Genomic DNA, 115,343 nt, shown 5'->3' on the forward strand with positions numbered 1-115,343 from the left:
CGCGCGGAAGGGCACAGCACATCCGATGATCCCGGCCAATATCGCTCCGCCGACGAAGGCAGCGCATGGCCGCTCGGCGATCCGATTGCGCGGTTGAAGGCCCATGTGATCGGCCTTGGCATCTGGGATGAGGATCGCCATGCCGCGATGGACCTGGAACTTGCCAATCTGGTGAAGGACGCGGCACGAGAAGCGGAGAAGAACGGTATTCTCGGCCACGGTATGCATCAGCCATTCGAGACAATGTTCGAGGAAGTGTTCGAGGAGATGCCCTGGCACTTGAAGGAGCAACTCGACATGGCGCTGAGCGAGAAGAAGGCGGCCGGGCTGTGAGCGAAAACAGGACTGAGGCTGCTACCACGCAGATGAACATGATCCAGGCGATTAATAGCGCGCTGGACGTGATGATGGATCGCGATCCCCATGTGGTCGTCATGGGCGAGGACGTCGGCTATTTTGGCGGCGTTTTCCGTGCGACGGCGGGCCTTCAGAAGAAGTACGGCAAGAACCGCGTGTTCGATACGCCTATTACCGAATGTGGGATCATCGGTGTTGCGGTCGGCATGGGGGCCTATGGCCTTCGCCCAGTGCCGGAAATCCAGTTTGCCGACTACATTTATCCCGCTCTCGACCAGCTTGTGTCGGAGGCGGCGCGGTTGCGCTATCGTTCGGCGGGCGAGTTTATCGCGCCGATGACGGTTCGCTCGCCCTTTGGCGGAGGCATATTTGGCGGGCAGACGCACAGTCAGTCGCCCGAAGGCATTTTCACTCACGTCTCCGGCATCAAGACGGTGATCCCGGCCACCCCCTACGACGCCAAAGGGCTGCTGATCGCCGCGATCGAGGATAATGATCCGACGATCTTTTTCGAACCCAAGCGCATTTATAACGGTCCGTTCGACGGACATTATGACCGGCCTTCTCGCAATTGGGGCGGCCATGCCGATGCGCAGGTTCCCGAAGGCTACTATAAGATCCCGCTCGGCAAGGCGCGCATCGCGCGGGCAGGGGAGGCGCTGACGATCCTTTGCTACGGGACTATGGTGCATGTAGTCGCCAGCACCGTAGAGGAGATGGGTGTAGATGCGGAGATTATCGACCTCCGCACGCTGGTGCCGTTGGACATCGAGGCGATAGAAGCGTCGGTGAAGAAGACGGGCCACTGCCTGATCGTGCATGAAGCGACGCGCACCAGCGGCTTCGGCGCGGAGCTCTCCGCGCTGGTGCAGGAGCGGTGCTTCTATCATCTGGAAGCACCGATCGAGCGGGTGACGGGCTTCGACACGCCCTATCCGCACAGCCTTGAATGGGCCTATTTTCCCGGGCCGATCCGCATCCGCGACGCAATCAACAAGATCCTGAAGGACTGACCGGCATGGCACGCTTCACATTCACGCTTCCCGACATCGGTGAAGGCATTTCGGAAGCCGAGATCGTCGCCTGGCATGTCAAGATCGGTGATCGGGTCGAAGAAGATCAGGGCTTGGCCGACATGATGACGGACAAGGCGACGGTAGAACTGGAATCGCCGGTAGCCGGTACGGTCGTCGAGCTGGCAGGCGAACCGGGCGATCAGGTGTCGATCGGGGCGATGCTGGTCGTTATCGAAACGGAGGCGGAAGTTGAAGCCGCCGCATCGGTCGAGAGCATCAAGGAACCCGTCGTCGAGGCCGAAAACCCCGGCGTTGAGGAGGTGGCATCAGCGGCCACTGGCACTGCACCGGCCGAGGACGTTCAACCGGCTGGCGAGCCTGCGCCGCAGCCAATCGAACATGTGGTTGCGCAAGAGGCAAAGGCGGAGCAGGTTCTCGCGTCCCCCGCCGTTCGCGCCCGCGCCAAGGAACTTGGTGTCGACCTCGCCCAAGTCCGCACCACTGCGGAACGCATCCGCCACAGCGATCTCGATGCTTTCCTGCTGTACGGCCAAGGCCAAGGGTATCGCCCCGCAGGCGCATCACGCAAGCGCCCCGATGAATCCGTGAAGGTAATCGGTATGCGCCGCCGCATCGCCGAAAATATGGCGGCGTCAAAACGCCACATCCCGCATTTCACTTATGTCGAAGAAATCGACGTCACCGCGCTGGAGGCTATGCGTGGCGACCTTAATGCCAATCGCGGTGACCGGCCGAAGCTGACTCTGCTTCCGCTTATCATCGTTGCCGTATGCAAGGCGATCCCGGACTTCCCGATGATTAATGCCCGTTACGATGACGAGGCAGGCGTCGTGACACGGCACGGGTCAGTGCATCTGGGCATGGCGACGCAGACCGATGCGGGATTGATGGTGCCGGTCATCCGCGACGCGCAGGATCGCAACGTGTGGCAACTCGCCAGCGAAATCCGTCGCCTGTCCGAAGCGGCGCGGAGCGGCAAGGCGAGATCGGAGGAACTCTCCGGCTCTACGTTGACGCTGACCTCGCTCGGCCCGCTCGGCGGAATCGCGACGACGCCGGTCATCAACCGGCCGGAGGTGGCGATCATCGGTCCCAACCGCGTGATCGAGCGCCCGGTGATCCGTGACGGAGAAATTGCCGTCGCCAAGCTCATGAACCTGTCGATCAGTTGCGACCATCGCGTTGTGGATGGATGGGACGCGGCAAGCTATGTCCAGGCACTGCGCAGGTTGCTTGAAACTCCGGTACTGCTGTTCGATCAGTAGGACGGGTTTACGGCCCGGAAGCGGAGCATAGCGATCGAGGAGCTAAAGAGGCGCGACGCAACGTTCCCGATTCCTTAAACATGTTAGCTGCTGCGGAGCAAAATCGCTCTACATGCATTATCGCTGTTGGCTGGTCCTAGGGGTCCTGGCCTTCAGTTTCATGTTTGTTGGCAGGAGCGGCGGATGGCGCAAGATCGAGATCACAAAATTCGTGAGAGGGCACACGCAATTTGGCTCGAGGAAGGTTCGCCGTCCGGTCGTCATGAAGAGCACTGGGAACAGGCGCGGCGTGAGGTCGAAGGCGGCGATGCTCCTGCAACAACGAAGGCGGCAAAAGCGCCCAGAGCTAAATCCGTAAAATCTGCGCCCAAGACGGCATCATCCAAGCCCGCAGGTGGCAAGCAACCGGCCTCGCCATCGGCCGACACGAAGCAGGATGTATCGGATTCCGACTCGTCACCGCCGGAGGCTGCGAAGGCAGACGCTTCGAGCGATGGAAAGGCTTCGGACTCAGCCGGCCCGAAAAAGCGGGGCCGCCCGGCGAAATCTTCTGCTGACCAAAAGCCGGCACGCGCAGCCGCCCGGACGCTTCAAATCAAGACGGCGACCTGAACGTCTGATTGCTCGGTCATCATCGCTGCGGGCTTAAAACATGACGAGCTACCGCAGGGTGTGGCTCAGCTATATTGATGTGGCACGCTCCGATCTCACCTTCCACCATTGCATAGGTTAGATCATTGCAATCTCCCTTCATCAGCCTGATCTCTGTTCGCACGCATCAGTTGGCATCGGCGGTCGACAGCCCGCTGATGCACAAGGCCTATGGCGTGATCTGGTCACCGGACGAGCCGCTTTTCGGCTTGCGGCAAGAGGATGTCGGCTATTTCTTGGGCTTCGACGCGGCGTCCAATCTTAGGAAAATGGTCGAGATCGATCTTGCCCGCTTTCCCGTCACGGACGCGCTGGTTCAAGATCATCCCGACCTGTTTGCGATCCGCCGCTCCGCGTCCGGTGCGCAGCCTGTAGATCCACGCAAGATCATGCCCGCATCCGGTGAAGCGTTGGCACGATTGCGGTCGCCTGCCGCTATGGTGCTCTGCGATCCGATGGCCGAGCGACTATGCGCACTGGTGAACAAGGGCGTTTCGGGATTTTACTTGAGGAATGCCGGGAGGATTGGTCCGGCATTTATCGCAGCGCTGATTAAGCGGGTTCAGGAAAAATCCAGTCACCATGGCATACAGTTCATGGTCGACGTGGCAGGTCTGGGAGTCACCGGCGCTGGGGCGTTTGCCGATGCGGGGGTGGACTTCGGCCTTATCCCTGTGGAACGCGATTTGCGGGCGCTAAATACTTTCAATAGTCATGGCGCATCGCACGTCATTGGGCGGATATCTGACGTCGCCGATATGAGCAGCCTACGGATGAATATCGCGGCTGCCTCTATTCTCCACAACGGAGTAATTCTTCCCTTCGATATTTTGATGCGTGGCGCAGATGCCGGGCAAGTCGTGTTTCAAGCACTTGAAGCAGCGCGAGGCGCCGCCGGTTTCCAGGGTGAGGTTCGGCGGCTGACCGGCTCGGGGTCCAATGTAATCGCCGTCCTGCGGAGTGACACGCCCGATGTTCGACATGCCAAAGAAGCCGTTCTCCTCCTCATGAACCCATCCAAGGACATGGAGCAGCATCCCGATCCGGCCGCCCTGCTGTCGGCCACGGGGGCTGATTTCGAACCTTTTCACCTGGTCGAGGGACCAGACGATCAGGACGGATTCTCCGCTCTGTCTGCTGGCGAAGTACGGCTTCTGCAAGCCCGACGCGCAGCGCCGGTTATCGTTAAGGGTATGGCAGATAGCGATCCTTCCGCCGCCGCCTCCAGCGACCGGCTGGTGCTCGAAAAAATCATCCCCTCGGTCGAAGGCGGCGACTTTGCGGTCAAGCGCGTGGTGGGGGAGCAGGTCCGTGTGGAAGCCACCCTGTTTGCCGATGGGCACGAACAACTAGGCGCGGAATTGCAATGGCGCGCGTGTGACCAAGCACAATGGCAGCGGGCACGCATGGAGCAACTGCCGAATGATCTATGGCGCGCGGAGTTTCCGCTTCTCCGGATGGGCGGACACGAATTTGTCGTAGAAGGCTGGCTCGATCGCTTTGGGGGCTTCTGTCGCGACTTTGCCAAGAAGCTGGATGCCAAAGTGGCGCAGCCAGTGGATTTCGCCGAGGGCCGCGTACTCGTGGAACGCGCTCTCGATCGCGCGGAGGGAACAGCGCGTGACAGCCTGGTCCAATTCCTCGCGCGGTTGGATGAGGCAGGCAGTGGAGACAGTGCAGCCGCTATTCTGCTGTCGCCGGAACTGGCGGCTCTGATGGATAGCCTGGACGAGCGGCCGCATCGTATCCGGTCAGAGCCGCAGCGCGTCGATGCAGAGCGTCTCGCGGCACGGTTTTCAAGCTGGTACGAGCTTTTCCCCCGCTCTCAAACGAACGACGCCGCCCGGCACGGGACATTTGCGGACGTCATCGGTCGCCTGCCTGCGATCCGCGAGATGGGCTTCGATACGCTCTATTTCCCGCCCATTCACCCGATCGGAAAAACCAATCGCAAGGGGCCGAACAACAGCCTGACGCCCGGTCCGAACGATCCCGGAAGCCCCTATGCAATCGGAGCGCCCGAAGGTGGGCATGACGCAATCCATCCGGAACTGGGACGCTTTGAGGATTTCGCGCGCCTCATCGCGGCAGCGCGCGATCATGGACTGGAAATCGCGCTGGATTTTGCCATCCAGTGTTCGCCCGATCACCCCTGGCTGCGCGAGCATCCCGGCTGGTTTGCATGGCGTCCCGATGGCTCGATGAAATATGCGGAGAACCCGCCGAAGAAATATCAGGATATCGTCAATGTCGATTTCTATGGGCCCGATGCGGTTCCAGATTTGTGGTTGGCACTACGCGATGTCGTGCTGTTCTGGATCGGTCATGGCGTAAAGACGTTCCGCGTCGATAATCCGCATACAAAGCCGCTGCCGTTCTGGGAATGGATGATCGCAGAAGTTCGTAGTCAGCACCCCGACGCGATCTTCCTCGCCGAGGCTTTTACGCGGCCTGCCATGATGTACCGGCTGGCGAAGATCGGATTCTCGCAGTCGTACACCTATTTCACGTGGCGCGATGAAAAGGCGGAGCTTGTTGAATATGTCACCGAGCTGATCACGACCGAGCCGAAGGAATTCTACCGCCCGCACTTCTTCGTCAATACGCCGGACATCAATCCGCCTTTCCTGCAAACATCCGGTCGTCCCGGTTTTCGCATCAGGGCAGTTCTTGCCGCGACACTCTCGGGCTTATTCGGCGTATATTCGGGCTTCGAATTGTGCGAGGCTGCGCCCGTTCCCGGCAAGGAAGAATATCTCGATTCCGAGAAGTACGAGATCAGGCCGCGCGACTGGAATGCGCCTGGCAACATCATCGCCGATATTGCCTTGCTGAATCGCTTGCGCCGTTCCGAACCGGCATTGCAAACGCACCTGAATACGCGCTTTCAAGTCGTCCATAACGACCGCATTATTTACTACGCCAAGCCCGCCTCTGACGGCAGCGACATGATCCTCGTCATGGTCAGTCTCGATCCGCATCATCGGCAGGAGGGCACCTTCGAAATACCATTGTGGGAATTCGGCTTGCCCGACGATGGCAATGTCGCTGTCGAGGATCTCGCGGAGGGGCATCGTTTCCGCTGGTACGGGAAGGCGCAGCACATCCGGCTCGACCCCGAACAGCCTTACCGCATCTGGCGCATCGCGCCGGGAGAACGAACATGAGCCTGCCGCCGCCCGATCCGCTCTGGTACAAGGATGCGGTCATCTATCAGGTGCACGTCAAATCGTTCTTCGATTCCAATAATGACGGGATCGGCGATTTTGCAGGGCTGATAGAGCGACTGGACTACATCGCCGATCTGGGCGTGACGGTGATCTGGCTGCTGCCGTTCTATCCGTCTCCGCGCCGCGACGATGGATATGATATTGCCGAATATCGGGAAGTCAGCCCTGATTACGGCACGATGGAAGACGTGCGCGCTTTCATCGACGCAGCGCACCAACATGGCATCCGCGTCATCACCGAACTCGTCATCAATCACACGTCGGACCAGCATCCCTGGTTCCAGGCCGCTCGCAAGGCGCCGCCCGGATCGCCGGAGCGTGATTTCTACGTCTGGTCGGATAACGACAAGCTGTATTCGGGCACGCGCATCATCTTCCTAGACACCGAGAAGTCCAACTGGACTTGGGATGAGGAGGCAGGGGCGTATTTCTGGCACCGCTTCTATTCGCATCAACCCGATCTCAACTTCGACAACCCCCGCGTTCTGGAGGAAGTCCTGTCGGTCATGCATTTTTGGCTGGACGCGGGAATCGACGGACTGCGACTTGACGCGATCCCTTATCTGATCGAGCGGGACGGCACGTCGAACGAAAACCTGCCGGAAACGCATGAGGTTCTGAAGAAAATTCGGGCCGATCTGGATGCACATTATCCCGACCGGATGCTGCTTGCCGAGGCGAACATGTGGCCGGAGGATACGCAGCAATATTTCGGCGAGAATGGCGACGAATGTCACATGGCGTTCCACTTCCCGCTGATGCCGCGCATGTACATGGCGGTTGCGCAGGAAGACCGCTTCCCGATCACCGACATCATGCGCCAGACGCCGGACATTCCAGAGAATTGCCAGTGGGCGATCTTCCTGCGCAACCATGACGAACTCACACTCGAAATGGTCACGGATGCCGAGCGGGATTATCTGTGGAACACCTACGCGGCGGACAAGCGCGCGCGGATCAACCTCGGTATTCGTAGGCGTCTTGCGCCGCTGATGGAGCGGGACCGGCGGCGCATCGAACTGATGAACGCGTTGCTGCTGACGATGCCGGGCACGCCGGTTCTCTATTATGGCGACGAAATCGGCATGGGCGATAACGTCTATCTCGGCGACCGCGATGGCGTGCGGACGCCGATGCAGTGGTCATCGGATCGCAATGGCGGCTTCTCGCGCGCCGATCCTGCGTCGCTCACGCTGCCTCCGATCATGGACCCGCTCTACGGCTTTCAGGCCGTGAACGTGGAGGCGCAAAGCCGCGATCAACATTCGCTGCTGAATTGGTTGAAGCGGATGCTGGCCGTGCGGCGCGGCAAGCAGGCATTCGGAAGGGGAACGCAACGCTTCCTGCGACCTGCCAACCGCAAAATCTTGGCATACCTGCGTGAGTTTCAGGATGAGGTCGTGCTCTGCGTGGCGAACCTCAGTCGTACCGCGCAGGCCGTGGAACTCGACCTGCACGAATTTGCAGGGCGGACGTTGGTGGAGATGTCGGGGGGGGCGGCATTCCCGGCGGTGGGGCAGTTGCCCTATCTGCTGACATTGCCGCCCTACGGCTTCCTGTGGTTCAGCCTGTCCGCCGAAGACGCGGCCCCCGATTGGGCGAGCGCCGCCCCGCCTGCGGAAGCGGAGCGCTTCACCTTCGTCCTGCGTCCTGAACTGGCAGACGTCACGGCGGGCCGCAATGGGCAGGTGTTGCAAGGCGACATTCTGCCCAGCTATATCGCGCAACGCCGCTGGTTCGGGGCTAAGGACGAGACTATTCACAACGTCCAGATCGCACGCTCGGTAGCATTGCCTGAAGTCGAAGACCTGATCCTGATGCTGGTGGATGTGACCACTGACAATGGCACGGCCACATATACACTTCCGCTGGGAATCGCGTGGGAAGGGGAGTTGCAAGGCCCGTTCGCGTCGAACCTCGCCCTGGGCCGCGTGCGTCGTGGACGCCATGTCGGCCTTCTGACCGACGGATTTACCGTCGCCAGCTTTGCCGCAGCGGTGATTGGCGCGATCGGTCGGGAAACGCGCATCGCGACAGATGGTGGAGAGATCAGTTTCAGCGCGACGCCTGATCTCGATATCGGCCCTGACGCCGCACCGGAATGGCTGGGCGCCGAGCAGTCGAACAGCACGATGGTGCTGGGCGAGCGGGCCGTTCTGAAATTGCTCCGGAAAGTGCAGCCGGGCATCCATCCGGACGCAGAGATGGTGCGCTACCTGACGGCAGGCGGCTTCGAAAATGTTCCGGCGATCCTTGGCGAGGTATGGCTCAACACCGGCGACGCGCAGACTCTGCTGATGCTCGTCCAGCGGTTCGTCCACAATCAAGGCGACGGCTGGGGGTGGACATTGGGAATGCTGGAGCGGATCGCCACGGACGAGGAGTGGAGCGTTTCCAATTACGAGAACTTCGCGTGCAGCTTTGGCCGCCGACTGGCTGAAATGCACGGCGTATTGGAACGACCGACCGAAGACCCTGCTTTTGCACCGGAAAGCCTTACGTCTGAACATGCGGATGCGCTGACGGGCCGGATTGAGGCGCAGCTGGACGCGGCACTAAGGGCGTTGGAAAACGCAGATTTGAAAGACGAAAGCGACCGCACACTCGCGACGTTCCTGCGGGACAACAGGCAGAACATCGTGAGCGAAATTCATAAAGTCGTTCACGCGGCGGAGGGTCATACACGCATCCGTATCCATGGTGACCTACACTTGGGGCAAGTGCTGGTAACCGGCAGTGACGTGATGCTGATCGACTTCGAAGGCGAGCCAGTCAAGCCCCTGACCGAGCGCCGGTCGAAGGATATCGCCTTCCGTGACGTAGCGGGTGTGCTGCGATCCTTCGACTATGCAGCCGCCGTCGCTGAACGCAACCGCCCGGCATTGGGTGATGCAGAAGAGGTACGCACTGACGAACGTTACGCGGCCTTCCGGGAAAGCGCGTCGGCGGCATTTCTGGACGGCTATTTCGGCGATCGGGCGGATCGGAACCAGCCACTGCTCGATCTCTTCCTTCTGGAAAAGGCGGCCTACGAAGTTGTGTACGAAGCCTCCAATCGCCCCGACTGGATTGCCGTGCCGATTGGCGGCCTAGCCCGCGCAGCCAAACGCCTGATGAAAATGAACCAGTCGTGAGCGTGCAAGATGACCTGCTGAGCGCCGCATCGGCGCTGTTGGAAGGGCGGCTGAACGATCCGTTTGCGCTGCTCGGCCCGCATGGCGAAGGAGCGGACCGCGTCGTCCGCACGTATCAACCCGGTGCGACATCCGTCGAAGTCCTGGCGCGCGATGATCGGCGCCATCTTGCGACATTGAGCGAGAATGCGGGTGGGCTGTTCTCAGGGTCATTACCGACCGACGCAGCCTATTTCTTCCGCGTGACGTGGCCGGACGGAGAGGTTCAGGAAACCGAAGATCCCTACAGCTTCGGCCTCATCATCGGCGATCTCGACCTCTATCTGTTCAACGAAGGGCGGCACTGGGAACTGGCGCATGTATTCGGTGCGCAACCACGCCGCATGGATGACGTCGATGGCGTCGCCTTTTCCGTATGGGCGCCTAATGCGCGCCGCGTCTCGGTGGTGGGCGAGTTCAACAACTGGGATGGTCGCCGCCACCCTATGCGCCTGCGGCAGGGCGCGGGAGTATGGGAATTGTTCGTGCCGCGTATCGGCGTGGGCACGGTCTACAAGTTCGAGATTGCCGGTGCGGACGGCAGCATCTTGCAAAAGGCCGATCCCGTCGCCCGGCATACCGAAGCGCCTCCGTCGACAGGGTCGATAGTCGCTCCGCTGCCGAAGTTCCGTTGGACAGACGCCGACTGGATGGAAGATCGCGCATTCAGCCAGCGTCCCGATGCGCCGATGTCGATCTACGAAGTGCACGTAGGATCATGGCTGCGTCCTAGCGATGATCCGGACGGCACGCTCTGCTGGCCCGATCTGATTGAACGGCTTATCCCTTATGTTGCGGAAATGGGCTTCACGCATGTCGAATTGATGCCGATCATGGAGCATCCCTTCGGCGGTTCTTGGGGTTACCAGCCGCTCTCGCAATTTGCGCCGTCCGCCCGCTACGGAAAGCCGGAAGATTTCGCCGCTTTCGTCGATGCCTGTCACCGCTCCGGCATCGGCGTCATCCTCGATTGGGTGCCCGCGCATTTTCCGACCGATGCGCATGGCCTCGCCCATTTCGACGGGACTCACCTCTACGAGCATGGCGATCCACGCGAAGGTTTTCATCAAGACTGGAATACGCTGATCTACAACCTCGGTCGCCGGGAGGTCGCCGGGTTCCTGCTCGCCTCGGCCTTCTGGTGGCTGGAGACGTTCCATGTCGATGGCCTGCGCGTCGATGCCGTCGCGTCGATGCTGTATCGGGATTACAGCCGTAACGCGGGCGAGTGGGTGCCCAATCAATATGGCGGCCGCGAAAATCTGGAATCCGTCGATTTCCTGAAGCGGATGAACAGCGTCATTGCCGAGCGTTGCCCCGGCGCAATCACTCTGGCGGAAGAATCGACGGCGTGGCCCGGCGTGTCCGCGCCTGTCTCTCAAGGCGGCCTTGGCTTCACCTACAAGTGGAACATGGGCTGGATGCACGACACGCTGCATTATGTGGAGCGCGACCCTCTCTATCGTGGCTGGCATCATGGCGAACTGACTTTCGGTCTCGTCTATGCTTTTTCGGAGAAGTTCGTCCTCCCGTTGAGCCATGATGAGGTGGTGCACGGCAAGGGATCGCTGATCCGCAAAATGCCGGGCGATAGTTGGCGCAAGTTCGCCAATTTACGTGCCTATTTCAGCTTCATGTGGACGCATCCGGGCAAGAAGCTGATCTTCATGGGTGGAGAAATAGCGCAAGACCGCGAGTGGAATCATGACGCGCAGGTGGATTGGGAATTGCTCGACCAGCCAGCCAATGCGCAGGTGCAGCGCCTCGTTCGCGATCTCAATCATGTCTACGCCACCGAGCCTGCTCTCCACAGGCGCGATGCCGATCCTCGTGGCTTCCAATGGATCGTTAGCAGCGACAACGCCAACAGTGTGTTCGTCTATGCGCGGTTCGGCGACGACGGCGACCCACCTGTCGTGGTCCTGCTGAACATGACCCCGACGCCACAAAGCGACTACCGCATCGGCCTGCCCAAAGCGGGACGGTGGCGGGAAATCCTCAATAGCGACGCGGAAATATATGGCGGCAGTAATGTTGGGAACGGTGGGGAGGTTATAGCCGTTATGACGCCATCGCACGACCAGCCTGCGTCCGCTGCGGTGACTTTGCCCCCATTAGCCGCGGTCCTGCTGCGCTTCGAAGGAAGTTGATCTTGAACCTGACGCCCGACCGGCTTGAACCCGGTACGCCCTATCCGCTCGGCGCTACTTTCGACGGATTGGGGATCAACTTTGCGGTGTTTTCGGCCCATGCGGAGAAGATCGAGCTTTGCCTGTTCGAGCCGACTGGAAAGCGGGAAATTGCGCGCTACGAGTTGCCCGAATGGACCGACGAAGTCTGGCACGGCTATCTGCCCGATGCGCGGCCGGGATTGCTTTATGGGTACCGTGCTTATGGCCGTTATGCGCCGGAAGAAGGCCATCGGTTCAATCCCCATAAGCTGCTGCTTGACCCCTATGCGCGCAAACTTGCTGGGGCGGTTCGCTGGACGGACGCGCTGCACGGATACCGGGTTCGCTCACGCCGCGACGATCTGAGCTTTGATCGTCGCGACAGCGCGCCTGCCATGCCCAAGGGTGTCGTGACGCATGACGCCTTCGATTGGGGACGCGACGTTAGGCCAAGGACGCCGTGGTCGGAAACGGTAATTTACGAGGCGCACGTAAAAGGTCTGACCAAGCTGTTTGATGCGGTGTCGCCGCCGGAGCGTGGCACATTTGCGGCTTTGTCCAACCCCAAGGTCATCGATCATCTGAAACGGCTTGGCGTTACGGCCATCGAGTTGATGCCGATCCACGCTTATGTGCAGGACCGGTTCTTGCAGGAAAAAGGGCTGCGGAATTATTGGGGTTATAACACCCTCGGCTTCTTCGCGCCCGAGCAGAGCTACTTCGCGTCGGACAATCAGGATGAGCTTCGGCTTGCGGTCCGGCGGCTCCACGCGGCGGGTCTCGAAGTCATTCTCGACGTCGTCTACAATCACACCTGCGAAGGTTCGGAGCGCGGACCAACACTGTCTTGGCGGGGGCTGGACAACGCCACTTACTATCGTTTGATGCCCGATGAGCCCCGTTATTGCATCAACGATACGGGCACCGGGAACACGCTCAATCTGTCCAAAGCGCGGGTGCTTCAGATGGTAGCGGACTCGCTGCGATACTGGGCGACGTCCTTCGGCATAGACGGCTTCCGCTTCGATCTCGGCCTCACGCTCGGCCGGACGGATCACGGTTTCGATCCCGGCGCGGGTTTCTTCGACGTGCTTCGGCAAGATCCAGTCCTCGGACGCTTGAAGCTCATCACGGAGCCGTGGGACATCGGCATGGGTGGCTACCAGCTTGGCAATTTCCCGCCGAGTTTCGCCGAGTGGAACGACAAATATCGCGATACGACGCGCCGCTTCTGGCGTGGCGATCCGGGGCAGCGCGCCGATCTTGCCGCACGGCTTTCGGGGTCGGGCGACCTGTTCGATCGCCGTGCGCGGCGTCCGTGGGCAAGCGTCAACTTCCTCGACAGCCATGACGGCTATACCCTTGCCGATCTCGTATCCTACGAGGAGCGGCACAATGAGGCCAATGGAGAGGATAATCGCGACGGCCATTCGGAGAACTACTCCCGCAATTGGGGTGCCGAAGGTCCGACCGACGACCCCGAAATTCTGCAAACCCGTGCCCGCGTCGCACGGTCGATGCTGACGACGCTGTTCACGTCGCTCGGCACGCCGATGATCGTGGCGGGTGACGAATTCGGGCGCACGCAGAACGGCAACAACAACGCTTATTGTCAGGACAATCCGATCAGTTGGCTGGACTGGTCCGCTGCCGCATCGCCTGAAGGAAAAGCCTTAACCGAGTTCACCACAAGGCTGATCGCACTGCGAAAGCAGCACCCGATGCTGCGCGCGTCTAACTTCCTTTATGGTCAGGATTCACCTGGCCATGGCATCAACGACATCGAATGGTGGGACGAGCGCGGCGAGGCCCTGTCCCCCGACGACTGGAATAACCCTGAAGGACGGGCGTTGATTATGGGGCGTGCCATGCGGCTGGATGACGGGACGGTCGAAACGCTCGCTCTTCTCATCAATGCCGGGCCGGAGCCGGTCCTGTTCAAATTCCCTGCGCCGCTTGGCACGCAAGGGCTGATACTCATCGATAGCGCGCAGCCGGATCTAGAGGACGCTGCGGCCGATGGTGAATATGAAGTTGCGGCGCATGGTGCGGTGCTGGTGCGCTGGACGACGGAATATAGCGATTCATGACAATGTGGGGGGCATCGCCGATATCGCCCGACCGCACTAGCTTTCGGATTTGGGTACCGGCGTGCGATGCTGTTACGGTTGAGTCTGAAAGCTCCAAGCTCGACATGGTGAAAGGGTCGGACGGCTGGTTCACAGTTGAGGGCGAAGCCCCTGCGGGCACGCGGTATCGCTATCGACTGGACCCTGAGCTTGCTGTTCCAGACCCGGCGTCGCGGTTTCAATCCGGCGGCGTGCACGGCTGGAGCGTCGTCGTCGATCAGGGTTCCTATCAGTGGCGCACGAACGACTGGCGCGGACGACCTTGGGAAGAGGCGATCATCCAGGAAGTGCATGTCGGCACCCTTGGCGGGTTTAACGGTGTTGCGACGCGACTGCCTGCGTTGGCAGAACTAGGGGTCACAGCGATCGAGTTGATGCCGATCGGCGCATTCGGCGGGGATCGCAATTGGGGCTATGACGGCGTGCTGCCGTTCGCGCCCGCCGAAAGCTACGGAACGCCCGATGAATTGAAGGCGCTCGTCGATCGCGCGCACAGGCTGGGCATGATGGTTCTCCTTGATGTGGTATACAACCACTTTGGCCCCGATGGTAATTACCTGGGAGCCTATGCACCGCAGTTCTTCGACGCCGATGTGCACACGCCCTGGGGCGGCGCGGTGGCCGTGGAACGCGATGCCGTTCATGCCTACTTCCTGGAAAATGCACTGATGTGGCTACAGGATTATCGCTTTGACGGGCTGCGCTTCGATGCAGTCCATGCGATTGGGAACAACGATTTTCTCGACCGCTTGGCTCTGGAAATTCGCAGTGCGACCGGCCCGGAACGTCATATTCATCTTGTCCTTGAGAACGAGAATAATGATGCCGAGCGTTTGACGGCTGAAGGCTACAATGCGCAATGGAACGACGACTTCCACAATGTCCTGCATGTGCTTCTGACCGGCGAGAATAGCAGCTATTACAGTGACTTCGCGGATCGTCCCGCCGAACGGTTAGCGCGTTGTCTGGCTGAAGGGTTCATCTATCAGGGCGAAGGCTCGCCCAATCATGACGGGAAGCCCAGAGGCAAGCCAAGCGGGCATCTGCCGCCTTCCGCGTTCGTTTCGTTCCTGCAGAATCATGACCAGATCGGCAATCGGGCGCTGGGGGAACGGCTGACCGTATTAGCCGATAAGCAGAGGCTCCGCGCGGCAACCGTATTGCTGCTGCTGTGCCCTCAGATACCCCTGATGTTCATGGGGGATGAATATGGTTCACCGTCACCTTTCCTGTTCTTTACCGACTTCCACGATGAACTGGCCGATGCCGTTCGGGAGGGACGGCGCAGGGAATTCGCGAAATTCCCTGCCTTCGCCGATCCGGCGACGCGCGAACGCATTCCCGATCCCAACGCAACCGAGACGTTCACGCGGTCCGCGCCAGAGGAGGGGGCGGACTCAGAGGAATGGCGCTCGCTTTATCGTGATCTCATTATCTTACGCCGGGAGAAAATTATCCCAAGGCTTGCAGGGGCGCGGTCAGCGGGCGCGCAGGTGATTGGCGAGGCTGCGGTCCTCGCGGAGTGGCAAATGAATGACGGAACGAGCCTCAAGATCGCCATCAACTTGGGTGAAGCTTCCGTGAAGGTTCCTGAGGTGGAAGGCGAATTGCTTCACGCTGAGGGATTGCCTGGCGCCCCGGCGAGCGCTGTCGCTTGGCTCGCCCCGGCATGAGCAACTTGCATGCGCTGGCGACCGCTGCCGGATTGCAGATCGACTGGGAAGATGCCCTCGGTGAACCGCAACGCGTGGCGGACGAGGACCTGGCTCTTGTCCTGAATGCGCTGGGCTTTCCTGCGACCGATGAGCGGGCGATCGCAGACAGCCGCAGAAGATTGGCGGAAGATGGTGGCGGTACAGGCGGCTTTATTTCGGCAGATGTTGGCCGGCCTGTCGACCTCCCCCTTTCATTTGGCGCGGCTGGCTTGGGCGAATTGATATTGGAGAACGGCTCACGTCGGGACGTAAGGATCGAGCAGAGCGGCGCAGGATTGTCTCTGCCGCCGATCGATACGCCCGGCTATCACCACCTGCACGTCAACGGGCGCGAGATTGCGCTGGCGATTGCCCCATCCCATTGTTTCCGTGTCGAGGACGCCGCATCTGGCCGGAAAATCTGGGGGCCGGCGGTCCAAATCCCGGCCCTTCGCGATGAACGTCGCCAAGCCTATGGCGATTTTGGCACGCTCGCTCATGCCGCGAAAGCTTTTGCGGCCAGGGGCGCTGACGCAATCGCGATCAGCCCCGTCCATGCGCTGTTTCCTGCCGATGCCAGCCGCTACAGTCCCTATGCGCCGTCCAGCAGGTTGTTCCTGAACGTCCTGTATGCTGACCCCGCTCTCATTGGCGAACCGCTGCTGCCGGAAAGCGGCGCAGAGCTGATCGAATGGGAGACCATGATCCCACGGCGGCTGGAACAGATGCTCGCCATTTATCAGCGGACCAGCGGGCAGGTCCGCGATGCAGTCGCCGCTTTCCGCCGCGAACAGGGCAGCGATCTGGAAGCGCACGCCACATTCGACGCGCTTCATGCCCATTTCTTTTCTTCCGGTGCTACCGGTTGGCAGGATTGGCCTGCTCAATTTCACGATCCATCGGGGCATGCTGTGCGCGAGTTTGCGGCGGGCAATGCCGAGCAGATCGGGTTTTATGCCTTCCTTCAATGGCTCGCGAAAAAGGGACTGGATGCGGCGCAGGAAATAGCGGTCGATAGCGGTATGGCGGTGGGACTTATCGCCGATCTGGCCGTCGGTATGGACCCCGGCGGCAGTCACGTATGGAGCCGCCCGCAGGATGTTCTTTCTGGCCTGACGATCGGCGCGCCGCCTGATCTGCTTGGCCCGGACGGTCAGAACTGGGGCATCACCGGTTTCTCCCCCCATGCGCTGCAAAGAACCGGGTTTGAAGGATATATAGCGACGCTGCGCGCGGCGCTCGGCAGTGCCGGGGGCATACGGATCGATCATGCACTGGGGCTGCGTCGCCTGTGGGTGGTACCCGAAGGCGCGCCAGCCAGCCGGGGTGCATATCTAACGTTCCCGATGGAGGACATGCTGCGCATTCTTGCTCTGGAATCACAGCGGTCGAAGGCCATTGTGATTGGCGAGGATCTGGGCACGGTCCCCGAAGGATTGCGGCCCGCCATGGACGAGCGCGCGATGCTGGGAATGCGGGTTCTATGGTTCGAACGGGACAAGGAGGGCAGCTTCGTGCCACCTTCGTCCTGGCCTGGCGACGCCGCAGCGATGACGGGCACGCATGACTTGCCGACCGTCGCGGGATGGTGGAGCGGCCGGGACATCGACTGGACGTGGAAGCTGGGACGGACCTCTCGCGCCGTGGACGAGGCCGCAGATCGCGCGAACCGCGCCGAAGAGCGCGAGATCTTATGGAAAGCCTTCGAGGAGGCCGGTCTGGTGGACGGTCCACAACCCGAGCCGGAAGACACTGCGGCTGTCATCGACGCTGGCGTAGCTTATGTCGGCAGGACGCCCTCGATACTTGCGATCCTGCCCATGGAAGACATCGTCGGTTTGGAAGAACAGCCCAACCTGCCCGGCACGATCGATGAGCATCCCAACTGGCGTCGCCGTATGCCCGGCGAAACGGATGCTCTCCTGAATGACTCGCCAGTCGCGGCCCGGATCGACCTGTTGAACAAAGCGAGGCGTTCATGATTCCGCGTGCGACTTATCGCTTCCAGTTCCACAAGGATTTCACCTTCGCGCAAGCGGAGGCGCTGGTTCCCTACCTCGACCAGCTGGGCGTCAGCCATGTTTATGCGTCGCCGATCACGACTGCCCGAAGCGGGTCCATTCACGGCTACGATGTCGTTGATCCGACCCGGATCAATCCCGAATTGGGCGGCGAGGACGCATTCAAGCGGCTTGTTACCGCCCTGCGTGGTCGGGGCATGGGGATCATCATTGATATCGTGCCCAATCATATGGGCGTGGCGGGCAGCGAAAATGCCTGGTGGCAGGATGTCCTCGCCCGCGGAGAGAGGAGCGCCTATGCGCGTTTCTTCGATATCGACTGGCGCAGGAAGCTGGTCTTGCCGGTATTGGGCGATCCGCTCGGCACCGTGCTGGATCAAGGGCAACTGGCGTTGAAGAACGACGGGCGCTACTTCCTGTCGGCCTATGACGAGCACCGCTTCCCGATCCGGGATGAGGATCAGGCGCGCTTTGAAAGCCGCGATGTGGCTGATGTTCTCGCCGAGTTCGAAGGCCGCCGCGAGAAGCTTGAAGCGCTCCTAAGCGATCAGCATTACCGTCTGGCCTCCTGGCGGACGGCGAATGACGAATTGAACTGGCGGCGGTTCTTCACGATCAGCGACTTGGCTGGGCTGCGGATCGAAGATCCAGATGTGTTCGAAGCGACGCATCAGCTTTACTTCCGACTGTACGAAGAAGGTCTGATTGACGGTGTGCGCGTGGACCATGTCGATGGCCTGACGGACCCGGCGGGCTATTGCCGCACGCTCCGCACCCGGCTCGACACCATCGCGCGGCCTGAAGATGCGCCGCCCGGTCCAGCCTATATCGTGATCGAGAAAATCCTGGCTTCGGGCGAGCCTCTTGCGCAGGACTGGGGCGTTGATGGCACGAGCGGCTACGACTTCATGGAGGAAGCGGCTGCCCTATTGCACGCGCCCAGCGGCGAAGGGCCGTTGAACGCGCTGTGGGCGGAGACCAGCGGACGCAGCGCGACTTTTGAGCCTGAAGAACTCATCGCTCGGCAGGACATGCTGGCTTGGCAGTTCGAGGGGCAGTTGCAGGGCTGCGTCGATGCCTTCGACGCTCTCGCGCAGTCGACGGACTCGGCTGAAGGCGTCACGGGCGGCATGTTGCGCAGGGCGGTGGAGCGCCTGTTGTGGGTGTTCCCGGTATATCGCACCTATGGCAATGGGGCTGCTTCGCCCAACGCAGATAAGCGGACGCGGGAGATTGCTCGCGCCCGTGTACAGCGCTTCATCCCACCCGGCGAAACGCATGTGGTTGGGATGATACTGGCGTGGCTGGCAGGGGAAGGTCCAGGCGATCTGCTGCGCGCGGCGGAAGCGGTTCGGCGGTTCCAGCAATTGTCGTCGCCGATCGCGGCCAAGGCCGTGGAGGACACGGCGTTCTACCGCTATGGGCGGCTGCTGTCGCGCAACGATGTCGGCTTCGATCCTTCGCGCTTTTCGCTTTCGATCGGCGACTTTCATGCTGCGATGGCAAATCGGGTGCAAACCTTCCCCAACGCGCTGCTCGCCACCGCCACGCACGACCATAAGCGTGGTGAGGATGTACGCGCGCGCCTTGCAGTGTTGAGCGAGATTCCGGCTTTATGGCGGGAAGAGGTGGCAAGCTGGCGCGATCTCACCGCTCCCGTCACAGAGGGTTTCGATCCAGCCGACCTTTACATGCTGTTCCAGACCATCTTCGGCGCATGGCCCGAAGGTCTTGACATTAATGATCGCGAAGGTCTGTCGGGATTTGCCGAACGCCTGATTGGCTGGCAACAGAAGTCATTGCGGGAGGCCAAGCTGCGGTCATCCTGGGAAGCGCCGGATGAAGCATATGAAACGCTTGGCGCGGACTTGATCCGGGCGCTTCTCTCTCCCAATCGATCATACGCCTTCCTCTTAAAACTGGAAGCGTTTCTGAAACTTGTAGCGGCTCCGGCGCGAGCGAATATTCTCGTACAGACGGCGCTTCGCTACACCGCCCCCGGCGTTCCGGACCTTTACCAAGGGACGGAACTGGCGGATTTCAGCCTGGTCGATCCTGACAACCGTCGCCCGGTGGATTTTGTCGAGAGGCAGGGCATCCTGGCAAGTCAATCCGCCGTCGGAGCAAGCGCCGCCAAGCTCCAGTTGATCTCTAAGCTACTGGCTATCCGCCGCGAGCATCCCCTGTTGTTTGCAAGGGGTGAGTATGTGCCGGTGGAAGTATCAGGCGAACGCAGTGAGAAGGTGGTCGCGTTCATCCGCAAGAGCGACGGCGAACCTCCTTTGCTATGCGTATTTGCCATTCATTGCGCCGAGGTTCTGCTCGGGCAGAGTGAACCGATCGTGCCTGCGGCATATTGGGGCGATACCAGGTTGGTAGATCCCGCACTCGACGTGGCCACGCTCTTGAACGACGGTCCTGTTAAGGTGCAACGCGTTAGCTGAGCACAGCGATCATATCATCTTTCGAGTATGTCCTCATTGACGCAAGCTTGAGACGAAGCGGCCCCGCGCCGCGAAGAATACGCGCCTACTGAATGTTACGTGTGAAGAGATCGAACGCGCAGCATAGGCGCGCAGCATCATGAACTATTCTTCATCTGTCCGTCAGGCGCAGGGATGGTGCGAATGGTAGATCCAGGACATGACCCGCATGGTGGACATTGGCCGATGGGCCGCTGCCCTGGCCGTTGCAGCCAGCCCGTTAGCGCTGGGCGGACATGCGGCGCGTCCTCTGCCCGAGCGGCGGTCGGCGCGTGAACCGATTGGGCTGACGGTGGCTGATCGCCGCAACGATACGCCCATTGTGACAAGCCTGCGGACCGGCGGACCTGCGGAGCAGGGCGGCATAAGAGTGGGTGATGAGATTCGCGCTGTGGATGGCCATCGCACCCATGGCGCAGTAGCGGTGCGCCGCGATCTGAAGCAAGGGTCAAGGTGCGCCGTCGCTCTGGATTTGCGTCGCGCAGGCCATCATGTTGTGGCAACGGTAGGCCGCTGCGAACGAGACGCCAGCCGGGCAGTCGTGGGGAAGGAATGATAGGCGCATGGGTCGCAAGATACTTGTTGTCGAAGATGATCGGTTGGACCATCAGCGTCGTGATCGTCATGGGCATGGTCCTTGGCCAGAGCGAGACCATGAAGACGGCGTGGGTCGAGGATACGCTTGGGCTGGTGCCGCCGATCGCGTTTCTTATCGCTGCACATCTGGAAATGAACGGCGAACGGTCGACGCGCTTTCCCTTCGGGTTCGAGCGTGCCAACGGACTTGGCTTCTTTGTAGCGGCCGTTGCGCTGGCGGCGGTGGGCGCACTGCTGTTCTACAACGCGGGGATGGCGCTCATCGCTGCCGAACATGCTTCGGTCGGGTCCGTGGTCGTTTTTGGCCACAGCATATGGCTTGGATGGCTGATGATCGCAGCGCAGCTCTATTCGCTCGTGCCGCCGCTCATCATCGGGCGCAAGGAGCTTCCTTTGGCCGAGGCGCTGAACGACAAGCTGCTGCACACCGATGCGCTGATGAACAAGGCGAACTGGCTTACGGGGGCCGCGGGTCTGTTCGGCGTGTTGGGCCTTGGTCTTGGATGGTGGTGGGCGGACTCCGTCGCCGCGATCATCATTTCCGTGGACGTCATGAACGACGGCATCAAAGCGTTGCGGTCATCCACGGCGGAACTGGTCGACGGACACCCGCGCAGCCTGTCCAGCAACAAGCTTTCGGAGGATGCACGGGCAGTCGGCGAGCGGCTAAAGAAGGAATTCCTCGGATCTACCGTCAGGTTGCGCGAGACAGGACGGCTGATCCGGGCCGAAGTTCATGAAACATACCCTCCGGCCGAAGACCGCCATCCGCGCCATTACTGGCCAAGCGAGACCGAACGCTCCTGGCGTCTGGCGCAAGTGAGCTTTATCCCGCCCGTCAATGACGGCGAATTGTCCGCTAGGGATGACTCTAAACATTCAGCCGCTCGCGCACAGACTTGAGGCTCGTGCCTGCTTCGTCCCCGTCGTCAGGCCGCGCCCCGCCTTAGCCGCGGACTCGTTCGCGCAGATTATGGCCGGGTAATCTACGTTGTAGCGGGTATGAGTCGTGCGAGATATGCATGAGATCGCAACAGCTTACGTGTCCGCCTTTCATCGGCTTGGGGCCTGCGCGCAGCATTGCATAGCCTGGGATCACGCTAGCGATTTCGGCAGTGCGGGGTCTCGCCACTGTGGCTGACCTCGACGGGACCGGTCCCTGCCGCGACGGGAGAGGCCGGACCGCATAGGGGGAAAGCATCATGACGATCAGCAGGCGTTCGGCCATTGCCGCGATTGGTTCGTCGTTCACATTCTTCGTGCCGGACATCCCCCTATTCGGCCAGACACTTAGAACGCGCTATTCAGTCGACACGCCCAGTGGCCAAGCGATGCTGAGCAAATATGCGCAGGCGGTCGCGCGCATGTCTGCCTCGACCATGGCGCAGAAAGACCCGCGATCCTGGCTTTTCCAATGGTACATTCATGCCCTTCCCAAGCCGAAATCCAGCGAACTGGCGCGCGTCTACGGATCAGGCTCGTCGACGATGAAGACGATCGCCAGCGAGATATGGCAGACATGCCAGCCTCATTTCTCCGGCTCCGACCCGAACATGTTCCTGCCGTGGCACCGGATGTACCTCCTGACATTCGAGAATATCATCAGGTCGGTGTTGAGCGACGCGACCTTCACTTTGCCTTACTGGGACTATACGCGTCCGGGCTACCGCTCCATTCCGGCGATGTTCCGCAAAGCGTCAAGTTCACCGTCCGGTTCGCTGTATCGTGCGAACAGGCGAACCGGCACGGTCAACATCAACGCCGGTGATCCGATGGACAAAGGCTCATCGGGCAATCCCTATGGCCTCGATGCAATGAATCGAACCGTCTACGCCGGCACGACCGGTTTCTGCACCACGTTGGACAAGACTCTGCATGGGAACGTGCATACCGGCATCGGCGATTCGACCAACATGGGGAAGATACCGACGGCCGCCAACGATCCGATCTTCTGGCTTCATCATTGCAATATCGACCGTATCTGGGCCGGGTGGAACAAGCTCGGTGGCGTCAACAATTACGCCGCGAAGAACTTTACCTTCGCCAGCCCCGATCCGAAGGGTAAGCGCGTCGTGATGAGCAGCACGGCAGTCGGTGATACGGTGGCTCTGGGCTATCAATATGATGGCCTGCCTGCCGCCCCCTCCAGTACGGCTACGGTGAGCCCTTTGGCGAGATCGGCCGGGCCGCGCCCGCTGCGCAGTATCGCGAGGTCCGAACGGATGACGCGGCTGAACCGGACGGAGACACGCATCCCGCTCAGCATCGCCACAAATGGCCTGGTTTCGGGATCGATCGCACCATCGACATCCACTGAACGAGTTTATCTGGTGCTCACCGGCCTCAGCGCGAATGTGGAGCCGGGTACGCTCTACGATGTTTTTCTCGGCCTACCGCCTAGCGCGACGGCGCAGGAAAAGAAGGCCCGATATCTCGGCACTTTTTCCTTCTTCGGTACATCAGGTGAACATGCCCACGGTGGCGAGGCGGGGCCAAGCTTCGATGTGACCGATCGTTTGCGTCAACTCCGCGCGCGCAATCTCCTCGGTTCGGATATCTCGGTCACGATCTTGCCTGTGGGCAGTTCCAGCAGCGAGGCTGCACCTATGGTGGGGACGGTAGAACTACTTCGGCAATAAGCTGGCACAGCGATCGAGCAATTGTTACCCACCGGGCGCTGCGTAACGTTCTTCCGCGACCGAGTAGGCAAATTGAGGCGCGTTGCCGGATGAGGAAAAGCCTGCGGCGCTTTGTTTCCAAAGCTGCCCCAGCATGAAGTCGCCCGACGGCGGATGGAACTGCCCGGTGCCGTTAGCGGTAGTGAACGTCATCTCCCCAAAATATATGTGGTCGTCCACATTGTAGAGATCGACGCTCACATATTCGAAACCGTGCGCCAGCGCTTCTGCGATGCGGATCAAGTCTTGCACATTGGCGGGCGGGGGCGGGACTTCCGGCCCTCTCTTCTTGATGAAATCGAATGGCAACAGGTTCCAGTTCGTATCGAAGGAGTACGCCTTGGTCTCGCCAAAGCGATCCTGGATGATGTTGATGACGTGCGCTTTCCCATGAAAGCAGAAGATCTTGATATCGTGGGGCGGAGTACCCGGAGGGCCGATGCATGGTTCTACCAGCAGCCTTGGCGCGATCTTGGCGTAATGCCATTCGCGTCCTTTTACCCCAAAGGGTGCGGACAGCCATTCGGCGCAGGTCGCCTCGATCGCGTCCCAGTTCTCCACTTGTCCGTCATGGACGAAGATGTTCGCGCCAGACCGGTGCGTCGCCTTCAGGACATAGGGTTTGGGCCAGTTGCGTTCGCCACGTGGCGGCAGGCGAGGCCCGCTCCAGATGGTCGGTATCACATGATGCTCGCCGATCTGCTGCGCCACCGCCGCCTTCGCCGCGATCTTGTCGGCAAGAAGCGGAAGTCTCTGGTCGGATTTAGAGCTTAGCTTGTAGCGCAGGAGATGTTCGTTGAAGCTTCTGGGATTGCGTACATTGGGCCACCAACCGAACTGCTGGCGGAAACGGACGCGGAGATAAAGATTGTCGGAAATGAGGTCAGTGACCCTTTCCGCTATCCTCAAGACCTTTGCGGAACCGACCATTCAACCCCCGTTGCATAGCTGATCTGATAGAGGACCGCTCCGCAGTAGCGGGCGGCGTTCGGCGACATGTCGAGATCGCCGTGGCAACGCTCCACGCGCTGTCCGGCATCACTGCTGCAAATTATTCGGAGCGGTCACCTTCTTGGCTGCGCCTACTCGCATCCGCAGCATTTACACAGATGGTCGGGTGGGGAAAGCAGCCGTTAGGGAATGGCACCTCCGGCACAACCTATGTGAATCCTCAAGGCTTCCTGTTGGGATTGCTGCCTTTACGTTACACCGAGGCGAGAACTACCGTATCGTTGCCCGATAGCTGATCCGCCCTTCGCTGCCGGGGCGGACGGGCTGCGTCACGTTCCAGCGGACATGCGTAACATCATCCGGCGTTGCACGCCGGGTGCCGCCTAGCGGTGTTGGCACCAATAGCGCAGCCAGCCGTCCCCAGGTGCGGCCATGATCGACAGATACCTGCATTTGCGGATGAGATGGCTCGATTCGCAATGCGGGCGGAACGGGGTTGGTGACGGCGAATCCCGACACGGGGGTGGCGCCTTCATTGCGATACCGAACGACGAATACCAGCCGGTCACCGGGGCCAAGCTCCTGCGGTTGTGCAAGCACGCGGCGCTGACGGCCGTTCACGTCGGTGCTGACTCGCTCCACGAACGTCTGCGCTGCCAAGGTGACGGCAGGCTTGCTGGCACTTGCGATGGGAGGACAGAGTGCGGACGCAGTGACGGCAAACGGGATCAGGAACCGGCCTTGGATCATGGTCATGGAGACATTCATTGTTTCTACTTGGCAACAACTTGCCAAATTACGGTTAACGACTTCTTACACGCCTTTGACGTGGGGCTTAGCTGATGCATAGGAGGAGCATCTTTCCTGCAGGAGTGTATGTGTCCACCGAGCCGAACGACAGGGCCGAGATCGATCGGCGGCGCGACCGGCTGCTGGCGTCGCTTGCGCTGATCGCAGGTGTCGGCCTGATGCTGGCGATCCCGTTCGCTCTGCGCGCAGGGGCGGAGTTCTTCCTGCCGCTGACGGCGGCGCTGGTGATCGCCATCGCGCTCGTGCCGTTCCTAGAATGGATGGAGCGCCGCCGCGTGCCTTCAGGACTGGCGGCGCTGATCGCGGTGATAACCTTCCTGCTGATCGCCAACACGGCTCTCGTCCTGATCGTGGTCCCAGCGACGGACTGGTTCGCGATACTCCCCTCGCGGATCGGGCAGATCCAGTCGAACCTCGCGCCGGTGATCGATTTCTATTCACAGCTTCAGCGGTTTATCGACGAGACAGTGCAGATGTTGGCGTCGGGGCCGGTTGCCGCCGCGCAGACGGTGGCGGTCGAGACGCCGCGATCCTTGCTCCAGTTCGCGGCGACATCCGCGCCGTCCGCCTTGATCCAGATGTTCTTCGCGCTGCTCGCGATCTACTTCTTTCTCGCGGGATGGACGCGTTTGCGAAAGCAGACGATCAGTCGGCGGGAAAGCTATGACGGTGCGCTGGCCATAGCGCGCGTGATTCAGAACGTCGTCGATTCGACCTCCGCCTATGTGCTGACGATCTCGACAATCAACCTGAGCCTCGGTGTCGCCATTGCGGTGGCCGTGTGGCTGGTGGGGATGCCGTCTCCGTTGATGTGGGGCGGCATCGTCGCGATGATGAACTTCATTCCCTACTTTGGGCCGATACTGGCGGCGGTGATGCTGGCGCTGGGTGGTCTGATGGTGTTCAACGATGTCTGGATGGCATTGCTTCCGGCGGCGATCCAGATCGGTTTTCACTTGGTCGAAGCGAACGTCGTTACCCCGCTGGTGCTGGGCCGCCGTTTGACGATGAACCCGCTCCTCATTCTCGTTTCGCTCAGTTTCTGGGGTTGGGTATGGGGAACGCCCGGCGCACTGCTTGCGGTGCCATTGCTCATCATCATCCAGACGGTCGCCGCCGCCGCCGGAAAGCCCGATATTGCGGGCTTCCTGTTTGAAGCGGGGACGCTGACGGCCGCGCCCCGGCATGAAATTCACGATAATGTAAAAGAGGATGCGCAGGACGGTTGACAGGGTGGGCGGGCTCTTCTAGTTGGCCTCCTCCACACCGTACGCGGGTGTAGCTCAGTTGGTTAGAGCGCCGGCCTGTCACGCCGGAGGTCGCGGGTTCAAGTCCCGTCACTCGCGCCATTTTCCCTGGATTTGCCCGGAAAATGGCACCGCGTCGGAGTGGAGTTCACTCTCTATTTTATCGTCAAGCGGCTCGCGTTTTGCTTATTCGCGCCAGCGGAAGCGGCCCATTTCCATCCATGCCAGCAACGGCTTCAGGGGGAATATCCAGACGATCCCCGCAATCAAATACACCATGATCTGAACCGGCATCGGCCACTGTCCGATGAAGCCTGAGCAACTACCCACGATCACGGCCCATACCGTGATGAGCGCCAGGATCAGCAACATGCCGACGGGCTTGCGCCATGTTGGCTGAGGTGGATTGGGATAGCCGCTCATCGCTCGGTTCCTTCGATCAGGCTCGTTTCGGTTAACACGGCGTCAAGCGGCAAATCCCAAGGGTCAATGGGCACATGATCGACTTGCTGCACCGACCACGCGATCCCGATCCGCATGGCGTCGGGATGACGGGCAAAGGCGCGATCATAATAGCCCCCGCCTTGCCCCAATCGCCCCATCTGCGCATCGAAGGCGAGGAGCGGCGCTATTATGACGTCAGGGGTCAACACGTCGCTCGTTCCGGCAGGATGGCTGGTGCCGAACGGCCCAGCAATCAAAGGATCGTCGGGGTTCCAGCGCCGAAACTCCATGCTGCCCAGCCGATCGAGCGCGCAAGCAAGCGCAACCGTCTTCCCATGCGCGATCAGGGCATGTGCAAGCCTTTGTGCGGGCGCTTCCTCATCGATCGCCGTGTAAAGCGCGACGATATCGCGATCGGCGATCATCCTTGCCAGTGGGGAGGGCAGCACCTTGAATGCGAGCCGGTGCGCCAATGGATCAAGATCCGCTACGAACCGGCGGCGGCGGTCGCGGGCTTCGTCACGCAATTGCTGCTTTTCGGTCAATCAACGCGTCCCGTGAACGTCGGCCTGCGGTGCGGGCCGTGGAAGGGTGGCGGGACCGCCTCGGCCGTGTGCTGGAATATCCTCTGACGCCTCAACGTCAGGTGGGGACCATGTAAGTCGGGCCGGAGCCCGGTCAGGGACAGCCCCCTTGGATGTGATTATCGCCTCAGGGATGTTCGCTAAAGCTCGTACCAGGCAGTGCCCGCCACGAACGTATCTAGGGAGCCACGCTCTCCGGGGCAAGCCTTTCGGCAACGCTTTCGAGACGGGCGGCAAGCGTTTCGATCGCCTGCGCTGCCGCATCGTCATTCTCGGCCAGCGGAAGGCGGACCTGCCGCCCCGCCGCTTCGCGTTTCAGGTCGTTGATTTCGTCGGCGAGAAAGAGAGCGGCGAACAACAATTGCCGCACTTCGGTAAGGCCGGGTGTCGCCTGTCGCGCGACGTGCGTCTTGGCATCCACAATGCCGGCAAGATGGCTAAGGTGCGACTCTTCGCCATCCCGGCAATTGATGGCATATTGCCGCCCACCGATGGCGACCGTGACTTCAGCCATGCACCGTTTCCTTGAGGTCTGCGATCAAAGCATCAAGAGAGCGCAAGGCTGCTACGGCTTCTTCCTGATTGATGGTGGCAGCGGCTTGCGGGGCAGGCGGCCGCTCCGCCAATGTCTCGATCCGGGACAGCGCCCGCTCCAGTCGGCCAATGGCCTCTATCATGCGATCGCTCGGCATCGTCCGAGCATAGCAGGAATATTCCGGAAAACGAAAGTGCTGATATCTGCGATGCAGACCCTAGGTAATTATCCAAGGGGTAAAGACAGCTTCACGCAAGAATTGGTTGCCGCGGTTGACGCACGGGCGTTCAGACGACAAATGAGGGCCAATTCACGACTCGCCACCGCCGTTTTCATAAACAGCATCCCGGCGCAACCTTCGATCGGGAAGACCAGAAATCGTAATGACCGTCTCTGAAACGATGCTCGCCAACGCCATAAGGGCATTGTCCATGGACGCGGTTCAGGCCGCAAACAGCGGTCATCCGGGCATGCCGATGGGCATGGCGGACGCCGCGACGGTGCTGTTTCGAGAGTTTCTGAAGTTCGATCCTTCCGCACCGAAGTGGGCGGATCGCGACCGCTTCGTACTGTCGGCTGGCCATGGTTCGATGCTGATCTACAGCTTGCTGCACCTGACAGGTTATGCGCGGCCGACGATCGAGGACATCCGCAACTTCCGCCAGTTGCACAGCCCGTGTGCAGGACACCCTGAGAATTTCGAGCTGGCGGGCGTGGAGACGACGACCGGACCGCTGGGGCAGGGGCTTGCCACTGCCGTTGGAATGGCGATTGCCGAGCGGCACCTGAACGCAACCTTCGGCGACGATCTGGTGGATCACCGGACATGGGTGATCGCCGGCGATGGGTGCCTGATGGAAGGCATCAATCATGAAGCCATCGGCCTTGCCGGACATCTGGGCCTCGGTCGCCTGATCGTCCTGTGGGACGACAACAAGATCACCATCGACGGCTCAGTGAGCCTATCGAGCAGTGAGGATATCCCTGCGCGTTATGCCGCGACCGGCTGGCACGTCGTGTCCTGCGATGGCCATAATCCCGCCGATGTGCGCCGCGCGCTGACCGAAGCTTTGGCCGATCCGCGTCCCTCGCTTGTCGCCTGCGCCACCAAGATTGGCTATGGCTCACCGAATAAAGGCGGCACCTCGGGTGTCCATGGTTCACCATTGGGGGCGGACGAAGTGACGGCCTCGCGCCTGTTCCTGGGTTGGGAGCATGAGCCGTTCGTCATTCCCGAAGACGTCGCTGCCGAATGGCGCAAGGCTGGTGCGCGTGGGGCGGAAGTGCGTGGAGCATGGGAAAAGCGCCTTGCAAGCCATTCTGATACCAAAGAATTCGAACGTCGCATGGCGGGCGAACTCCCCAGCGGTTTCAGCCTCGAAGCTTACATAGACAGCCTGATCGCCAACCCGCAGAAGGTAGCCACCCGCCGCGCGAGCGAATTGGCCCTGGGCGCAATCAACGACCTGCTGTCCGAGACACTGGGCGGATCGGCCGATCTCACCGGCTCCAACAACACCAAGACCAAATCGACCACACCGCTGACGAAGGACGATTATTCCGGCCGTTACGTCTATTATGGCATCCGCGAATTCGGCATGTCCGCCGCAATGAACGGCATGGCGTTGCACGGCGGCGTCATTCCCTATGGCGGCACGTTCCTCGTGTTCTCCGACTATTGCCGCTCCGCAATCCGCATGTCGGCGCTGCAGCGTGCGCGCGTGATCTATGTGATGACGCATGACAGCATCGGCCTTGGTGAAGATGGCCCGACGCATCAGCCAGTCGAGCATGTGATGAGCCTGCGCATGATTCCGAACCTCGACGTATATCGCCCCTGCGATATCGTAGAGACCGCGGAATGCTGGGAATTGTCATTGCAGGATGCAGACGGGCCGTCGCTCCTCGCGCTGACCCGCCAGAATCTGCCGCAGCTTCGCACCGAGAAGAGCGAGAATCTGTCGGCAAAGGGTGCCTATCGCCTGCGCGCAGCCAAGGCGGAGCGCCGCGTCGTGCTGCTCGCCACGGGTTCCGAGGTCGAGATCGCTGTCCAGGTCGCCGATGCGCTCGAAGCGCAAGGCGTCGGCGCGGATGTCGTGTCTATGCCGAACTGGGCGCGCTTCGACGCGCAAACCGCTGCCTATCGTGCCGACGTCCTACCGGACCATGTGCTGCGCGTCTCAATAGAGGCAGGCGTCACCTTCGGTTGGGAGCGATACACCGGCATTGCGGGACTGCGCTTCGGGATCGACACGTTCGGCGCTTCGGCCCCAATCGATGCGCTTTACGACCATTTCGGCCTGACCGCCGCCAAGATCACGCCGCAGATCGTTGCGGCTCTCGCGACCCAATAACAGGAGCTAAGTGCAGATGGCTGTCAAAGTAGCAATCAACGGTTTCGGACGCATCGGTCGTCTGGTCGCGCGCGCCATATTGGAGCGCACCGATCATGATCTTGAACTGGTCAGCATCAACGATTTGGGCGATGCGAAGGCGAACGCACTGCTCTTCAAGCGCGATAGCGTCCACGGTCCGTTTGCTGGTTCAGTCGAAGTCGACGGGAATGACATTATCATCAACGGCAAGCGCATCGCCGTGACTGCCGAGCGCGATCCCGCCAAGCTGCCGCACGCCGCGCAAGGCGTTCAGATCGCTCTGGAATGCACCGGCTTCTTCGCGGACAAGGCCAGCGCGTCCAAGCATCTGGAAGCGGGCGCAAAGCGCGTCGTGATTTCTGCGCCCGCCAAGAATGCCGACAAGACCATCGTGTTCGGCGTCAACCATGAGACGCTGACTGCCGACGACATCGTCATCTCGAATGCGTCGTGCACCACCAACTGCCTCGCGCCGCTTGCAAAGGTGCTGAACGATACCATCGGCATTGAGCGGGGCCTGATGACGACGATCCACAGCTACACCAACGATCAGAAGATCCTCGACCAGATCCACAGTGACCCGCGCCGTGCACGCGCCGCCGCCATGTCGATGATTCCGACGACCACTGGTGCAGCCCGTGCGGTTGGCGAAGTTATGCCTGAACTGAAGGGCAAGCTTGACGGATCGTCGATCCGCGTGCCGACCCCGAACGTCTCGGTCGTCGACCTCACTTTCACGCCGAAGCGCGACACGACTATCGAGGAAGTGAACAGCCTGCTGAAGGCGGCGTCGGAATCAGGGCCGCTGAAGGGCGTGCTCGCCTACACCGATGAGCCGCTGGTCTCGATCGACTTCAATCACGTGCCTGCAAGCTCGACCGTCGACAGCCTGGAAACGGCGGTCATCGACGGCAAGCTGGTTCGCGTATTGAGCTGGTACGACAATGAATGGGGCTTCTCCAACCGCATGGTCGACACGACCGGCGTGGTTGCTGGGCTGCTCTAAAATATCCCGCCCGCCGATCATGTGATTGGCGGGCGTTTTCAACGACGACATGGGGACTACCTTGGCAAAGCCATTCAAGACGCTCGACGACATGGGGGATCTCACCGGCAAGGCTGTGTTGGTCCGCGAAGACCTGAACGTCCCGATGCAGGATGGCGCCATCACCGACGATACCCGCCTTCGTTCGGCCATGCCGACGGTTCTGGAACTCGCTGATCGCGGTGCAAAGGTAATGATACTCGCGCATTTCGGTCGTCCCAAGGGGCAGAAGTCGCCCGATATGTCGCTTAGCCTGGTGACGCGCGCTCTTACTCATGTTCTCGGTCGCGACGTGCAGTTCATCCCTGATTGTCAGGGACAGGCCGCTGCCGATGGCATCGCGGTGATGCGCGGCGGCAATATCGCGATCCTTGAGAATACGCGCTTCCATGCGGGTGAAGAGAAGAACGATCCGGCGCTTATCGACGCGATGGCGGCGCTAGGCGACTATTACGTCAACGACGCGTTCTCCGCCGCGCATCGCGCGCATGTTTCGACCGAAGGTTTGGCGCACAAGCTGCCTGCCTTTGCCGGCCGCGCGATGGAAGCGGAACTGGATGCGCTCCAGAAAGCGCTCGGGGAACCGGAGAAACCCGTAGCGGCAGTCGTTGGGGGAGCGAAGGTGTCCTCCAAGCTCGACGTCTTGACGCATCTGGTCACCAAGGTCGATCACCTCATCATCGGTGGCGGCATGGCCAACACTTTCCTTGCAGCGCGTGGCGTGGATGTGGGTAAGTCGCTGTGCGAGCATGACCTCGCGGCAACGGCAGAGAGCATCCTCGACGCGGCCGACAGGGCAGGCTGCACGATCCATCTGCCTTATGACGTGGTAGTGGCGAAGGAATTCGCCGCCAACCCGCCCTCGGTGCGGACATGCAACGTACACGAAGTCGCGGCCGATGAAATGATCCTCGACGTTGGGCCATCGGCCGTTGAGGCACTGGGCGATGTGCTCAAGACCTGCAAGACGCTCGTTTGGAACGGCCCGCTCGGCGCCTTCGAAATGGCGCCGTTCGACAAGGCTACCGTTGCCCTCGCGCAGACCGCCGCGGCCCTCACCAAGGAAGGCTCGCTTGTGTCGGTCGCGGGGGGCGGCGATACCGTTGCCGCACTCAATCATGCGGGCGTGGCGGCGGACTTCACCTTCGTCTCGACGGCAGGCGGCGCTTTCCTCGAATGGATGGAAGGCAAGGAACTGCCCGGCGTGAAGGCGCTGATGATCTAGGACGCGTTAGGGATCAAGGCGCTGTTGCCAAAGCCATTGGCTGTGTTGGCGCTGGCTCGCGCAGCAACGGGACAAGTATGTCGTTCATGGAGTCGAGGGTCAGCGCTGCTGCTTTCGCGTAGCGAATGCGGCCAGCCCGATCGATCACATAGTTGGTTGGGACTGCGCTGACGTCGGCATAAGGGCCGCCCTTTATTCGGCGCACCGAGGGAATGGCCATGGCGTTAAACAAGGCTTTAAGCTTTTGAAGAGGCACTGAGCCTTCCGTCGTTATCGCGAATACGCGTAGGCCCGCATCCTTCCGCGCACGATAATAGCCGTCGAGCAGGGGGAGTTCGACCTTGCACGGCCCACACCACGTCGCCCAGAAATTGAGCACGACCACTTGCCCTCGAAGGTCAGTCAGATTGACTTTGGTACCATCGATCAAGGTTAATTCGAAATCTGGCGCGGGCTGATCGAGTTTAATCGATTTGGCATGGGCAGGCGCGGCAACGAGAGTCAACGCCACCAACACACACGCACGAAATCGCATAACGCCCCCTGAACTAACCCCTTAGCAGCCAGGAAGGCTGCCCCGTTCCGGGAATCGTGTCAATGGGCGACCGAGATTTGCTGCGTTGCAGCAGGTTGCGGCATGGAAGGTCAGCCGCTATCAGACCTCGGTATCGCACGATGACACAGTTATTTGGACTGAGTTATGCAACGCAACAAACAGGAGGGTATGCGCAGATGCTCGATCAAGATATGACCGCAAAGATCGCTAATGGCCAAGGCTTTATCGCGGCGCTCGACCAAAGCGGCGGTTCCACGCCCAAGGCCCTCAAGGGCTATGGCGTCGAGGAAGGCGCATGGTCCTCGGACGAGGAAATGTTCGGCCTGATCCACGATATGCGTAGCCGCATCATCACCTCGCCATGCTTTAACGGCGAGAAAGTCATTGGCGCGATCCTGTTTGAGCGCACGATGGACGGTCAGGCGGACGGCAAGCCCGTGCCGCAGGTGTTGAAAGAGCGCGGCGTCGTGCCCTTCATCAAGATCGACAAGGGCCTTGAGGACGATGTCAACGGTGTTCAGTTGATGAAGCCGATGCCCGAACTCGACGCGCTGCTCGCTCGCGCGAAGAGCCTGGGCGTGTATGGCACCAAAGAACGCTCGGTCATCAACCTCGCCAATCGCGAGGGTATTACCGCCATCGTCAAGCAGCAGTTTGAAGTCGGCCAGCAGGTACTCGCCGGTGGCCTGATGCCGATGCTGGAGCCTGAACTCAACATCAAGAGCCCCGAGCGTGCCGAAGCGGAGCAGATCCTGCTTGAGGAATTGTTGAAGGCGCTTGACGCCATGCCAGGCGATGACAAGGTGATGCTGAAGCTGTCGATCCCTTCGAAGTCCGGGCTGTTCGACCCGCTCGTGGATCATCGCCGCGTGCTGCGGGTGGTGGCGCTGTCGGGCGGCTATGCGCGCCCCGAAGCCTGCGCGGAACTCGCCAAGAATCGCGGCATGATCGCGAGCTTCAGCCGTGCATTGCTTGAAGACTTGCGATTCCAGATGAGCGCGGATGAATTCAATGGCTCGCTTGGCGGCGCTATTGATGAAATCCATAAGGCGTCAACCGTAAAGGTGTGACGATAATTGTGCCGCTACCCCTCGTCATTCCCCACTTTCGCGGGAATGGCGGGTGGGGTAGGGGCACTGCATGACCGATTTCACCGAAGACGACTTGAAGCTATCCCCTGAGTTCGCCGCGCAGTTCGGCCAGCCGGGGTTCCGGCCTGCGTGCCAGCTGTATCTCATCTCGCCGCCTTCCATCGACGAAAGTTTTGCGGACGTGCTGGCGTCCACGCTCGATGCCGGAAAGGTGGCTGCGTTTCAATTGCGCCTCAAAGGCATCGACGAACACGCCATCGCGGCTCTCGCCGAACCACTCCAGCGTATCTGTGCCGACCGGGAGGTCGCCTTCATCATCAACGACAGCATTGGCCTTGCCAAACGTCTCGGCGCAGACGGCGTGCATCTGGGGCAGGGCGATGGCGATGCGCGGGATGCCCGCGCGCAGCTTGGCCCCAAGGTGCAGATCGGCGTGACATGCCACGACAGCCGTCACCTCGCGATGGAAGCAGGAGAGGCGGGGGCCGACTATGTCGCGTTCGGCGCATTCTATCCGACGACCACGAAAGATGTGTCGCACATCGCTGACCCGGCGCTCCTCGGCTGGTGGACCACGGTGTTCGAACTGCCCTGCGTCGCTATCGGCGGCATCACGCCGCAAAACGCTACACCGCTGATCGAAGCCGGCGCGGATTTCATCGCGGTGTCGAGCGCTGTGTGGCAGCATCCGCAAGGGCCCGTTGCGGCCATACAGGAATTTGCGCAGATACTTGGGCCACGCGCCTGAACTCTCGGGCCTGCTCGCGCGTTGATGCAGCAGGATTGGGAGAAGGAATGACATGCGGGATCAAATTTTGCTGGCGGCGGCATTTGCGTTGGCCGGGTGCAGCGTGTCGGATGGCGACGGTACGGCGAATACCAATTCTACTTCGCTAGAGGCTACGCCGAAGCCATTAGATCCCCAAAAAGTTCTTGCGACAGCATATGGATTTGCGGATGCAGGACCGGACAAGACTGCGCCGAACAATCCGGTGATGCAGACGCAGGCGGTACTCGACAGCCTGGGGTTCTCTCCCAAGGTGATCGACGGCAAGCAGGGGCGCGACTTCGAACTTGCGATCCGCGGCTTTCAGGTAGCGAACGATCTGCCAGATACTGGGAAGCTGGACGAGAAAACGACGGCGGCGCTTTCGCGATGGAAAGATCGCCCGGCGACGCGCCTCATCCGCATCCCCGAAGGCTTCGCCAAGGCGTCGTTCGTCCCCAACATGCCGAAGGAAGCGAAGGACAAGGCCAAGCTTCCCAACCTCGGCTATCGCGATCTGGCGGAAATGCTGGCCGAACGCTTTCATACGACACCCGCCACTTTGGTCGCGCTCAATCCTGCCAACGGTCGCCGCGATGGCATACTCCGTGTGCCCAATGTCGGCGAAGTGGACCTGACCGACGCGCCGGATAATGCGCAGTGGCGTGAAACGCTGATGCAACTCGGCGTGTCGGCCAAGCAGCCAAAGGCGGACCATGTGGTAGTCGACAAATCCGAAGGCGTGCTTCGCGCCTATGCCGAGGATGGCAAGCTCCTCGCACAGTTTCCCGCGACGATGGGCAGCGAGCATGATCCGCTCCCCCTCGGCGACTGGACGATCCAGGGAGTCAGCCGCAACCCTCAATTTCACTATAATCCGCGCCTGTTCTGGGACGTCAGCGACAAGGAGGACAGCGTAAAGCTTCCCGCCGGGCCGAATAGCGATGTCGGAGTCGTGTGGATCGACTTGTCCAAGCCGCATTACGGCATCCATGGCACGCCGAACCCCGAACTCATCGGGCGTACCGAGAGCCACGGCTGTATCCGCCTCACCAACTGGGACGCCGTGCGTCTAGCGCAGATGGTCGGAACCGGCGTGAAAGCGCATTTTCAGAGCTAGGGCACCCCTTGCCCTTACGCGCGTGCCGCTGTAAGGCCCGCCACCGGCTCTTTTGAAATCCTTGAACATGCGAGAAGCGCGATGAAGATCAGCGGCGTGGACATTCGTCCTGGCAACAATATCGAATATGAGGGCGGCCTGTGGCGCGCCGTGAAGATCCAGCATACGCAGCCCGGCAAAGGCGGCGCCTACATGCAGGTCGAGTTGAAGAACCTGATCGACGGCCGCAAGAACAACGTCCGCTTCCGCTCAGCCGAGAGCGTGGAGCGTATCCGCCTCGACACCAAGGACTTCCAGTATCTTTATGCCGAGGGCGATATGCTGGTCTTCATGGATCAGGAAACCTACGAGCAGATCAACCTGCCTGCGGAATTGCTGGGCGATGCCGCCGACTTCCTGCAGGATGGCATGGAAGTGACGCTCGAAATGTATGAAGAGCGGCCGATCTCGGTGCAGCTTCCTGACACGATCGAAGCAACCGTCGTTGAGGCGGACGCCGTAGTGAAGGGGCAGACTGCCTCTGCATCCTACAAGCCCGCGATCCTGGACAATGGTGTTCGCGTCATGGTCCCGCCGCACATCGTCAGCGGCACCCGCATCGTCGTGGACGTTTACGCCCGCGAATATGTGAAGCGCGCCGAAGCCTAATCTTCTCTCTCCTCATCTGGAGAGGCCAAGGAAAACAACATGGTATCGCACTCAGGCCTCCTCACCGTAATGGAGCGCGCCGCGCGCAAGGCCGCGCCGCGCCTCCGCCGCGACTTCGGCGAAGTCGAGCATTTGCAGGTCTCCAAAAAGGGCCCTGCCGATTTCGTCACGATGGCCGACAAGCGGGCCGAACAAACGGTGGTCGAGGAATTGCGCAAGGCGCGTCCCGACTGGGGCATATTGGCGGAGGAAGGTGGCGAGACCCCCGGCGATCCCACCAAGCCGCGCTGGATCATCGATCCCCTGGATGGAACGACCAACTTCCTGCATGGCATCCCGCACTTCGCCATCGCCATCGCCGTTGAAGAACCGCTGCCCAGCGGTAAGCGCGAGATCACGACGGGCCTCATCTATCAGCCGATCACTGACGAAAGCTATTGGGCAGAGAAGAACCGCGGCGCGTGGCTTCACGACCGCCGCCTGCGTGTGTCGGCGCGGCGCGATCTCGGCGACGCCCTGATCGCCACGGGCATTCCGTTCCTGGGTCACGGCGACATGGCGCAATGGAGCCGCATTTTCGGCGCGGTTGCGCCTTCGGTCGCAGGCATACGGCGGTTCGGTTCAGCGACGCTAGATTTGGCGCATGTCGCCTCTGGCCGGTACGACGCCTACTGGGAAAGCGGATTGCAGACTTGGGACATGGCGGCGGGCATGTTGATGGTGCGCGAGGCCGGTGGCTTCGTCACGGACTTCCGGGGCGGAGATCAGGTGATCGAACGCCGCGAAGTACTGGCGGGTAATGACGTGATCCATAGCAAGCTGCACAAGCTTCTGGCGAGTGCCCTGCGCTAAGGCAATCGGACGAGCGCTTCGCGTCATTTCGATAACATGGCACAGGCGACTTATGCTGCTGCCGTAACGTCTTTCGTGGGCAATTCAGCCCGGCGCTAGCCATAGGTTAATTGCGAATCATTCTCACCGCTTCGTACCCTTGCTTCGCGGGTGCAGCAGTCCTAAAGCCCACGCAACAGCCACTTTCCGCCAAGGGGATTCCGTTGGTCGACCTCGCTCAATATCTGCCGATCCTGCTGTTCCTGGTGATCGCGCTCGTGCTGTCCAGTGCGTTCGTGTTCCTGCCGATGGCCGTCGCGCGTCTGACTGGCGCGCATCAGCCCGACGCCGCCAAGCTCAGCGAATATGAATGCGGTTTCCCTGCGTTCGAGGAGCCTCGCAGCCAGTTCGACGTGCGGTTCTATCTGGTGGCTATACTATTCATCATTTTCGATCTGGAAGCGGCGTTCCTGTTTCCATGGGCTGTGAGCCTAGATCAGATCGGCTGGGCAGGCTGGGCGACGATGATGGTTTTCATCTTCGAACTCGTTCTTGGTCTTGTCTATGCGTGGAAGAAGGGAGCACTCGATTGGGAGTAGAACTCAACCCGGTCGTCCCGCCGCACGGCACAGCGCCGGACGCCAGTTTTTTCAACGATCTCAACAGCGAAGTGAATGACAAAGGTTTCCTTGTCACTTCGACGGAAGATCTGTTCACATGGGCGCGCACGGGCTCGCTGTGGTGGATGACGTTCGGTCTGGCGTGCTGTGCCGTGGAGATGATCCACGTCAATATGCCGCGTTACGATATGGAGCGTTTCGGCGCCGCCCCGCGTGCGTCCCCGCGCCAGAGTGACGTGATGATTGTGGCTGGCACGCTGTGCAACAAGATGGCGCCTGCGCTACGCCGCGTGTACGATCAGATGTCGGAGCCGAAATACGTAATCTCCATGGGTTCGTGCGCAAACGGTGGTGGCTATTATCATTACAGCTACAGCGTCGTGCGCGGTTGCGACCGGATTGTGCCCGTGGACATCTATGTTCCCGGCTGCCCGCCGACCGCAGAGGCGCTGCTCTACGGCGTGATGCAGTTGCAGCGGAAAATTCGCCGCGTCGGCACGATCGAGCGGTGATGGTTATGTTCCGCTATCTCACTCCGTTCGCCCTGAGCTTGTCGAAGGGTCAGCCTGAGCGTAACGAAGGCACTTTACTTCGTTCAGTGGAGGGCTTCGACAAGCTCAGCCCGAACGGGGGCTTTTGCTAATGGCTCATTCCGCCCCGAAAATCGCCACCATCGACGGCATTGCCAATGAAGTCTCCGACATCCTTGGTTCGATGCTACTCGACACTGTCGACGCCGCCGACGAATTGAGCTTTACCGTAGATCGCGACCGCCTGCTCGAGGCGATGACGGTGCTGCGCGACCGCGCGCAATATCAGCAGCTTATGGAAATCGCCGGAGTCGATTATCCCGATCGCGCTGAGCGCTTTGAGGTCGTCTATCATTTGCTCAGCTTGACGCGCAATCACCGCATCCGGGTGAAGGTTTCCGCCGACGAAGATACGCCCGTGCCGTCTGTGACGTCGCTCTGGCCCGTCGCTGGCTGGCTAGAGCGTGAAGTATTCGACATGTTTGGCGTGATCTTCTCCGGCAACAATGATCTGCGCCGCATCCTTACCGACTATGGTTTCCGGGGGCATCCGTTCCGCAAGGATTTCCCGCTGACCGGCCATGTCGAGATGCGCTATTCCGAGGAGGAAAAGCGCGTTGTGTACGAGCCAGTGAAGCTGGCGCAGGATTTCCGTAGCTTCGACTTCATGTCGCCGTGGGAAGGCGCGCAATATGTGCTGCCGGGCGACGAGAAGGTGGGGCAGGCCCCCGGCGCGCCGACGCCTGCTTCTGCGCCAGCCGCTGCGCCGCCGCCGGCTATGCCACAGGGCGCACCCGCTGCTGGCGATAAGAAGACGACCGACAAACCAAGCGATACCGGAGCCGGTGCGCCCGCTGACAAGGTCGCGCATCAGCCGTCGCCGCCGCAATCCGCGATGCCCGAAGGCGTGGAGAAGGTCGTCGCGGCCAAGAAGAACCGGACCAAGGCGACCGACAATGCGACTGGCGAAGGCGTGGCCAAGCCGAAGCGCGTCCGCAAGCCCAAGACTCCAGAGGGTGAAGCCTGATGGCCGAACATTATGACCTTCTGAAGGAAATCGCCGAAGACCCCAATGTCGAGGGTCCGGGCGATACGGCGATCCAGAACTACACCATCAACTTCGGTCCGCAGCATCCGGCCGCGCATGGTGTGTTGCGCCTCGTGCTCGAACTGGATGGCGAGATCGTAGAGCGTGTCGATCCGCATGTCGGTCTGCTCCATCGCGGAACCGAGAAGCTGATCGAATATAAGACGTATTTGCAGGCGATCCCCTATTTCGACCGTCTCGATTACTGCTCACCGATGTGCATGGAGCATAGCTTCGTGCTGGCGATCGAGAAGTTGCTGAACCTCGAAGTGCCGATCCGCGCGCAATATCTGCGCGTGTTTTTCGCGGAACTGACGCGGATCAAGAACCACATGCTGAACCTGGGTTCGCACGTAATGGACGTAGGCGCGATGACGCCCAACCTGTGGCTGTTCGAATTGCGCGAAGACTGCATGAACTTCTATGAGCGCGCTTCGGGCGCGCGCATGCATGCCAATTATCTGCGTCCCGGCGGCGTCCATCAGGACGTGCCGCTAAAGCTGCTCACCGACATCGGTGACTGGCTCGATACGCGTCTCCCGAAGCTGTTCGAGGACGCGATCAGCCTGGTCGCGGACAACCGCATCTTCAAGCAGCGCAACGTTGATATCGCTGTGGTGAGCAAGGAAGACGCAATCAAATGGGGCTTCTCTGGCCCGATGATCCGCGGTTCCGGCATCCCCTGGGACATCCGCAAGTCGCAGCCTTATGACGTCTATGATCGCATGGAATTCGACGTACCCGTCGGCACCAGCGGTGATTGCTACGACCGGTTCATGGTTCGCGTCGAGGAAGTGCGCCAGTCCGCACGCATCATGAAGCAGTGCCTCCAGCAGATGCCCGAAGGCCCTGTGCTGACCGATGACCGCAAGGTCGCGCCGCCGCGCCGCGCCGACATGAAGCGCTCGATGGAAGCGCTCATCCACCACTTCAAGCTCTATACCGAAGGCTTCCATGTGCCTGCGGGCGAAGTGTATGTCGCGACCGAAAGCCCCAAGGGCGAGTTCGGCGTGTACCTCGTTAGCGACGGGTCCAACAAACCCTATCGCTGCAAGATACGCCCGACCGCTTTCTCGCACTTGCAGGCGATGGACTTCATGATGAAGGGCCACATGCTCGCCGACGTCACCGCCGTCCTTGGCGCGATGGACATCGTGTTCGGGGAGTGCGACCGTTGACCCCAGTGGCAGAAGTATAATGGCTGACGCACCCCAAATCCCTGATGAAACCAAAGTCCGTGCCCGCTGGGGCGACTTTGAATGGACGCCCGCGAACGCGATCAAGGCGAAGACCTTCATCGCGCGCTATCCGGCTGGCCGCCAGCAATCTGCCGTGATGGCGTTGCTCGATCTTGCGCAACGGCAGGTAGGCGCGGAGACGCATACGCAGGGCTGGCTGCCGGTTCCGGTGATCGAGTTCGTCGCGGCGCAACTCGATATGCCCTATATGCGGGCGTATGAAGTCGTGACCTTTTACACGATGTACAATCTGGCACCGGTCGGCCGCTATCATGTGCAGGTCTGCGGCACGACGCCGTGTATGTTGCGCGGCTCGGACGATGTGCTGGCTGCGTGCAAGAACAAGGGGCTTATCAAGGGCCACACCACGCCCGACGGTCTGTTCACGCTCACGGAAGTCGAGTGCCTGGGTGCCTGCGCCAACGCGCCGATGGTCCAGATCAACGACGATAATTACGAAGATCTCGACTACGACAAGACCATCGCGATCCTCGAAGCACTGACCGCAGGCGAGAAGCCGCACGTCGGCCCGCAAATCGACCGTCAGACAAGCTGCCCCGAAGGCGGCCCGACGACGTTGAAAGAGATGGTCTCGGAAAATCATGACTATCGGGGAGCCTGGTGATGCTGGCTGACAAGGACCGCATCTTCACCAACCTGTACGGCTTTCAGGACTGGGGCTTGGACGGCGCGCTGAAGCGTGGCGACTGGGATGACACCAAGGCGCTGATGGCGCGCGGTCAGGACGCGATCATTGACGAGATCAAGGCGTCGGGTCTGCGCGGTCGCGGCGGCGCGGGCTTCCCGACTGGCATGAAATGGTCGTTCATGCCGAAGGAAAGCAAGGATGGTCGTCCCAGTTTCCTCGTCATCAATGCCGATGAGTCCGAACCCGGCTCTTGCAAGGACCGGGAAATCATCCGTCACGATCCGCATAAGCTGATCGAAGGTGCGCTGATCGCGGGTTACGCTATGCGCGCGCGTGCGGCGTATATCTACATTCGCGGCGAATATATCTACGAAGCCAAGATCCTCGAAGCCGCTGTCGCGCAGGCTTACGACAAGGGTCTGGTCGGCAAGAACGCCTCCGGTTCAGGCTATGATTTCGACGTGTTCGTCCATCGTGGCGCGGGCGCTTATATCTGCGGCGAAGAAACTGCGATGATCGAAAGCCTGGAGGGCAAGAAGGGTCAGCCGCGCCTCAAACCGCCTTTCCCGGCAGGCGCGGGTCTTTATGGCTGCCCGACCACCGTCAACAATGTCGAGAGCATCGCGGTCGCGCCGACGATCCTGCGGCGCGGCGCGGCATGGTTCGCTAGCTTTGGCCGCGAAGGCAACAAGGGTACGAAGCTCTACCAGATCAGCGGCCACGTGAACCGCCCTTGCACGGTCGAGGAGGAGATGGGCATCTCCTTCAAGGAACTGATCGACACCCATTGCGGCGGCATTCGCGGGGGTTGGGACAATCTGCTGGCGGTTATTCCCGGCGGTTCCTCCGTTCCGCTGGTTCCCGCCGCGCAGATCATCGACGCGCCGATGGACTTCGATGGATTGAAGGCAGTCGGCTCGGGCCTTGGCACGGCGGCGGTTATCGTCATGGACAAGTCCACGGACATTGTCCGCGCGATCAGCCGGTTAAGCTACTTCTACAAGCATGAAAGCTGTGGCCAGTGCACCCCTTGCCGCGAAGGCACTGGCTGGATGTGGCGGGTGATGGAACGGCTACGCACCGGCGAAGCGGAACTGTCGGAGATCGACATGCTACAGGAACTGACCAAGCAAGTTGAAGGCCACACCATCTGCGCGTTGGGCGATGCGGCGGCATGGCCGATCCAGGGGCTGATCAAGCATTTCCGGCCTGAGATTGAGCGGCGCATCAACGAAAATCACGGACCTGCACCAGTGATGGAGGCAGCGGAGTAATATGCCTAAGCTAACCGTAGATGGCGTAGAGATCGAAGTACCCGCTGGCGCGACCGTGCTTCAGGCGTGCGAGATGGCGGGCAAGGAAATTCCCCGCTTCTGCTATCACGAGCGCCTGAGCATCGCGGGTAACTGCCGCATGTGCCTAGTCGAAGTGAAACCGGGGCCGCCCAAGCCGCAGGCATCGTGCGCGTTGCCCGCCGCCGATGGTCAGGAAGTCCGCACCGACAGCCTGATGGTCAAGAAGGCGCGCGAAGGGGTGATGGAGTTCCTCCTCATCAACCATCCGCTCGATTGCCCGATCTGCGATCAGGGCGGCGAGTGCGACCTTCAGGATCAGTCAGTCGCTTATGGTCGCGGCAATTCGCGCTATCACGAGCATAAGCGCGCCGTGACCGAGAAATATATGGGGCCGATCGTCAAGACGGTGATGACCCGCTGCATCCAGTGCACCCGCTGCGTCCGCTTTGCCGAGGAAGTCGCAGGCGTGCCGGAGATCGGCGCGCTGTATCGCGGCGAGAATATGCAGATCACGACCTATCTGGAACATGCCGCCAAGAGCGAGCTGTCCGGCAATGTCGTCGATCTCTGCCCGGTCGGCGCACTCACCTCGAAACCTTATGCGTTCGAGGCGCGTCCATGGGAGTTGAAGAAGAATTTCTCGATTGACGTGATGGATGCGCTTGGTGCCAATATCCGCCTCGACAGTCGCGGGCGTCAGGTGCTGCGCGCGCTGCCGCGCATCAATGACGACGTGAATGAGGAATGGATTTCCGACAAAACACGGCATCATGTCGACGGCCTCGTCCGTCGCCGCCTCGATAAGCCATATGTCCGCAAGAACGGCAAGCTGGTCGAAGCGACGTGGGCCGAAGCATTTCAGGCGATTGCCGATGTCGCCTCCACCGCGAACTGCTCGGTCGCGGCAGTCGCGGGCGATCTGCTCGATTGCGAGACGATGTTCGCGGCCAAGCTGTTGGTGCAGAAGCTGGGCGGCACGATGCTCGAAGGGCGTCAGACTGGCCTCTCCTATGACGTGTCGAGCCTTGCTGCCGTCAACTTCAATACCGGCATCGCGAATATCGAGAACGCCGACGTCATTCTGCTGATCAACAGCAACCTGCGCTGGGAAGCGCCGCTCATCAATACGCGCATCCGCAAGGCGATCAAGAAGGGCGCGAAGGTCTTTGCGATCGGGCAGGAAGTCGACTTGACCTACAAGGTCGAATGGCTCGGCAATGATGCTGGCCTGCTGAGCACGCTGCCCGATGCTGTAGCCGAAGCGTTCGGCAAGGCTGCGCGTCCTGCCGTTATCGTCGGCGGCGGTGCCCTGGCCAAGGACGGTGCGCATGGTGCGGCGCTGGCTCTGGCCAAGTCGCTGAACCTTGTGCGCGATGGCTGGAATGGCTTCAATGTGCTGCACTTTGCTGCTGCGCGCATGGGCGGGCTGATGCTCGGCTACGCAACGGCTGGCGGAATCAAGGCGGTTGCCGCCGCGAAGCCGAAGCTGCTGTTCGCACTGGGCGCGGACGAAGTAAATTACGATCTGTTTACTGACAGCTTTAAGGTGTTCATCGGCCACCATGGCGACAATGGCGCGCATCATGCCGATGTGATCCTGCCTGGCGCAACCTATGCGGAGAAGCCGGGCACCTATGTGAACCTGGAAGGTCGCGTGCAGCGTAGCGAGAAGGCAGTGTTCGCGCCCGGCGACGCGCGTGAAGACTGGTCGATCCTGCGCGCGCTGTCCGACGTTTTGGGGGATCGCCTGCCGTTCGACAGCTTCGAGGAACTGCGCGCCGAGATGGCGAAGGCGGTTCCGACCTTGGGTGTCGAGGGGCTTGTGTCCTACGAATGGGCACCGCCATCTTTGCCAGTCGATCCGTCCGGAGAGTTCGTCTCGCCGATCAAGGATTTCTACCTCACCAACGCCATCTGCCGCGCAAGCCCGACGATGCAGCGCTGCTCGGCTGAACTGATCCAGGGCGAAGACTTCGCGGAGGCAGCAGAATGACCGCCTTCTTCCAAAGCTTCGGTATGCCGTATTCCGGCGCGTGGTTCCTCTCGACCATCATCGGCATCCTTGTGATCGCGTTGCCGCTGATGCTCGCGGTTGCGATGATCATCTATGCCGACCGCAAGATTTGGGCGGCGATGGCGCTGCGCAAGGGTCCAAACGTCGTGGGGCCTTTCGGCCTGCTGCAATCCTTTGCCGACGGCGCGAAGGTTTTCCTTCAGGAAACGATTATCCCGTCTGCCGCCAATCGCGGCCTGTTCCTGATCGCGCCGATCATCACCTTCACCGTTGCCTTGATGGCTTGGGCCGTGATCCCGTTCCAGGCGGAGGTGGTGCTTTCCAACATCAACGTCGGGCTGCTCTATATCCTCGCGATCAGTTCGTTAGGCGTCTATGGCGTCGTCATCGCGGGCTGGGCGTCGAACTCCAAATATCCGTTCTTTTCGGCGATGCGCGCGTCGGCGCAGATGATCTCCTACGAAGTCTCGATCGGCTTCGTGCTGATTTCGGTGGTGCTTTGGGCCGGATCGTTCAACCTGTCGACAATCGTGGAGAGTCAGCGCGGCTATTACGGCTTCATCAACGGAAATGGCTTCAATCCACTGCTGTTCCCGATGTCGGTGGTGTTCCTGATCTCTTCCATGGCCGAAACCGCGCGCGCGCCGTTCGATCTGACCGAGGCGGAAAGCGAACTCGTCGCGGGTTATCAGACCGAATATAGCTCGATGGCCTTTGCACTCTATTGGCTTGGCGAATATGCCAACGTCATCCTGATGTGCGCGCTGAACGCGATCCTGTTCTGGGGCGGATACTTGCCCCCATTCGACTGGGCGCCGTTGTATTTCGTGCCGGGTATAATCTGGCTCTTCATCAAGATACTGCTGTTCTTCTTCATCTTCAGCTGGGTGAAGGCTACCGTTCCCCGCTACCGTTACGACCAACTGATGCGCCTTGGCTGGAAGGTCTTCCTGCCGCTCTCGCTCGGCTGGGTCGTGCTGGTATCCGGCTTCCTGATGTTCACGCGCTATGGAGGCGCATCATGATCCACGCGATCAAATCCTTCTTCCTCATCGAGTTCCTGAAGGCGCATTGGCTGACCTTGAAGTATTTCTTCAAGCCCAAGGCGACCATCAACTACCCTTATGAGAAGAACCCGATCAGCCCGCGCTTCCGGGGCGAGCATGCCCTGCGTCGCTATCCCAATGGCGAGGAACGCTGCATCGCATGCAAGCTGTGCGAGGCTGTCTGCCCCGCGCTCGCGATCACCATCGAGGCGCAGCCGCGCGACGACGGCAGCCGCCGCACGACCCGCTACGACATCGACATGACCAAGTGCATCTATTGCGGTCTGTGTCAGGAAGCGTGCCCGGTCGACGCGATCGTCGAAGGCCCGAACTTCGAATTTTCGACTGAGACGCGTGAGGAGCTTATATACGACAAGGCGAAGCTCCTCGAGAACGGCGACAAGTGGGAACGCGCCCTCGCCGCGAACCTTGCCGCCGATGCGCCCTATCGGTAATGGGCAGCGTGTTCACATCTTATTCGTTCGCCCTGAGCCTGTCGAAGGGGTCGAAGGGTTGGCCTGAGCGGAGCGAAGCCACTTCACTTCGTTCAGTGGAAGGCTTCGACTTCGCTCAGCCCGAACGGATTATTGGGGTCGTAAATTGATTCACGTTCTCGCCTTCTATCTGTTCGCGACGCTGGTGATCGCCAGCGGTGCGCTCACCATTTTCTCGCGCAACCCCGTACATTCGGTGCTGTGGCTGATCCTGGCGTTCTTCAACGCGGCAGGACTGATGGTGCTGCTCGGCGCTGAGTTCATCGCGATGCTGCTGGTGATTGTGTACGTCGGCGCGGTCGCGATCCTGTTCCTGTTCGTCGTCATGATGCTCGACATCGACTTTGCCGAACTGCGCGCGGGCTTCGTCAATTATCTGCCGTTTGGATTGGCGATAGCCGTGGTGCTGTTGGCAGAGATCGTGCTGGGGGTCGGCATTTGGCAAGCGGGTCCGATGGAGTTGGCGCAACGCGCAGCCCCCGCGACTGCGGATGTATCCAACATCAAACAGATCGGTGTGCTGCTATACACCCGCTATATCTTCCTGTTCGAGGCTGCGGGCATCGTCCTGCTGGTCGCGATGATCGGGGCGATCGTGCTGACGCACCGTGCTCGCGGCGGCGTGCGTGGCCAGAACATCGACAAGCAGAACCGCCGTCGTCCGCAGGATGCGGTTCGCAACATCAATCAGCCCGTCGGGCAGGGGATCGAACTGTGATCGGCTTGCAGCATTATCTGGTGGTCAGTGCCATCCTGTTCGTGATGGGCGTGCTCGGCATCTTCATCAATCGCAAGAACGTCATCATCATCCTGATGGCGATCGAATTGATCCTGCTCGCCGTGAACATCAACCTTGTCGCTTTCAGCGCCTTCCTAGGTGATTTGGTGGGGCAGGTGTTCTCGATGTTCGTGCTGACCGTTGCGGCGGGCGAAGCGGCGATCGGGCTGGCGATCCTAGTCATCTATTTCCGTGGACGCGGCACTATCGCCGTAGACGATGCCAACCGGATGAAGGGCTGAAGACCAAGACATGATCTCGCTTATCGTCCTTTTCCCGCTGCTCGCTGCGATCATCGCCGGGCTGGGCAATCGCATCATCGGCAATGTACCTGCAAAGATCGTCACGACGGGCGCGCTTTTCGCATCGTGCGCGCTGAGCTGGCCCATTTTCCTATCCTTCGTCGGTGGCGAAGCGACGCCCTATGTCGAACCGGTTTTCACCTGGATTCGCTCGGGCGACTTTGATGCGGCCTGGGCGTTGCGCGTCGACACGATGACTGCGGTGATGCTGGTCGTAATCACTACCGTCTCCGCGCTCGTCCATCTGTATAGCTGGGGCTATATGGAGGAAGACCCGGATCAGCCGCGCTTCTTCGCCTATCTGTCGCTGTTCACGTTCGCGATGTTGATGCTCGTGACCGCGAACAACCTTTTGCAGATGTTCTTCGGCTGGGAAGGCGTTGGCCTTGCCTCCTATCTCCTGATCGGCTTCTGGTTCCGCAAGCCCAGCGCGAATGCCGCCGCTATTAAGGCGTTCGTCGTCAACCGCGTCGGCGACCTTGGCTTCATGATGGGCATCTTCGGCACGTTCTTGGTGTTTGACACCATCTCGATTCCGGAGATTCTCGCTGCCGCGCCGTCTATGGCAGGTTCGACCATCGGCTTCCTTGGCGGGCGCTTCGATACGATGACGGTGCTCTGCCTGCTGCTGTTCGTTGGCGCGATGGGCAAATCGGCGCAGTTGGGGTTGCACACATGGCTTCCCGACGCGATGGAAGGCCCAACCCCGGTGTCGGCGCTGATCCATGCCGCGACGATGGTCACGGCGGGCGTGTTCATGGTGTGCCGCCTGTCGCCGATGTTCGAGACCAGCCCGACAGCGCTCGGCGTCGTCACCTTCGTCGGCGCAGCGACCTGTCTATTTGCGGCGACAGTCGGCACCGTGCAGAACGACATCAAGCGCGTCATCGCCTATTCGACCTGCTCGCAGCTCGGCTATATGTTCTTCGCCGCGGGCGTCGGCGCTTATGGCGCGTCCATGTTCCATCTGTTTACGCACGCGTTCTTCAAGGCGCTCTTGTTCCTTGGCGCGGGCTCAGTCATCCACGCAATGCACCATGAGCAGGACATGCGTTATTATGGTGCGCTACGTAAGGAAATCCCGATCACCTTCTGGGCGATGACTGCGGGTACGCTGGCGATCACCGGCGTCGGCATCATCGATGTTTTCGGTTTCGCAGGCTTCTACTCGAAGGATGCTATCCTCGAAGCAGCCTATGCGTCGGGCGGCGGCGGGCGTCTGGCCTTCTACGTTGGCGCGTTCGCAGCACTGCTCACCAGCTTCTATAGCTGGCGGCTGGTGTTCCTTACCTTCTTCGGCAAGGCACGCTGGGCCGCTTCGGAGCATATCCAGCACGCCCTCCATGACGCGCATGGGCATGATGCTCACGGCACGCATGGCCATGGCAGCGAGCATGAAAATGCGCCCGCTCAGGAAGATGCCGGTCACGACCCCCATGGTCATGAAGCGGACGCCCACGCGCTCCCCACGGGCACTGGCGGCTATCATCCTCACGAAAGCCCATGGGTCATGCTGATCCCGCTGATCGTCCTGAGCCTTGGAGCGGTCTTCGCAGGCTTCCTCTTCCATCACAGTTTCGTCGACGCCGAACATGGCATCGAGTTCTGGAAGGGCGCGATCGCGTTCGACACGCATTTGATGCACGCGATGCACGAAGTTCCCTTGTGGGTGAAGCTCGCGCCAGCCGCAGTGATGCTTACGGGGCTTGCGATCGCCTGGTTGGCGTACATCCGTTACACCGACTGGCCGCGCCAGTTCGTCGGCCAGTTCGGCGTCCTCTACGACTTCCTTCTCAACAAATGGTATTTCGACGAGCTTTATAACTTCCTGTTCGTCAAACCCGCGTTCGCCATTGGTCGTGCCTTCTGGAAGTTCGGCGACGTCGGCCTCATCGACCGCTTCGGTCCGAACGGCCTTGCCGCGTTGGTGGTGCAGGGGGGCAAGCTGACGCGCAGGCTCCAGTCGGGTTATCTTTACACTTACGCATTGGTGATGCTGCTCGGGCTCGCCGCGGCTGCAACCTGGGCGATCGCACGATAATGAACCAGCTTGGCTTTCCCATTCTCACGCTGATGATGGCCGTTCCGATGGCAGCGGCCATTGCCTGCCTGTACGCGAACGACCGTAGCGCACGCAGTATTGCACTCATCGCGACGCTGATCGACTTCGTGCTGGGCATCGTGCTTTGGCTCAATTTCGACCAGTCCGCGGGTGCCGCGCAATGGCAGTTCACCGAATACGCGCCGCTCTTCGGCCGCTTCGCCTGGGCGCTCGGTATAGACGGTATCGCGCTGATGCTGATCGTTCTGACGGTATTCCTGATGCCGATCTGCGTCGGCGCAAGCTGGATCGCGATTGAAAAGCGCGTTGGCGAATATATGGCGGCGTTCCTGCTGATGGAGGTGCTGATGATCGGCGTCTTCACCGCGCAGGATATCTTCCTCTTCTACGTCATGTTCGAAGCAGGCCTTATCCCGATGTACCTCATCATCGGCATTTGGGGCGGCGCGGAACGCATTTACGCCAGCTATAAATTCTTCCTCTACACCCTGCTCGGATCGGTGCTGATGCTGATCGCGATGATGTGGATGGTGCAGGAGGCAGGCTCCACCAGCATTCCGGTGCTGATGGCTTATGACTTCGCACCGCAGGCGCAGACATGGTTGTGGCTCGCGTTCTTCGCCAGCTTCGCCGTGAAGATGCCGATGTGGCCAGTCCACACCTGGTTGCCCGACGCGCACGTTCAGGCGCCGACGGCTGGTTCGGTCATTCTGGCGGGCGTGCTGCTGAAGATGGGCGGCTACGGCTTCATCCGCTTCTCGCTGCCGATGTTCCCGGAAGCCTCCGCTCAGTTTGCACCTTTGGTGTTCGGCCTCTCGATGGTCGCGGTGATCTACACCTCGCTCGTCGCATTGGTGCAGAGCGACATGAAGAAGCTCATCGCCTATTCCTCCGTCGCACACATGGCGATCGTGACGGTCGGCCTGTTCGCCTTCAATCAGCAGGGTATCGAAGGCGCGATGATGGTGATGCTGGGCCACGGTCTCGTCTCTGGCGCGCTGTTCCTCTGCGTCGGCGTCATCTACGACCGCCTGCATACACGCGAGATCAGCAGGTATGGCGGCCTGGCCATCAACATGCCCAAATATGCGGTGCTGTTCCTGCTATTTACGATGGCGGCAGTAGGCCTGCCCGGAACCAGCAATTTCGTCGGTGAATTTCTCGCGCTGATGGGTGTGTATCAGGCGTCCAGCCTTGTCGCGATCGTCGCGACCACCGGTATCATCCTGGGCGCGGCCTATATGCTCTATCTGTATCGCCGCGTTGCTTACGGCGAACTCGTCCATGACGATGTGCGCGCCATGCCGGATCTTTCGGGTCGCGAGATGTGGTTGCTGGCTCCGATTGCAGCCGCCGTGCTGTGGATGGGAATCTATCCGGAAAGCTTCATCGCACCGATGCGCGCCGATGTTGCTTCGCTGGTCGCGCGAATCGACCGCGCCAAGCCTGCAGGCGACGCGAAGCTGACGGCCGGCAACCCCGCCGCTGCGCAGGGGCACCACACCGAAAACCATGAAACGCCGGGGGAGGCGCACTGATGATCGACAATGCTTCCCTCCTGATGGTCATGCCAGAACTGGTGCTGACCATCGGCGGCCTCGTGCTGATGATGGTCGCGGCTTATGCCGGCGATCGCACAGCGCAACTCGTAAGCTGGCTTTCCGTCGCGACCTTGCTGGCGGCGGGCCTGACGCTGCTCGGCCTTCCCGGCCATGGCGGCATTGCGTTTGACGGTCTTTACCGCGCCGATGCATTTGCTGCTTATGCCAAAGTGCTGATCTATACTGCCGCCGCTGCTTCGATCGTCGTCGCGCCGCGCTTCTTCGCGCCGCTGATGTCGGGTGGCACAGGCGCAGTGCGCGCGGAGTTCCCGATCCTGATCCTGTTCTCCTGCATTGGCATGGGCATGATGGTGTCGGCGGGCGACCTTATGACGCTTTATGTCGGTCTCGAACTACAGAGCTTGTCTGCTTACGTCCTTGCCAGCTTCATGCGGCAGGACACGCGCTCGGCCGAAGCGGGCCTGAAATATTTCGTACTTGGCGCATTGGCCAGCGGCATCCTGCTCTACGGCATATCTTTGCTCTACGGCTTCTCCGGCTCAACAAGCTTCAAAGGCGTCTCTGTCGCGATGAGCAACGGCCTGTCGAACGGACTGCTCTTCGGCATGGTATTCGTGCTGGCGGGTCTGGCCTTCAAGATCAGCGCCGTGCCGTTCCACATGTGGACGCCTGATGTGTACGAAGGTGCGCCCACGCCCGTGACTGCCTTCTTCGCCAGTGCGCCGAAGGTCGCGGCGATCGGCCTCACCATCCGTGTTGCGATCGAGGCGCTTGGACCCGGCGGCATGGCGTGGCAGCAGATCGTTATCTTCGTGGCGCTTGCCTCCATCCTCTTCGGTGCAGTGGCGGCTATCGGCCAGACAAACATCAAGCGCCTGATGGCTTATTCATCCATCAACAACGTCGGCTTTGCGCTGATCGGCCTCGCATGTGGCACGCCCGCAGGTGTGGCGGCGACCATGAGCTACATGGCTATCTATGTCGTAATGACGATCGGCGGTTTCGTCTGCATCCTCCAGATGCGCGACAAGGACGGCACGCCCGTCGAAACGATCGCCAGCCTCTCGGGCCTTTCGCAGTCGCGCAAGGGGCTTGCCGCCGCCATCGCAATCTTCATGTTCAGCCTTGCCGGTATCCCGCCGCTCTTCGGCTTCTGGGCCAAGTTCCTGGTGTTCGATGCCGCAGTTGGCGCAGGGCTTCTTGGTCTTGCTGCGTTTGGTATTGCGGCATCGGTGATCGGGGCATTCTATTATCTGAAGATCATCAAGACGATGTACTTCGATGAGCCGGCCGCCGCTTATGCAAAGAACACGCCGCTGATCGAGAACGCCATTATCGCGGTCTGCGCTGCCGTAATCGTGCTCGGCTATCTCCTCAATCCCGTGCTGGACAGCGCCAGCGCGGCAGCGGCGGCGGCGCTCTTCTGACCATCGAAATCCGCACGGTCTTGCAAACCGCCTCTACCAATGCCGATATGCGCGTGTTGGCCGGGGAAGGCGCACCCGAAGGATTGTGGCTCCGCGCGGAGACTCAGACCGGCGGCAAAGGGCGGCTCGATCGCGCATGGGAGAGTCCACCGGGCAATCTCTATTGTTCCACGCTCGTCCGATTGCAGGCCAATGATCCGCCCCCGGCGACACTCGCCCTTGTCGCTGCGGTAGCCGTGTGGCGGACGGTGAACATGATGCTGCCGGGGCGGGTCCAGATCAAATGGCCCAACGACATTCTGATCGGTCCGGCTAAGCTGTCGGGCATGTTGTTGGAACGTGTTGGAGATGCAATCCTGTTGGGGATTGGCATCAACATCATGGCCCATCCCGATTTGCCGGACCGCCTGACCACGAGCCTCTGGTCGCAAGGGGCCGTGGACGCGACGCCTGCCGACGTACTGGAACAGCTATCGCGCACTTTTCATGAACTGCTGATGCAATGGCGCAGCTTCGGTCTCGATCCGATCCGCACACTCTGGCTACAGGCCGCGCATCCCCGTGGCACGCCGCTCAAGGTCAACTTGCCGGATGGAATGTCATTTAAGGGTCAATTTCACAGTCTTGATAGCAGCGGCGCATTGATCCTGGATCAAGCGGACGGCGGTTCGCGAACCATTCACGCGGGCGACGTCTTCCTGCTATGAGGATGCCCGCTACCTCTTCGCGATCAAGGACCGCCTGATGCTTCTCGCCGTCGATGCCGGCAACACCAATGTCGTATTCGCGCTGGTCGAATCGGACACCATCCGCGCGCGTTGGCGGATCGCCACTGACCCGCGGCGGACGGCGGACGAATATGCGGTCTGGCTGAACCAATTGCTGACCCTCGAAGGCTTCGCGTTGAGTGACGTCAATTCGGTCATCATCGCGACGGTGGTGCCGCGCGCCCTGCATAACCTCGAAGTGCTTTCCTCCAAATATTTCAAGGTCGATCCACTGATCGCCGGTCAGCATCCGGTCGCCTGGGGGATCGAACTCGATGTAGCCGAGCCTGCGTCGGTCGGCGCAGATCGCGTTGTAAATGCGATAGCGGCACACCATCTTTGTAGCGGCGACTTGGTCGTAATCGATTTCGGGACGGCGACCACTTTCGATGTCGTGGATTACAGCGGCGCTTATAAGGGCGGCATCATTGCGCCGGGCATAAACCTTTCGCTGGACGCGCTCGTCAGCGCCGCCGCCAAGCTGCCCCGGATCGCGATTGCCGCGCCAGAGGACCGGTCCGTCATCGGCCGCACTACCGAGGCGCAGATGCAGATCGGCGTCTTCTGGGGCTATGTGGCGATGATCGAGGGGCTCATTGCGCGTATGCGGGCCGAGATCGGTCGCCCGGTCAAGGTCATCTCGACGGGTGGCCTAGCCGTGCTGTTCGATCAGCACACGGATATTTTTGATGCAATCGCGCCGGACCTGACAATTCAGGGACTGGCGCTGATGCATGGCAGAATCTGACCGCTGGATCATTCTCCAGCACATTAGCATAAGCACCACGCCAACGGGCGGGGGTGCCACAGGAGTTTTGTTTCGTAATGACACCCAAGAACGAATTGCTTTTCCTAGCCCTCGGCGGGTCGGGAGAGATCGGCATGAACGTCAATCTTTACGGCTGCCAAGGCAAGTGGGTCATGGTCGACCTCGGCCTCACATTCGCCGATCCACAATATCCCGGCGTGGACCTGATCCTGCCGGACCTGACGTTCATCGAGAATAATCTCGACGACCTTCTCGGCATCGTCCTGACCCACGGTCATGAGGATCATATCGGCGCCATCCCCTATCTTGCCGCTGATCTCGGCGTGCCGCTCTATGCCACGCCGTTCACTGCGGGCCTAATCCGCATGAAGCTGGAAGAGGAGGGCATCAAGAATCAGGTCAAGCTCCATGTCGTCGAAAATGGCGGGAGCGTTCAGCTTGGCCCCTTCGGCTTCCGATATATGCCGCTCGCGCACTCGATCCCTGAAGGCAATGCGCTGGTCATCGACACGCCGCATGGGAAGATATTCCACACCGGCGACTGGAAGCTCGACGACCGCCCATTACTAGGCGTTCCGTCGACACCCGAGCAGTTGTCCGCAGTGGGCGACGAGGGTGTTCTCGCGCTCGTCTGCGACAGCACCAATGTGTTCAACCCGGAAGCCAGCGGATCGGAAGGCGATGTTCGGGAGGGCCTTTTGGAGGTTGTGAAGGGCGCGAAGCAGCGCGTCCTCGTGACGACTTTCGCCTCCAATGCCGCGCGCGTTCAAACGCTGGGCGAAGTGGCGCGCGCAACGGGCCGCACCGTGTGCGTAGCCGGACGCTCGCTCGACCGCATCATCGGCAATGCCAAGAGCGCAGGCTATCTGCGCGATTTCCCCGAGATGGTGGATTGGGACACGGCGATGGACCTGCCCCGCGACAAGGTGATGATTATCGCAACCGGCGGGCAGGGCGAGGCGCGTGCGGCGCTGGCGCGCGTCGCCTTCGACAGCCATCCGATCAAGCTCACCGAAGGCGACATGGTGGTCTTCTCGTCAAAGCAGATTCCCGGCAATGAGATCGCCATCGGCCGCATTCAGAATGCCTTGGCCAGCAAGGGCGTAACGATGGTCACGGACCGTCAGGCCGAAGTGCATGTGTCCGGCCACCCCGGCCGCCCCGAGCTACAGGCCATGTACAAATGGATTCGCCCACAGATTCTGCTCCCTGTGCATGGCGAGATGCGCCACATGGCGGAACAGGCGCGGCTGGGTCTCAGCGAAGGCATTCCACATGCCGTGGTGCAGGGTAATGGCGACATCGTGCGTTTGGCACCCGGAGCGCCGAAGATCATCGGCAAGGAAACGGCAGGACGGCTCGTCCTTGACGGCGACGTCATCCTGCCTGCCGACGGCGCGACGATGAACGAGCGTCGCAAGATCGCGCTGCATGGCCAGATTAGTGTCGCGGTCGCCGTGGATCGTGGTGGCCGGTTGATAGGAAGGCCCGATGTCCGACTGCAAGGCGTGCCGGTCGAGGAGGACAAGGAGGCTTTCATTTCCGAAGCATCCGACGAAGCGGCTAAGGCTGTGACCAAAGGCGGAAAAGCCGACGAAGCGCTGCGCGAGAACATCCGCCTGGCCGTTCGCCGCGCCGCTACGCGCTGGACCGGCAAAAAGCCCGTGGTGGATGTGTTGATCGTAAACGCGTAAAGGCAGGTCATGAACAGCTACGCTATCGTCGCCATCTACTTCCTGTTCTGGGTCATGGCGGCCTTCTTGGTCCTGCCCTTCGGTATCCGGACGCCCGATGAGTCGGGGGAAGTCCTGTTGCCGGGGCAGGCCGATAGTGCGCCCAGCAATTTCCGACCGTTGCTGGTCTGCGGGCGCGCCACGGTCCTCGCCGCGATCATGTTCGCGATCTACTATGCGAACTATGTTTTCGGCTGGATCACAACTGACTCGCTAGAGCGGATGATGCACTGAATTACTGGCGCAGGCGCTCAATCGCTTGCGCCAGCGCGACATACAGCTTGCCCATGTCGGACGACAGGATCGTTACCGCCAGCGCACTGCCGTCGCGGGCCGACAGGATCGTCCGCAACATTCCTTCAAAGTCGTGGATGTAGCGGTTCACATGATCGCGGAACTCGGGATCATTGTCATAGTGCAAGGCGATCTCGCGTGACTGCCCGGCATCGAGCAGCTTCACGGCCCGGCGCGTGAACACCCCGCGATCACCCTTCAGATAGGCTGCCCAGGCAGAGTCGGACACGTCGTTCGACAATATCTTCGACACGTCGATGGCAGTGCTGTTCAGCGATTCGATCAGCAACGCCGAGCGGCGCGCGAAATTGTCGCGGTCGCGCTCTTCGGCGGCTTGCTCGGCCTGTTCGATGCGCTGTTCGATGCTTGCGCTGGTGTCTGCAATCGTCAGCAACTGCCGCATCAGGCGGTCCGACGCTTGGTGCGCGGTTTTCACGGCGCGCTCGGCCACTTCCGCGACTTCCTTTATCTGTAAGGTCACGCGGTCGCCGATGGCCTGCTGCATTGCGGCCTCGCTTGCTTCGCCAAGAGCTTGTGCGGCTTCGGGAATGGCCCGGCTCAGCGCCTGACGCGCGCGGTCGGCCGCCTGATCGGCCGTATCCTTTACGCGCAGCAGCGCAGCAATCAGTTGCGGACCCGCGCTTTCGGTAAGCCGCGTCGTGGTATTGCCCGCCGTATCCAGCGCATCCTGAAGGCTCTCAACCTGCGTGCGATTGGCCAAGAGACCACGCTCCGTGCTTTCCAGCCATTCGGTCAGGCGACGGCTCTGGCCCCGAAGCAGTTCCTCGGCTTCCTGTGTGCGCCCAAGGACCGCGTCGGCCACAGCCTCCAGCGCCTCGATCTCCGGCGCTGCCGCAGCGAGCAGCGTCCGCGTTTCCGCCACACGCGTGTTCAACCGCCCCAGCGCCAGCGGATAGGTCTCATCCACCTCTCGAACGCTCGAATCGATCGCCAGCATCAGCGTCTCGGACTTCCCGATAAGCTGTTCGGCGCTCGCATTGCCGGTCGCAAGCGCCTCGTCCATCCGGCTCGCTTCACTGGTGAGCGTCGCAAGAGCGCGGGCGAGACGTTCATTCCGCGCAAGCCCTTCCTGCTCAAATGTGGCGAAGCGCGACTCCAGCACTGCAAGCTTGACGGTCAGGCCGTCGCTCAGGCCAGACGCCAGTGTGCTCTGCCCCTCGATCAGGCGATTGAGATCGTGCAGGCGCGCCTCGATCTCCGCGCTGTTCTCAGAGAAGTCGCGAATCGAGTCAGCCCCAATGTCGGAAAGAGCCTGTCGCGCACGCTCTACCAGGGTTGTCAGCGTGGCGCTCTGCGCGTCCAGACCGTTGCATGTCTCGGTCAGTGCGGCGCGTGACCGTTCGAGCGCCACATCGATGCGGTTGGCGGCCAGTTCGGCCATGCCGTTCACTTCGTCGGACGTGGATCGAGTCGCATCCTGAAGCTGGCCCAACTGGCTGGCGAGACTCTTGGTCGCCGCCAGCGTGCGGCTGCGCGCATCGTCGGACAGTTCCGCGATCGCGTGCAACCGGGTCTCCAGCCCATCAATACGCTCGGACAAAGCATGGCCGCTATCGATCAGACGCGCCGTCATTTCGGCTGCGCGGTCTTCCAGTTGCGGGAGCGATTGCACCATGCTTGTGAATTGCTGCGCGAGTTGTGTCGTGGCGTGCTCGGCAGTGGCGGCGCTCTTGGCCGTTTCGTCAGTCCGCACAGCGATGACCTGCGCCGACGCCTCCATATTCGCGCTGGCGGCGGCGCCATAGCTCTCCAGCAAGGACGCCTGCTCCACCATGGTCTCGCGCGCTAACGAAAGCTGGCGGCCCAGCCGCTGAACGCGCGCTTCCAGAGCGATGCTCTCCTCGCGCAGGACGCGCGCTGTGTCGGCGAAGCGATGCGCCTCGGCACGGCTGTTGCGCATCAGCAATATGTAAGCAGTCATCAGCAACGCCAGCGGCATCGTCAGGGTCGCGATGATTGAAGGCACCGACTCCAGTGCGGGCGAGCCCGTACCGCGACCAAAGAGCACCCAGCCGTAAAACAGCACCCAGGCGATCGCGAGAAACCCGAAGACGAAACCAACCACGTCGAATAATCTTGAACGCGGTTCCGGAGCCTCCTCCAATAGAAGTTCCTCCACCGGTTCCTCAACAGGGATGCTGTTCTCCAGCAGCAGTTCCTGTTCGTTTTCAGTTTCTTGTGCCACTAGGCGGGGATTCCCGCGTCGCAGATCGACAATTTTTATGCCCCCGTTCATGACGATCTCTGTAACATGTTTTGGCGGCACGGAAACGGCCATTCTCAACCAAAACTTAACGGCCCGGCGCGTATTCGTGCATTATGTCTTATGATCCCGGAGCATTGGAGGCGGCGCTGGCCGCTGCCGTAGGCGATGACCTCGCCCTCATCGCCGATCTGCGGGGGGCATTTCTGGAAAGTGCGAATCGGCAGGCGGACCTTTTGGGCCGCGCCAGATGCGATGCAAATTGGCAACTGGCCGCGTGGCGGTTGAAGGGACTGGCTGCCAGTTTCGGAGTTGAGGGGCTGATGGCGTTGGCCGAGGAAGCGGCGGTCTCCGCGCCGGGCGAGCCGCGAATCGTTCGGCGGATCAAGGCGGCATTGGCGACTTTCGAACTCTCGCACGGATAACTCTGCCGGACCCGTTATAACGCGGACCTTGCATAGCGCGCGTTGCATTGCGAAAAGGCTGGCTCACTGCATCACAGCCGGGTTCCCGAACAATCATGTCCTTTGCGGCCGTTATTTGCGCCAGCCACTCCACCACTGTCGTACCGCCAATGGCGGGCGCGGGTACGGAATTGCGCGCGGGACTGCATTTCGCGGGCCATAGCCTCGTGGAATATCAGGCGCGGCAGGCTGCCGAAGCAGGCGCAAGCCATGTGATGATCCTGGTGGGTGCGGTGACGCAGCCGCTCTCGCGTGCTGTGGACCGGCTGACGGCGGACGGCATTCCGGTCATGCTGGTCCGTGACATGGTGTCGCTGGTCCGTGAAGCGCCACGTGACCGGGACATGATGCTGATCGCCGACGGCGCCATTATCGCACAAAAGCATATCACTGCCGTGTCAGCGCATCCCGGCAACGTCCTGCTCGCGGCGGATGACAGCCGCGCTACCGCCGGGTTTGAGCGGATCGATGGGCAGCATCGTTGGGCCGGGTTGCTACGTGTGTCTCCCGACCTGCTGTTCGGCACGCTCGACATGCTGGGCGACTGGGATTTGGAGCTGACGCTGATGCGCGCGGCGGTGCAGGCGGGCGGCTATCGCATCGTCGTACCACAGGAAGATATATTGGAAGGCCGCATCGCTCTCGTCGACAGCCAAGCTTCGGCAGATCTGGTAGCACAGGCGCTGCTTGGCGGGCAGAGCGAAGCGCCGTCCACCGAAGGCGGGGCGGAGCATTATCTGCTCTCGCGCATCGCGACACGGATCGCGCCGATGCTGCTGCGTACCCAAGTGCCCGCGACACAGGTGCGCATCGGCGGCATTGCGCTTTCGGCAATGGGGGTGATTGCAGTGATGCTCGCCTGGCCCCTGTTCGGCATGTTGCTGATGCTGTGCGGATTGACGACATCATTGACATCCGACCGGCTCGGCCAGTTGGCGCGGCGGGCGCAGGACGATGGATGGATGGCGCTGATGCCTGGCCTCATCGTACTGCTTGGCGTCATCATGCTGGGCGACGAGGCAGGCGCGCGGATGGACGGCATTTATCTCGCGCTGTTGCTGGGCATCGTCCTGCTGGCGGTGCGTTGGCGGCGGACGGGTGGTATAAAGCCATGGGCGTTGTTCACGCCCGGTTCTGCGCTTATCCTGCTGATTATCGTGGCGTTTTTGTCAAGCGTGACGGCGGGTTTGGCTTTGGGGAATCTGTGCGGCATCGGCTCGGTCGCGATGATGGTTCTGCGCAGGCGCGCCTGAGGCGGTTGCAGGTTCGGTTTAGTCGAAATTAACGACACTCGTCCTATAGCGGTGGGATGAGCGCCGCATCGTTCACGATTTTCGATACAGAACCGTCCGGTTCCTGGCCGTTAGCGGCCGCCGGTAGCGGGCCTGTAGGTGCGTCCGTGCGGCACCTGATCGACCTCAGCCATTTCTTCCGGGACGGCGTGCGCGGCTGGCCCGATGCTCTTGCCACTGAGGCGCGTCGGCACATCGCCGGATGCCTAACCGCCATCGAAGCCGCACTGGTGGATGAAGCACGCAGCAGCCTCGCGGGTTCAACTCTGACGCTGGTGGACCGGCCGATCATCTGGCCCGCGGTGCAGCGGCATCCACATATCCTGTCGCCCGAACTGATGGCGCATATGCGACTGCGCGCTGCCGTCAGCCTACTCGGCGCTCAGGCGTTGCGGGGGGACGGCGATCCTGCTGCGGACCCCACGCAAGGAACGGCTTGGCTCATCGAAGACGACGACGCTGCTGTAGTCGATCTTGCGGCGCGACTGGTTCGTACCGAAGCACGCTGGTCTGCGCAAGCCGGCATTGCTGCGGGATCGGCGATGCAAGCGGATTTGCCAGCCGAACATTTCGCGGAACTGGCGTGGACGAGTGCGGCGGTGCTGGGAACCGAACTATACCGCGCCGGACTTGCGGAACAGAATGCCGCGATGATGGCGATGACCGATGCCGCCTTCGCCCTGCTGGCGCGGCATGACGAGGAAGCGAGTGGCTTTGCCTTGGCGACACGGCTGGCGCGGACGCTCCGCGATCGAGGCCGCCACGCCGAATTGCTGGGGCAGGCACTGAGCGAGCGGCGTTATCTGCTTTTCGCAGCACTCGCCGGTGAATTGGCCGATGTGGAGCTGGACGCCGTGCTGGATGTGCTGGTGCATGGTGGTGACACGCAACTCGCGGCTTTGTGCAAGGCGCTGGGCGGGACGGCATCGGACTATCGGCATCTGCTGCTCGATCTTCGGATCGTCCGTGGAGAGCGCGATGATCCGACGTTGGTGCGGCTGTCGCAGAGCTATGACGACCTGCGGGAAGATGATGCGGCGGATCAGATGCAGGCGCTACGTCGCCCTGCCGCACTGCGTGCAAAGCTGGCCATGATCCCGCAGGTGGATCGAGGATGACGAGCGTGAATGCCGCCGAAATCCTGCGCGCGACAGTGGATGCCGAAGGGCGGCTAATCGCTGCGGACATGCCTATCGCCAACCTTCAGGCGCAGGCTGGCGGCACGGTGGGTGGACCTTTCGCCGTCCCGCAACTGGCGGCGTTGGCGCGGCTGGCCGTTAGGATGAACATTCCGCTGTCTCGTCCGGTGCTGGCCGCCGGCGCGATGGCCGATATCGATATGTGGGTGCGGGCACAGCCACGCGGCGGCAAGGTTGAGCTTGCGGTCGTCGAATGGCGCGAGCGCGCGCCGCGTCTTATGTCCGATGACAAGGCTGCGCGTGAGGCGGACCTGATCGCCACCGGCGAAGGCTGGTGGTGGCAGATCGACTCGCAACTGCGGTTCGTCATGGCGGGTACGGGGGATGCGGCGGAGATGCCAAGTCCCGGAAGCCCCTTGACGGCATGGTTCACAATAGCGGCGGATGCCGAGGGCGACATGCCCATCCTGCGCGCTTTTGCCGAGCGGCGATCCTTTGCCTCGCAGTACGCCAAAGGTGCCGATGGCGTCGAATATGTCCTATCGGGAATGCCGATATTTGACACCAGCGGGCGACTGAGTGGCTATCGCGGCAAGGCTATGCGTGTGCTGAAGGAGGTCGCAACCTCCATCGCGCGCGACGCCATGCCCCTGTTCGGGCGGCGGCTCGATCGGGCATTGCGCCAGCCGCTGGGCCGGATCATCGCCAATGCCGACACGATCAGCAGCCAGTTGGAAGGGCCTTTGCGGGCGGACTATGCCGCGTATGCCGCCGACATTGCGACAGCGGGCCGGCACCTGATGGAATTGGTGGACGATCTGGCGGACTTGCAAGCCATCGATCGCCCGGATTTTGCGGTCACGGTTGAGGACATCGACCTTGCCGATCTCGCGCGGCGGGCGGCGGGGTTGCTTGGTGTCAAGGCGGCGGATCGCGCGATACGGATCGATGCCCCCGACGCGGAGCAGGGCGTAGCCGCTATTGGCGAGTTCCGGCGCACGTTGCAGGTGTTGGTGAATCTCATCGGCAATGCGGTACGCTATTCGCCTGAAAACACTGTGATTGAGGTCCGCGCCGCGCAGTCTGAGGGCATGGCCCTGGTCACCGTCACCGATCAGGGGCGCGGCATCGCACCGGAAGATCAGGATCGCATATTTGACAAGTTCGAGCGGCTTGGCCGCGATGAGGCAGGCGGCAGCGGCCTTGGCCTCTATATCTCGCGCAGGCTGGCGCGGGCGATGGGCGGCGACGTCACCGTCGAAAGTGCTCTGGGACATGGCGCGCGCTTCACGCTCAGCCTACCTTCGCTTCCAAACTCCCGGTAGATACGAAAAGGGCGGCATCTCGATAGAGACGCCGCCCTTTCTAATCGAATGACTGCTGCTTAGCGCTGCTCGACCGGCACATAATCGCGCTGCGTCGGGCCAGTGTAAAGCTGGCGGGGACGGCCGATCTTCTGTGCTGGGTCGGAGATCATCTCGTTCCACTGCGCCACCCAGCCGACAGTGCGGGCGAGGGCGAAGAGCACCGTGAACATCTCGGTCGGGAAGCCGATCGCCGACAGGATCACGCCGCTGTAGAAATCGACGTTCGGGTACAGCTTCTTGTCGATGAAGTACGGATCGTTGAGCGCAATCTGCTCCAGTTCACGGGCGGTATCCAGAACTGGATCGTTGATGCCGAGCTTGTCGAGCACTTCGGTCGCCGCTTTCGAAAGCACCTTCGCGCGTGGATCGAAGTTCTTGTACACGCGATGACCGAAGCCCATCAGGCGGAACGGATCGTCCTTGTTCTTGGCGCGAGCGATATATTCCGGGATGCGATCAGGCGTGCCGATTTCGCGGAGCATGTTGAGCGCCGCTTCGTTCGCGCCGCCATGCGCCGGACCCCAGAGGCACGCAATGCCAGCCGCGATGCAGGCAAACGGGTTCGCACCCGACGAACCAGCAAGGCGCACGGTCGAGGTCGATGCATTCTGTTCATGATCGGCATGGAGAATGAAGATCTTGTCCATCGCCGATTCGATCACGGGATCGACTTCATATTCTTCCGCCGGAACGCCGAACGTCATGCGTAGGAAGTTGCCGGTGTAGGACAGGTCGTTCTGCGGATAGAGGAACGGCTGACCTACCGAATATTTATACGCCATGGCAGCGATCGTCGGCATCTTGGCGATCAGGCGGTGGCTGGCGATCGTGCGCTGTTGCGGATCGTTGATGTCCGTCGAGTCATGGTAGAAGCTCGACAGCGCGCCCACGACGCCGCAAAGGATCGCCATCGGGTGCGCATCGCGGCGGAAGCCGCGATAGAAAGTCGAAAGCTGCTCGTGCACCATCGTGTGACGCGTGATCGTGCGCGTGAACGTATCCAGCGTCTGCTTGTCGGGCAATTCGCCGTTCAGCAGCAGATAGGACACTTCCATGAAGCTCGACTTCTCGGCGAGCTGCTCGATGGGATATCCGCGATGAAGCAGAATGCCTTGGTCGCCGTCGATATAGGTCAGTGCCGATTCGCAACTGGCCGTCGAGGTGAAACCGGGATCGTAGGTGAACATGCCGGTATTCGCATACAATTTGCGTACGTCGATAACCTGCGGACCGACCGAGCCATCCAGGATGCCGTAATCCTGTGTCTTCTCTCCGAGGGTCAGCGTGGCTTTGGTGTCGGCCATATTGTTCTCCTTTATTGCGCGTCAGCCGACTGAAGGCTGGCGAACGTCCGAAAGTCTTGAAATCACTTCGTCTTTCCCGAGCAGAAAGAGCACGTCGAATATGCCCGGCGAAGTAGTGCGCCCCGTTAGTGCTGCACGCAGGGGCTGGGCTACTTTACCAAGACCAAGTCCGGCATCCTCTGCGACATGCCGTATAGCTTCCTCGATCGCCTCTATCGTCCACGGCTGGACGGGGGAAAGGGCGTCGGCGGTTTTTCCGATCAGCGCGCGCGAGGCATCGTCTAGCAGAGCGGACGCCTTCTCGTCAAAATCCAGCGGACGTTTTTTGAAGAGAAAGAGCGCGCCCTCCGCGATCTCGTCGAGCGTCTTGGCGCGAGGCTTCAACGCGGCCATCGCAGTGGTGAGCAGGTGCACCTGCGCTTCCGTCAATTCGCTGTTCGTCAGCTTTGCCACGCGCGGCGCGACCAGGCTCGCCAGGCGCGCGTCGTCGGCTTCGCGGATGTAGTGGCCGTTGAGGTTTTCCAGCTTCTTGATGTCAAAGCGGGACGGCGAGCGTCCTACCCCCGAAAGGTCAAACAGTTCGATCGCGCGCTCGATCGGGATGATCTCTTCGTCCCCATGGCCCCAGCCAAGGCGCAGCAGATAATTGAGCACGGCTTCTGGCAACATGCCCATGTCGTCGCGATAGCTGTCCACGCCAAGCGCGCCGTGCCGCTTGGACAACTTCGCGCCGTCCGCGCCGTGGATCAGCGGAATATGCGCATAGTTAGGTTCTTTCCATCCCATCGCGCGAATAATGGATAACTGCCGGAAAGCGTTGTTCAAATGATCGTCACCGCGGATAACATGCGTAACGCCCATGTCGTTATCGTCCACTACGACTGCGAGCATGTAAGTCGGCGTGCCGTCCGACCGCAGCAGGATCATGTCGTCCAGTTCGGCATTCTGAACGACGACGCGGCCCTGCACGGCGTCCTCAATGACAGTTTCACCCTCGCGCGGTGCTTTGATCCGAACGACGAACGGCGCGCCTGCCGGGGCCTCTGACGGGTCGCGGTCACGCCAGCGCCCGTCATAGCGCATCGGCTGCTTGGCGGCGCGCTGCTGCTCGCGCAATTCGGCAAGCTCTTCCGGCGTCGCGTAGCAGCGATAGGCATGGCCGGAGTCCAGCATCGCGTTGGCGACTTCGGCGTGGCGCGCGGCACGGGCAAACTGAAACACCGGTTCCTCGTCCCCCGAAAGGCCCAGCCAGTTCAGGCCATCGAAGATCGCATCGATCGCCGGTTCGGTGGAACGCGCGCGATCCGTGTCCTCGATCCGCAGCAGGAACTTGCCGCCGTGATGGCGCGCGAAAAGCCAGTTGAACAGCGCCGTGCGTGCACCGCCGATGTGCAGGAATCCGGTAGGAGAGGGGGCGAAGCGCGTAACGACAGAAGTATTTTCAGCGGTTGCGCTCACGCAATGATTCCTCGACAGTCAGATTAACACCGGATGACTGCGCAGCCCCCTAGCATGGCTTTTGAGCCGGGACAAACCCGCGATGCGGGCCGGTTGCAGCGCTATGGGACAGCGCTGGCGGAGACGCTGGAACACTGGCTGGAGCAGGAGCGGGAGCAGGTTCCGCTATGGCTTCCGGTGGGGCTGGGGATCGGGATTGCGGCGTGGTTCGTGCTGCCCGATCCGATGGCATGGGCCGCGTTCTGCTGCGTGATGCTGGCCGCAGCCCTACTGGGCGTTTTCCTTCCCGAGGGTGGCCGTATTCGGCGGATCGTGGTTGCCGCCGGATTGCTCGGCTGTGCCGGGTGCCTGATCGTCTGGGGCAAGGCGAGGCTGGCGGGAACCGCGCCGATAGCTCGCGCGGCGTTCGTGGAAGTAGAGGGTGAAGTTGATGCTGTTGAGCCGCTCCCCGCGCAGGCGATGACGCGGCTGATGCTACGTCCCACCGGCCGTGAAGACTTGCCCCGGAAGATCCGCGTCAATGTCATGGACAAGGATTGGCCCACGGATGTCACAGCCGGATCGACCGTCAAGTTCAGAGTCAGGTTGATGCCGCCCGCGCCGCCTGCCGTGCCCGGAGCCTATGATTTCGCCCAACGTGCCTACTTCCTCGGCATCGGTGCGACTGGACGCGCACTGCCGCCGATTTCGGTTACCAAGCCTGCTCCATCGAACCTCCCGCCGATCCGGCAAAGACTGTCCAGCCATATCCAGGCGCAAGTTCTCGGCGGGCCGGGTGCAATCGCGGCAACGTTGGCCACGGGTGATCGGGGCGCCATCAGTGAATCGGACGCGGATGCCATGCGGCGCAGCGGCCTTGCCCATTTGCTGTCGATCAGCGGCCTGCATGTAACGGCGCTGATTGGCGCGGTGATATTCCTGATCTTCCGCGTGCTGGCGCTGAGCCGTCGCGCGGCGTTGCGTTGGCCGTTGATGTTGATCGCGGCGGGCGGCGGCGCGGTGGCGGGTATCGCCTACACGCTGATGACGGGAGCGGACGTGCCAACCGTGCGGTCCTGCGTCGCGTCCCTGCTGGTGCTGGGTGCGCTGGCGCTGGGGCGGGAGGCAATCACTCTGCGCCTGATCGCGGCGGGCGCTGTGTTCGTGTTGTTGCTGTGGCCGGAATCACTCGTCGGCCCGAGCTTCCAGATGAGCTTCGCAGCGGTCGTCTCCATCGTGGCGCTGGCCGAGCATCCACGCTTCCGCGCGCTCACCCATGCCCGCGACGAACCATGGCCGATGCGGCTTGTGCGGCATGTGATCGTGCTGTTTCTGACCGGCATCGCCGTCGAACTCGTACTCGCGCCGATAGCGCTGTTCCACTTTCACCAGGCCGGTATGCTCGGATCGCTGGCCAATCTGGTCGCCATTCCGTTGACGACCTTCGTCGTAATGCCGTTCGAGGCGCTTGCTTTGATTCTCGACGGTGTGGGTGCCGCATTTGGCTTGAGCCTCGGCACACCGGCGTGGTGGGTGGTCGATCATGCGCTACGGCTTTTACTATGGGTGGCCCATGGTGTCGCAGCGCAGCCTTACGCGGTTCAGTTGCTTCCTGCCTTCGGTGCAGGCGCTTTCAGACTGGTGGTCGGCGGTGGGCTTTGGTCCCTGCTATGGCGAACACACTGGCGGTGGCTCGGTATTGCGCCAATCGTTATAGGCTGCGCGCTGATGCTGATGACGACTCCCCCCGATCTGCTCGTCACGGGCGACGGGCGGCATCTCGCGGTCCGCACCGCAAACGGCGGCATGGCCGTGCTGCGCGAGCGGGCAGGGGATTATGTCCGCGATACACTGTCCGAAAGCGCAGGCTTCGGCGGAGAACTCGGCGCTGTGACGTCATTGCGGCAGGCGCGATGCAGCGACGATCTCTGCGCCGTCACTCTGACGAGCGGGGGGCGGGATTGGCGGGTGCTGGCCACCCGCAGCCGCAATCTGGTCGACGTGCCGGTGCTCGCAAAGGAATGTGCCGCCGCCGATATCGTCGTCAGCGAACGCTGGCTCCCACGCCAATGTGTCCCACGCTGGCTGAAGATTGACCAGGCGATGCTCCAGCGGACGGGCGGCGTGGCCGTCAGCCTGCGCGATCAAACGGTCCGCACGGTCCGCGCAGCAGGAGACGCGCATCCCTGGATTGTGCATGCCCCGCAGTCATATCAAAAAGGGAGCCGCATCTCTGCGGCTCCCTCCAATTCGACACCGAATAGCGGCGCTTAAGCGGCGCGCTGATCCTTGTTGATGTCGATAAGCTGACCGCCGTTGATGGCGATCTTCTTCGGCTTCATCGCTTCGGGTACTTCGCGAACCAGTTCGATGACCAGCAGGCCATCGGCAAGTTCCGCGCTGTCCACCCGAACGAAATCGGCCAGTTCAAAGCGACGATCGAAGCTGCGATTCGCAATACCGACGTGCAGATACTTGCCCTGATCGGACTTCGACACGTCTTCCTTGCGGCCGCTGACCTGGAGCAGGTTCTGCTGCGCGGTGATCTCAAGCTCTTCGCTGCGGAAGCCCGCAACGGCCAGAGTCACGCGATAGCGGTCTTCGCTCAGCCGCTCGATGTTGAAGGGGGGATAGTTATCGCCCTGGTTCAGCCGCGCATTGTTCTCGATCAGATCGAACAGGCGGTCGAAACCGACCGTGGAGCGGCGATAGGGAGTCAAATCAAAACCACGCATTGTCATATCTCCTATGAGCATAAAACCTATGCGACGGACCCAAAACGGCGCCCGTCTTCCTATTTGTCTAGCCCCGATTGGCGGCCGGACAGGAGAGATATGGTTGAGGTTTTTATAGGTTCAAGAGGATTTTTTTAAGAGGTGTGCGGAGTTTTCGCCCTTGGAATCATAAACGCCCGGACCAATAATGATCCGGGCGTAGATGGACGATCGCTCGTCTCCCCCTTGTGCCGCGATCAACCGTTCCTTCAGCCCCCAAGCTCCGGAGCGGGATCGCAACTTCCCTGAACCACGGCCATTTGCCTATGTTTCAATTATGTTGCTATGCCGCCGCCGCCCCGCTGTCATCAGCAAAGTGAATAAGTGATTCATTTTGGGAACGCCCTGTGTTGTATGAGCAACAGCCGTGTAACTTGCCTATGAAGTTGACGGTGCCTAGAGCGAGTGGAACGACCCCCAAGGATTGCTGACCCGACATGATTCTATCGCGCTACGAACGGATGATTGCGCGGCGCTATCTGCTGCCGGGAAAGGGAGAGGGGTTCATTTTCCTGGTAGCTGGGATCAGCCTCGTTGCGGTGATGCTGGGCGTCGCGGCGCTGATCATCGTGATGAGCGTGATGAACGGTTTTCGGGCCGAGCTTTTCGACAAGATCGTGGGCCTCAACGGCCACGCCGTGGTGCAGGGCTATGGCGGGCGGCTTCCGGATTGGCGCGACATCCTGAAGGAAGCAAAGGCGACGCCGGGCGTCACCAGCGCCACACCATTGATCGAACAACCGCTGCTTGCCAACTATCAAGGGCGGGTCGAGGCTGTGCTGGTACGCGGCATGACCGTACCGGACATACGCAGTAACGAGACATTGAAAGGCAAGGTACTGGCGGGCAGCCTCGCCGCCTTGACGCCAAATGGCGGAAAAATCGCGATCGGCGCGCGGTTGGCGGAAAATCTCGGCATTTCTGTGGGTGGTCGGTTGAGCGTCATCAACCCCGCAGGACGTTCGACCCCCTTCGGTACGGTGCCGCGTGAGATCAGCTACGAAATTGCGGCGATCTTCGAAGTCGGCGTCTACGAATATGACAAGGCGTTCGTCATCATGCCGATGGAAGACGCGCAGACGCTGCTGCTGTTGGGCGATGTCGTCGGCATGATCGAAGTGCAGACCGTCAACGCGGATAAGGTTCAGGATATACTTACGCCCTTAGCCGACAAGGTGCAGGGTCGGGCACAGGTGACCGACTGGCGGCAGTTGAACGCGTCGTTGTTCGAGGCGCTAGCGGTGGAGCGCGTGGCGATGTTCGTGGTGCTCTCGATCATCGTGCTGGTGGCGGTGTTCAACATCCTGTCCTCGCTCATCATGCTGGTGCGGGCCAAGACGCGGGACATCGCCATATTGCGGACCATGGGCGCGTCGCGTTCGGGGATGATAAAGATATTCATGACGGTGGGCGTGACGATCGGCACGCTCGGCATGGTCGCGGGCACGATACTCGGCTTCACCTTCCTGTTCTTCCGCCAGTCCGTCGTGAACGCAATCCAGTTCGTGACGGGGCAGAACCTCTGGGACCCTTCGATCCGTTTCCTGACCGAATTGCCGTCCAAGGCCGATCCGGTGGAGATCACCGCGATCTGCGTGATGGCGCTGGTGTTCAGCTTCCTTGCAACGCTCTATCCGGCTTTCAAGGCCGCCAATACGGACCCGGTTCAGGTGCTTCGCTATGAATGACGTACTGAAAGTCACCGACCTGCGGCGCAGCTTCACGCAGGGCGATGTCACCATCGAAGTGCTGCGCGGCGTGAACCTGTCGGTCGGTGCGGGGGAAATCGTGGCGCTGCTTGGGCCATCGGGATCGGGCAAATCCACCCTGTTGCAGGCGGTCGGGCTGCTGGAAGGCGGGTTCGACGGGTCGATCATGATAGCGGGCGAAGAAGCGGCGCAACTCAGCAACGATGGGCGTACCCGCGTGCGGCGGGATTCGCTCGGGTTCGTGTATCAATTTCACCATCTGCTTCCCGACTTCAACGCGGCGGAGAACGTTATCCTGCCGCAAATGATCCGGGACGTCAGCGCCCCGGACGCGCGTAAGAGAGCAGAGGCATTGTTGACGACGCTGGGATTGGGCCACCGGCTCGATCACCGGCCGAGCCAGCTTTCCGGCGGTGAGCAGCAGCGTGTCGCGGTTGCGCGCGCACTGGCCAATCAACCGGCGCTGGTCCTCGCCGACGAACCCACCGGCAATCTGGACGAGAAGACCGCCGACATTGTCTTGGCCGAGTTCCTGCGGCTGGTACGCGAGGAAGGATCGGCAGCGCTGGTCGCAACCCATAACGAACGCCTCGCGGCCAAGATGGATCGCGTGGTGCGTTTGCACGGCGGCCTGCTGGAATAGGAGTGATGCCATGAGCCTGTATGACTTCACCGTGAAGAGGGCCAATGGCGGCACGCAGGCTCTGGCAGACTATGCCGACAAGGTGGTTCTAATCGTCAATACCGCCAGCAAATGCGGGTTCACGCCGCAATATGCGGGCCTTGAGGCACTACACCGGGAGTTCGGGCCGCGTGGTCTGGTGGTACTGGGCTTTCCCTGCAATCAGTTCGGCGCGCAGGAGCCGGGCGATGCCGCGGAGATCGCGAACTTCTGCTCGCTGACCTATGACGTCAGCTTCCCCTTGTTCGCGAAAGTGGATGTAAACGGCGCGGCGGCGGACCCGCTGTTTACCTGGCTCAAGGCGCAGGCACCCGGCCTGTTGGGCACGCGCGGCATCAAGTGGAACTTCACCAAATTCCTGGTCGACCGGAAAGGCGAAGTGGTCGGCCGCCACGCGCCCACCGTAAAACCCGAGGCGCTCAAGGCGGAGATCGCGGCGCTTCTATAAACGCCTGCCGCCTATTTCGACAAAGCCGCGAGCTTTTCCGTCCCCACCGCAGCCACTGCCGCCTTCAATTCGTCGATGCTGGCTGCATTGCCGCTCGCTTCGATCATGAAGCGATTATTGACCGTGGTGCCATATTTGCCTTCGCCGCTGCTCTTGTCCCATTCTTCGGTAACGATTTGGCCGTTAGCGGTGCTGGTGCGTTCGTAGCCGGTGGCGGTCTGCTTGTTCGACTCCACGTTCATCGCCGCGCCCAAGCCAGCCAAGGCACCCATTGCCGCCATGTCGGTCAATTCCACACGAAAGCTATGCTCGCCCGCTTCATAACGCGCCGAGGCATTGGAGCCGCCCGCGCCAAGTCCGGCGCTCTGGATTTCCGTGCGCTGGTAGCGGCCGATGGAGGCAGGCAACATCGCCTGAAGGACCGAAGGCGCGACCGCGTTGGACTTGCCGGTCTTGGCAGTGTCCTCCATCTGCTTGGCGGCGGCTTCCATCTTCTTCGAGGCCGCCTCCATTTTCGCCAGATCGATGGTGCCGACGCCGGGAATGCTCACTTCGCCTTCGGTCGTGCCGCTGCTGCTGCTGAGCGCGCCATAAGGCGATCCGCCGAACATGCCGCTCAAGGGGACGACGATCGCGCCGATGATGAGCGACACCACGACTGCGACCAGCACCGTCACCGCTGTATAGGAACCCGCCTTCTCCTTCGGCGCCTTCATCAGCAGCGGCAGGCCGGTGTAGAGCAGATAGAGGCTGTAAACACCTAGCAACATCAGGAACGATAGCGCGGGGATGATGGCGAAGATGCCCGCGATCCAGCTTGCGGTGTAGGAATAGATAGCAACCTTGAACGCCTGCGTTCGATTGCTGATGCCGCCGAATTTTGGGGCCAGTGCGTCGATGATGAAGGCGATCACCGTCACGCCAACCAGCGACAGCACATATTGCACGACCGCCATGCTGATCGCGCTGCCGATCGAAGGCCGGAAATATACGCCGAGCGCACCATAGCCGAAGATCAGCGCGCCGATCAGGCCCGCCAGCGCCGGAATAGCGGCGAGGATCAGGGCATAGCCTGTGAACAAGCCGGAAATCGTTGCAGGCTCTGCGTCGATGCGCGGCCACTCTTCCTTCGGCGTCAGGATGATCGCCTTGACGCGATCCACGAGCGATGTGGAAGCAGGTGTCGGAATTTCGGGTGTCATATCAGTCTCCCCTGTGAGGCTGGAATTTAACCTCGTTCTAAATAGGCGATGCTCTGCGTTCTGTGTCGCTGGTCACAACAGCCCGTCACGCTACATCGAAATGCAGCTTAGGCCAAACTACCCACAGAATAGAAGCGCGGAGGGCTTTCAAGAATCGCCCGATGCGTCCAGAATGGCGGCATGCCTCATGCTTCGTTCGTCCCCTTACGCGTTTTCTCTTCCTATACGATGCTCGACGGCGCGATCGAACCGAAAGCGATCGCCAAGCAGGCCAAGGCGCTGGGCTTCCCCGCAGTGGCGCTGACCGACCGCAACGGGCTGTATGCCGCGATGGCGTTTTCGGACGGCTGCAAGGGCGAAGGCGTGCAGCCGGTTATCGGCGCGATGCTGGGGGTCTTGCGACCGGGGCGTCCGGCCAATGCGGCCCCGGTGCACGACTGGCTCGCGCTGTATGCGCAGGACAATGTGGGCTACGACAATCTTTGCGCGCTGGTGTCCATGGCGCATCTCGATCGCCCCATCGAGCAGGAGCCGCATGTTTCGCTCGACGATCTGGCGGGGCGAAGCGAGGGGCTGATCGCGCTGACGGCCGGCGGCGAAGGCGCTCTGGCGCGGCTGTTCTCGGACGGACAGCCCGATGCGGCGCTGGCCTATTGCGAGCGGCTTGAGGCATTGTTCCCCGACAGGCTCTACATAGAGATTGTCCGCAGGCTCGATGCCGTCGAAGGCAAGGCTGAGGCGGAGTTGCTGGACCTCGCCTATGCGCGTGACTTGCCGCTGGTGGCGACGAACCCAACCTGCTTCGCCGAACCGCATTTCCATCCCGCACATGACGTCATGCTCTGCATTGCCGACAGCGCCTATGTGGACAGCGAGGACCGGCGAAAAAGCTGCAAGGACGCATGGATGAAGCCGGCGGCCGAGATGAAGCGGCTGTTCGAGGATTTGCCCGAGGCACTGGCAAATACGCTGGTCGTCGCGCAACGTTGCGCCGTGGCGGCGCCTAAACGCAAGCCGATCCTTCCCAGTCTTGCCGGTGATTTGAAGGGGGAGGAGCTACAGCTTCGCGCCGACGCGACGGCGGGGCTGGAAATGCGGTTGCGCAAGATCGCCGCTTTGCATGACGGCGACGGGGCTTCGGATCTGGATGATGATGCGTTGCGCGCGCGCTACGCAGAGTATTTTACGCGCCTCGATTTCGAGCTGGATATCATTATCCAGATGGGGTTCCCCGGTTACTTTCTGATCGTGGCCGACTTCATCAAATGGGCGAAAACGAACGACATTCCGGTGGGACCGGGACGTGGTTCGGGCGCAGGGTCGGTCGTCGCATGGGCGCTGACGATCACCGATCTCGATCCGCTGCAACTGGGGCTGCTGTTCGAGCGATTCCTCAATCCCGAACGCGTGTCGATGCCGGACTTCGATATCGACTTCTGCGAAACGCGGCGCGGCGAAGTCATTCGCTATGTGCAGGCGAAATATGGCACCGACCACGTGGCGCAGATCATCACCTTCGGTAAGCTGAAAGCGCGCGCGGTTTTGAAGGACACTGGGCGCGTGCTCCAGATGAGCTATGGCCAAGTCGACCGGCTGGCGAAGCTGGTGCCGAACCATCCGACCGATCCATGGACGCTGGAGCGGACCATGAACGGGGTCAGCGAATTCGCGCAGGAATATAAGAACGACGCGCAGGTGCGGCGGCTGATCGACTTGGCGCTGAAGCTGGAGGGTTTGCCGCGCCATAGCTCTACCCATGCGGCGGGCGTCGTGATCGGCGACAGGCCGCTTTCGCAACTGGTACCGCTCTATCGCGATCCGCGATCCGACATGCCCGTCACGCAGTTCGACATGAAATATGTCGAAGGTGCAGGGCTGGTGAAATTCGACTTTCTCGGCCTCAAGACGCTTTCGGTCCTCCAGAAGGCCGTTCAACTGCTGACGAAACGCGGCGTGTCGATCGATCTTGAGACGCTGCTGTGGGACGACATACCGGTATATGAACTGCTGCAGCGGGGCGACACCGTCGGCGTGTTTCAGTTGGAATCCGAAGGCATGCGCAAGACGCTGGCGGCGGTAAAGCCGACCAATTTCGGCGACATCATCGCGCTCGTGTCCCTGTATCGGCCAGGACCGATGGACAATATCCCGATGTTCGGCCGTCGCAAGAACGGCCAGGAAGAAATTGAATATCCGCATATTCTCCTGAAGCCGATCCTTGAAGAAACCTATGGCATCTTCGTCTATCAGGAACAGGTGATGCAGGCCGCGCAGATCCTTGCGGGCTATTCGCTGGGCGACGCTGACCTTCTGCGCCGCGCGATGGGCAAGAAGATCAAGGCCGAGATGGACGCGCAGCGCCAGCGCTTTGTGACCGGTTGCGCCGAGATGAGCCAGATCCCCAAGGCCAAGGCAAATGAGTTGTTCGACTTGATCGACAAGTTTGCGGGCTACGGCTTCAACAAGTCGCACGCCGCCGCTTATGCGTTGCTTGCGTACCAGACTGCCTGGTTGAAGGCGCATTATCCGGCGGAATTCTATGCCGCCTCCATGGCGTTCGATATTCACCTCACGGACAAGCTGACGATTTTCGTGGACGACATGCGGCGGATGGGCCTGACGTGCCTTGCCCCGGATATCAACGTCAGCGAAGCGGATTTCTCCGTGCAGGCCGTGACGCCGCCGGAGGATCATGCCGACGATCCGCGCTATGCTTTCGCCGTGCGTTACGCCTTGGGTGGTCTCAAGGGCGTCGGCGAGAAGGCCATGGAAACGCTGGTGGCCGAACGGCAGGCGAATGGGCCTTACAAGGATCTGGACGATTTCGCCGACCGAGTCGAGCCGCGCTTGCTGAACCGCCGCCAGTTGGAGAGTCTCGCGGCGGCGGGCGCTTTCGATGGCATCCATGCTGACCGCGCCGGCGTCCATGCGGCGGCGGAAACGATCCTGTCCGTCGCATCCAGCGCCGCCGAAGCGCGGATCAGCGGGCAGGGCGGTCTTTTCGGCGGCGAGGAGATCTCCCATGCCGCCGTCCACATCCCGCCGCACACCGCCTGGTCGGTGGCGGATCGCATGGCGCAGGAAAAGGACGCGTTCGGCTTCTATTTCTCCGCGCATCCGGTCGACCGCTATCGCCATATCGCCGAAGCCAAGGGCGCCCGCAGTTTCGGCGCGATCTGCGCCAGTCCGACGGCTATGAACGCGGAAGGACGCGCGTATTCCATCATGGCGGCACTGGTCGAGGATGTGCGCTGGCGCGACACGCGGCGGGGCGGGCGCTATGTTTCCGCGACTTTCTCCGACAGCAGTGGCCAGTTTCAGGCAAGCTGCTTCGACGATGACGCGTGCAAGGCTATCGAGGCGCTGGGCAAGGATGGCGATTGCGGCCTGCTGACCGTGGAGCTCGATCGGCAACCGGGCGAGGAGACGCCGCGCGTGACGGTCCGGGGCGTGCAGCCGTTCAACCGTATCGCCGGAACCACGCGAATGGAGTTATGGCTCGATGTCGCGCAGGACAGCGCCATTGCCGGGATCAAGGCCATCCTTTCGACCAGCCGTGGGGGGCGCAGCGAAGTCGGTATTCGTAGCCGGATGCCGGATGGCGCCATCGTGCGCCTGCGCCTTGGCCGTGACTTCCTGATCGATGCGGAGATTGCCGAAAAGTTGTCGATCGTGCCGGGCGTGGTCGGGCATCGCTTCTCCACGCCCGAACCGCCGCGTCTTGCACTGGTGTCCTGACGGATAGGCAAGCCGCCCGTCTTCTCCTGTGTGCAAAGTGAAGGCAAACTCAGCGCCGCCTTCTTCAGAATAACCGAAGCTGATCGCCTTCCGGCGGGCGAAACAGATCGGTGCGCAAGGCAATACGCTCTCCCTCCAGCCCCGCCTTCAGCTTCGCCTTGTTGAATCGCGTGCGGATCAGGTCGGCCCAAACGCCCTGACCTCGCATCCGTGAGCCAAAATTGGGATCATTATCCCGTCCCCCGCGAATCTCCCGGATGATGTGCATCACCTTTGCGGCCCGGTTTGGATAATGGGTGTCCAGCCATGCCCGGAACAACGGCGCCACTTCATGCGGCAGGCGGACGGGAATCCAGAACACGCCGCGCGCGCCTGCCGCTGCGACTCGCGCAACGATGGCTTCGATCTCATGATCGGTGATCGCCGGGATGATGGGCGAGACGCTTGCATGGACCGGAACCCCGGCTTCGGCCAGGCGGGCAATCGCGGCTATGCGCCTTTCAGGATGCGCCGCGCGCGGTTCCAAAGTGCGCGCAACGGCCGGGTCCAGGCTCGTGACCGAGATGCTGACCGCCGCCAGCCCCCGTTTTGCCATCCCTGCAATCAGATCCAGATCGCGCAGCACGCGATCCGACTTGGTGGTAATGAACACCGGGTGGCCGCATTCCGCCAGGACTTCAAGGCACTGGCGGGTAATGTTCCAATCGCGCTCAATGGGTTGATAGGGATCGGTATTCGACCCGATCGCGATGGGCGTGACCACGTGGGACGGCTTTCCCAGTTCCTTGCGCAACAGCGCCGCGGCGTTGGGCTTGGCGAAGAGCTTCGTTTCGAAGTCCAGCCCAGGCGAAAGGTCATGCCACGCATGTGTCGGCCGCGCATAGCAGTAGATGCAGCCATGCTCACAACCCCGATAAGCGTTGATCGACTGATCGAAGCCAATATCGGGAGACGCATTGCGCGCTAGGATCGTGCGTGGCCGCTCTATAGTGACAGTCGTCGCAGGTCGCGGCTGCTCTCCATCGACCAGTTCCAGCGCATCGAGCCAGTCCCCATCGGCTTCTCTGCTGGAGAGCGAGAAGCGCGTACTCACGTCATTTTCCGTCGCGCCGCGACCCTTAAAGCTGGTCATAGGTAATGAGAACATAAAAAGAACATATGCGCAATGGCCCTTCCCTCTTGATCTGGATCAGCAAAGCAGATGTTCACCCCCGTCATCTCTCTAAAGCGTTGTGAACAAACGGAACCGGATATCCGAAATACTGTTGAAGTGATGGTGACGTAGAGGAGTTTTAGATGGCTGATGAGGGTGCTTCGAGGCGAACCGTATTAGGTGGCGCGGCGTTGGGTTTGGCGGCCGCCGCTGCGCCCTCAGTCTATGCGCAGTCGGGAGCAGGGGGTGCCGGTGGCGCGCTCCTGAAAGATCCGAAAACCAAATATCGGACTGAGCCTTTCCCCGAACAGCGCCAGCCCTGGCCAGCCCTCGCCAGCAAGATGAATCCGCGCCCCGATCATGGGGAGACGAGCTACAAAGGGTCAGGCCGTCTGGCGGGTCGAAAGGCGCTGCTGACAGGTGGCGACAGCGGCATCGGGCGTGCAGCGGCCATTGCGTTTGCGCGGGAAGGCGCGGACGTGGCCATCAACTACCTCCCACAGGAAGAGGCCGACGCGCGCGAGGTCGTGGATATCATCAAGGAGGCCGGCCGAAAAGCCGTAGCCATTCCGGGCGATATCCGCACATCAGCCTTCTGTTCCAAGCTGGTGCAGAGAGCGCATAGCCAGCTTGGCGGCCTCGACATCCTCGTGAACAACGCCGCCTATCAGCAGAGCAAAGCCTCGATCGAGGAAATATCGGATGAGCAGTTCGATCAGACCCTCAAGACAAACATCTACGCGATGTTCTGGATCAGCAAAGCGGCGATTCCTCTGATGCAGCCTGGTTCGGTCATCATCAACACTGCGTCGGTAAACAGCTACGATCCGGGGGAAGAGTTGTTGGACTACGCCTCGACCAAAGGTGCAATCCTGATCTTCACCAAGGGGTTGGCCAAGCAGCTTGCCAAGAAAGGCATCCGGGTGAACGCCGTCGCGCCAGGCCCGATCTGGACACCGTTGCAGGTCGCGGGCGGTCAACTGCCGGGTCAGCTAGGGCAGTTCGGAAAGGAAACGCCGTTGGGCCGCGCCGGGCAGCCAGCCGAGCTTGCGCCGCTCTATGTCACATTGGCGTCGGATGAGAGCAGTTTCACCACCGGCACGGTGTTTGGTGCGAATGGGGGCAAGGGCAATCCCTAAAGGACAGCATTTACTAAGGAATGGTAGCGGAGGAGGGACTTGAACCCCCGACACGCGGATTATGATTCCGCTGCTCTAACCAGCTGAGCTACTCCGCCCCGAAACAATGCAATCCCAATGTGTTTTGCACATGCCGCGATGGCCCCGCAGCGCAATAGCGTCACGGTGAGGCGGCGCTATACGCAGCCTTGCAACAGCGGTCAACCGCCTGCGTGGTGCTGTTCGTCATTCCCTTCCTCTTGCCTTTGGCGTTCAAGAACGCCAAGGACATGCGCAAATAAAACAGGATGAGGTGGATGGTGCATGAGCTTTTATGATGTCCTGATCGTAGGGGCCGGCCACGCCGGAGCGCAGGCGGCGATCCAATTGCGTCAAATGGGGTTTGCAGGCTCCGTCGCGTTGCTGGGCGACGAGCAGGAGCCGCCTTATGAACGTCCTCCGCTGTCCAAGGAATATCTTGCCGGGGACAAGCCATTCGAACGCATTCTGATCCGGCCTCATGCATTTTGGGGCGAGCGGGATGTGACGCTGCTTTTAGGCCAGCGGGTGAAGCGTGTGGATGCCGAAGCAAAGACCGTAACCGTCGGTGATGACTCGGAGATCGGCTATGGCAAGCTGATCTGGGCAACGGGCGGCACGCCGCGCCTGCTGACCTGCGCGGGAAGCGACGCCAGCGGCATTCACTCAGTGCGTCGCCGCGACGATGTGGACGCGATCATGACTGAACTGGCGAGCGTCAATCATGTGGTCGTGATCGGTGGCGGTTATATCGGGCTGGAAGCCGCGGCTGTGCTGACGAAGCTCGGCAAATCGGTGACACTGCTTGAAGCATTGGATCGCGTTCTGGCGCGTGTCGCGGGGGAAGAACTGTCGCGCTTCTATGAAGCGGAACATATCGCGCATGGCGTAGACTTGCGGACGAAGACGATGGTGGACTGCATCGAGTCGACGGATGGCCGCGCCACTGCGGTTCTTCTGGCTGACGGCACGCGCGTCGCCGCTGACATGGTGATCGTAGGAATCGGGATTATTCCCGAGACCGGACCGCTGATCGCTGCAGGCGCGAGTGGCGGTAACGGCGTGGACATCGATGCCTTCTGCCGCACGAGTCTGCCTGATGTCTATGCGGTCGGGGACTGCGCATCCCATGCCAATGGCTTTGCCAGCGGTGCTCAGATTCGACTGGAGTCGGTGCAGAACGCCAACGATCAGGCAAAGGTCGCGGTGCAGCACATCATGGGGCAGGAAAGTGCTTATGATGCGGTGCCATGGTTCTGGTCCAACCAATATGATTTGAGGCTGCAAACCGTCGGCCTGTCCACAGGCTACGATCAAACCATTTTGCGCGGCGATCCGGCCACGCGCAGTTTTTCGGTTCTGTATCTCAAAGCTGGAAAGCTGATCGCGCTCGATTGCGTGAACATGGTGAAGGATTATGTGCAGGGTCGCGCGTATGTGATTTCCGGGGCGTTGCTCGATCAGGCTCAACTGGCGGATGCGAGTATTCCACTGAAGGAAGTCGGCCTCGCCTGAAGCTAACGGGCGAAGCGATAACTGCGAATTTCCTCCCAAGGGCCGCCGCGATACCGATATGCGGCGAGTCCGCTGATCTCGAACGTGCGGGGGCGGAAGTTGGCTTCAAGCTGTAAGTACAACGCACGGGCTTCTTGGGCCGTTACCTTGTTCTGAACGGTGACGTGTAGCCGAGGCTTAGCGCTGTCCTGCGGCGTCAGCATACCGTGGAAGGCTTCGGCCAATGCCTGTCGCATTGCCATCAGCTCCGGACTGTCGATCCGATAGGCGACGCCTCCGCCAAGATTCATCACGCCAGCGAGGATCGCGGCAGGGCGGCGACCGGAGCAAATCTGCTTCAGTCGCGTCAGTATCTCGCCCTCTGCCGAAGGCGGAAGGTGATGGAACAAGGTGATGTGGGCGACAAGTTGATTGCGCTCCGCAGGAAAGTGCGCGCGCCGCAAATCATCCGCCCACGCGAAATCGGCAGCACCCATCAACGCCGAGACGATGATGGGCGCTGGCCAGGTTACCGGGGCTGCATCAGGCGGCAGATTGCGCCTTCAGCCAATCCAGAACAGGCTCAGGCCGAGTCTCGCCATAGGGGTCTTCGTCGGTGCCTTCGTCGTTGATGCCCGGTTCCTCGAACCAGGCGACGATCTTCCCGTCATCGACGACCATCGCATAGCGCCAGCTACGATCGCCAAAGCCCAGGTGATCCTTCTTGATGAGCATCCCCATGCGGCGCGTGAAGTCGCCCGAGCCATCGGGCAGCAGCTTCACGTTCTTGACGCCCAAATGCTTGCCCCATTGGTACATGACGAACGCGTCGTTGACGGAGATGCAATATACATCATCGACACGCAGCGCCTTGAAGTCATCGTAGAAGCGCTCGAACGCCGGGCACTGTTCGGTGGAGCATGTCGGCGTGAATGCGCCGGGTAGTGAGAAGACGACTACACGCTTCCCCTTGAACAAATCTCCCGTCTGGACGTCCTGCCAGCGGAAGGGATTGGGACCGCCAACGCTTTCGTCGCGCACGCGCGTCTTGAGCGTTACGTCAGGAACCGTTCGATTGAGCATGAAGTCTCCTTTTATCAAGATGAAATTCTTGGACCGTCGGCCGGTGCATGTTCTGGCATAAAGCAGAAGCCGGAACGACGTTCAACTTGCCAACATAAAGTGGCCGACATCCTTCTCGAAATAGGTTGCGCGGATTCCGGTTCCAGCGCCACAAGGTGATGGCGACATATTTTCTACTTGCAATATGTCCGAGCCGTTGCAGTAATGTTGCAGTGCACAAGGGGTCGATCATGACGCCGGTAGCGGAAGGAAATGTGATTGCCCTTCTACGAGATGCTGGATGGCCAGAACGGTGTCCGCGAATGCTATGCGGAGGTGCAAAGCTGGGTCCAGCGAACGGGCATTGCAGGTCTCAATCGCAGACTCGAGGAAGCCGAGGCGATCTTTCGGCGCATCGGCATCACCTTTGCCGTTTATGGGGAAGGCGGCGACCCGGAGCGGCTGATCCCGTTCGATCTCCTGCCACGCATATTCACGGCGCGCGAATGGCGCACGCTGGACCGCGGCATTCGCCAGCGCACACGCGCGCTGAATGCCTTCCTCCACGATGTGTACCATCGCGGCGAAATTATTCGCGCCGGGATCATCCCCAGTGAGATCATCTATAACAACAGTGCCTACAAGCCCGAAATGGTGGGGTTTTCGCCGCCGGGGAAGGTTTACAGCCATATAGTCGGTATCGACATCGTGCGGACGGCTCCCGACCGTTTTGAGGTGCTGGAGGATAATTGCCGGACCCCCTCGGGCGTGTCCTACATGCTGGAAAACCGCGATATCATGACGCGGATGTTCCCCGACCTGTTCGCGCAGGGGATCGTCGCGCCGGTGGACGATTATCCGGCTGAGCTACTGAAAAGCCTCAAGGAAGTCGCGCCGCCCGCGTGCAAGGGTGATCCGGTAGTCGTGGTTCTGACGCCGGGATCATTGAACAGCGCCTATTACGAACACAGCTTCCTCGCCGACCTGATGGGCGTTGAGCTGGTCGAGCCGATGGACCTGTTCGTGCAGGACGGGCGCGTATGGATGAAGACGACCGGCGGGCCGACTGCCGTCGATGTCATCTATCGCCGGATCGATGACGAGTATCTCGATCCGCTCGCGTTCAATCCGGACAGCCTGCTTGGCATCCCCGGCATCTTCAACGTCTATCGGAACGGCGGGGTGACCTTGTGCTCGGCTCCGGGCGCGGGGATCGCAGATGACAAGGCGGTCTATACTTATGTGCCGGACATGATCCGCTTTTACCTTGGCGAAGAGCCGGTGCTGGCGAATATTCAGACGTGGCAGTGCGCAAAGGCGAACGAATGCGCTTATGTTCTGGAGCATCTGCACGAACTCGTGGCGAAGGAAGTGCATGGATCAGGCGGTTACGGCATGCTGATCGGGCCGAAGTCTACGGCGCAGGAAATCGAAGCCTATGCCGCGCGCATCCGGGCGAACCCGTCCGAATTCATTGCCCAGCCCACGCTCGATCTTTCGACCGTGCCTACACTTGGCCCGGCCAGCGTGGTGGAACGCCACGCGGATTTCCGCCCCTACTGCTTGGTCGGCAAGCAACTGCGCCTCGTTCCGGGCGGCCTGACGCGGGTCGCACTGACCGAAGGCTCGCTGGTGGTGAATTCCAGTCAGGGGGGCGGGGTGAAGGACACCTGGGTCTTGCAGGATTGATGCGATGCTGAGCCGGACCGCCGAAAACCTCTACTGGATGGCGCGCTACATGGAACGCGCCGAATCTACCGCCCGCCTGCTTACCATGGGGCAGCGCATGGCGATCCTTCCGGGCGCGCATCATCGCGACGAGTGGCGATCCGTGGTGCGGGCCACAGGATGCGAGGAGAACTTCCCCGCCGACGCGCATGTCCGCGAAAGCGAAGTCGTCGGCTATCTGATGCTGGACCCGGAAAATCCGTCCTCGATCCGGTCCTGCCTCGCCCGAGCTCGCGCCAATGGCAAGTCCGCCCGGACGATGCTGACGCAGGATATGTGGGAGGCGCTCAACGAAGGCTGGCGTAAGCTCGACAGCTATGACCTTGCCGAGGCGCGGCAGCAATTGCCCTCGCTGATCGACTGGGTGAAAACGCGCGCGATGACGTTCCGTGGCGCCGCCGAAAGCGGCCAGCTGCGCAATGAGGGACATGATTTCCTGCGCACCGGCGCGGCGCTGGAGCGGGCGCAGATGACGCTGCGGCTGCTGGACGTCAAATATTATGTCCTGCTCCCGGAAACCGAAGTGATCGGGGGAAATCGCGACCATTATCAATGGACGTCGGTGCTGCACGCCCTGTCCGGGAGCCGCGCCTATCATCATGTCTATGGCGGCGCTTATACGCCCTGGCAGATCACCGATTTCATCATGCTGAACCGCTTGTTCCCGCGGAGCGTGGCCTATTGCTACGATCAACTGGCGTACCGGCTGAACCGGCTCGCGGGCTGGCATGATGTGCGGGGCAAGCCGCACGATACCGTTCAGCAGATGGTGGCTGGCCTCGAAAGCATCGACAGCGGCGAGATTTTTCGACGCGGCCTGCATGAAACGGTGCAGAGTGGCATTGCTTCGACCGACAGGCTGGCGCTCGAAATAGCCGAGGCCTATCACTTCGGTTGAGGCGGACCCCTCCGGGTTGCAGCAAATCAGGGCTACCGCGCATGAAGCTTCTTGTCCGCCATCAGACCGTTTACAAGTATGAGGCGGGGTCGAGCCGCGTCGCCATGATGCTGAAGTTGAGGCCTCGCGATCATATCGGCCAACGGGTGATCGAGTGGGACGTCAGCGTCAACGGCGAGCCGGTGACCAACTTTGCGCGCAATGCTTATGGTGATCATGAGGCGTTGTGGATACGGCACGACCGCACGGAGAGTGCCACCATTCTCGCCACCGGCTTGGTGGAGACCACCGATACGCTGGGCGTAGTGTCTGGGCTTAATGAACTGTTCGATCCGCGCCTGTTTCTGCGTGAGACGCCGCTGACCCGACCGTCTTCGGCAATCAGGGGCATGGCGCAGAATGTGGGAGGGGCCGATGTACTCTCCCGCCTGCATGCTTTGTCTGCTGCGGTGATCGGTCATGTAACCTATCGAACCGGTGCGACGCAGGCGAGCACCACCGCGGCTGAGTCTTTCGCCATTGGCGCGGGGGTTTGCCAGGACCATGCCCAGATTTTCATTTCTGCTGCCCGTAGCATCGGTGTTCCGGCGCGGTACGTCACCGGCTACCTGCTGGCGCAAGGGGAGGACGCCCTTCACGAGACCCACGCATGGACGGAGGCGCTGGTGCCGGGATTGGGCTGGATCGGCTTCGACCCCTCCAACCAGATTTGCGTGACGGAGAATTATGTCCGGGTCGCCTGCGGGCTCGATGCCGACGATGCCGCGCCGGTGAGAGGGTCCGTGACCGCCGCCGGTTCGATCTGGATTGACGCCGACGTCCGGATAGCGCAGGCCAGTGACGACGAACGCGAACAGCAATTGCAGAAGCAACAGCAGCAGCAATTCCAATCCGTTAGCGTGTCGCAGAGTGTGAATGCAGGAGCCGGGGGGCGATGACCTATTGTGTAGCAGTGCGGGTAGATGGCGGACTGGTCATGCTGTCCGACACGCGCACCAACGCAGGCATGGACAACATCGCGCGCTTCCGGAAGACGTTCACCTACGAGGTTCCGGGCGAGCGCGCGATCGCGATCATGTGTTCGGGCAACCTTTCGATTACGCAGGAAGTGAAGAGTTGCCTCTCACGCGCCATTAAGGATTCACACGAAGATCCTGGAATTGAGACGGTTTTGAATTGTGCGACGATGCATCGCGCAGCGCAATTGGTGGGCGACGCGATGCGTACGATGCAAAGGCGGTATCGCGACACGATCGAGATGCAGGGCGCAGGAGCCGACGCATCGATCCTCGTGGCAGGCCAGCGCAGAGGCGGAAAGCCGCGCCTGTATCTGGTGTATAGCGCAGGCAACTTCATCGAAGCGACGGCGGAGACGCCCTTTTTTCAGATTGGCGACCATAAATATGGAAAGCCGATCCTCGACCGCATCATAGAACCCGCCACGTCTCTCGATGAGGCGACAAAGGCCGTCTGTGTGTCCATGGACTCAACTTTACGGTCCAATTTATCCGTCGGCATGCCCCTCGACCTGACAATCATCGCGCGCAACGAATACACCTTTCGCACACGCTATCGGATAGAGCCCGATGACGAGCAGTTTGCTGCGATCTCGCGCGCCTGGTCCGCCGCGTTGCGCAAAGGCTTTGAGGATTTGCCCTCGGTCCTTGACTGACGGGACAGAGCGCTGCGCTTGCAACTGTGGCTTGAGCGCTTATTTCGGTTCCAACGAATCCCCGAAAATCTGAAAGCGCACCATGACTGCAACGCATTCCACTCGCATGTTAATCCTGGGTTCCGGCCCCGCCGGGCTTTCCGCAGCAATATACGGCGCGCGGGCAGGCATGGCGCCGATCGTCGTGCAGGGCATGCAGCCGGGTGGTCAGTTGACGATCACTACGGACGTGGAGAACTATCCCGGCTTCCGTGATGTGATCCAGGGGCCTTGGCTCATGGAGGAAATGCAGGCGCAGGCCGAGCATGTCGGCGCGCAGATGATGTACGATCAGATCGTCAGCGTGGACCTCAGCCAGCGCCCGTTCCGCCTGATCGGCGATGGCGGCACCGTCTATTCGGGCGACACTCTGGTCATCGCGACCGGAGCGCAGGCCAAGTGGCTGCACGTCGAAGGAGAATCGCATCTGGGCGGGAAGGGCGTTTCGGCCTGCGCTACGTGCGACGGCTTCTTCTATCGCGGCAAGAAGGTCGTGGTTATCGGCGGCGGCAATACCGCAGTCGAGGAAGCGCTGTATCTCACCAACCACAGCCATGACGTAACACTAATCCATCGCCGCGATTCGCTGCGGGCCGAGAAAATCCTGCAGGATCGCCTGTTCGCGCATCCGAGCATCAAGGTCGTCTGGAACAAAGCCGTGGAGCGGTTCGTGGGCGGCGGAGTGCCCGAAGGTCTGGTCGGTGTGGACCTGATCGACACAGTGACTGGCGAGAAGTCGCATATCCCGACCGACGGTGCGTTCGTAGCGATCGGGCATCAGCCCGCGACGTCCTTGTTCGAGGGGCTGTTGCCGATGGACGAAGGCTATCTGGTCGTGGAGAAGGGCACCAGCCGCACCAGCATTCCCGGCGTGTTTGCGGCAGGAGACGTCAGCGACAAGGTTTATCGTCAGGCAGTGACGGCGGCAGGCATGGGCTGCATGGCGGCGCTCGATGCCGAGCGTTTCCTGGGTGAAGAGGACTTCGAGACGCTGGCCAAGGCGGCTGAATAGGCCTTCGGTTCAGCGTCCGGTTTTCATCCGGGCAAAAGCGAGCAAGCTACCGAAGGTTTCGAATGTTTCGCCGTCCACATCGTCATCCTCGATGATGATGTGGAGGCGATCCTCCATCTCCGTAAGAAGTCCTGCGACCGCCATCGAATCCAGTTCCGGCAATGCGCCGAACAAAGGAGTGGTATCGTCGAACGCCGCGACCCTCTCGCCGCTCAAGGACAAGATGTCCTTCAGTATCTCCCTGAGCTGCGTGTCGAGCGCATCCTCCGCCTTGCGGGAGTCGGACGCGGGCGCGGAGTGGCTTTCGGCTGTCATGACGCCTCGCGCCCTATCGCCTGAACAGGCGTCCGACAAGACCGGAAATGTATGATCGGCAGGCGGGTATCCACGCTGATACGAAACGCGGGTTCCAAGCATCGAGCCGATAGAGGGTTCGCCGGCTTTCCATCCAGTCTAACTTGTAAGCATTATTTCCGGTGCCATAGTCGATGCGCAACACCTTATCGCGATCAATGGCCTCGCGGAACATATAATGGCTGAGCAACGTGCCCGGCGATTGGGCATCGAAGGCAGCATCGTGCGCCAGCTTGTGGATCAAGGCGACGTTCCGATCAATAGTCCAAAGCTGAACCGCGACAGGAATGCCATCCTTCCGCGCGAAACCCAGCCTCAGTGTACCCGCGCGCCCTTGGGCATCCGCAAGTTCCCGTAGGAAGGCATAATGTGGTTCCGGCGCTTTCCAGCTCTTTCCATAAATGCTCAGATAATCCGCCCACAACGCATCGGTGACGGCATGGTGCACCTCAAAAGCGAAAGGATCGCCGCGACCTCTGCGTTTAACGAGCGTGCGCACTGCACCTGGGCGGCCTGACCAATATTCGGCGAAAGTTCGTCCTTTGATGTCCAGGAAATGATTGATGCCCATTGCTCGCGCAACGGCGAACCAGCCCGTGGATCGCAAGGCGTTGAGTATCAGGTCCAGCGTGCCATCGTCGGCGGTCACGGGGTAGAGGTTGATCCGCGAAACGCGCTTCGCCAGCCTTTGCATGATGGCCGCGACAAGACGCCGGCGCGTTGCCACATCGGGATCGCCATTGAACACCGGACGAAAACCGAAGCTGTACCAGTTGGATATCGCTGTCCGCCGCCGCCCCACGGTTGCGGCAAGATACAGCCATGCTCGCGCTTCGCCTTCCTCAACATGGAGTATATCCGCTGCTGACTCTGGCATGCAGTGGCGGTGGAGCGCCTCAAGCCACTGAAAACTTTCGAACAGGGAGGTCTGAGACATATGGTCCAGCGCATCGGCGGCATGACGTTGCGCTTCGACGAAGCTGCGATATTCCCATCGCGTCTGCAAAAGACTATCTCCGCCCATGAACGTCGCGATAAAGAGGAAGTCTGGATATGAGGTTAAACGCGGCGCTTTCCTCCGACTTGGCGGATGTGCTGCCCATCGACCATATCCTCCTGCGTGGCGATCCGGCGCGTGTCGCATTGGACGGGCGGGCGGGGCATATGGATTTCGCCGAACTGGAGACGGCGCTGGGGCGGCTGGCAGCTTGGCTCGAAGGCTATAAGCTCGGTTCCGGCGACAGGGTGGCGAGTTGGGTGGCGAAAGGCACCGTTGCGGCGCTGATGCCAATGGCGGCGGCGCGCGCGGGCCTTGTCCATGTGCCGGTCAATCCGCTGCTGAAGCGTGCGCAGGTTGCGCATATTCTTGCCGATAGCGGTGCGCGGCTGCTGATCGGTACGGGCGCGCGGTTGGAGACGCTGGAAGAGGGCGACCTGCCGCAGGACTGTCAGGCGCATAGCGAAAGCGACACAGCCTGCGCGATGACGGGAGGTCCAACGCTGCCGCCATCCGATGCCGTGCCGGACGCCCTTGCCGCAATCCTCTACACCAGCGGCTCCACCGGAAAACCCAAGGGCGTGATGTTGAGCCATGCGAATCTGTGGCTCGGCGCGGTTGCGGTGGCGGAGTATCTGAACCTCACACCGCAGGACCGGACGTTATGCGTTCTGCCGTTCAGTTTCGATTACGGGCAGAACCAGCTTTTCTCCACATGGTATGCGGGCGGGTGTGTGGTGCCGCTCGATTATCTGACGCCGCGCGATGTCATCCGATCGGTGGAACGGCGCAGGGTGACCACGTTCGCGGGAGTGCCGCCTCTATGGGTGCAATTGGCGGAGCTGGAGTGGCCCGCAGAGGTGGCCGGACAACTGCGCCGCCTGACGAACAGCGGCGGGGCCTTGACGCCTGCGCTGGTCAAGCGATTGAGAACGCTGTTCCCCCATGCCGATCTCTATCCGATGTACGGCCTGACCGAAGCGTTTCGATCCACCTATCTGCCGCCTGCGCTGGTCGATAGTCATCCCGACAGCATGGGGCGCGCGATACCTTTCGCCGAGATACTAGTGGTGCGTGCCGACGGGACGCTGACCGACGATGATGAGCCGGGCGAACTGGTGCATTGCGGGCCGCTGGTGGCAGAGGGATACTGGCGTGACCCGGCGCGCACGGCAGAGCGGTTTCGCCCTGCGCCCGCCGCCTCAGAATATGGCGGCATGGCGGTGTGGTCGGGCGATACGGTACGACGCGATGCCGAGGGGTTGCTGTATTTCGTTGGGCGTGACGATGCGATGATCAAGTCGGCAGGTAACCGCATCAGTCCCACTGAAGTTGAGGAGGCGGCAATGGCCGTGGCGGGCGTTGCCGAAGCCATCGCGCTGGGGGTGCCCGATCCGAGGCTTGGCGCGGCGGTCCGCCTGTTGCTAAGGGCGCGGGTGGGCGTCGATCCGGCGCAACTGGAGACCGAAGTGTACGCGCATTTGAAGCAGGAACTCCCCAATTTCATGCAGCCGCGCGACATCCGTTTCGTGGAGGTTTTTCCATCCAATGCGAACGGCAAGATCGATCGTGTGGCGCTCGGCCGGGAGCATGGCGAGTGAAGCCGACGGGGCCTATACCGCCGTGGTTCACCAGCGAAGAGGGCATGTTGCTGATCGGCGGATGTGGCGCGGCTTCGCTGGCCGATGAAGCAGGCGATACGCCTCTGTTCGTCTATGACATGAATATTGTCGCGGCGCAGGTGCGGGACTTGCGCAATGTAATGCCGCCGGAACTCTCGATTCACTATGCGATCAAGGCGAATCCTTTTGCGCCGTTGCTGGAGCATATGGTTGGGTTGGTCGATGGGTTCGATATTGCCTCGGGCGGCGAACTGGAGATGGCTTTGGCTGCGGGGCAATCGCCCGATAACATCAGTTTTGCAGGGCCGGGCAAGCGCGATGACGAGATCGCGGCTGCTGTCTCTGCGGGTGTTACATTGAACCTTGAATCTGAAGGTGAGGCAACTCGCGCGCTGGCAATCGCGATACGGCTTGGTCGTCAACCGAAGCTGGCGGTGCGCGTAAACCCGGACTTTGACTTGCGCGGGTCCGGCATGCGCATGGGCGGCGGGGCCAAGCCTTTCGGCATCGACGCCGATCAGGCTGCGGCGCTCGCTCGCCGTATTATCGACGCCGGGGCGGACTGGCGAGGTTGGCACATTTTCGCGGGAAGCCAGGCGCTCGACCCACTGGCGCTGATCGAGACCCAGGCCGCCACCATTGCGCTGGCCACGCGCCTCTCCAAGGAAGTCGGCGCATCGCCGCCGATCGTTAATCTGGGCGGCGGTTTCGGCATCCCTTATTTCCCCGGAGACTCGCGGCTGGACGTGCGCCCCATCGGCACGGCCCTCGCCGACGCACTTGCGAACAGAGCACCGATATTGGCCGACACGCAGTTTGCGCTGGAACTCGGACGCTGGCTGGTGGGGGAGGCGGGCGTCTACCTCACCCGCGTGGTTGATGTGAAGGATAGTCAGGGCGAGCGCTTCGTTATCACTGATGGCGGGATGCACCATCAACTCGCGGCGAGTGGCAATTTCGGGACGGTCGTGAAGCGCAATTACCCCATCGCCATCGCCAACCGTTTCGGTGAACCGGCAGCGGCTGAACCCGTTACGGTCGTCGGATGCCTCTGCACGCCGCTCGACCGCTTGGGCGACAAGGTGGCGCTGCCGCCGGTGCAGGTCGGCGATCTCGTCGCGATATTCCTCGCCGGGGCCTATGGCGCCACGGCTAGTCCCGCAGCGTTCCTCGGTCATCCGGCATCCAAGGAAATGATCGTCGGCTGAGGCGCACTCCCTCAACATCTCCAGAAATCCTCCACGCCTAACGCTATCTTTACCCTTAGCGCCCATGAAGGCGGCTGTAGCCATGCGTGCTGTGCAGTCGCCTTCCTCTCAGGCCCTGCACGCCACGCAGCGGGCAAAGAGGGTGAGACGAGCATGGTTTCTGGAGCTTTGGGCCGTATTTCTCTAGGCGTTTCGCTGATCGCGATGACGCTATCGGGTTGCACGACGACGCGCGATGCGCCGACCCTTCCGACCGCGACGTTCGTCGGTGCGGACGAAGGGCCGGGTGAGGAATATGTCATCGGTCCCTTGGACGAACTCACGATCTTTGTCTGGCGCAACCCAGAACTCGGCGCGAAGGTGCAGGTGCGCCCCGATGGGCGCATCACCACGCCGCTGATTACGGACTTGCCCGCCGTGGGAAAGACGCCCGCCGTGCTGGCCGACGACATCAAGGTGGCGCTGAGCAAATATATCGAGAACCCGCTGGTGTCGGTGATCGTCAACAACTTCTCGGGCACCTTCAGTCAGCAGATCCGTATCGTCGGCGCGACCGAAAAGCCCGCGTCCATTCCCTATCGCGCGAACATGACGCTGTTGGATGCGATGATCTCGGTCGGCGGGCTGTCGGAATTTGCGGCGGGGAACAAGGCGCGGCTGATCCGGCATGAGCGCGCCACGGGCAAGCAGCAGGAATTCGCGGTGCGGCTCAATGACCTCATCAAGAAGGGCGACACGCGCGCCAATGTGCTGCTCGCGCCGGGCGATGTCATCATCATCCCCGAGAGCATGTTCTAAGTAATCAGGAATAACAGAACCTTATGTCTGGTCTCTACGACGAAATCCTGATTGCGCTGCATGGCGTGTGGAACCGCCGCTGGCTTGCGCTTGCCGTCGCCTGGGGCGTCTGCATGATCGGCTGGCTAGTGGTCTCGCTGATTCCGAACAGCTATGAATCGAAAGCGAAGGTTTACGTCCAGCAACAATCGATCCTGCCTGAGCAGATCGGCATCACGCCGGTCGAGCAGCAGCAGAATGTCGATCGGGTACGCCAGACGCTGGCGAGTGCCGCCAATCTGGAAAAGGTCGTGCGCGGCACCGACCTGTCGCAGGGCATCACCAGCGACCGCGATCTGGCGGGCAAAGTCGCCATGCTTCGCACCAAGATCAAGGTCGTCTCCACGCAGGATAATCTATTCGAGATCACGGCATCTTCGTCCGACACAGGCATCTCCGATGGCGCGAATGCCAAGCTGGCGGCGCAGATCACGCAAAAGCTGATCGACATTTTCGAGGAAGAGAATGTCGCGGGCGATCGTGATGAGACGCGTCAGAGCCTGGGCTTCCTCGATTCGCAGGTCGCGCAGCGTGGCAAGCAGTTGCAGGCCGCCGACCAGCGCCGCGTAGAGTTCGAGCAGAAGTATCTCGGCCTGCTGCCCGGTGCCGGGTCGATCAGTGATCGCATGGATGCCGCCCGTACCGAAATCAACAACATCGACAGCCAGTTGGTCGCGGCCCAAAGCGCCCTGTCCGCGATGAACGCGCAACTGGCGGGAACGCCAGCGTCCATCGCGGGAGCCAGCGGTGGCGGGACGACCGCACTGGGGTCTGTCATGGCGGAAATCTCCGCCGCCAAGGCGCGCGGCTGGACGGAAAGCCACCCTGACATCATCGCGCTGCGTCGTCAGGCTGCGGCGTTGAAGGGGCAGGGCGGGGCTGCGGCTGTGACCGGCACGCCCAATCCCACTTACACATCGCTGAAATCCATGCAGGCGGAGCGCGCCGCGACGGTGCAGGCATTGCAGATTCGCAAGGGCCAGATCCAGTCCGACCTCAATGCCATGTCGGAGCGGCAGGTGTCCGAACCGGGGGTAGCGTCCGAGCAGGAGCGCCTGAACCGCGAATATGAAGCGCTGAAGACCCAATATGACAAGCTGCTCGCCGACCGCGAGGAAGTTCGTCTGCGCGGTGATGTGCAGAACGAGACTGGCGCGGTCAAATTCCGCGTGATCGAACCGCCAAGCGTGCCGTCGACGCCCGCCGCGCCCAATCGCCCGCTATTGCTGATTGCGGTGCTGATCGTCGGCATCGGCGCAGGCGTCGGCACGTCCTTCGCGATGGGACAGGTGCAGACGACATACCCCACCGCCGCCCGGCTCGAAAAGGCCGCTGGCCTGCCGGTAATCGGCGCGATCACGGAAACGGTGACGGCCGCACAGCAGCTTATCCGCAAGCAGCGCCTGAAGCTGTTCCTGGCGGGAACGGGCGGACTGGCGGGCGTGTGCCTGCTGCTCGTCGCCGTCGAATTCGTTCAGCGCGGCATGGCTTGAAGGTAAAGATATGACCAAGCACAGCCCCATAGAACTCCCCGGCAACTCGCTGCTGGAGCGCGCGTCGAGCCTGTACGACTTCGGATCGGCCCTGCGCGGCCCCGGCATGCCGCTGGTCGTTCCGCAGATGGTCGAACCCGCGCCGACCTCTACCGAACCAGCCCAGGCCATGCCAATTAGTTGGTCGGGCGCGCTCCATCCTGTTGATCGTGACGGACTGACGATGGCAGGCTTCGTCCTGCCCGATGGCCCCGTCAGCGGGATCAGCGAAGAATTCCGTATCGTGAAGCGTCAGCTTTTGATCGGCGCGCGCGGCGGCAATGGCCCGGACGCGATCAAGCGAGGCAACCGCATATTAGTCTGCTCGGCCCATCCGGGCGATGGCAAGACATTCTGTGCGGTGAACCTCGCGCTGTCGATGGCAGCCGAGAAGGACATCGAAGTCCTGTTGATCGACGCCGACTTCGCCAAGCCCAGCATTGTATCGACACTGGGGCTTCCCGATGGACCGGGCTTCATGGACGTGCTCGCCGATCCGGCGCTCTCGGTCGAAAGCTGCGTGATGCGGACCGAGTTCCCGTCGCTGGCCGTGCTTCCTGCCGGGAGCCGCACCAACAACGATACCGAATATCTGGCCTCCGCCCGCACCGCGCAGATCCTGGACACGCTAACGGCGGGCAATCCCAACCGCATCCTGCTGTTCGACTCGCCGCCGCTGCTCGCCGCTTCGCCCGCTGCTGTGCTGGCGGGGCAGGTCGGTCAGGCGCTGATGGTCGTGCGTGCCGACAAGACCAGCGAGAACGCGCTCCGCGACGCTGCCAATCTGTTGAAAGCCTGCGCGCATGTGCAGTTGCTGCTGAATGGCGTGAAATTCTCAGCCAGCGGCCGTCGCTTCGGTAATTATTACGGAAAAGGCGAATGAAGATGCCGCGCATTACCGCGCGCTGGGTGGCGATTGCGATGCTGGCGGGTGTAACGCACCCCGCCAGCGCTCGCTCACGCACCGATGTGTCGCCCTATCTGGAACTCAACCAGATCGTCATCGCCGACTTGCAGGACAGCGGTAGCGAGGTTCTGACCTACACCTCCGTCGCCGCGGGTGTGGACGCAAGCGTCCGCACGCAACGCGCAGAGATCGGCGTTAACGCCCGCTACGAGCATCGCTTCAGCTGGGGCGGCGATGTCGGCGATCAGGACGCGATCAGCGGCCTCCTGCGCGGTAGGGTCAGCCTGATCCACGATACGCTGAGCCTCGAAGGCGGCGTGATCGCGACGCGGATTCGCACCGATGGCCTGATCGGCGCGAACAACAATCTGGCGGGCAATGTCGGCTCCACCACGCAAGTTTATTCGGGCTATGTCGGCCCGACATTCACCAAACGCATCGGCAATGTCGACCTCAATGCGGCCTACCGCTTCGGTTATACCCGCACGCAGGATGATTTCGGCATCGGCCTGCCCGGCGCGTCCAATTTCGGCAGCTTCGACGAAAGCACCAGCCATAGCGCGACCTTCTCGGCGGGCATGCAGCCCGGCCCGCTTCCAGTCGGCCTGGCGATCGGCGGCGGCTATAATCGCGAGGATACCAATGTCCTGGGCCAGCGTTTCGAGGACAGGTTCCTGCGCGCCGATGTGACCGTGCCGGTATCGGCCACGGTCGCGCTGGTCGGCGGCGTTGGCTATGAAGACGTCGAAATCAGCCAGCGCGGCGCGCTGCTCGATGATTCGGGCAACCCGGTACTGAACGGCAAGGGCCGCCTCATCACCGATCCCGCCTCGCCCCGCCGCCTGTCCTACGACACGGACGGCATCATCTGGGACGCAGGCGTGCTGTGGCGTCCGAGCCGCCGCACGTCATTGGAGGCGCGTGTCGGCCGTCGCTATGGCAATATGAGCTACACCGGCACTTTCTCGTGGCAGCCGGGACGTGATACATCCGTCAACATCGCCGTCTATGACAGCATCGAGAGTTTTGGCCGCCTGCTGAACGGCAACCTCGCCGGGCTTTCGACCGACTTCAACGCGGCACGCAATCCATTCAGTGGCGACATCAATCCGTGTGTTGCCTCGACAACCGGCGGTGGCCAGTGCTTCAACGATGCCCTTAGCGCGATCAGTGGATCGAACTTCCGGCGGCGCGGCATTTCCGGGCAATTCGCGACCAAAAGTGGCCGCACAAGCTGGGGCGTCGGTGTCGGCTATTCCCGCCGCACCTTCATCGCGCCGAATAGCGGACTATTCGCGGGCGTAGATGGATCGCATGATGACAATTACTACGCGCAACTGTTCGCCAGCCGCCAGCTTGACCCGCAGTCGGGCATCGATGGCACGGTGTACGCGAATTATTATGATAGCGGCTTCGATGGAAACGGCATCGGCCTCGGCGACGTCACCAATGTCGGCGCGAATGGCAGCTATTATCATAATTTCGGCCGCCGCCTGACCGGCACTGCTTCGGTCGGCGTGGATGCGGTCGATACGCAGAGCATCGACACCATCATCAGCTTGCTGGGCCAGATCGGCCTGCGATACCAATTCTAATAGTCCGGAGAGACGAGCATGTACGATCAGTTCTATGGATTGACGGGGCGACCGTTCCAGCTGACCCCGGACCCGCATTTCTATTTCGAGAGCGCGACGCACCGGAAGGCGCTGTCGTACCTCGGCTACGGACTGGCGCAGGGTGAAGGCTTCATCGTCATCACCGGAGACATTGGCGCTGGCAAAACGACGCTGGTCGGGCATGTGATGGCGACGGTCGATCTCGCGCGACTGACGGCGGCGAAGATCGTCTCGACACAGGTCGGCGGCGACGATATCCTGCGCCTTGCCGCGCAGAGCTTTGGCCTTGCCGCCGATAATGTGCCCAAGGCGCAGTTGCTTCAGCGGATCGAGGCGTTCCTCCATGCACAGGCGCGCGCCGGCAAGCGCACACTGCTGATCGTGGACGAGGCGCAAAACCTTGCGATTTCCGCAGTCGAAGAACTGCGGATGCTGAGCAACTTCCAGCTTGGCGGGCAGGCGCTGCTCCAGATTTTCCTGCTCGGCCAGCCCGAGTTTCGCGATCTTCTGAAGTCGCCCGAACTGGAACAATTGCGCCAGCGCGTGATTGCGACGCATCACCTCGAACCGATGCTCGCGAGCGAAGTCGAACCCTATATCCTCCATCGCCTCGGCCTCGTCGGCTGGAAGGGCAATCCGAAATTGACGCCCGAAGCCTTCGCCGCGATCTATGCCGCGAGCGATGGCGTGCCCCGCCGCGTCAATGTGATCGCCAGCCGACTGCTGCTGCTCGGCGCGATCGATCAGCTTGGCATATTGGATGCCGAAGTCGTCGCAGCCGTCCTGTCCGACATGGGGCAGGAAGAGGAAGAGCCTGCGCCTGTGGCTTATTCCCCGCTCGATCATGCGTCCGAACCTATGGCTTTTGCCGCCTCAATGCCGGTCGCCGATCCGTCGATGGCCGCCGCTTTGCAGGCCGAACTCGACGCCGTCCGTGCCGAGATGGCTGACGTCAAGAAGGCGCTTGCCGCGCGCGGTGCAGAGCCAGATAGCGATGAAGTCGCCGAGGTCATGGTGTATTTCGACAAGCGCCTTGACGTCATCGATGCGCGGTCGAAAGAACAGGACGCCGCGTTGCGCCGCGTTCTTGCGCTGCTGGTGGATTGGGTGGAACGCGAAGATCCCGCTACGATACAGCGGAGCCATGCCGCCTGACGGCTGTTCGCAAGGGTAGACAAGCAATGCAGAACGCCCTTTCGGTGGACGTCGAAGACTGGTTTCAGGTTGGCGCGTTTGAGAAGACGATCGACCGTTCCGACTGGGATGGCCTCGCGCATCGTGTCGAGCGCAATACCGACGCGGTGCTGGCCTTGTTCGCCGATGCGGGCGTGACCGGCACATTCTTCACGCTGGGGTGGGTGGCGGAGCGCTATCCTGCGCTGATGCGGCGGATCGTTGATGCCGGACATGAACTGGCGAGCCATGGTTACGACCATCAGCGGGTTTTCACCTTTACGCCGGAAGACTGGCGCGCGGACCTGCGCAAATCGCGCGGGCTGCTGGAGGATGCGTCCGGCGCCGCGGTCGCCGGCTATCGTGCGCCGAGCTTTTCCATCGATACGCGCACCCCTTGGGCGCATCGCATTCTGGCGGAAGAAGGCTATGTTTATTCAAGCAGCGTCGCGCCGGTGAAGCACGATCATTACGGCTGGCCGGATTCGCCGCGTTTCGCGTGGAAGCCGCTCAACGACAGCGCGCTTTTGGAACTGCCGGTCACGACGGCGCGGTTCGGTGGCCGCACATTGGCGGCTGGCGGCGGAGGGTTCTTCCGGCTGCTGCCCTATGGCTTTTCGCGCTGGGCGATCCGGCAGGTGAATGGCAAGGCGCATAGACCCGCGATCATCTACTTCCATCCGTGGGAGATCGACCCCGATCAGCCCCGCGTGACCGATGCGCCGCTGCGTTCGAAGCTCCGGCACTACAGCAACCTCTCCGCCATGGCGCCCAAGCTGCGGCGGCTCGCGGAAGACTTCCGCTGGGGCCGTGTCGATGCGATCGCAGCGCAAGAGGCGGCTCGGCTCGGGCAACAGGTGGCATGACGATGGCGACACATCCTGCCGACTGGCAAACGACCGACAAGATCGTGGTGGAAGAGGCGGCGCTGGATAACGCCGCTGTTATCGCGGAGATCGATGCATGGGTGCTGGCGCATCCCGAATCGACGCCATTCCACCGCCCCGCATGGGTTCAGGCCGTCGCGCGCGGCACCGGACAGACTGCGATGATCCTGGTGGCCCGCTCTGCGACTGGAACCATCACGGGCCTCTTGCCGCTCACCCTGGTCCGCTCGCGCCTGTTCGGGAAAGCGCTGGTCTCTGTCGGCTTCTCGGTCGATGGCGGGATATTGGCGGATGACCCGGCGGTGGCGGACGCCCTTGCGTTAGCTTGCTGGGCACAAGCCGAGCGGCATGGATGCCCAACGGCGGAACTTCGCGGAGGGGTGCTACCCGGTACAGGCTGGGCATTACGCGAAGGCGCCTATCTCAATTTCTCGCGGGCGCTCGCCAGCGACGACGCGACACAGTTGGCCCAAATCCCGCGCAAGCATCGCGCCGAAGTCCGAAAAGGGCTGGACAAGAGTCTGACCTTCGAAGTCGGCGACACGCCCCGCCTGCGCGCCATCCACTATCGCCTGTACGCGGAGAGCGTGCATCGCCTCGGCACCCCGGTATTCCCGAAGCGGCTGTTCGACGAAGTGCTGGACCGCCTCGGGCAAGACGCCGACATCTGCCTTGTCTCGCAGGACGGAACGCCGCTTTCGTCCATCCTCTCGCTCTACCACAACGGCGTGTGCATGCCCTACTGGCAGGGTGCCAGCGGCGCCGCGCGTGCGATGCGCTCGAACGAAGTCGCCTACTTCCAACTGATGAGCCACGCCCGCGCGCGCGGTTGCCATAGCTTCGATTTCGGACGGTCGAAAGTCGGCACCGGTCCCGCCGCGTGGAAGAAAAGCTGGGGTTGGGAAGGCACGCCTTTGTCCTACGCCGTGCGCTCTGCCGAAGGGCAGGAAGCCCGTGATATCAATCCCTTGTCGCCACAATATCAGCGCAAGGTCGAACTCTGGAAGAAACTGCCACTGCCCATCGCCAACCTCATTGGCCCGTACATCGCCAGAGGATTGGGATGACAGCGTCGCCCTGCGGGGCGGGGGAGGCAGGAGAAATCCTGTTCCTGTGCCACCGCATCCCGTTTCCGCCGGACCGGGGCGACAAAATCCGGTCCTATCACATGCTGCAAAGGTTGGCGGAGATCGCGCCGGTGCATGTCGGCTGCTTTGCCGATGACGATCGCGACCTGTCATTTGCCCCCGCGCTTCAGGATATTGCCTGTACGCAAACCGTTCTGCGCCGCGAGAGATCGCGGCTTTCTGGTGGCCTGCGCGGCCTGGTGCAAGGGCAGCCGCTGCTCGTATCTCTGTTCGATCATCCCGATATGCACGCCTGGGTGAAGCGCACGCTCGCGGAGCGACCCATTCGCGCGATCCTCGCCTACTCGGTGCAGATGGCGCATTTCGTGCCGGTCTTGCCGAGCGACATACGGTTCGTGATGGATTTCGTGGACTTCGACTCCGCCAAATATGCCGCTTACGGCAGGGAGCAGTCCGGGCCGATGGCGTGGGTCAATCGCCGCGAGGGCCGCAAACTGCTGGCCTTCGAAAGCGCTGTCGCGAACCGCGCGGATGTCAGCACCTTCGTCAGCGAAGCCGAAGCCGCCCTTTTCCGCAACGCTACCGGCGCGGGCGAGGTGCGCGTCCGGGCGCTGGAGAACGGCGTGGCGCTCGACTATTTCGATCCCGCCGCTGCCTTTCCCCGCCTCCGCCCGGAGGAACGCGGCGAAGAACCGTTGATCGTCTTCACCGGGCAAATGGATTACCGCCCCAATATCGAGGCGGTGGAAAGCTTCGCCCGCGAAAGCATGCCGGCCATAAGAAGTATCAGGCCCGAGACGCGTTTCGCTATAGTCGGTCGTGCCCCGTCGAAGAGCGTTCAGGCACTTGCCAACCTGCCCGGCGTACTTGTCACAGGAGGCGTTGCGGACGTGCGCGGCTGGCTGGCGGCGGCGGATGTGGTTGTTGCTCCTCTACGGATCGCGCGCGGCATTCAAAACAAGGTGCTCGAAGCCATGGCGATGGGTCGTCCCGTCGTCGCCTCAGCCGAGGCGGCCGAAGGGATCGACGCCGGGGATGGCGCGCATCTCCTCGTCGCACGCATTCCGGCGCAGGAGGCGGGCATGGTCCTGTCATTGCTGGGCGATCCTTATCAGGCGGCGGCGCTCGGCCGGGCTGCGCGTCAGCGGATGGTCGACCGCTATGATTGGGATCACACGCTGGCGGTCTTGCCCGATCTGGTCATGGGCGGAGCGACATGAGCGCCGCCGCTGCCGTCATGCCGTCGCGGGATTTCACAGGATGGCGCGCGCATCTCATTGCGTTGTCGGTGGTCGCAGGCGGCATCCTGCTGCTGTTCGCGCATGATGCGTTCGACATGGTCCGGATCTGGTGGACCGCTTCGACATTCCAGCATTGCCTGTTCGTGCCGTTCCTGATCGGATGGCTCGTCCAGCAGCGTGTGCCGGGCCTGCGCCAACTGTCGCCGCAGGCATGGACGCCCGGTTTATTGTGGCTGGGCTTGGGGGGCTTTGCGTGGTTGCTTGGCGATGCTGCTGGCGTAGCGCTGTTCCGGCACGGCGGGCTGGTCGTCATGTTGCAGGGTGCGGTCCTGGCGATCCTCGGCCCTCGCGTGTCGCGCGCGCTGATGTTCCCATTATTCTACGCCCTCTTCATGGTGCCCTTTGGTGAAGAGATCGTGCCATCCTTACAGTTTGTTACGGCACATATCTCGATGATCCTATTAGGGATCGTCGGTGTCCCCGCACACATGGACGGCGTATTCATCACCACGCCCACCGGCTATTTCGAAGTCGCCGAAGCTTGCTCCGGCGCGAAGTTTCTGATCGCGATGGCGGCTTATGGCGCGCTGGTGGGGAATGTCTGCTTCCGTCGCTGGTCGCGTCGCATCCTGTTCGTCGGCGGTGCGTTGATCCTGTCGGTACTGGCCAATGGCGTCCGAGCCTTTGCGACGATCCTTGTCGCGCATTTGACGACCGTGGATGCGGCGGTCGGCTTCGACCATGTCGTGTTCGGTTGGGTGTTTTTCGGGATCATGATGACGATCGTGATGCTGGTCGCCTGGCCGTTCTTCGACCGGAAGCCCGGTGATCCGTGGTTCGACCCCGCGAACCTGCAAGGATCGGACTCGAGCAACGCCGTGACATGGATCGCGCCGATGGCCATTGCGGTCGCGGCTTTGGCCCCGGCATTGTCGAGCGTCATGGCGTCACGCACCGCCGCAGTGCCTGCATCCCTTAGCCTGCCGAACGTGCCGGGATGGAGCCGCTCTCCCGCGCCGCAATCCTATCCATGGACGCCGAACTTCTCCAGTGCTGACAGTTTTGCCATGGGTCGCTACGCCGATGCGCAGGGGCATGCTGTCGACCTCGCCATCGCCGTTTACGCCCGGCAACAGGAGGGGCGCGAACTGGTGGGCTTTGGGCAGGGCGCTGTTGGCCCCGACAGCAAATGGGCATGGACCGAGCCTGCCGCCGCACGAGACGACGGCTTGGGACAACGGATCACCGCTCCCGGTCCCGTCGTTCGCGATGTCATCACTTTCTACAGCGTAGGCGGCATCGTCACCGGCAGCGCGGGCAAGGTGAAGCTGGAAACCCTCAAAGCTCGCCTGTTCGGGAAGGACCCACGTGCCGTCGCGATCCTCGTCTCCGCCGAAGACCGCGAAGGGCACTCCGCCCAGGCCGCCATGACGGCGTTCCTGCGCAGTTTGGGCCCGGTGAAGGAATTGGCTGACGTCAGTGCAGGCATCCGCTAGAGCAGCGCCATGTGCGGGATAGCGGGCATCTTCCATCTTGAAACGGCCAAGCCGGTGGACCCGGCACGCGTCCGCCAGATAACGGACGCCATCGCGCATCGCGGCCCTGACGGAGCGGGGGTGTGGACGGCACCCGGGGTGGGGCTCGGCCATCGCCGCCTCTCGATCATCGACCTTGGCGGCGGCGCGCAGCCGATGCTGACGCCTGACGAGAGCCTGGCCGTCACCTTCAACGGCGAGATCTACAATTTTGCCGAAGTCCGCCGCGAACTGGAAGCCAAGGGCCATCGCTTCCGTACCGACAGCGATACCGAAGTCATTCTCCACGGCTATCGCCAGTGGGGTGAGGATTGCGTGCATCGCTTCGACGGAATGTTCGCCTTTGCATTGCTCGACCGGAACACCAATGCGCTGTGGCTCGTCCGCGACCGGCTTGGCGTCAAGCCGCTGCATTATGCGCAGGTGTCGGACGGGAGCATCATCTTTGCGTCGGAATTGAAAGGGTTGCTGGTTCATCCTCTGCTCCGACGTGAACCTGATGTGACGGCTATCGAGGATTACATGGCCTATGGCTATGTTCCCGACGATGCCTGCCTTGTCGCCGGCGTCAAGAAGCTGGGAGCGGGTGAAACGCTTAGGCTGGTGCGCGGCCAGCCGCTTGCGAAGCCGCAGCGTTACTGGGACATCAGCTTCGCGGATCGTAGTAGCGCTGCCCCGGAAGCACTTGAAGAAGAACTGGTTTTCCTGATGCGCAGCGCTGTACGCTCGCGTATGGTGGCCGACGTGCCGCTCGGCGCCTTCCTTTCCGGCGGCGTGGACAGCAGCAGCGTCGTCGCGCTGATGGCGGAGGCAAGCGGGCAGGCTGTGAAGACCTGCACGATAGGGTTCGATGTCGCGGCGCTCGACGAGACCGCCTATGCCGACCGGGTCGCGCGCCGCTTTGCCACCGATCACCGCACGCGCATCGTGTCGTCAGAGGATTATGGCCTGATCGACACGCTGGCCCATCATTTCGACGAACCCTTTGCCGATACATCCGCGCTGCCGACCTATCGGGTGTGCGAACTGGCGCGGGAGAATGTGACGGTTGCCTTGTCGGGCGATGGGGCGGACGAAGCGTTCGCCGGATATCGCCGTCACCGCTTCCAGTATCAGGGGGAGCGTATTCGCTCGCTGATCCCCGATGCTGTCCGCAAGCCGCTGTTCGGAACGCTTGGCCGCTTCTACCCCAAGGCCGACTGGGCACCGCAGGCATTCCGGGCGAAATCCACCTTCCTCGAACTCGCCCAAGATGGCGATGAAGCTTACGCGGCATCGGTCGGCGTGACCTCACGCGCTATGCGGCAGCGGCTATATACGCCCGCCATGACGTCGGCGCTTGCCGGGCATCGGGCGGAGGATCGCTACCTAAATGCGATGCGCGACGCGCCTGCGCGCGAACCGCTGGATCGCGCGCAATATGCCGACATGAAGATCTGGCTCCCCGGCGACATTCTTACCAAGACGGATCGGATGAGCATGGCAGTCGGTCTTGAGGCGCGCGAACCGCTGCTCGATCATCGGCTGATGGAGTTCGCCGGGCGCTTGCCGGTCAATCAGAGGATACGCGGCAATAGCGGCAAATATCTGATGAAGAAGGCCATGGAAGCCTATCTGCCGCAGGATATTCTCTATCGCTCCAAAATGGGGTTCGTTACGCCGATTTCCAGTTGGTTCAAGGGGCCGTTGGCGGGCGAGGCGAGCGCGGTGGCCGGCGGCTCTGCGATAGCAAGGACCGATCTTTTCGACCTGAAGGCGATGGGAAAAGCAGCCGCCGATCATCGCTCAGGACTGGCCGACAACGGCCGATTACTGTGGCAATTGCTGATGTTGGACAAGGCTTTGACCCGGCTGTTCAGCCTGTAGGATGCGCTGACTTCTTCGAAATCATGCCTCTACTTCAGTGTAGGTTTGCGGCGTGAAAGCAAAGCCCCACTGGACAAATGGGGGCAGCGCGCTATGCGCCGTCGCGCCACATAGGTGGCCACAGGAACTGGAGTCGGTAATGGGTTATCGTGTCGTCGTCGTCGGAGCCACCGGAAATGTGGGCCGCGAAATGCTGAACATTCTGGCCGAGCGGGAATTTCCGGCGGATGAGATAGCGGTTCTGGCATCCTCGCGCTCGACCGGCACCACGATTGAATATGGCGACACCGGCAAGATGCTGAAGGTGAAGAATGTCGAGCATTTCGACTTCACCGGATGGCACATCGCGCTGTTCTCGGCAGGTTCCGAACCCACCAAGATCTACGCGCCAAAGGCGGCTGCGGCTGGCTGCATCGTAATCGACAACAGTTCGCTGTACCGGATGGACCCGGACGTGCCGTTGATCGTGCCCGAAGTGAATCCGGAAGCCATCGACGGCTATACGAAGAAGAACATCATCGCGAACCCGAACTGCTCCACGGCGCAGATGGTGGTGGCATTGAAGCCGCTGCACGATGCGGCGAAGATCACGCGCGTCGTCGTATCCACCTATCAGTCCGTGTCCGGCGCGGGCAAGGAAGGCATGGACGAGTTGTTCGAGCAATCGCGCAACATCTTCGTCGGCGATCCGGCCGAGCCCAAGAAGTTCACCAAGCAGATCGCCTTCAACGTGATCCCGCACATCGACAGCTTCCTGGACGACGGTTTCACCAAGGAAGAGTGGAAGATGGTCGTGGAGACCAAGAAGATCCTCGACCCGAAGATCAAGGTCGTCGCCACTTGCGTGCGCGTTCCCGTGTTCGTCGGCCACAGCGAAGCGATCAATATCGAATTCGAGGACGAAATATCGGCCAAGAAGGCGCAGTCGATCCTGCGCGAAGCCCCTGGCATCATGCTGATCGACAAGCGCGAGGACGCGGGATACATCACGCCCGTTGAATGCGTGGGCGACTATGCGACCTTCATCAGCCGCGTCCGCGAAGACCCGACGGTCGAAAACGGCCTGGTTCTATGGTGCGTTTCGGACAATCTGCGCAAGGGTGCAGCGTTGAACGCCGTGCAGATCGCGGAATTGCTCGGTCGCCGCCACTTGAAAAAGGGCTGAGGTTCAGCCTCTCTTGCATGGCAAATAGGGTGAACGCGTGACCAATTCCCCGACCGAAGTGACTGTCAGGATGTTGCCGGGCTACCGCGGCACGCAACTGGCGGTGCATGAAGTCGGGGAGGGCCGTCCACTGCTGCTACTGCATGGCCTGTTTTCCAGCGCGCAGATCAATTGGATCAAGTTTGGCCATGCCGCTGAGATAGCAAGCCGCGGCTTCCGCGTGATCATGCCCGATTTCCGCGTTCATGGCCAAAGTGCTGCGCCTCATGACGCTGCGGATTATCCTGGAGACGTACTGGCGCTGGATATTGAGATACTTATCGAGCAGCTCGGTCTCTCCGATTTCGATCTCGGCGGTTTCTCGCTAGGCGCGCGTACAACGGCTCTGCTCCTGACACGCGGACTGCGACCTCGCCGCGTCATCATGGCCGGCATGGGGCTTGAGGGGCTGGGCGAATGGGGTCGGCGGCGTGACTTCTTCCTGTCCGTCATCGAAGATCGCGAGAATATCAAGCATGGCGACCCGCGCTGGCTGTCCGTCCAGTTCATGAAGACGACGAAAGTGGACACCGAGGCGGCGGTCTTACTGCTGAAAAGCTTTGACGATTTCGATCCTGCGGCCCTGCGCGACATCGAAATCCCTGCGCTGGTGGTGTGTGGAACCGAGGACCGCGACAATGGCTCGCCCGAAGCGCTGGTGGATGTGTTGGCGAACGCAAGGCTGGCCCAAGTGCCCGGCACGCACATGAGCAGCGTCACGCACAAAGAACTGGGCCAAGCGATAGCGGGCTTCCTTGCCGCTTGACCCCATGGTTCGGCCGCGCATAGCGTGACCCCCATGAAGCGCGACGATTTGCCCACCTTGCCTGGTGACATATGCCCGTGAACGCAAGCCTCGTGATCATGTCGGTGCTGTTCTTCAGCAGCGCGATAATGTGCTTTGTAATGGCGCTCGCGTGGAAACACTTTGGACGCCAACGCCATGTCCTGCTCTGGTCGGTGGCCTATGGCGTGGCGGTCCTGCGGTCGGTGGTGAGCACGGGCGGAATCTTGCTGAAGAGCCCGCTACTCCTGATTATTGCGACAGCATGCGTCATCTTGAGCGCCTCGCTCGTCGCCTTTGGTGCGCGGCAGCGGACGGGAAGGGCGGTCAGAATTGGGCCATTCCTCGTGGGTGGAGGTCTTGCACTTGTCGGTGCCGCCATTGCCCATAGCTACCCGGATCTGCGCGTGCTGCAGCGTGCGATCCCCTCCTGTTATGCGGGCGTGATGATGGCTGTCGCTGCCAATGCTATCTGGCCTCGCGGGCGTCCCTTTCGCGCGCCGGAATTGGCGTTCTTCTCAGCGCTGGTGCTGTTCACGCTGTTTTTGTCTGGCCTGATAGGCATCGCGATAGGGTTTGGCGCCGAGGATGCGGAGGCCGGGGCGCATCTATTTCGCACGTTTCTCGCTATCGGGTTGCCATCAATCTATGTCGCCACGGGCGTCACGGCGATATTGTTGGTAGCTGGCGACCTTGCAACGCAGTTGCGCCAGTTGGTCAGCAACGATCAACTGACCGGGCTCCTCAACCGCCGGGGTATCGACGAGGCGGGCGCACGGGCCATCGCCAATGCGCGACGCCACGGCCGTAACATTGCCGCCGTTATATGCGACATGGACAGCTTCAAAGCCGTGAATGATGGCCATGGCCACATCGTTGGGGACGCGGCGCTCCGGGCGTTCTCCCGTGTTCTGCTGAGTGCGGTGCGGCAGGAGGACATTTGCGCGCGCTTCGGCGGCGACGAGTTCTGTGTGCTACTGTTGGACGCATCGGAACAGGACGCCGCTGACGTCATGGAACGCGTGCGGTCCGGCATCGAACTACTGGCGATCGACCGAATGGAGCCGGGCAGTATAAGCGCCAGCTTTGGGATCACATCCTTGCAAGTCGGCGACAGCAGCCTCGATGACCTTATCGCTCGCGCCGACCGGGCGCTGTACCAATCCAAGCAGGGCGGCCGCAATCGTGTGACTGTGTGGCGAGACACAGGCTTCGCGCCGGAGCCTGCGCTCGTCTGAACCCTAGCGGAACGGCGGTTCGTTGAAGGCGCGCAACTTGCGGCTGTGCAGTTTGGCCCCCTGCTGCCGTAGTAATTCGCAGGTTTCAAGGCCCACGCGCAGGTGCCCCGCGATTGCCTCTTCGTAGAAGCGGTTAGCTTGGCCGGGCAGCTTCAATTCGCCATGAATCGGCTTGTCGGAAACGCATAGCAACGTCCCATAGGGCACGCGGAAACGGTAGCCCTGCGCCGCGATTGTGGCGCTTTCCATGTCAATGCCGACGGCCCGCGACAGGCTGAAGCGCAGTGCGGATTTGGAGTAGCGCAGTTCCCAATTGCGATCATCGGTGGTGACGATAGTACCGGTGCGCAGCCGCCGCTTGAAATCCTCGCTATCGCTATCGCCATCGCCGCCGCCGAGCACCTGCTCTGCCGCTTGGGCCATTGCAACCTGCACTTCGGCAATGGCGGGCACCGGGATTTCCGGCGGAAGCACATCGTCCAGCACGTGATCGTCGCGCAAGTAGGCGTGCGCCAGAACATAGTCGCCGATCCGCTGGCTGGGACGAAGGCCCCCGCAATGCCCGATCATCAACCACGCTTCCGGCCGGACGACCGCCAGATGATCGCAGATCGTCTTGGCATTGGAAGGCCCGACGCCGATATTCACCAACGATATGCCGCTGCGATCTTCCGCGATCAGGTGGTAGGCTGGCATCTGGTGACGCCGCCATGCGCTGTCTGCGATCATTCGTGCGGGATCGGCAGTCTCTGACGTGACATAGACGCCGCCCGCGCCGGACAGCGCTTTGTAGCGGCTATCGGGACGTTTCAGTTCCGCACAGGCCCATGCAACGAATTCATCGACATAGCGGTGGTAGTTGGTGAACAATATGTACCGCTGCACATGCTCGGGCGGGGTTCCGGTATAATGCTTCAGCCGGGCGAGCGAGAAGTCGGTGCGTAGTCCGTCGAACAACGCCAACGGCCGTTCTCCGCCTAATCCGGGTAGGAACAGGCCATCGGCGATCTCGTCCCCGATTTCCGCAAGCTCCGTGGCCGGAAAGTGCCGCGCCAGTTCGGTAGGCGGGACGCCGTCCAGCGCACTCATGTCCAGACCGTCCAGCACATAGGGAAACGGGATTTCCTGCGTGCTCAGCCCGACTTCGACTTCAACGCCATAGTCGGCAACCAGCAGATCGATCTGTTCGGCCAAGTAGTCCGCGAACATCGCCGGACGGGTGACTGTCGTGGCATAATCCCCTGGATGGGAAAGTCGCGCAAAGGAGCGACCTGGCGGCGGCGCATCGCTCTCACCCCGGTAATGCACGCGCAACTGCGGATAGCAGAAGCGCCGATCGACCTTCGCCTGCGGGCCGGGCGTGCTGCCATCGCGGGCGTAGTCGTGCATCGCCTGACGCAGTGACTGTATGGATTGCTGATAGATGTCGTCCAATTGGGCGACGATGGTGGAGCCGATGCCCTGCGAGCCGATGATTCTTGTCATCGCCCTGTGTTAACGCGGAAGCATGACAAACGAAACAGCTATGGGTCAGTCAGCCCCCTGCGGCGAAGCAGGGGGCAGTATTCCTTAAAGTTGACCGAGCATATATTCGGCAGTGGACACCTTGAAGTCGCCCGGCGCTTCGACGTTCAGTGCTTCGACTACGCCATCATTGACGATCATCGAAAAGCGCTGCCCGCGCGTGCCGAGGCCGAACTTGCTGCCGTCCATCTCCAGGTCCAGCGCCTTTACGAAATCACCATTGCCGTCAGCCAACATCGTCACGGTCTTTTCTGCGCCCGCCGACTTCGCCCAAGCACCCATGACGAATGGATCGTTGACTGCCGTGCAGGCGATCTCATCGATCCCCTTGGCCTTCAGGTCGGCTGCCTTCTCGATGAAGCCCGGCAGATGCTTGGCGGAGCAGGTTGGCGTGAACGCGCCGGGTACCGAGAAAAGCGCGACCTTCTTGCCCGCGAAATAGCTCCCGCTGTTTACTGGCTCCGGTCCATTCTCGGTCATTGTGACGAACGTTGTTTCGGGCAGCTTCTCGCCTTTTGCGATGGTCATGGGAACTCTCCTGCTATTGGAAACGCGAATAACGCGGCGATAGTCGAAGCACGCGCGCCATGGAAACGCTTTATGTAAACGCCAATGTCGCTCAGCCATTGCGGCGCGGGAAAGCGCTCCTATAATCAAATCATGGACCTGCCACCCTTTTATGTCGGCAATCTGCTGCTCGCCATGCCGAGCCTTGGTGAGACCGAGTTCCACCAGTCGGTCATCGCGCTGTGCGTGCATGACGAGGACGGGGCAATGGGCATCGACATAGGTTCGGAAATCGGCGGTCTTGGTCTGCGGGAATTGCTCTCGACCTTCGATCTTGATGGCGGCAGCGTGCCCGATACGCCGGTCCTCCGCGGCGGGCCTGTGGAACCGCAGCGCGGCTTCGTTCTCCATTCCCTCGACTGGGGCGGGCGGGACATGGTGCAGATCGACAACCTGTGGGGCCTGTCGGGTTCGCTGGACATCCTGAAAGCCATTGCGGAAGGGCGCGGACCCAGCCGCTATCTGGTCGCTCTGGGCTATGCTGGATGGGGAGCCGGGCAGCTTGAGGACGAAATGACCGGGTCTAGCTGGTTTCTCGCTCCCGCCGATACCAGCATATTGTTCGAAACGCCGACACGCAGCCGCTGGTCGCGGACCTTTGCAGCCAGTGGGATCGATAGCGCGCTGCTGACGAACGCAGCCGGGCAGGCATGATCCGCAACCGATATAAAGAAATCTTTATATTGCCTTGATTCGGAGGCTTCCGGTTGGTAGGGAGCCACATTCGTCGCCATGCCTGCCGCCCAAGCAGTCGTCGCCGCGCCCATCACAGGAGACTTACCCGTGGCCACAGCCCCTGCCGTCGATACGGCCGACTACGTCATCAAGGACATTTCGCTTGCAGCCTTCGGTCGCAAGGAAATGGACATTGCCGAAACCGAGATGCCGGGCCTGATGGCTCTGCGCGCCGAGTTTGGCAAGTCGCAGCCGCTCAAGGGCGCGCGCATCACCGGTTCGCTGCATATGACGATCCAGACTGCCGTGCTGATCGAGACGCTGACAGCGCTGGGCGCACAGGTCCGCTGGGCCACCTGCAACATCTATTCGACGCAGGATCATGCCGCCGCCGCCATCGCCGCTTCGGGTGTGCCGGTGTTCGCGATCAAGGGCGAAACCCTTGAAGAATATTGGGATTATGTCGAGCGCATCTTCGATTGGGGCAATGGCGAGACCTGCAACCTGATCCTGGACGACGGCGGCGACGCCACGATGTTCGCGCTCTGGGGCGCGCGCGTCGAGGCTGGTGAAGAACTGTTCACGCCGTCGAACGAGGAAGAGGAAATCTTCGTCAAGACGCTGCGCCGCGTTCTTGCCGAGAAGCCCGGCTTCCTGACCAAGACGGTGCAGGCGATCCAGGGCGTTTCGGAAGAAACCACCACTGGCGTTCACCGCCTTTACGAGCTGGCCAAGAAGGGCAAGCTTCCTTTCCCCGCGATCAACGTCAACGACAGCGTGACCAAGAGCAAGTTCGACAACCTCTACGGCTGCAAGGAATCGCTGGTCGACGCGATCCGTCGCGGCACTGACGTCATGCTGGCAGGCAAGGTTGCTTGCGTCGCTGGCTTCGGCGATGTCGGCAAGGGTTCCGCCCAGTCGCTCCGCAACGGCGGCGCACGCGTTCTCGTCACCGAAGTCGATCCCATCTGCGCGCTTCAGGCCGCGATGGAAGGCTTCGAGGTCGTCACGATGGAAGACGCGGTGAAGCGCGCGGACATCTTCTGCACCGCCACCGGCAATGCCGACGTCATCACGCTCGATCACATGCGCGAAATGAAGAACATGGCGATCGTCTGCAACATTGGCCATTTCGACAGCGAGATCCAGATCAACGCATTGTCGAACATGAAGTGGAACGAGATCAAGCCGCAGGTCGACGAGGTCGAGTTCCCAGATGGCAAGAAGCTGATCGTGCTGTCCAAGGGCCGTCTGGTTAACTTGGGCAACGCGACGGGCCACCCGAGCTTCGTCATGTCGACCAGCTTCACCAATCAGGTGCTGGCGCAGATCGAATTGTGGACCAACCGTGCGGCATATAAGAACGAAGTCTATGTGCTGCCCAAGCATCTCGACGAGAAGGTCGCGGCGCTGCATCTTGATAAGCTGGGCGTCAAGCTCACCAAGCTGACCAAGGCGCAGGCGGACTATATCGGCGTGTCGGCGGAAGGCCCGTTCAAGCCGGATCATTACCGCTACTGACGACCATGCCCGCCCGTCCGGTTAGAAGCGACGGGGCGGGGCGAAGCAGTTCCGAAAGGGGCGCCCTCCAACCGGCGCCCCTTTTTCGCGTCTTGTTCACCATAAATGATCCTTGGCAAACGCAACCGCTTCACCTTGCCGACGCTTTGCGATAGGCGAGGATCATGAACAGCATCGGCAAGGCCAGGGCAGGGGAGAAGTAGCGCAGATGCTGTCGCTTTCCCCGACCGCCATGGCGCTGATCGGCGTGGTCCTGGCGCTCTGGCTGGCCGGGGCCGTGTGGGCGGTCCACACTGGCGTTCGGATGCGCCGCGAGGGTACGCATGCCCGCGAGCAGGCCGATCGCCTCGGCAGCCTGCTCCAGTCCGCGCCTGCGCTACCGATGATGATCCGCACCGACGGTCGCATCGAAACGCCCGAGCGCCTGGCGAACTGGCTGGGCCGGGACCGTGTTCCCGCCTTCGTTTCGGAACTCACCGCACCCGAGGGTGGCCTGCGCCCGGAGGATGGCGCAGCCCTCGCCATCGACATTGCGTCGGCACAACGCGCGGGCAAAAGCTTCTCCCGCCCTGTACGTGCCGTCGGTTCGGCCCGCGCGCTGCTGATCCGCGGCGCGCCCGCCAGCCCCAGCATGGGTGCGCAGGGCACCGTCATCCTGTGGATATTCGACGCCACAGATGCGCAGGCGGAAATCCACGCACTTCAAGCGGAGCGAGAGCAACTGCGCGCCGCACTGGAGTCGCTCTCTGGCCTCATCGAAGCTGCGCCCCTGCCAATGTGGCATCGCACGCCCGACTTGCACCTCGCGCTCGTCAACAGTGCCTATGTCGCTGCCGTCGATGCGGAGTCGGCGCAACAGGTCATCAGCGAGGGCATAGAACTGGTCGAAGCGCTCGATGGGAAAAGCCCGATGGCCGCCGCCGCGCAGGCCGCTGAAGCCGCCCAACCGCTTGCCCGCCTCGTTCCTGCGACCATCGACGGGGCACGCCGCGTGATGCGCGTCGTCGATGTGCCGCTCGGCGAGGCAGGCATTGCCGGGTTCGCCATCGACATGCACGAGCTGGAGCAAGCCCGCGCCGAACATCGTCGGTTCGAAAACGCACAGCATGACCTGCTCGACCGTCTCTCGGCAGGCGTCGCGCAGTTTGGTGCGGATCGCTCGCTGCAATTCTGGAACCAGCCGTTCAGCAGCCTGTTCGCGTTGAAACCTGAGCATCTCGCCGACAAGCCGGAATTCGAGCGCGTGCTCGACCGTATGCGCGAAGCGGGCCGCATCCCCGAACATCGCGATTTCCCTGCCTGGCGTGCGGAGCGCCGCGAATGGTTCCTGTCCGCCGACGCGCAGGAAGAGAACTGGCTCCTCGCGGACGGCACGCATTTGCGGGTTTTCGCCCAGCCCCTTCCTGACGGCGGCCTGCTTCTGATCTTCGAGGATCGAACGGAGCAAGTGCAACTATCCAGCGCCCGCGACACTCTGCTGCGCGTCCGCACCGCCACGTTCGACAATTTGTTCGAGGCGATCGGCGTCTTCGCCTCCGATGGCCGCCTGCATCTCTGGAATAGCCGTTTCCGCCAGATATGGGGCGTCGACGAAAAGCTGCTGGGATCGCATCCGCGCATCGACGAACTGATGCAGAAAGTCGCAAAATCCCTCGCCAAACCGCATCAGGCGAGCCTCGTCCGCGAACTCGTCCGAGCGGCCACCGTGGAGCGCAAGCAGCGCGGCGGGCGGGTCGCCTTCGCCGATGGTCGCGTCTTCGACTTTGCGGCTATTCCGCTGCCCGACGGCAACGCGCTGTTCACGATGCTCGACGTCACCGACAGCCGCCGCATGGAACAAGTGCTGCGCGACCGGAACGAAGCGCTGGTCGAGACAGACAAGCTTAAAACCGCCTTCCTTTCCAATATGAGCTACGAGCTGCGCACGCCCCTCACGTCGATCTCTGGCTTCGCGGAGATGATGCAGGCCGGTTTCGCCGGAGACTTGCCCCCCGCCGCTAGCGAATATGTCGATGCCATCATGCAGAGCACCGGCAGGCTCGCGGTGCTGATCGACAACGTCCTCGACCTGACGCAAGGGGAGGCGGGCGCGCTGCCCCTCGAAATGCGATCCGTCGAACTCGCCGCAGTGGCGCGCGAAAGTGCGAAGCGCATTGCCGATGCGGCAAAGAGCAAGGGGCTCGATTTCGTCATCGACTTAAAGCCTTCTCTCGGCCGCATAACCGGCGATGCCCGCCGCCTGGGTCAGGCGCTCGACCGCCTGCTCGACAACGCCGTGCGCTACTGCCCCGCAGGAAGCCGCGTGTTGCTCTATGGGGACGGGCAGATGCGCACCGCACGCCTGATCGTTTCGGACAGCGGGGCGGGCATGGACACCGAAGCGCAATCCCGTGCCTTCGATCGCTTCAGCCGCGCCGATCAGGCCAAGCGTGGCGAAGCGCTCGGCCTCGGACTGCCGCTCGCCCGTCAGTTGATCGACGCCCATGGCGGCACCCTCACGCTGGTATCGGAGCCGGGGCAGGGCACCTTGGTCACTATCGACTTGCCCCGCGAAAGCGCGCTGAATGCTTGACCTGCGCGTCGTGGACGACGCAGATATGCGCGCGCTGGGTGGTAAACTTGCGTTTCTTGCCCGCGCGGGTGACGTCATAGCGCTCGAAGGCGGCCTTGGCGCGGGCAAGACGACTCTCGCCCGGGGCCTGCTTTCCGCCCTCGGCCTGGAGGAAGATGCACCAAGCCCCAGCTTCGCACTGGTCCAGCCCTATGAACCGCCGCTCGTTACGCTGCCGGTCGCGCATGTCGATCTCTACCGCCTTGATGATGATGCCGATGTTCGGGAACTGGGGCTGGAGGATTATCTCACCGATAGCGTCCTGATCATCGAATGGCCGGAGCGCCTGGGCATCCGCTTGTGGGATCACAGCCTGATCCTGTCGATCGAAGTCGAGGCGGACGGCACCCGGAGCTTGACAGCGCAGGTGCCGGACGCTTGGAGAGACCGATGGCCTCCCAAATGACTCCGCCCGACGCCGCCCCCGCTTTCCTCGCCCAGGCGGGCTGGGGCAACGCGCAGATCCTTCCGCTTGCAGGCGACGCATCTTTCCGCCGCTATTTCCGTATCCATGACACGGCGCGGCAGGCCGTTCTTATGGATGCGCCGCCTCCGCACGAAGACCCGCGCCCTTTCCTCGCTATCGCCGATCACCTGATCGCGCAGGGGTTTGCCGCCCCTGGCATAATCGCGCGCGATCTGGATAACGGCCTCGTCCTGCTGGAGGATTTCGGCGACATCCGGGTTCGCGAATATCTCGACGCATCACCTCATGAGGAGCGCGCTGTCTACGAACGGGCCGTGTCGCTGCTGGCAGACCTCCACACCCGGCCCGCCGCCGACGTTCCGCCCTATGACCGTGCGGTATATCAGCGCGAAGCGGCGCTTCTCCCGGAATGGTATTGCCCCGCCGTCGGCTTGAGCGTGGACGAACCGGGCTACACCGCCGCATGGGACGCCGTTCTAACCATCGTCGAGCAAGACGATTCCCCAAAGGTGACGGTGCTGCGCGATTATCATGCCGAGAATATCATGCTGATCCCCGGTCACGAGCAGTCACGCGGCCTTGGACTTCTCGACTTTCAGGACGCCCTGATCGGCCACCCCGCCTATGATCTCGTGTCCCTGCTTCAGGATGCGCGTCGCGAAGTGGCCCCAGAAGTCGAGGCTGCGATGATCGCCCACTATAAAGCCATTGCCAATCCGCAAGGCGACTTTGATGCCGCCTATGCCATTCTCGGCGCGCAGCGAAATGCGAAGATCATCGGCATCTTCACGCGCCTGTGGAAGCGCGACGGCAAGCCCCGCTATCTGGACTTCCTGCCCCGGATGTGGACGCTGCTCGAACGCGACCTAACCCATCCGGCGCTCGCGCCAGTCGCAGACTGGTTCGCCGCGAACATCCCCGCCGACAAGCGTCATCGGGCGCTCGGCGGCCAATGACGGTGCTTATTCGCACGGCCATGCTGATGGCGGCGGGCCTCGGCAAGCGCATGCGCCCGCTCACCGCCACCCGCCCCAAGCCGCTGGTAAAGGTTGCGGGCAAGGCACTGATGGATCACGCGCTGGACCGCCTCGAAGCGGGCGGCATCGAAAAGGCCGTGGTCAACGTCCACTACCTCGCCAGCACAGTCGAGGCGCACTTGAAGACTCGCAAGGGCGGCATGGAAATCCTGATCTCCGACGAGCGCGCGAAGTTGCTGGAGACTGGCGGCGGCCTGATGCATGCCAAGGCTCTGCTCGGCGATGCGCCATTCGTTTGCGCCAACAGCGATAACCTTTGGATCGATGGCCCGCGCAACAGCATCGCGCTGCTCGCCGATCATTGGGACGACGCGCGCATGGACGCCTTGCTCCTGATGATCCCCCACGCCCGCGCGAACTGCCACAGCGGCCCCGGCGATTTCCACATGGACACGACCGGACGCCTCACCCGCCGTAAACCGGGCTATATCGCGCCATTCGTCTTCACCGGCGTTCAGATCCTCTCGCCCCGCCTGCTCGTCGATCCGCCGGAAGACGTGTTTTCTACCAACGTGT

The 115,343-nt window shown here is 61.5% G+C and carries 97 protein-coding genes and 2 tRNA genes (2 of these 99 cut by a window edge); 79 read left to right on the plus strand and 20 right to left on the minus strand.

What is annotated here, in order from left to right; all coding sequences use genetic code 11:
- From C1T17_RS10205 to C1T17_RS10270, 14 genes are all read left to right on the plus strand, one after another.
- A protein-coding gene (locus C1T17_RS10205; protein WP_104953353.1) for a 3-methyl-2-oxobutanoate dehydrogenase (2-methylpropanoyl-transferring) subunit alpha crosses the window boundary here: on the plus strand, window positions 1-333 show its end. Its footprint begins 966 nt before the window's first position; the window shows 333 of its 1,299 coding nt (coding positions 967-1,299); the start codon falls outside the window, past its left edge; the stop codon is at window positions 331-333.
- A gap of 32 nt (window positions 334-365) precedes the next feature.
- Window positions 366-1,370 (plus strand): alpha-ketoacid dehydrogenase subunit beta, encoded by a 1,005-nt coding sequence (locus tag C1T17_RS10210; RefSeq protein WP_104953354.1) that lies wholly within the window; start codon window positions 366-368, stop codon window positions 1,368-1,370.
- A gap of 5 nt (window positions 1,371-1,375) precedes the next feature.
- Window positions 1,376-2,659 (plus strand): dihydrolipoamide acetyltransferase family protein, encoded by a 1,284-nt coding sequence (locus C1T17_RS10215; RefSeq protein ID WP_104953355.1) that lies wholly within the window; start codon window positions 1,376-1,378, stop codon window positions 2,657-2,659.
- A 183-nt stretch (window positions 2,660-2,842) separates the two neighbouring features.
- Window positions 2,843-3,271: a DUF2934 domain-containing protein gene (locus tag C1T17_RS22120; protein WP_104953356.1), complete on the plus strand. Its 429-nt coding sequence runs from the start codon at window positions 2,843-2,845 to the stop codon at window positions 3,269-3,271.
- 125 nt (window positions 3,272-3,396) lie between these two features.
- The gene (locus tag C1T17_RS21675; RefSeq protein WP_223262535.1) at window positions 3,397-6,477 is read left to right on the plus strand and encodes an alpha-1,4-glucan--maltose-1-phosphate maltosyltransferase; all 3,081 of its coding nucleotides are present in this window, start codon (window positions 3,397-3,399) and stop codon (window positions 6,475-6,477) included.
- Complete coding sequence (gene treS, locus C1T17_RS10230) at window positions 6,474-9,674, plus strand: maltose alpha-D-glucosyltransferase (protein ID WP_104953357.1); 3,201 nt, start codon at window positions 6,474-6,476, stop codon at window positions 9,672-9,674. Before C1T17_RS21675 ends, treS begins: the two co-directional genes overlap by 4 nt.
- A complete protein-coding gene (gene glgB, locus C1T17_RS10235) occupies window positions 9,671-11,863 on the plus strand; it encodes a 1,4-alpha-glucan branching protein GlgB (protein ID WP_223262536.1) in 2,193 nt (730 codons plus the stop codon). The genes treS and glgB overlap by 4 nt, the downstream gene beginning before the upstream one ends.
- A 2-nt stretch (window positions 11,864-11,865) precedes the next feature.
- Complete coding sequence (glgX, locus tag C1T17_RS10240) at window positions 11,866-13,974, plus strand: glycogen debranching protein GlgX (RefSeq protein ID WP_223262537.1); 2,109 nt, start codon at window positions 11,866-11,868, stop codon at window positions 13,972-13,974.
- Window positions 13,971-15,686, plus strand: a complete 1,716-nt coding sequence (gene treZ, locus C1T17_RS10245; RefSeq protein ID WP_104953358.1) for a malto-oligosyltrehalose trehalohydrolase — start codon at window positions 13,971-13,973, stop codon at window positions 15,684-15,686. Before glgX ends, treZ begins: the two co-directional genes overlap by 4 nt.
- Window positions 15,683-17,689, plus strand: a complete 2,007-nt coding sequence (gene malQ / locus C1T17_RS10250) for a 4-alpha-glucanotransferase (protein WP_104953359.1) — start codon at window positions 15,683-15,685, stop codon at window positions 17,687-17,689. Before treZ ends, malQ begins: the two co-directional genes overlap by 4 nt.
- Window positions 17,686-20,172, plus strand: coding sequence for a malto-oligosyltrehalose synthase (gene treY / locus C1T17_RS10255; protein WP_104953360.1), 2,487 nt, complete (start codon window positions 17,686-17,688; stop codon window positions 20,170-20,172). Before malQ ends, treY begins: the two co-directional genes overlap by 4 nt.
- 208 nt (window positions 20,173-20,380) lie before the next feature.
- Window positions 20,381-20,767, plus strand: a complete 387-nt coding sequence (locus tag C1T17_RS10260) for a PDZ domain-containing protein (protein ID WP_189338306.1) — start codon at window positions 20,381-20,383, stop codon at window positions 20,765-20,767.
- Window positions 20,768-20,802: 35 nt separating this feature from the next.
- Window positions 20,803-21,711, plus strand: coding sequence for a cation transporter (locus tag C1T17_RS10265; RefSeq protein WP_223262930.1), 909 nt, complete (start codon window positions 20,803-20,805; stop codon window positions 21,709-21,711).
- A gap of 299 nt (window positions 21,712-22,010) precedes the next feature.
- Window positions 22,011-23,447 carry a tyrosinase family protein gene (locus C1T17_RS10270; protein WP_104953363.1) on the plus strand — a complete coding sequence of 479 codons (1,437 nt, stop codon included), beginning with the start codon at window positions 22,011-22,013 and terminating at the stop codon, window positions 23,445-23,447.
- A gap of 24 nt (window positions 23,448-23,471) precedes the next feature.
- Here C1T17_RS10270 and C1T17_RS10275 read toward each other — a convergent pair whose 3' ends face one another.
- Together C1T17_RS10275 and C1T17_RS10280 are read right to left on the minus strand one after the other, a co-directional pair.
- On the minus strand, window positions 23,472-24,395 hold the full coding sequence (locus tag C1T17_RS10275; protein ID WP_189338307.1) for an ATP-grasp fold amidoligase family protein: 924 nt from the start codon (window positions 24,393-24,395) through the stop codon (window positions 23,472-23,474).
- 312 nt (window positions 24,396-24,707) lie between these two features.
- The gene (locus C1T17_RS10280; protein WP_223262538.1) at window positions 24,708-25,193 is read right to left on the minus strand and encodes a hypothetical protein; all 486 of its coding nucleotides are present in this window, start codon (window positions 25,191-25,193) and stop codon (window positions 24,708-24,710) included.
- A gap of 122 nt (window positions 25,194-25,315) precedes the next feature.
- On the opposite strand from C1T17_RS10280, the gene C1T17_RS10285 reads away from it, so the two are divergent.
- Complete coding sequence (locus tag C1T17_RS10285; RefSeq protein ID WP_223262539.1) at window positions 25,316-26,476, plus strand: AI-2E family transporter; 1,161 nt, start codon at window positions 25,316-25,318, stop codon at window positions 26,474-26,476.
- A 43-nt stretch (window positions 26,477-26,519) separates the two neighbouring features.
- Window positions 26,520-26,596, plus strand: a tRNA-Asp gene (locus C1T17_RS10290).
- An 84-nt stretch (window positions 26,597-26,680) separates the two neighbouring features.
- Here C1T17_RS10290 and C1T17_RS10295 read toward each other — a convergent pair.
- The 4 genes from C1T17_RS10295 to C1T17_RS21310 form a co-directional block, all read right to left on the minus strand.
- Complete coding sequence (locus tag C1T17_RS10295) at window positions 26,681-26,917, minus strand: DUF2842 domain-containing protein (protein ID WP_104953366.1); 237 nt, start codon at window positions 26,915-26,917, stop codon at window positions 26,681-26,683.
- Entirely contained in the window at window positions 26,914-27,483 is a 570-nt protein-coding gene (locus C1T17_RS10300) for a 5-formyltetrahydrofolate cyclo-ligase (protein WP_104953367.1), read from the minus strand. Before C1T17_RS10300 ends, C1T17_RS10295 begins: the two co-directional genes overlap by 4 nt.
- Before the next feature lie 217 nt (window positions 27,484-27,700).
- The gene (locus C1T17_RS10305; RefSeq protein ID WP_104953368.1) at window positions 27,701-28,036 is read right to left on the minus strand and encodes a cell division protein ZapA; all 336 of its coding nucleotides are present in this window, start codon (window positions 28,034-28,036) and stop codon (window positions 27,701-27,703) included.
- Window positions 28,029-28,214, minus strand: coding sequence for a hypothetical protein (locus tag C1T17_RS21310; protein WP_104953369.1), 186 nt, complete (start codon window positions 28,212-28,214; stop codon window positions 28,029-28,031). The genes C1T17_RS10305 and C1T17_RS21310 overlap by 8 nt, the downstream gene beginning before the upstream one ends.
- A gap of 226 nt (window positions 28,215-28,440) precedes the next feature.
- Here C1T17_RS21310 and tkt point away from each other — a divergent pair, with 226 nt between their 5' ends.
- The 3 genes from tkt to C1T17_RS10325 all read left to right on the plus strand — a co-directional run bounded on the left by tkt (window position 28,441) and on the right by C1T17_RS10325 (window position 32,702).
- A complete protein-coding gene (gene tkt, locus C1T17_RS10315) occupies window positions 28,441-30,411 on the plus strand; it encodes a transketolase (protein ID WP_104953370.1) in 1,971 nt (656 codons plus the stop codon).
- Between the two features lie 16 nt (window positions 30,412-30,427).
- Complete coding sequence (gap, locus tag C1T17_RS10320) at window positions 30,428-31,438, plus strand: type I glyceraldehyde-3-phosphate dehydrogenase (RefSeq protein ID WP_104953371.1); 1,011 nt, start codon at window positions 30,428-30,430, stop codon at window positions 31,436-31,438.
- A gap of 61 nt (window positions 31,439-31,499) precedes the next feature.
- On the plus strand, window positions 31,500-32,702 hold the full coding sequence (locus tag C1T17_RS10325; RefSeq protein ID WP_104955144.1) for a phosphoglycerate kinase: 1,203 nt from the start codon (window positions 31,500-31,502) through the stop codon (window positions 32,700-32,702).
- A gap of 13 nt (window positions 32,703-32,715) precedes the next feature.
- Here the strand turns inward: C1T17_RS10325 and C1T17_RS10330 are convergent, their stop codons facing one another.
- Complete coding sequence (locus tag C1T17_RS10330; protein WP_104953372.1) at window positions 32,716-33,237, minus strand: TlpA family protein disulfide reductase; 522 nt, start codon at window positions 33,235-33,237, stop codon at window positions 32,716-32,718.
- 197 nt (window positions 33,238-33,434) lie between these two features.
- Here C1T17_RS10330 and C1T17_RS10335 point away from each other — a divergent pair, with 197 nt between their 5' ends.
- From C1T17_RS10335 to C1T17_RS10445, 23 genes are all read left to right on the plus strand, one after another.
- Window positions 33,435-34,328: a fructose bisphosphate aldolase gene (locus C1T17_RS10335; RefSeq protein WP_104953373.1), complete on the plus strand. Its 894-nt coding sequence runs from the start codon at window positions 33,435-33,437 to the stop codon at window positions 34,326-34,328.
- A 70-nt stretch (window positions 34,329-34,398) separates the two neighbouring features.
- Window positions 34,399-35,097 carry a thiamine phosphate synthase gene (thiE, locus tag C1T17_RS10340; protein WP_104953374.1) on the plus strand — a complete coding sequence of 233 codons (699 nt, stop codon included), beginning with the start codon at window positions 34,399-34,401 and terminating at the stop codon, window positions 35,095-35,097.
- Window positions 35,098-35,149: 52 nt separating this feature from the next.
- The gene (locus C1T17_RS10345; protein ID WP_104953375.1) at window positions 35,150-36,235 is read left to right on the plus strand and encodes a murein L,D-transpeptidase; all 1,086 of its coding nucleotides are present in this window, start codon (window positions 35,150-35,152) and stop codon (window positions 36,233-36,235) included.
- Window positions 36,236-36,316: 81 nt separating this feature from the next.
- Complete coding sequence (gene efp / locus C1T17_RS10350) at window positions 36,317-36,883, plus strand: elongation factor P (RefSeq protein ID WP_104953376.1); 567 nt, start codon at window positions 36,317-36,319, stop codon at window positions 36,881-36,883.
- A gap of 39 nt (window positions 36,884-36,922) precedes the next feature.
- Window positions 36,923-37,735: an inositol monophosphatase family protein gene (locus C1T17_RS10355; RefSeq protein ID WP_104953377.1), complete on the plus strand. Its 813-nt coding sequence runs from the start codon at window positions 36,923-36,925 to the stop codon at window positions 37,733-37,735.
- Between the two features lie 203 nt (window positions 37,736-37,938).
- On the plus strand, window positions 37,939-38,313 hold the full coding sequence (ndhC, locus tag C1T17_RS10360) for an NADH-quinone oxidoreductase subunit A (RefSeq protein ID WP_104953378.1): 375 nt from the start codon (window positions 37,939-37,941) through the stop codon (window positions 38,311-38,313).
- Window positions 38,304-38,846, plus strand: coding sequence for a NuoB/complex I 20 kDa subunit family protein (locus C1T17_RS10365; protein ID WP_104953379.1), 543 nt, complete (start codon window positions 38,304-38,306; stop codon window positions 38,844-38,846). Before ndhC ends, C1T17_RS10365 begins: the two co-directional genes overlap by 10 nt.
- A gap of 130 nt (window positions 38,847-38,976) precedes the next feature.
- Window positions 38,977-39,891 carry an NADH-quinone oxidoreductase subunit C gene (locus C1T17_RS10370; RefSeq protein WP_104953380.1) on the plus strand — a complete coding sequence of 305 codons (915 nt, stop codon included), beginning with the start codon at window positions 38,977-38,979 and terminating at the stop codon, window positions 39,889-39,891.
- The gene (locus tag C1T17_RS10375; RefSeq protein WP_104953381.1) at window positions 39,891-41,129 is read left to right on the plus strand and encodes an NADH-quinone oxidoreductase subunit D; all 1,239 of its coding nucleotides are present in this window, start codon (window positions 39,891-39,893) and stop codon (window positions 41,127-41,129) included. Before C1T17_RS10370 ends, C1T17_RS10375 begins: the two co-directional genes overlap by 1 nt.
- 19 nt (window positions 41,130-41,148) lie before the next feature.
- The gene (locus C1T17_RS10380) at window positions 41,149-41,814 is read left to right on the plus strand and encodes a complex I 24 kDa subunit family protein (RefSeq protein WP_104953382.1); all 666 of its coding nucleotides are present in this window, start codon (window positions 41,149-41,151) and stop codon (window positions 41,812-41,814) included.
- Window positions 41,814-43,112 (plus strand): NADH-quinone oxidoreductase subunit NuoF, encoded by a 1,299-nt coding sequence (gene nuoF / locus C1T17_RS10385; RefSeq protein ID WP_104953383.1) that lies wholly within the window; start codon window positions 41,814-41,816, stop codon window positions 43,110-43,112. The genes C1T17_RS10380 and nuoF overlap by 1 nt, the downstream gene beginning before the upstream one ends.
- Before the next feature lies 1 nt (window position 43,113).
- Entirely contained in the window at window positions 43,114-45,126 is a 2,013-nt protein-coding gene (gene nuoG, locus C1T17_RS10390; protein ID WP_104953384.1) for an NADH-quinone oxidoreductase subunit NuoG, read from the plus strand.
- Entirely contained in the window at window positions 45,123-46,172 is a 1,050-nt protein-coding gene (gene nuoH / locus C1T17_RS10395; RefSeq protein WP_104953385.1) for an NADH-quinone oxidoreductase subunit NuoH, read from the plus strand. The genes nuoG and nuoH overlap by 4 nt, the downstream gene beginning before the upstream one ends.
- Window positions 46,169-46,648 carry an NADH-quinone oxidoreductase subunit NuoI gene (gene nuoI / locus C1T17_RS10400; RefSeq protein WP_104953386.1) on the plus strand — a complete coding sequence of 160 codons (480 nt, stop codon included), beginning with the start codon at window positions 46,169-46,171 and terminating at the stop codon, window positions 46,646-46,648. The genes nuoH and nuoI overlap by 4 nt, the downstream gene beginning before the upstream one ends.
- A 145-nt stretch (window positions 46,649-46,793) precedes the next feature.
- Window positions 46,794-47,405, plus strand: coding sequence for an NADH-quinone oxidoreductase subunit J (locus C1T17_RS10405; RefSeq protein WP_104953387.1), 612 nt, complete (start codon window positions 46,794-46,796; stop codon window positions 47,403-47,405).
- Complete coding sequence (gene nuoK, locus C1T17_RS10410) at window positions 47,402-47,707, plus strand: NADH-quinone oxidoreductase subunit NuoK (protein ID WP_104953388.1); 306 nt, start codon at window positions 47,402-47,404, stop codon at window positions 47,705-47,707. The genes C1T17_RS10405 and nuoK overlap by 4 nt, the downstream gene beginning before the upstream one ends.
- Before the next feature lie 10 nt (window positions 47,708-47,717).
- On the plus strand, window positions 47,718-49,808 hold the full coding sequence (gene nuoL, locus C1T17_RS10415) for an NADH-quinone oxidoreductase subunit L (RefSeq protein WP_104953389.1): 2,091 nt from the start codon (window positions 47,718-47,720) through the stop codon (window positions 49,806-49,808).
- Window positions 49,808-51,367, plus strand: coding sequence for an NADH-quinone oxidoreductase subunit M (locus tag C1T17_RS10420; RefSeq protein ID WP_104953390.1), 1,560 nt, complete (start codon window positions 49,808-49,810; stop codon window positions 51,365-51,367). Before nuoL ends, C1T17_RS10420 begins: the two co-directional genes overlap by 1 nt.
- The gene (gene nuoN / locus C1T17_RS10425) at window positions 51,367-52,818 is read left to right on the plus strand and encodes an NADH-quinone oxidoreductase subunit NuoN (RefSeq protein WP_104953391.1); all 1,452 of its coding nucleotides are present in this window, start codon (window positions 51,367-51,369) and stop codon (window positions 52,816-52,818) included. Before C1T17_RS10420 ends, nuoN begins: the two co-directional genes overlap by 1 nt.
- A 20-nt stretch (window positions 52,819-52,838) precedes the next feature.
- Window positions 52,839-53,525: a biotin--[acetyl-CoA-carboxylase] ligase gene (locus tag C1T17_RS10430; protein ID WP_262982697.1), complete on the plus strand. Its 687-nt coding sequence runs from the start codon at window positions 52,839-52,841 to the stop codon at window positions 53,523-53,525.
- Window positions 53,526-53,562: 37 nt separating this feature from the next.
- Window positions 53,563-54,333, plus strand: a complete 771-nt coding sequence (locus tag C1T17_RS10435; RefSeq protein ID WP_104953393.1) for a type III pantothenate kinase — start codon at window positions 53,563-53,565, stop codon at window positions 54,331-54,333.
- Window positions 54,334-54,410: 77 nt separating this feature from the next.
- Window positions 54,411-56,048 carry a ribonuclease J gene (locus tag C1T17_RS10440; protein WP_104953394.1) on the plus strand — a complete coding sequence of 546 codons (1,638 nt, stop codon included), beginning with the start codon at window positions 54,411-54,413 and terminating at the stop codon, window positions 56,046-56,048.
- Between the two features lie 9 nt (window positions 56,049-56,057).
- Window positions 56,058-56,321 (plus strand): DUF1467 family protein, encoded by a 264-nt coding sequence (locus tag C1T17_RS10445; RefSeq protein ID WP_104953395.1) that lies wholly within the window; start codon window positions 56,058-56,060, stop codon window positions 56,319-56,321.
- Window position 56,322: 1 nt separating this feature from the next.
- On the opposite strand, the gene C1T17_RS10450 is transcribed toward C1T17_RS10445, so the two are convergent.
- Window positions 56,323-58,587 (minus strand): hypothetical protein, encoded by a 2,265-nt coding sequence (locus tag C1T17_RS10450; RefSeq protein WP_145958989.1) that lies wholly within the window; start codon window positions 58,585-58,587, stop codon window positions 56,323-56,325.
- Window positions 58,588-58,721: 134 nt separating this feature from the next.
- Between C1T17_RS10450 and C1T17_RS10455 the strand changes: the two genes are divergently transcribed.
- From C1T17_RS10455 to C1T17_RS10470, 4 genes are all read left to right on the plus strand, one after another.
- Window positions 58,722-59,030, plus strand: a complete 309-nt coding sequence (locus C1T17_RS10455) for an Hpt domain-containing protein (RefSeq protein ID WP_104953397.1) — start codon at window positions 58,722-58,724, stop codon at window positions 59,028-59,030.
- A 95-nt stretch (window positions 59,031-59,125) separates the two neighbouring features.
- Window positions 59,126-60,322 carry a hypothetical protein gene (locus tag C1T17_RS10460; RefSeq protein ID WP_104953398.1) on the plus strand — a complete coding sequence of 399 codons (1,197 nt, stop codon included), beginning with the start codon at window positions 59,126-59,128 and terminating at the stop codon, window positions 60,320-60,322.
- 56 nt (window positions 60,323-60,378) lie between these two features.
- On the plus strand, window positions 60,379-61,479 hold the full coding sequence (locus C1T17_RS10465) for a DUF2336 domain-containing protein (RefSeq protein ID WP_104953399.1): 1,101 nt from the start codon (window positions 60,379-60,381) through the stop codon (window positions 61,477-61,479).
- Window positions 61,476-62,825: a sensor histidine kinase gene (locus tag C1T17_RS10470; protein ID WP_104953400.1), complete on the plus strand. Its 1,350-nt coding sequence runs from the start codon at window positions 61,476-61,478 to the stop codon at window positions 62,823-62,825. The genes C1T17_RS10465 and C1T17_RS10470 overlap by 4 nt, the downstream gene beginning before the upstream one ends.
- Window positions 62,826-62,884: 59 nt before the next feature.
- Here C1T17_RS10470 and C1T17_RS10475 read toward each other — a convergent pair whose 3' ends face one another.
- Together C1T17_RS10475 and gltX are read right to left on the minus strand one after the other, a co-directional pair.
- Window positions 62,885-64,171 (minus strand): citrate synthase, encoded by a 1,287-nt coding sequence (locus C1T17_RS10475; RefSeq protein WP_104953401.1) that lies wholly within the window; start codon window positions 64,169-64,171, stop codon window positions 62,885-62,887.
- A gap of 21 nt (window positions 64,172-64,192) precedes the next feature.
- Complete coding sequence (gltX, locus tag C1T17_RS10480) at window positions 64,193-65,629, minus strand: glutamate--tRNA ligase (RefSeq protein ID WP_104953402.1); 1,437 nt, start codon at window positions 65,627-65,629, stop codon at window positions 64,193-64,195.
- 33 nt (window positions 65,630-65,662) lie between these two features.
- Here gltX and C1T17_RS10485 point away from each other — a divergent pair, with 33 nt between their 5' ends.
- On the plus strand, window positions 65,663-67,882 hold the full coding sequence (locus C1T17_RS10485) for a ComEC/Rec2 family competence protein (protein ID WP_223262540.1): 2,220 nt from the start codon (window positions 65,663-65,665) through the stop codon (window positions 67,880-67,882).
- Here C1T17_RS10485 and C1T17_RS10490 read toward each other — a convergent pair.
- Window positions 67,879-68,349, minus strand: a complete 471-nt coding sequence (locus C1T17_RS10490; protein ID WP_189338308.1) for an Hsp20 family protein — start codon at window positions 68,347-68,349, stop codon at window positions 67,879-67,881. The two genes, C1T17_RS10485 and C1T17_RS10490, sit on opposite strands and share 4 nt — an antisense overlap.
- Before the next feature lie 470 nt (window positions 68,350-68,819).
- Here C1T17_RS10490 and C1T17_RS10495 point away from each other — a divergent pair, with 470 nt between their 5' ends.
- From C1T17_RS10495 to C1T17_RS10505, 3 genes are read left to right on the plus strand one after another with little or no spacing between them, the layout of a single operon-like run.
- A complete protein-coding gene (locus tag C1T17_RS10495) occupies window positions 68,820-70,070 on the plus strand; it encodes a lipoprotein-releasing ABC transporter permease subunit (protein WP_104953405.1) in 1,251 nt (416 codons plus the stop codon).
- Window positions 70,063-70,734, plus strand: coding sequence for an ABC transporter ATP-binding protein (locus C1T17_RS10500; protein ID WP_104953406.1), 672 nt, complete (start codon window positions 70,063-70,065; stop codon window positions 70,732-70,734). Before C1T17_RS10495 ends, C1T17_RS10500 begins: the two co-directional genes overlap by 8 nt.
- 10 nt (window positions 70,735-70,744) lie before the next feature.
- Complete coding sequence (locus tag C1T17_RS10505; protein ID WP_104953407.1) at window positions 70,745-71,221, plus strand: glutathione peroxidase; 477 nt, start codon at window positions 70,745-70,747, stop codon at window positions 71,219-71,221.
- Window positions 71,222-71,232: 11 nt separating this feature from the next.
- Here the strand turns inward: C1T17_RS10505 and C1T17_RS10510 are convergent, their stop codons facing one another.
- Entirely contained in the window at window positions 71,233-72,423 is a 1,191-nt protein-coding gene (locus tag C1T17_RS10510; protein ID WP_104953408.1) for a Yip1 family protein, read from the minus strand.
- A gap of 180 nt (window positions 72,424-72,603) precedes the next feature.
- Between C1T17_RS10510 and dnaE the strand changes: the two genes are divergently transcribed.
- Window positions 72,604-76,161 carry a DNA polymerase III subunit alpha gene (dnaE, locus tag C1T17_RS10515; protein ID WP_104953409.1) on the plus strand — a complete coding sequence of 1,186 codons (3,558 nt, stop codon included), beginning with the start codon at window positions 72,604-72,606 and terminating at the stop codon, window positions 76,159-76,161.
- Window positions 76,162-76,225: 64 nt separating this feature from the next.
- On the opposite strand, the gene C1T17_RS10520 is transcribed toward dnaE, so the two are convergent.
- Window positions 76,226-77,293 (minus strand): PA0069 family radical SAM protein, encoded by a 1,068-nt coding sequence (locus C1T17_RS10520; RefSeq protein ID WP_104953410.1) that lies wholly within the window; start codon window positions 77,291-77,293, stop codon window positions 76,226-76,228.
- A gap of 164 nt (window positions 77,294-77,457) precedes the next feature.
- On the opposite strand from C1T17_RS10520, the gene C1T17_RS10525 reads away from it, so the two are divergent.
- Complete coding sequence (locus tag C1T17_RS10525) at window positions 77,458-78,453, plus strand: SDR family oxidoreductase (protein WP_104953411.1); 996 nt, start codon at window positions 77,458-77,460, stop codon at window positions 78,451-78,453.
- A 21-nt stretch (window positions 78,454-78,474) separates the two neighbouring features.
- Here C1T17_RS10525 and C1T17_RS10530 read toward each other — a convergent pair.
- A tRNA-Met gene (locus tag C1T17_RS10530) sits at window positions 78,475-78,551 on the minus strand.
- 205 nt (window positions 78,552-78,756) lie between these two features.
- Here C1T17_RS10530 and C1T17_RS10535 point away from each other — a divergent pair.
- Complete coding sequence (locus C1T17_RS10535; protein ID WP_104953412.1) at window positions 78,757-79,986, plus strand: NAD(P)/FAD-dependent oxidoreductase; 1,230 nt, start codon at window positions 78,757-78,759, stop codon at window positions 79,984-79,986.
- Between the two features lie 2 nt (window positions 79,987-79,988).
- Here the strand turns inward: C1T17_RS10535 and C1T17_RS10540 are convergent, their stop codons facing one another.
- A complete protein-coding gene (locus C1T17_RS10540; RefSeq protein ID WP_104953413.1) occupies window positions 79,989-80,462 on the minus strand; it encodes a 2'-5' RNA ligase family protein in 474 nt (157 codons plus the stop codon).
- 46 nt (window positions 80,463-80,508) lie between these two features.
- Window positions 80,509-81,048, minus strand: coding sequence for a peroxiredoxin (locus C1T17_RS10545; protein ID WP_104953414.1), 540 nt, complete (start codon window positions 81,046-81,048; stop codon window positions 80,509-80,511).
- Between the two features lie 273 nt (window positions 81,049-81,321).
- Between C1T17_RS10545 and C1T17_RS10550 the strand changes: the two genes are divergently transcribed.
- The 5 genes from C1T17_RS10550 (at window position 81,322) to trxB (ending at window position 86,376) form a co-directional block, all read left to right on the plus strand.
- Window positions 81,322-82,716: a circularly permuted type 2 ATP-grasp protein gene (locus C1T17_RS10550; protein WP_104953415.1), complete on the plus strand. Its 1,395-nt coding sequence runs from the start codon at window positions 81,322-81,324 to the stop codon at window positions 82,714-82,716.
- Window positions 82,717-82,720: 4 nt separating this feature from the next.
- Complete coding sequence (locus tag C1T17_RS10555; protein ID WP_104953416.1) at window positions 82,721-83,653, plus strand: alpha-E domain-containing protein; 933 nt, start codon at window positions 82,721-82,723, stop codon at window positions 83,651-83,653.
- Between the two features lie 41 nt (window positions 83,654-83,694).
- Window positions 83,695-84,591 (plus strand): transglutaminase domain-containing protein, encoded by an 897-nt coding sequence (locus tag C1T17_RS10560; protein ID WP_104953417.1) that lies wholly within the window; start codon window positions 83,695-83,697, stop codon window positions 84,589-84,591.
- Window positions 84,588-85,325 carry a peptidase gene (locus C1T17_RS10565; RefSeq protein ID WP_104953418.1) on the plus strand — a complete coding sequence of 246 codons (738 nt, stop codon included), beginning with the start codon at window positions 84,588-84,590 and terminating at the stop codon, window positions 85,323-85,325. Before C1T17_RS10560 ends, C1T17_RS10565 begins: the two co-directional genes overlap by 4 nt.
- Before the next feature lie 82 nt (window positions 85,326-85,407).
- Window positions 85,408-86,376 (plus strand): thioredoxin-disulfide reductase, encoded by a 969-nt coding sequence (gene trxB, locus C1T17_RS10570; protein WP_104953419.1) that lies wholly within the window; start codon window positions 85,408-85,410, stop codon window positions 86,374-86,376.
- 9 nt (window positions 86,377-86,385) lie between these two features.
- Here trxB and C1T17_RS10575 read toward each other — a convergent pair whose 3' ends face one another.
- Window positions 86,386-86,691, minus strand: coding sequence for an acyl carrier protein (locus C1T17_RS10575; RefSeq protein ID WP_104953420.1), 306 nt, complete (start codon window positions 86,689-86,691; stop codon window positions 86,386-86,388).
- Window positions 86,692-86,704: 13 nt separating this feature from the next.
- Window positions 86,705-87,736 carry a GNAT family N-acetyltransferase gene (locus C1T17_RS10580; RefSeq protein ID WP_223262541.1) on the minus strand — a complete coding sequence of 344 codons (1,032 nt, stop codon included), beginning with the start codon at window positions 87,734-87,736 and terminating at the stop codon, window positions 86,705-86,707.
- A gap of 47 nt (window positions 87,737-87,783) precedes the next feature.
- Here C1T17_RS10580 and C1T17_RS10585 point away from each other — a divergent pair, with 47 nt between their 5' ends.
- The 15 genes from C1T17_RS10585 to C1T17_RS10655 all read left to right on the plus strand — a co-directional run bounded on the left by C1T17_RS10585 (window position 87,784) and on the right by C1T17_RS10655 (window position 106,465).
- On the plus strand, window positions 87,784-89,328 hold the full coding sequence (locus tag C1T17_RS10585; RefSeq protein ID WP_104953422.1) for an acyl-CoA ligase (AMP-forming), exosortase A system-associated: 1,545 nt from the start codon (window positions 87,784-87,786) through the stop codon (window positions 89,326-89,328).
- Window positions 89,325-90,557: a pyridoxal-dependent decarboxylase, exosortase A system-associated gene (locus C1T17_RS10590; RefSeq protein ID WP_104953423.1), complete on the plus strand. Its 1,233-nt coding sequence runs from the start codon at window positions 89,325-89,327 to the stop codon at window positions 90,555-90,557. The genes C1T17_RS10585 and C1T17_RS10590 overlap by 4 nt, the downstream gene beginning before the upstream one ends.
- 153 nt (window positions 90,558-90,710) lie before the next feature.
- Window positions 90,711-91,355 (plus strand): XrtA/PEP-CTERM system exopolysaccharide export protein, encoded by a 645-nt coding sequence (locus tag C1T17_RS10595; protein WP_104953424.1) that lies wholly within the window; start codon window positions 90,711-90,713, stop codon window positions 91,353-91,355.
- Window positions 91,356-91,378: 23 nt separating this feature from the next.
- Entirely contained in the window at window positions 91,379-92,887 is a 1,509-nt protein-coding gene (locus tag C1T17_RS10600) for an XrtA system polysaccharide chain length determinant (protein ID WP_104953425.1), read from the plus strand.
- A 10-nt stretch (window positions 92,888-92,897) separates the two neighbouring features.
- The gene (locus C1T17_RS10605) at window positions 92,898-93,809 is read left to right on the plus strand and encodes a P-loop NTPase (protein ID WP_104953426.1); all 912 of its coding nucleotides are present in this window, start codon (window positions 92,898-92,900) and stop codon (window positions 93,807-93,809) included.
- Entirely contained in the window at window positions 93,806-95,428 is a 1,623-nt protein-coding gene (locus C1T17_RS10610) for a hypothetical protein (RefSeq protein WP_223262542.1), read from the plus strand. The genes C1T17_RS10605 and C1T17_RS10610 overlap by 4 nt, the downstream gene beginning before the upstream one ends.
- Before the next feature lie 18 nt (window positions 95,429-95,446).
- Window positions 95,447-96,604, plus strand: a complete 1,158-nt coding sequence (locus tag C1T17_RS10615; protein WP_104953427.1) for an XrtA/PEP-CTERM system-associated ATPase — start codon at window positions 95,447-95,449, stop codon at window positions 96,602-96,604.
- A gap of 26 nt (window positions 96,605-96,630) precedes the next feature.
- Complete coding sequence (locus C1T17_RS10620) at window positions 96,631-97,488, plus strand: XrtA system polysaccharide deacetylase (RefSeq protein WP_104953428.1); 858 nt, start codon at window positions 96,631-96,633, stop codon at window positions 97,486-97,488.
- A complete protein-coding gene (locus C1T17_RS10625; protein ID WP_223262543.1) occupies window positions 97,485-98,576 on the plus strand; it encodes a FemAB family XrtA/PEP-CTERM system-associated protein in 1,092 nt (363 codons plus the stop codon). Before C1T17_RS10620 ends, C1T17_RS10625 begins: the two co-directional genes overlap by 4 nt.
- Window positions 98,573-99,817: a TIGR03087 family PEP-CTERM/XrtA system glycosyltransferase gene (locus tag C1T17_RS10630; RefSeq protein WP_104953429.1), complete on the plus strand. Its 1,245-nt coding sequence runs from the start codon at window positions 98,573-98,575 to the stop codon at window positions 99,815-99,817. The genes C1T17_RS10625 and C1T17_RS10630 overlap by 4 nt, the downstream gene beginning before the upstream one ends.
- On the plus strand, window positions 99,814-101,334 hold the full coding sequence (gene xrtA, locus C1T17_RS10635; RefSeq protein ID WP_104953430.1) for an exosortase A: 1,521 nt from the start codon (window positions 99,814-99,816) through the stop codon (window positions 101,332-101,334). The genes C1T17_RS10630 and xrtA overlap by 4 nt, the downstream gene beginning before the upstream one ends.
- 9 nt (window positions 101,335-101,343) lie before the next feature.
- On the plus strand, window positions 101,344-103,239 hold the full coding sequence (locus C1T17_RS10640) for an XrtA/PEP-CTERM system amidotransferase (RefSeq protein WP_104953431.1): 1,896 nt from the start codon (window positions 101,344-101,346) through the stop codon (window positions 103,237-103,239).
- 139 nt (window positions 103,240-103,378) lie between these two features.
- A complete protein-coding gene (locus tag C1T17_RS10645) occupies window positions 103,379-104,404 on the plus strand; it encodes an aspartate-semialdehyde dehydrogenase (RefSeq protein WP_104953432.1) in 1,026 nt (341 codons plus the stop codon).
- 37 nt (window positions 104,405-104,441) lie between these two features.
- Window positions 104,442-105,209, plus strand: coding sequence for an alpha/beta fold hydrolase (locus C1T17_RS10650; protein ID WP_317617042.1), 768 nt, complete (start codon window positions 104,442-104,444; stop codon window positions 105,207-105,209).
- A gap of 77 nt (window positions 105,210-105,286) precedes the next feature.
- The gene (locus tag C1T17_RS10655; RefSeq protein WP_104955148.1) at window positions 105,287-106,465 is read left to right on the plus strand and encodes a sensor domain-containing diguanylate cyclase; all 1,179 of its coding nucleotides are present in this window, start codon (window positions 105,287-105,289) and stop codon (window positions 106,463-106,465) included.
- A gap of 3 nt (window positions 106,466-106,468) precedes the next feature.
- Here C1T17_RS10655 and C1T17_RS10660 read toward each other — a convergent pair whose 3' ends face one another.
- Both C1T17_RS10660 and C1T17_RS10665 read right to left on the minus strand, forming a co-directional pair.
- A complete protein-coding gene (locus C1T17_RS10660; RefSeq protein ID WP_104953433.1) occupies window positions 106,469-107,950 on the minus strand; it encodes an AMP nucleosidase in 1,482 nt (493 codons plus the stop codon).
- 84 nt (window positions 107,951-108,034) lie between these two features.
- Entirely contained in the window at window positions 108,035-108,517 is a 483-nt protein-coding gene (locus tag C1T17_RS10665; RefSeq protein WP_104953434.1) for a peroxiredoxin, read from the minus strand.
- 132 nt (window positions 108,518-108,649) lie between these two features.
- Here C1T17_RS10665 and C1T17_RS10670 point away from each other — a divergent pair, with 132 nt between their 5' ends.
- The 6 genes from C1T17_RS10670 to C1T17_RS10695 all read left to right on the plus strand — a co-directional run.
- Entirely contained in the window at window positions 108,650-109,210 is a 561-nt protein-coding gene (locus C1T17_RS10670) for a YqgE/AlgH family protein (RefSeq protein ID WP_104955149.1), read from the plus strand.
- A 129-nt stretch (window positions 109,211-109,339) separates the two neighbouring features.
- A complete protein-coding gene (gene ahcY, locus C1T17_RS10675; protein WP_104955150.1) occupies window positions 109,340-110,752 on the plus strand; it encodes an adenosylhomocysteinase in 1,413 nt (470 codons plus the stop codon).
- Between the two features lie 208 nt (window positions 110,753-110,960).
- The gene (locus tag C1T17_RS10680) at window positions 110,961-113,324 is read left to right on the plus strand and encodes a sensor histidine kinase (RefSeq protein ID WP_189338309.1); all 2,364 of its coding nucleotides are present in this window, start codon (window positions 110,961-110,963) and stop codon (window positions 113,322-113,324) included.
- On the plus strand, window positions 113,317-113,769 hold the full coding sequence (tsaE, locus tag C1T17_RS10685; RefSeq protein WP_104953435.1) for a tRNA (adenosine(37)-N6)-threonylcarbamoyltransferase complex ATPase subunit type 1 TsaE: 453 nt from the start codon (window positions 113,317-113,319) through the stop codon (window positions 113,767-113,769). The genes C1T17_RS10680 and tsaE overlap by 8 nt, the downstream gene beginning before the upstream one ends.
- Window positions 113,766-114,746, plus strand: coding sequence for an aminoglycoside phosphotransferase family protein (locus C1T17_RS10690; RefSeq protein WP_104953436.1), 981 nt, complete (start codon window positions 113,766-113,768; stop codon window positions 114,744-114,746). Before tsaE ends, C1T17_RS10690 begins: the two co-directional genes overlap by 4 nt.
- On the plus strand, window positions 114,743-115,343 hold the 5' portion of the coding sequence (locus tag C1T17_RS10695) for a nucleotidyltransferase family protein (RefSeq protein ID WP_104953437.1). The gene runs 119 nt beyond the window's last position; only the first 601 of its 720 coding nucleotides appear in the window; its start codon is at window positions 114,743-114,745; its stop codon lies off the right edge, out of view. Before C1T17_RS10690 ends, C1T17_RS10695 begins: the two co-directional genes overlap by 4 nt.

The sequence above is a fragment of the Sphingobium sp. SCG-1 genome (genome assembly GCF_002953135.1).
Classification (GTDB): domain Bacteria; phylum Pseudomonadota; class Alphaproteobacteria; order Sphingomonadales; family Sphingomonadaceae; genus Sphingobium.

Bases quoted from the DNA above. Each gene is read 5' to 3' on its own strand.
- C1T17_RS10550 (WP_104953415.1), top strand. From the start codon at position 81,322: ATGCTGGATGGCCAGAACGGTGTCCGCGAATGCTATGCGGAGGTGCAA.
- C1T17_RS10585 (WP_104953422.1), top strand. From the start codon at position 87,784: ATGAGGTTAAACGCGGCGCTTTCCTCCGACTTGGCGGATGTGCTGCCC.
- C1T17_RS10335 (WP_104953373.1), top strand. From the start codon at position 33,435: ATGCTCGATCAAGATATGACCGCAAAGATCGCTAATGGCCAAGGCTTT.
- C1T17_RS10575 (WP_104953420.1), bottom strand. From the start codon at position 86,691: ATGACAGCCGAAAGCCACTCCGCGCCCGCGTCCGACTCCCGCAAGGCG.
- C1T17_RS10490 (WP_189338308.1), bottom strand. From the start codon at position 68,349: ATGACAATGCGTGGTTTTGATTTGACTCCCTATCGCCGCTCCACGGTC.
- C1T17_RS10680 (WP_189338309.1), top strand. From the start codon at position 110,961: ATGCTGTCGCTTTCCCCGACCGCCATGGCGCTGATCGGCGTGGTCCTG.
- C1T17_RS10485 (WP_223262540.1), top strand. From the start codon at position 65,663: ATGACTGCGCAGCCCCCTAGCATGGCTTTTGAGCCGGGACAAACCCGC.
- nuoH (WP_104953385.1), top strand. From the start codon at position 45,123: ATGACCGCCTTCTTCCAAAGCTTCGGTATGCCGTATTCCGGCGCGTGG.
- treS (WP_104953357.1), top strand. From the start codon at position 6,474: ATGAGCCTGCCGCCGCCCGATCCGCTCTGGTACAAGGATGCGGTCATC.
- C1T17_RS10260 (WP_189338306.1), top strand. From the start codon at position 20,381: ATGGTGGACATTGGCCGATGGGCCGCTGCCCTGGCCGTTGCAGCCAGC.
- trxB (WP_104953419.1), top strand. From the start codon at position 85,408: ATGACTGCAACGCATTCCACTCGCATGTTAATCCTGGGTTCCGGCCCC.
- C1T17_RS10540 (WP_104953413.1), bottom strand. From the start codon at position 80,462: ATGGGTGCTGCCGATTTCGCGTGGGCGGATGATTTGCGGCGCGCGCAC.
- C1T17_RS10630 (WP_104953429.1), top strand. From the start codon at position 98,573: ATGACAGCGTCGCCCTGCGGGGCGGGGGAGGCAGGAGAAATCCTGTTC.
- dnaE (WP_104953409.1), top strand. From the start codon at position 72,604: ATGCCTCATGCTTCGTTCGTCCCCTTACGCGTTTTCTCTTCCTATACG.
- C1T17_RS10535 (WP_104953412.1), top strand. From the start codon at position 78,757: ATGAGCTTTTATGATGTCCTGATCGTAGGGGCCGGCCACGCCGGAGCG.
- C1T17_RS10615 (WP_104953427.1), top strand. From the start codon at position 95,447: ATGTACGATCAGTTCTATGGATTGACGGGGCGACCGTTCCAGCTGACC.
- C1T17_RS10370 (WP_104953380.1), top strand. From the start codon at position 38,977: ATGGCTCATTCCGCCCCGAAAATCGCCACCATCGACGGCATTGCCAAT.
- C1T17_RS10475 (WP_104953401.1), bottom strand. From the start codon at position 64,171: ATGGCCGACACCAAAGCCACGCTGACCCTCGGAGAGAAGACACAGGAT.
- tkt (WP_104953370.1), top strand. From the start codon at position 28,441: ATGACCGTCTCTGAAACGATGCTCGCCAACGCCATAAGGGCATTGTCC.
- C1T17_RS10660 (WP_104953433.1), bottom strand. From the start codon at position 107,950: ATGACAAGAATCATCGGCTCGCAGGGCATCGGCTCCACCATCGTCGCC.
- C1T17_RS10330 (WP_104953372.1), bottom strand. From the start codon at position 33,237: ATGCGATTTCGTGCGTGTGTGTTGGTGGCGTTGACTCTCGTTGCCGCG.
- C1T17_RS10345 (WP_104953375.1), top strand. From the start codon at position 35,150: ATGCGGGATCAAATTTTGCTGGCGGCGGCATTTGCGTTGGCCGGGTGC.
- C1T17_RS21310 (WP_104953369.1), bottom strand. From the start codon at position 28,214: ATGCCGAGCGATCGCATGATAGAGGCCATTGGCCGACTGGAGCGGGCG.
- C1T17_RS10645 (WP_104953432.1), top strand. From the start codon at position 103,379: ATGGGTTATCGTGTCGTCGTCGTCGGAGCCACCGGAAATGTGGGCCGC.
- C1T17_RS10280 (WP_223262538.1), bottom strand. From the start codon at position 25,193: ATGACCATGATCCAAGGCCGGTTCCTGATCCCGTTTGCCGTCACTGCG.
- tsaE (WP_104953435.1), top strand. From the start codon at position 113,317: ATGCTTGACCTGCGCGTCGTGGACGACGCAGATATGCGCGCGCTGGGT.
- C1T17_RS10525 (WP_104953411.1), top strand. From the start codon at position 77,458: ATGGCTGATGAGGGTGCTTCGAGGCGAACCGTATTAGGTGGCGCGGCG.
- C1T17_RS10440 (WP_104953394.1), top strand. From the start codon at position 54,411: ATGACACCCAAGAACGAATTGCTTTTCCTAGCCCTCGGCGGGTCGGGA.
- C1T17_RS10270 (WP_104953363.1), top strand. From the start codon at position 22,011: ATGACGATCAGCAGGCGTTCGGCCATTGCCGCGATTGGTTCGTCGTTC.
- C1T17_RS10545 (WP_104953414.1), bottom strand. From the start codon at position 81,048: ATGCTCAATCGAACGGTTCCTGACGTAACGCTCAAGACGCGCGTGCGC.
- C1T17_RS10380 (WP_104953382.1), top strand. From the start codon at position 41,149: ATGGCTGACGCACCCCAAATCCCTGATGAAACCAAAGTCCGTGCCCGC.
- C1T17_RS10610 (WP_223262542.1), top strand. From the start codon at position 93,806: ATGAAGATGCCGCGCATTACCGCGCGCTGGGTGGCGATTGCGATGCTG.
- C1T17_RS10495 (WP_104953405.1), top strand. From the start codon at position 68,820: ATGATTCTATCGCGCTACGAACGGATGATTGCGCGGCGCTATCTGCTG.
- C1T17_RS10465 (WP_104953399.1), top strand. From the start codon at position 60,379: ATGAGCGCCGCATCGTTCACGATTTTCGATACAGAACCGTCCGGTTCC.
- C1T17_RS22120 (WP_104953356.1), top strand. From the start codon at position 2,843: ATGGCGCAAGATCGAGATCACAAAATTCGTGAGAGGGCACACGCAATT.
- C1T17_RS10435 (WP_104953393.1), top strand. From the start codon at position 53,563: ATGCTTCTCGCCGTCGATGCCGGCAACACCAATGTCGTATTCGCGCTG.
- nuoL (WP_104953389.1), top strand. From the start codon at position 47,718: ATGATCTCGCTTATCGTCCTTTTCCCGCTGCTCGCTGCGATCATCGCC.
- thiE (WP_104953374.1), top strand. From the start codon at position 34,399: ATGACCGATTTCACCGAAGACGACTTGAAGCTATCCCCTGAGTTCGCC.
- malQ (WP_104953359.1), top strand. From the start codon at position 15,683: ATGAGCAACTTGCATGCGCTGGCGACCGCTGCCGGATTGCAGATCGAC.
- C1T17_RS10565 (WP_104953418.1), top strand. From the start codon at position 84,588: ATGACCTATTGTGTAGCAGTGCGGGTAGATGGCGGACTGGTCATGCTG.
- C1T17_RS10555 (WP_104953416.1), top strand. From the start codon at position 82,721: ATGCTGAGCCGGACCGCCGAAAACCTCTACTGGATGGCGCGCTACATG.
- C1T17_RS10670 (WP_104955149.1), top strand. From the start codon at position 108,650: ATGGACCTGCCACCCTTTTATGTCGGCAATCTGCTGCTCGCCATGCCG.
- xrtA (WP_104953430.1), top strand. From the start codon at position 99,814: ATGAGCGCCGCCGCTGCCGTCATGCCGTCGCGGGATTTCACAGGATGG.
- treY (WP_104953360.1), top strand. From the start codon at position 17,686: ATGATTCCGCGTGCGACTTATCGCTTCCAGTTCCACAAGGATTTCACC.
- C1T17_RS10355 (WP_104953377.1), top strand. From the start codon at position 36,923: ATGGTATCGCACTCAGGCCTCCTCACCGTAATGGAGCGCGCCGCGCGC.
- C1T17_RS10510 (WP_104953408.1), bottom strand. From the start codon at position 72,423: ATGACACCCGAAATTCCGACACCTGCTTCCACATCGCTCGTGGATCGC.
- efp (WP_104953376.1), top strand. From the start codon at position 36,317: ATGAAGATCAGCGGCGTGGACATTCGTCCTGGCAACAATATCGAATAT.
- C1T17_RS10625 (WP_223262543.1), top strand. From the start codon at position 97,485: ATGACGATGGCGACACATCCTGCCGACTGGCAAACGACCGACAAGATC.
- C1T17_RS10445 (WP_104953395.1), top strand. From the start codon at position 56,058: ATGAACAGCTACGCTATCGTCGCCATCTACTTCCTGTTCTGGGTCATG.
- C1T17_RS10690 (WP_104953436.1), top strand. From the start codon at position 113,766: ATGACTCCGCCCGACGCCGCCCCCGCTTTCCTCGCCCAGGCGGGCTGG.
- C1T17_RS10460 (WP_104953398.1), top strand. From the start codon at position 59,126: ATGTCCTTTGCGGCCGTTATTTGCGCCAGCCACTCCACCACTGTCGTA.
- nuoI (WP_104953386.1), top strand. From the start codon at position 46,169: ATGATCCACGCGATCAAATCCTTCTTCCTCATCGAGTTCCTGAAGGCG.
- C1T17_RS10605 (WP_104953426.1), top strand. From the start codon at position 92,898: ATGACCAAGCACAGCCCCATAGAACTCCCCGGCAACTCGCTGCTGGAG.
- nuoF (WP_104953383.1), top strand. From the start codon at position 41,814: ATGCTGGCTGACAAGGACCGCATCTTCACCAACCTGTACGGCTTTCAG.
- C1T17_RS10600 (WP_104953425.1), top strand. From the start codon at position 91,379: ATGTCTGGTCTCTACGACGAAATCCTGATTGCGCTGCATGGCGTGTGG.
- C1T17_RS10520 (WP_104953410.1), bottom strand. From the start codon at position 77,293: ATGACCAGCTTTAAGGGTCGCGGCGCGACGGAAAATGACGTGAGTACG.
- C1T17_RS10640 (WP_104953431.1), top strand. From the start codon at position 101,344: ATGTGCGGGATAGCGGGCATCTTCCATCTTGAAACGGCCAAGCCGGTG.
- C1T17_RS10595 (WP_104953424.1), top strand. From the start codon at position 90,711: ATGGTTTCTGGAGCTTTGGGCCGTATTTCTCTAGGCGTTTCGCTGATC.
- C1T17_RS10665 (WP_104953434.1), bottom strand. From the start codon at position 108,517: ATGACCATCGCAAAAGGCGAGAAGCTGCCCGAAACAACGTTCGTCACA.
- C1T17_RS10620 (WP_104953428.1), top strand. From the start codon at position 96,631: ATGCAGAACGCCCTTTCGGTGGACGTCGAAGACTGGTTTCAGGTTGGC.
- nuoG (WP_104953384.1), top strand. From the start codon at position 43,114: ATGCCTAAGCTAACCGTAGATGGCGTAGAGATCGAAGTACCCGCTGGC.
- C1T17_RS10455 (WP_104953397.1), top strand. From the start codon at position 58,722: ATGTCTTATGATCCCGGAGCATTGGAGGCGGCGCTGGCCGCTGCCGTA.
- nuoN (WP_104953391.1), top strand. From the start codon at position 51,367: ATGATCGACAATGCTTCCCTCCTGATGGTCATGCCAGAACTGGTGCTG.
- C1T17_RS10470 (WP_104953400.1), top strand. From the start codon at position 61,476: ATGACGAGCGTGAATGCCGCCGAAATCCTGCGCGCGACAGTGGATGCC.
- C1T17_RS10560 (WP_104953417.1), top strand. From the start codon at position 83,695: ATGAAGCTTCTTGTCCGCCATCAGACCGTTTACAAGTATGAGGCGGGG.
- C1T17_RS10295 (WP_104953366.1), bottom strand. From the start codon at position 26,917: ATGAGCGGCTATCCCAATCCACCTCAGCCAACATGGCGCAAGCCCGTC.
- gap (WP_104953371.1), top strand. From the start codon at position 30,428: ATGGCTGTCAAAGTAGCAATCAACGGTTTCGGACGCATCGGTCGTCTG.
- C1T17_RS10500 (WP_104953406.1), top strand. From the start codon at position 70,063: ATGAATGACGTACTGAAAGTCACCGACCTGCGGCGCAGCTTCACGCAG.
- C1T17_RS10215 (WP_104953355.1), top strand. From the start codon at position 1,376: ATGGCACGCTTCACATTCACGCTTCCCGACATCGGTGAAGGCATTTCG.
- C1T17_RS10375 (WP_104953381.1), top strand. From the start codon at position 39,891: ATGGCCGAACATTATGACCTTCTGAAGGAAATCGCCGAAGACCCCAAT.
- C1T17_RS10210 (WP_104953354.1), top strand. From the start codon at position 366: ATGAACATGATCCAGGCGATTAATAGCGCGCTGGACGTGATGATGGAT.
- C1T17_RS10505 (WP_104953407.1), top strand. From the start codon at position 70,745: ATGAGCCTGTATGACTTCACCGTGAAGAGGGCCAATGGCGGCACGCAG.
- C1T17_RS10420 (WP_104953390.1), top strand. From the start codon at position 49,808: ATGAACCAGCTTGGCTTTCCCATTCTCACGCTGATGATGGCCGTTCCG.
- treZ (WP_104953358.1), top strand. From the start codon at position 13,971: ATGACAATGTGGGGGGCATCGCCGATATCGCCCGACCGCACTAGCTTT.
- C1T17_RS10265 (WP_223262930.1), top strand. From the start codon at position 20,803: ATGATCGGTTGGACCATCAGCGTCGTGATCGTCATGGGCATGGTCCTT.
- C1T17_RS10305 (WP_104953368.1), bottom strand. From the start codon at position 28,036: ATGGCTGAAGTCACGGTCGCCATCGGTGGGCGGCAATATGCCATCAAT.